This is a genomic window from Sorangium sp. So ce834, assembly GCF_051521425.1.
In the GTDB taxonomy this organism is placed as follows: Bacteria; Myxococcota_A; Polyangia; order Polyangiales; family Polyangiaceae; genus Sorangium; species Sorangium cellulosum_D.
Genome location: NZ_CP150351.1, coordinates 13,755,748 through 13,871,090, shown reverse-complemented (window position 1 = coordinate 13,871,090; position 115,343 = coordinate 13,755,748). Strand labels below are relative to the sequence as shown.

82 protein-coding genes (2 of these 82 only partly in view) are annotated in these 115,343 nt (G+C 73.4%); 33 read left to right on the top strand and 49 right to left on the bottom strand.

Annotated features, from left to right (window positions below; translation table 11 throughout):
* On the top strand, positions 1 to 1,436 hold the 3' portion of the coding sequence (locus WMF20_RS50790) for a hypothetical protein (RefSeq protein WP_437609501.1). Its footprint begins 139 nt before the window's first position; the window shows 1,436 of its 1,575 coding nt (coding positions 140-1,575); the start codon falls outside the window, past its left edge; its stop codon occupies positions 1,434 to 1,436.
* Between the two features lie 218 nt (positions 1,437 to 1,654).
* Here the strand turns inward: WMF20_RS50790 and WMF20_RS50785 are convergent, their stop codons facing one another.
* On the bottom strand, positions 1,655 to 3,292 hold the full coding sequence (locus WMF20_RS50785; protein ID WP_437609498.1) for a hypothetical protein: 1,638 nt from the start codon (positions 3,290 to 3,292) through the stop codon (positions 1,655 to 1,657).
* On the opposite strand from WMF20_RS50785, the gene WMF20_RS50780 reads away from it, so the two are divergent.
* From WMF20_RS50780 to WMF20_RS50750, 7 genes are all read left to right on the top strand, one after another.
* Positions 3,258 to 8,357 (top strand): tetratricopeptide repeat protein, encoded by a 5,100-nt coding sequence (locus WMF20_RS50780; protein WP_437609496.1) that lies wholly within the window; start codon positions 3,258 to 3,260, stop codon positions 8,355 to 8,357. The two genes, WMF20_RS50785 and WMF20_RS50780, sit on opposite strands and share 35 nt — an antisense overlap.
* A 161-nt stretch (positions 8,358 to 8,518) precedes the next feature.
* Complete coding sequence (locus WMF20_RS50775; RefSeq protein WP_437609494.1) at positions 8,519 to 10,003, top strand: serine/threonine-protein kinase; 1,485 nt, start codon at positions 8,519 to 8,521, stop codon at positions 10,001 to 10,003.
* Positions 10,004 to 10,144: 141 nt separating this feature from the next.
* On the top strand, positions 10,145 to 12,538 hold the full coding sequence (locus WMF20_RS50770) for a hypothetical protein (protein WP_437609492.1): 2,394 nt from the start codon (positions 10,145 to 10,147) through the stop codon (positions 12,536 to 12,538).
* 55 nt (positions 12,539 to 12,593) lie between these two features.
* Entirely contained in the window at positions 12,594 to 14,678 is a 2,085-nt protein-coding gene (locus tag WMF20_RS50765; RefSeq protein WP_437609490.1) for a serine/threonine-protein kinase, read from the top strand.
* Positions 14,679 to 14,775: 97 nt separating this feature from the next.
* Positions 14,776 to 15,879, top strand: coding sequence for a serine/threonine-protein kinase (locus tag WMF20_RS50760; RefSeq protein ID WP_437609488.1), 1,104 nt, complete (start codon positions 14,776 to 14,778; stop codon positions 15,877 to 15,879).
* A gap of 12 nt (positions 15,880 to 15,891) precedes the next feature.
* Positions 15,892 to 16,575 carry a hypothetical protein gene (locus WMF20_RS50755; RefSeq protein ID WP_437609486.1) on the top strand — a complete coding sequence of 228 codons (684 nt, stop codon included), beginning with the start codon at positions 15,892 to 15,894 and terminating at the stop codon, positions 16,573 to 16,575.
* 8 nt (positions 16,576 to 16,583) lie between these two features.
* Positions 16,584 to 17,582, top strand: coding sequence for an MBL fold metallo-hydrolase (locus tag WMF20_RS50750; RefSeq protein ID WP_437609484.1), 999 nt, complete (start codon positions 16,584 to 16,586; stop codon positions 17,580 to 17,582).
* A gap of 67 nt (positions 17,583 to 17,649) precedes the next feature.
* On the opposite strand, the gene mobA is transcribed toward WMF20_RS50750, so the two are convergent.
* Positions 17,650 to 18,363 (bottom strand): molybdenum cofactor guanylyltransferase, encoded by a 714-nt coding sequence (gene mobA, locus WMF20_RS50745; protein WP_437609481.1) that lies wholly within the window; start codon positions 18,361 to 18,363, stop codon positions 17,650 to 17,652.
* A 244-nt stretch (positions 18,364 to 18,607) separates the two neighbouring features.
* On the opposite strand from mobA, the gene WMF20_RS50740 reads away from it, so the two are divergent.
* Complete coding sequence (locus tag WMF20_RS50740) at positions 18,608 to 19,909, top strand: CapA family protein (RefSeq protein ID WP_437609479.1); 1,302 nt, start codon at positions 18,608 to 18,610, stop codon at positions 19,907 to 19,909.
* A 30-nt stretch (positions 19,910 to 19,939) separates the two neighbouring features.
* On the opposite strand, the gene WMF20_RS50735 is transcribed toward WMF20_RS50740, so the two are convergent.
* From WMF20_RS50735 to WMF20_RS50655, 17 genes are all read right to left on the bottom strand, one after another.
* Positions 19,940 to 20,905: an NAD(P)-dependent alcohol dehydrogenase gene (locus WMF20_RS50735; RefSeq protein WP_437609477.1), complete on the bottom strand. Its 966-nt coding sequence runs from the start codon at positions 20,903 to 20,905 to the stop codon at positions 19,940 to 19,942.
* 395 nt (positions 20,906 to 21,300) lie between these two features.
* On the bottom strand, positions 21,301 to 22,143 hold the full coding sequence (locus tag WMF20_RS50730) for a hypothetical protein (RefSeq protein WP_437609475.1): 843 nt from the start codon (positions 22,141 to 22,143) through the stop codon (positions 21,301 to 21,303).
* Positions 22,144 to 22,207: 64 nt separating this feature from the next.
* A complete protein-coding gene (locus tag WMF20_RS50725) occupies positions 22,208 to 23,893 on the bottom strand; it encodes a vWA domain-containing protein (RefSeq protein ID WP_437609473.1) in 1,686 nt (561 codons plus the stop codon).
* 393 nt (positions 23,894 to 24,286) lie between these two features.
* Positions 24,287 to 25,984 carry a serine/threonine-protein kinase gene (locus tag WMF20_RS50720; protein WP_437609471.1) on the bottom strand — a complete coding sequence of 566 codons (1,698 nt, stop codon included), beginning with the start codon at positions 25,982 to 25,984 and terminating at the stop codon, positions 24,287 to 24,289.
* A gap of 148 nt (positions 25,985 to 26,132) precedes the next feature.
* On the bottom strand, positions 26,133 to 30,191 hold the full coding sequence (locus WMF20_RS50715; RefSeq protein ID WP_437609469.1) for a kelch repeat-containing protein: 4,059 nt from the start codon (positions 30,189 to 30,191) through the stop codon (positions 26,133 to 26,135).
* Positions 30,191 to 32,476 carry a kelch repeat-containing protein gene (locus WMF20_RS50710; RefSeq protein ID WP_437609466.1) on the bottom strand — a complete coding sequence of 762 codons (2,286 nt, stop codon included), beginning with the start codon at positions 32,474 to 32,476 and terminating at the stop codon, positions 30,191 to 30,193. Before WMF20_RS50710 ends, WMF20_RS50715 begins: the two co-directional genes overlap by 1 nt.
* A complete protein-coding gene (locus WMF20_RS50705; RefSeq protein WP_437609464.1) occupies positions 32,476 to 34,731 on the bottom strand; it encodes a kelch repeat-containing protein in 2,256 nt (751 codons plus the stop codon). The genes WMF20_RS50710 and WMF20_RS50705 overlap by 1 nt, the downstream gene beginning before the upstream one ends.
* A complete protein-coding gene (locus tag WMF20_RS50700; protein WP_437609462.1) occupies positions 34,728 to 37,025 on the bottom strand; it encodes a Kelch repeat-containing protein in 2,298 nt (765 codons plus the stop codon). Before WMF20_RS50700 ends, WMF20_RS50705 begins: the two co-directional genes overlap by 4 nt.
* A 202-nt stretch (positions 37,026 to 37,227) precedes the next feature.
* The gene (gene gspC, locus WMF20_RS50695) at positions 37,228 to 38,193 is read right to left on the bottom strand and encodes a type II secretion system protein GspC (protein ID WP_437609460.1); all 966 of its coding nucleotides are present in this window, start codon (positions 38,191 to 38,193) and stop codon (positions 37,228 to 37,230) included.
* A 215-nt stretch (positions 38,194 to 38,408) separates the two neighbouring features.
* Positions 38,409 to 39,995 (bottom strand): BNR repeat-containing protein, encoded by a 1,587-nt coding sequence (locus tag WMF20_RS50690; protein ID WP_437609458.1) that lies wholly within the window; start codon positions 39,993 to 39,995, stop codon positions 38,409 to 38,411.
* A 60-nt stretch (positions 39,996 to 40,055) separates the two neighbouring features.
* Positions 40,056 to 41,285 carry a molybdopterin molybdotransferase MoeA gene (locus WMF20_RS50685; protein WP_437609456.1) on the bottom strand — a complete coding sequence of 410 codons (1,230 nt, stop codon included), beginning with the start codon at positions 41,283 to 41,285 and terminating at the stop codon, positions 40,056 to 40,058.
* A gap of 40 nt (positions 41,286 to 41,325) precedes the next feature.
* On the bottom strand, positions 41,326 to 41,910 hold the full coding sequence (locus WMF20_RS50680) for a Uma2 family endonuclease (protein WP_437609454.1): 585 nt from the start codon (positions 41,908 to 41,910) through the stop codon (positions 41,326 to 41,328).
* An 83-nt stretch (positions 41,911 to 41,993) separates the two neighbouring features.
* The gene (locus WMF20_RS50675; protein WP_437609452.1) at positions 41,994 to 43,892 is read right to left on the bottom strand and encodes a DUF2330 domain-containing protein; all 1,899 of its coding nucleotides are present in this window, start codon (positions 43,890 to 43,892) and stop codon (positions 41,994 to 41,996) included.
* Between the two features lie 247 nt (positions 43,893 to 44,139).
* Positions 44,140 to 45,225, bottom strand: a complete 1,086-nt coding sequence (locus WMF20_RS50670; RefSeq protein WP_437609450.1) for an ABC transporter ATP-binding protein — start codon at positions 45,223 to 45,225, stop codon at positions 44,140 to 44,142.
* A gap of 73 nt (positions 45,226 to 45,298) precedes the next feature.
* Positions 45,299 to 46,177, bottom strand: a complete 879-nt coding sequence (locus WMF20_RS50665) for an ABC transporter permease (RefSeq protein WP_437609447.1) — start codon at positions 46,175 to 46,177, stop codon at positions 45,299 to 45,301.
* A gap of 13 nt (positions 46,178 to 46,190) precedes the next feature.
* Positions 46,191 to 47,282 carry a polyamine ABC transporter substrate-binding protein gene (locus WMF20_RS50660; RefSeq protein ID WP_129580992.1) on the bottom strand — a complete coding sequence of 364 codons (1,092 nt, stop codon included), beginning with the start codon at positions 47,280 to 47,282 and terminating at the stop codon, positions 46,191 to 46,193.
* 59 nt (positions 47,283 to 47,341) lie between these two features.
* A complete protein-coding gene (locus tag WMF20_RS50655; protein ID WP_207217696.1) occupies positions 47,342 to 48,187 on the bottom strand; it encodes an ABC transporter permease in 846 nt (281 codons plus the stop codon).
* Between the two features lie 449 nt (positions 48,188 to 48,636).
* On the opposite strand from WMF20_RS50655, the gene WMF20_RS50650 reads away from it, so the two are divergent.
* The 7 genes from WMF20_RS50650 (at position 48,637) to xylB (ending at position 55,110) form a co-directional block, all read left to right on the top strand.
* Complete coding sequence (locus tag WMF20_RS50650; RefSeq protein WP_129580991.1) at positions 48,637 to 49,086, top strand: DUF2203 domain-containing protein; 450 nt, start codon at positions 48,637 to 48,639, stop codon at positions 49,084 to 49,086.
* Positions 49,087 to 49,096: 10 nt separating this feature from the next.
* Positions 49,097 to 49,675, top strand: a complete 579-nt coding sequence (gene folE, locus WMF20_RS50645; RefSeq protein ID WP_437609444.1) for a GTP cyclohydrolase I — start codon at positions 49,097 to 49,099, stop codon at positions 49,673 to 49,675.
* Positions 49,672 to 50,358: an SDR family NAD(P)-dependent oxidoreductase gene (locus WMF20_RS50640; protein ID WP_129580989.1), complete on the top strand. Its 687-nt coding sequence runs from the start codon at positions 49,672 to 49,674 to the stop codon at positions 50,356 to 50,358. The genes folE and WMF20_RS50640 overlap by 4 nt, the downstream gene beginning before the upstream one ends.
* Before the next feature lie 105 nt (positions 50,359 to 50,463).
* Positions 50,464 to 51,129 carry an LON peptidase substrate-binding domain-containing protein gene (locus tag WMF20_RS50635; RefSeq protein WP_129580988.1) on the top strand — a complete coding sequence of 222 codons (666 nt, stop codon included), beginning with the start codon at positions 50,464 to 50,466 and terminating at the stop codon, positions 51,127 to 51,129.
* Positions 51,130 to 51,285: 156 nt separating this feature from the next.
* Complete coding sequence (locus WMF20_RS50630; protein ID WP_129580987.1) at positions 51,286 to 52,272, top strand: hypothetical protein; 987 nt, start codon at positions 51,286 to 51,288, stop codon at positions 52,270 to 52,272.
* Between the two features lie 152 nt (positions 52,273 to 52,424).
* A complete protein-coding gene (locus WMF20_RS50625; RefSeq protein ID WP_437609441.1) occupies positions 52,425 to 53,435 on the top strand; it encodes a zinc-dependent alcohol dehydrogenase family protein in 1,011 nt (336 codons plus the stop codon).
* A gap of 118 nt (positions 53,436 to 53,553) precedes the next feature.
* Positions 53,554 to 55,110 carry a xylulokinase gene (xylB, locus tag WMF20_RS50620; RefSeq protein WP_437609439.1) on the top strand — a complete coding sequence of 519 codons (1,557 nt, stop codon included), beginning with the start codon at positions 53,554 to 53,556 and terminating at the stop codon, positions 55,108 to 55,110.
* A gap of 143 nt (positions 55,111 to 55,253) precedes the next feature.
* Here xylB and WMF20_RS50615 read toward each other — a convergent pair whose 3' ends face one another.
* The 7 genes from WMF20_RS50615 to WMF20_RS50585 all read right to left on the bottom strand — a co-directional run bounded on the left by WMF20_RS50615 (position 55,254) and on the right by WMF20_RS50585 (position 64,115).
* Positions 55,254 to 56,063, bottom strand: coding sequence for a metallophosphoesterase family protein (locus WMF20_RS50615; protein ID WP_437609437.1), 810 nt, complete (start codon positions 56,061 to 56,063; stop codon positions 55,254 to 55,256).
* Between the two features lie 6 nt (positions 56,064 to 56,069).
* Positions 56,070 to 57,023, bottom strand: a complete 954-nt coding sequence (locus WMF20_RS50610) for a diacylglycerol/lipid kinase family protein (protein WP_437609435.1) — start codon at positions 57,021 to 57,023, stop codon at positions 56,070 to 56,072.
* A 255-nt stretch (positions 57,024 to 57,278) separates the two neighbouring features.
* Positions 57,279 to 59,051: a sensor histidine kinase gene (locus WMF20_RS50605; protein ID WP_437609433.1), complete on the bottom strand. Its 1,773-nt coding sequence runs from the start codon at positions 59,049 to 59,051 to the stop codon at positions 57,279 to 57,281.
* A 204-nt stretch (positions 59,052 to 59,255) separates the two neighbouring features.
* Positions 59,256 to 59,912 (bottom strand): hypothetical protein, encoded by a 657-nt coding sequence (locus WMF20_RS50600; protein ID WP_437609431.1) that lies wholly within the window; start codon positions 59,910 to 59,912, stop codon positions 59,256 to 59,258.
* Between the two features lie 31 nt (positions 59,913 to 59,943).
* Positions 59,944 to 60,573, bottom strand: a complete 630-nt coding sequence (locus WMF20_RS50595; RefSeq protein ID WP_437609429.1) for a hypothetical protein — start codon at positions 60,571 to 60,573, stop codon at positions 59,944 to 59,946.
* A 320-nt stretch (positions 60,574 to 60,893) separates the two neighbouring features.
* Positions 60,894 to 62,609: a c-type cytochrome gene (locus tag WMF20_RS50590; protein ID WP_437609427.1), complete on the bottom strand. Its 1,716-nt coding sequence runs from the start codon at positions 62,607 to 62,609 to the stop codon at positions 60,894 to 60,896.
* Between the two features lie 549 nt (positions 62,610 to 63,158).
* Positions 63,159 to 64,115 carry a GlxA family transcriptional regulator gene (locus WMF20_RS50585; RefSeq protein WP_437609425.1) on the bottom strand — a complete coding sequence of 319 codons (957 nt, stop codon included), beginning with the start codon at positions 64,113 to 64,115 and terminating at the stop codon, positions 63,159 to 63,161.
* Between the two features lie 358 nt (positions 64,116 to 64,473).
* Here WMF20_RS50585 and WMF20_RS50580 point away from each other — a divergent pair, with 358 nt between their 5' ends.
* Together WMF20_RS50580 and WMF20_RS50575 are read left to right on the top strand one after the other, a co-directional pair.
* Positions 64,474 to 64,842 (top strand): hypothetical protein, encoded by a 369-nt coding sequence (locus WMF20_RS50580; RefSeq protein WP_437609423.1) that lies wholly within the window; start codon positions 64,474 to 64,476, stop codon positions 64,840 to 64,842.
* On the top strand, positions 64,839 to 65,129 hold the full coding sequence (locus WMF20_RS50575) for a DUF3817 domain-containing protein (protein ID WP_437609421.1): 291 nt from the start codon (positions 64,839 to 64,841) through the stop codon (positions 65,127 to 65,129). The genes WMF20_RS50580 and WMF20_RS50575 overlap by 4 nt, the downstream gene beginning before the upstream one ends.
* 118 nt (positions 65,130 to 65,247) lie before the next feature.
* Here the strand turns inward: WMF20_RS50575 and WMF20_RS50570 are convergent, their stop codons facing one another.
* The 8 genes from WMF20_RS50570 to WMF20_RS50535 all read right to left on the bottom strand — a co-directional run bounded on the left by WMF20_RS50570 (position 65,248) and on the right by WMF20_RS50535 (position 73,704).
* The gene (locus tag WMF20_RS50570) at positions 65,248 to 65,511 is read right to left on the bottom strand and encodes a hypothetical protein (protein ID WP_437609419.1); all 264 of its coding nucleotides are present in this window, start codon (positions 65,509 to 65,511) and stop codon (positions 65,248 to 65,250) included.
* Positions 65,512 to 65,826: 315 nt separating this feature from the next.
* Positions 65,827 to 66,681 carry a carbohydrate ABC transporter permease gene (locus WMF20_RS50565; RefSeq protein ID WP_437609417.1) on the bottom strand — a complete coding sequence of 285 codons (855 nt, stop codon included), beginning with the start codon at positions 66,679 to 66,681 and terminating at the stop codon, positions 65,827 to 65,829.
* The gene (locus WMF20_RS50560; RefSeq protein ID WP_437609414.1) at positions 66,678 to 67,559 is read right to left on the bottom strand and encodes a carbohydrate ABC transporter permease; all 882 of its coding nucleotides are present in this window, start codon (positions 67,557 to 67,559) and stop codon (positions 66,678 to 66,680) included. Before WMF20_RS50560 ends, WMF20_RS50565 begins: the two co-directional genes overlap by 4 nt.
* Entirely contained in the window at positions 67,556 to 68,908 is a 1,353-nt protein-coding gene (locus WMF20_RS50555) for an ABC transporter substrate-binding protein (RefSeq protein WP_437609412.1), read from the bottom strand. Before WMF20_RS50555 ends, WMF20_RS50560 begins: the two co-directional genes overlap by 4 nt.
* Positions 68,905 to 70,041 carry an ABC transporter ATP-binding protein gene (locus WMF20_RS50550; RefSeq protein WP_437609410.1) on the bottom strand — a complete coding sequence of 379 codons (1,137 nt, stop codon included), beginning with the start codon at positions 70,039 to 70,041 and terminating at the stop codon, positions 68,905 to 68,907. The genes WMF20_RS50555 and WMF20_RS50550 overlap by 4 nt, the downstream gene beginning before the upstream one ends.
* Positions 70,042 to 70,050: 9 nt before the next feature.
* A complete protein-coding gene (locus WMF20_RS50545) occupies positions 70,051 to 70,857 on the bottom strand; it encodes an HAD family hydrolase (protein ID WP_437609408.1) in 807 nt (268 codons plus the stop codon).
* Between the two features lie 116 nt (positions 70,858 to 70,973).
* Positions 70,974 to 72,305: an aspartate kinase gene (locus WMF20_RS50540; RefSeq protein WP_437609406.1), complete on the bottom strand. Its 1,332-nt coding sequence runs from the start codon at positions 72,303 to 72,305 to the stop codon at positions 70,974 to 70,976.
* A 94-nt stretch (positions 72,306 to 72,399) separates the two neighbouring features.
* A complete protein-coding gene (locus WMF20_RS50535; RefSeq protein WP_437609404.1) occupies positions 72,400 to 73,704 on the bottom strand; it encodes a YkgJ family cysteine cluster protein in 1,305 nt (434 codons plus the stop codon).
* 509 nt (positions 73,705 to 74,213) lie between these two features.
* On the opposite strand from WMF20_RS50535, the gene WMF20_RS50530 reads away from it, so the two are divergent.
* On the top strand, positions 74,214 to 75,689 hold the full coding sequence (locus WMF20_RS50530) for a DUF4215 domain-containing protein (protein WP_437609402.1): 1,476 nt from the start codon (positions 74,214 to 74,216) through the stop codon (positions 75,687 to 75,689).
* Between the two features lie 138 nt (positions 75,690 to 75,827).
* On the opposite strand, the gene WMF20_RS50525 is transcribed toward WMF20_RS50530, so the two are convergent.
* From WMF20_RS50525 to WMF20_RS50490, 8 genes are all read right to left on the bottom strand, one after another.
* Positions 75,828 to 77,369: an MSCRAMM family protein gene (locus tag WMF20_RS50525; protein ID WP_437609400.1), complete on the bottom strand. Its 1,542-nt coding sequence runs from the start codon at positions 77,367 to 77,369 to the stop codon at positions 75,828 to 75,830.
* A gap of 277 nt (positions 77,370 to 77,646) precedes the next feature.
* Positions 77,647 to 78,156, bottom strand: coding sequence for a hypothetical protein (locus WMF20_RS50520; protein WP_129580960.1), 510 nt, complete (start codon positions 78,154 to 78,156; stop codon positions 77,647 to 77,649).
* Between the two features lie 730 nt (positions 78,157 to 78,886).
* Complete coding sequence (locus WMF20_RS50515) at positions 78,887 to 82,348, bottom strand: DVUA0089 family protein (protein WP_437609397.1); 3,462 nt, start codon at positions 82,346 to 82,348, stop codon at positions 78,887 to 78,889.
* A gap of 146 nt (positions 82,349 to 82,494) precedes the next feature.
* Entirely contained in the window at positions 82,495 to 83,136 is a 642-nt protein-coding gene (locus WMF20_RS50510; protein ID WP_129580958.1) for an NAD(P)-dependent oxidoreductase, read from the bottom strand.
* Between the two features lie 175 nt (positions 83,137 to 83,311).
* Positions 83,312 to 84,085, bottom strand: coding sequence for an endonuclease/exonuclease/phosphatase family protein (locus tag WMF20_RS50505; protein WP_129580957.1), 774 nt, complete (start codon positions 84,083 to 84,085; stop codon positions 83,312 to 83,314).
* 18 nt (positions 84,086 to 84,103) lie between these two features.
* Positions 84,104 to 85,336 (bottom strand): phospholipase D-like domain-containing protein, encoded by a 1,233-nt coding sequence (locus tag WMF20_RS50500; protein WP_437609394.1) that lies wholly within the window; start codon positions 85,334 to 85,336, stop codon positions 84,104 to 84,106.
* A gap of 93 nt (positions 85,337 to 85,429) precedes the next feature.
* Positions 85,430 to 85,993, bottom strand: coding sequence for a cytochrome c maturation protein CcmE (locus WMF20_RS50495; RefSeq protein WP_129580955.1), 564 nt, complete (start codon positions 85,991 to 85,993; stop codon positions 85,430 to 85,432).
* Between the two features lie 104 nt (positions 85,994 to 86,097).
* Entirely contained in the window at positions 86,098 to 86,895 is a 798-nt protein-coding gene (locus tag WMF20_RS50490) for a hypothetical protein (RefSeq protein WP_437609392.1), read from the bottom strand.
* 253 nt (positions 86,896 to 87,148) lie between these two features.
* Between WMF20_RS50490 and WMF20_RS50485 the strand changes: the two genes are divergently transcribed.
* From WMF20_RS50485 to WMF20_RS50475, 3 genes are all read left to right on the top strand, one after another.
* A complete protein-coding gene (locus WMF20_RS50485) occupies positions 87,149 to 90,643 on the top strand; it encodes a hypothetical protein (protein ID WP_437609390.1) in 3,495 nt (1,164 codons plus the stop codon).
* A 153-nt stretch (positions 90,644 to 90,796) separates the two neighbouring features.
* Positions 90,797 to 91,939, top strand: coding sequence for an acyl-CoA dehydrogenase family protein (locus WMF20_RS50480; RefSeq protein WP_437609388.1), 1,143 nt, complete (start codon positions 90,797 to 90,799; stop codon positions 91,937 to 91,939).
* A 230-nt stretch (positions 91,940 to 92,169) separates the two neighbouring features.
* Positions 92,170 to 93,360, top strand: coding sequence for a glycosyltransferase (locus WMF20_RS50475; protein ID WP_437609386.1), 1,191 nt, complete (start codon positions 92,170 to 92,172; stop codon positions 93,358 to 93,360).
* A gap of 24 nt (positions 93,361 to 93,384) precedes the next feature.
* Here the strand turns inward: WMF20_RS50475 and chrA are convergent, their stop codons facing one another.
* The 3 genes from chrA to WMF20_RS50460 form a co-directional block, all read right to left on the bottom strand.
* Entirely contained in the window at positions 93,385 to 94,572 is a 1,188-nt protein-coding gene (gene chrA, locus WMF20_RS50470) for a chromate efflux transporter (RefSeq protein ID WP_437609384.1), read from the bottom strand.
* Between the two features lie 124 nt (positions 94,573 to 94,696).
* The gene (locus WMF20_RS50465; RefSeq protein ID WP_437609382.1) at positions 94,697 to 96,868 is read right to left on the bottom strand and encodes a VWA domain-containing protein; all 2,172 of its coding nucleotides are present in this window, start codon (positions 96,866 to 96,868) and stop codon (positions 94,697 to 94,699) included.
* Positions 96,869 to 97,088: 220 nt separating this feature from the next.
* Positions 97,089 to 97,283 carry a DUF5522 domain-containing protein gene (locus tag WMF20_RS50460; protein ID WP_129580949.1) on the bottom strand — a complete coding sequence of 65 codons (195 nt, stop codon included), beginning with the start codon at positions 97,281 to 97,283 and terminating at the stop codon, positions 97,089 to 97,091.
* Positions 97,284 to 97,423: 140 nt separating this feature from the next.
* Here WMF20_RS50460 and WMF20_RS50455 point away from each other — a divergent pair, with 140 nt between their 5' ends.
* The gene (locus WMF20_RS50455; protein WP_437609379.1) at positions 97,424 to 99,382 is read left to right on the top strand and encodes a hypothetical protein; all 1,959 of its coding nucleotides are present in this window, start codon (positions 97,424 to 97,426) and stop codon (positions 99,380 to 99,382) included.
* Between the two features lie 33 nt (positions 99,383 to 99,415).
* On the opposite strand, the gene efp is transcribed toward WMF20_RS50455, so the two are convergent.
* On the bottom strand, positions 99,416 to 99,979 hold the full coding sequence (gene efp / locus WMF20_RS50450) for an elongation factor P (protein WP_129580947.1): 564 nt from the start codon (positions 99,977 to 99,979) through the stop codon (positions 99,416 to 99,418).
* A gap of 185 nt (positions 99,980 to 100,164) precedes the next feature.
* On the opposite strand from efp, the gene WMF20_RS50445 reads away from it, so the two are divergent.
* A complete protein-coding gene (locus WMF20_RS50445; RefSeq protein ID WP_437617249.1) occupies positions 100,165 to 101,025 on the top strand; it encodes a tetratricopeptide repeat protein in 861 nt (286 codons plus the stop codon).
* 65 nt (positions 101,026 to 101,090) lie between these two features.
* On the opposite strand, the gene WMF20_RS50440 is transcribed toward WMF20_RS50445, so the two are convergent.
* Positions 101,091 to 102,113, bottom strand: a complete 1,023-nt coding sequence (locus tag WMF20_RS50440) for a hypothetical protein (protein WP_437609376.1) — start codon at positions 102,111 to 102,113, stop codon at positions 101,091 to 101,093.
* 196 nt (positions 102,114 to 102,309) lie between these two features.
* Positions 102,310 to 104,292, bottom strand: coding sequence for a molecular chaperone HtpG (gene htpG / locus WMF20_RS50435; RefSeq protein ID WP_437609374.1), 1,983 nt, complete (start codon positions 104,290 to 104,292; stop codon positions 102,310 to 102,312).
* Between the two features lie 514 nt (positions 104,293 to 104,806).
* Between htpG and WMF20_RS50430 the strand changes: the two genes are divergently transcribed.
* The 7 genes from WMF20_RS50430 (at position 104,807) to WMF20_RS50400 (ending at position 112,607) form a co-directional block, all read left to right on the top strand.
* On the top strand, positions 104,807 to 105,835 hold the full coding sequence (locus WMF20_RS50430) for a hypothetical protein (protein WP_437609372.1): 1,029 nt from the start codon (positions 104,807 to 104,809) through the stop codon (positions 105,833 to 105,835).
* Positions 105,836 to 106,098: 263 nt separating this feature from the next.
* Positions 106,099 to 106,893: a hypothetical protein gene (locus WMF20_RS50425; RefSeq protein WP_437609370.1), complete on the top strand. Its 795-nt coding sequence runs from the start codon at positions 106,099 to 106,101 to the stop codon at positions 106,891 to 106,893.
* A gap of 597 nt (positions 106,894 to 107,490) precedes the next feature.
* Positions 107,491 to 108,945 carry a hypothetical protein gene (locus WMF20_RS50420; protein ID WP_437609368.1) on the top strand — a complete coding sequence of 485 codons (1,455 nt, stop codon included), beginning with the start codon at positions 107,491 to 107,493 and terminating at the stop codon, positions 108,943 to 108,945.
* Positions 108,942 to 110,972 carry a hypothetical protein gene (locus WMF20_RS50415; RefSeq protein WP_437609366.1) on the top strand — a complete coding sequence of 677 codons (2,031 nt, stop codon included), beginning with the start codon at positions 108,942 to 108,944 and terminating at the stop codon, positions 110,970 to 110,972. Before WMF20_RS50420 ends, WMF20_RS50415 begins: the two co-directional genes overlap by 4 nt.
* Positions 110,969 to 111,157: a hypothetical protein gene (locus tag WMF20_RS50410; protein ID WP_437609364.1), complete on the top strand. Its 189-nt coding sequence runs from the start codon at positions 110,969 to 110,971 to the stop codon at positions 111,155 to 111,157. Before WMF20_RS50415 ends, WMF20_RS50410 begins: the two co-directional genes overlap by 4 nt.
* On the top strand, positions 111,154 to 112,305 hold the full coding sequence (locus tag WMF20_RS50405) for a hypothetical protein (protein WP_437609362.1): 1,152 nt from the start codon (positions 111,154 to 111,156) through the stop codon (positions 112,303 to 112,305). Before WMF20_RS50410 ends, WMF20_RS50405 begins: the two co-directional genes overlap by 4 nt.
* Positions 112,306 to 112,478: 173 nt before the next feature.
* A complete protein-coding gene (locus WMF20_RS50400; protein WP_437609360.1) occupies positions 112,479 to 112,607 on the top strand; it encodes a hypothetical protein in 129 nt (42 codons plus the stop codon).
* A 24-nt stretch (positions 112,608 to 112,631) separates the two neighbouring features.
* On the opposite strand, the gene WMF20_RS50395 is transcribed toward WMF20_RS50400, so the two are convergent.
* Complete coding sequence (locus WMF20_RS50395; protein WP_437609358.1) at positions 112,632 to 113,633, bottom strand: AraC family transcriptional regulator ligand-binding domain-containing protein; 1,002 nt, start codon at positions 113,631 to 113,633, stop codon at positions 112,632 to 112,634.
* 101 nt (positions 113,634 to 113,734) lie between these two features.
* On the opposite strand from WMF20_RS50395, the gene WMF20_RS50390 reads away from it, so the two are divergent.
* Both WMF20_RS50390 and hisN read left to right on the top strand, forming a co-directional pair.
* On the top strand, positions 113,735 to 114,763 hold the full coding sequence (locus WMF20_RS50390) for an alpha/beta hydrolase (protein ID WP_437609355.1): 1,029 nt from the start codon (positions 113,735 to 113,737) through the stop codon (positions 114,761 to 114,763).
* Between the two features lie 95 nt (positions 114,764 to 114,858).
* Positions 114,859 to 115,343, top strand: partial view of a histidinol-phosphatase gene (hisN, locus tag WMF20_RS50385; RefSeq protein WP_437609353.1) — the 5' portion only. It continues 313 nt past the right edge of the window; only the first 485 of its 798 coding nucleotides appear in the window; it begins with the start codon at positions 114,859 to 114,861; its stop codon lies off the right edge, out of view.

The window sequence follows — 115,343 nt, the reverse complement described above, 5'->3', positions numbered from 1 at the left end:
GCGCGCTCGCCGTCGCGCTCGTCGTCGGAGGCCTCGTCGTGTGGCGCGCCTGCTCCACGCCGGAGGACGCCGCGAGCGACGCCGCCGCGCGGCCCGGCGCGAGCGCCGCGGCGCCCGCGGCGAGCGATCCGGCCGATCCCGCGGCGGCGGCGGCGCCGCCGCCGCGCTGCGCGGCCGCGGGCGCGGCGCCGTTCGTCGTCGGCGACGCGCCGCCGCCCGCGCGCGCGCCCGACGGCGCGGGGGGCGGCGAACCGGAGGGCGCCGACGACCTCGCGCCGTTCGCCGTCGAGGTCGGCCGCGGGACGACGTTCTCCGGCGGGTTCGCGGTGGGCGCGCAGCGGGAGGCGGAGGGCGGGACCGTCGCGATGGTGGCCACGCTCTCGGCCGACGGCGCGCAGGGGAAGCTCGTCCGGCTCGCGCGATCGCGCGGCGACATGGATCCGCCGGTCGTCGCCGGCGCGGGCGGCGCGATCCTCGCCGCGATGCTCGAGCCGAACGCCGGCGGGCGCGCCATCAAGGTCGCCAGGATCGAAGGGGAGCACGTCACCTGGGGGGCCGAGCTCGCCGAGGGGCGGGACGAGTCGCTCGCGCTCGACATCGCGGCGTCCGGCGAGCGCGCGGTCATCGTCTGGGACGACGTGACCCGCGACGGCAAGCGGTCGCGGATCATGCTCGCCTCCGCCGACGTGGGCACGCTGCGCTCGGTCACCTCGGCCCGCCCCGTCTCGCAGCCGAGCACCGACGCCGAGATGCCGCGCGTGATCGGCCGGCCGGGCGGCTACTGGCTCGCGTACGTCGCGCGCGCCGAGGAGCCGGCCCGAAAGGCCGCGGAGAAGCCGACCGACGGCAACGAGGACACCGCGGCGGCCGGCGAGACGATCACCCACCAGTGGCTCGAGGTGGTCCCGCTCGACGAGAGCGGCGCGCTCACGTCCACGCCGCGCGCGGTCACGCCCAAGGACGGGCACGTCCTCGCGTACGACCTGACGCTCGCCGGCGACGACGGGCTCCTCCTGGCCTTCCGCGACGACGACACGCCGAGCGGCTCGATCGGCGGGCGCATCAGCGCCGTGCTGGCGCGGCTCGGCGGCGCCAGCGAGCCGCGCGTGCTCGTCGGCGGCGATCGCGAGCAGGACGCCCCGCCGGAGGCGGCGCTGGGCGTGGGCGCCGGGGTCCCGGCGCTCCTCCCCGGCGTCCGGGGGAAGGGCGACGGCGCCGCCGCGTGGCTCGCGATCGCGAACGCCTCCGGGCCGACGCAGCTCGCGGCGCTCACGGCGCGGGGCGAGCTCGCCGGCGGGCTGCACGCGGAGCCGGCGCTCGGGCGCGGCGAGCCCATCGCGGCCTCCCCGGAGGCGCTGCTCGTGGCGCACCCGGCCGGAAAGGCGATGAAGCTCGGCCTGCTGCGCTGCGCCTTGACAGCCCCATCCAACAAGTAAACCCGCGCCGGATCTGGGAGCACGCTCGCCCCGGTAGAGAGGACCGCGCGCGGCTCGAGCAGGCACCTGGACTGTGGATTGAGGGCGCGCGGATGTGTAGCATCCGCGACGGTGGCCCACGGGGACGATCCGCAAGAGGGAGCGTCGCGCCGGCCTGGCTTGCCTAGCTTGCCCGGAATGCCGGACCAAGCTGGCTGGGAAGCCAACGCCGACAACGCTCAAATGACGCGCGCGAGCGCGCAACCTTTGTCCGGCGCGAAGACGCTGCTCGTCGGCACAGGCGCGCCGAAGCTCGGCGCGCTGCCGAACGCGAACGCGCCGCCGGGCGGCGAGCCGTCGCCGGGCGCGAACGCGCCGGCGACGGCGACTCCGCTGCCGAACGCGAGCGCGACGGCGACTCCGCTGCCGAACGCGAGCGCGACGGCGACGGCGACTCCGCTGCCGAGCGCGAGCGCGACGGCGACCCCGCTGCCGAACGCGAGCGCGTCGGCGCCGGCGACGGCGACTCCGCTGCCGAGCGCGAGCGCGACGGCGACTCCGCTGCCGAACGCGCACGCGCCGGCGACGGCGACCCCGCTGCCGAACGCGCACGCGCCGGCGACGACGACCCCGCTGCCGAACGCGCACGCGTCGGCGACGGCGACCCCGCTGCCGAGCGCGCACGCGTCGGCGACGGCGACTCCGCTGCCGAACACGAACGCGCCGGCGACGGCGACCCCGCTGCCGAACGCGCCGGCGACCGCGAGCCCGCTGCCGAACGCGAGCGCGCCGCTGCCGCCGCCGAACGCGCCCGCAGGCGCGAGCGCGCTGCCGCCGCCGAACCCGCTGCCGCCGCCGAGCGTGCCGCCGCCGGGACCGAACCGGACGCCGGTCCCGAGCGCGCCCCCGCCAGGTCCGAGCCGGCCGCCGCCGCTGATCCGCCGCAAGGACGGCAGCGTCGCGACGGGCCCGCTGCCGCCGCCGCTGGCGCCGCCGTCGAGGCCCCCGCCCCCGCTGCCGAGCGGCGCGCCCAAGGCGCCGGCGTCGGCGCCCGGCACCCAGACCGGCGCTCCGCCGCCCGTGCCGCGCGGCGACGTGCCGCCGCCGGCCCGCGTGCCGCGCGTCCCGGGCCAGCGGCCGCCGAGCCCGAACCGCGCCCCCGGCAGGCCGGCGCCGGGCTCCCAGCCGGGCGCGCCGACCCAGGCGTCGCCGGCGACCGTCAACTTCGACGCGACCGCGACGCCGATGCCCATCTCGGTCGACGCGACCGCGACGCCGATGCCCATCTCGGTCGAGCCGAGCTCGTCGCCGACGCCCATCTCGGTCGAGTCGATCGAGCCGATCGCGGTGCTCGAGCCCGCGCCCGACTCGGCCGCCGCGCCAGCGCCCCCGGCTGCGCCCGCGCCGGCCGCCCCGACTGCGGCCGCCCCGCCCGCGCCGACCGCGCCGACCACGCCCTCGGCTGCGGCCGCGCCGCTCGCGCCGCCCGCGCCCTCGGCTGCAGCCGCCCCGCCCGCGCCGCCCGCGCCCTCGGCGGCGTCCGCGCCGCCCGCGCCGCCCGCGCCCTCGGCGGCGTCCGCGCCGCCCGCACCGCCCTCGGCTGCGTCCGCGCCGACCGCCACGCCCACGCCCCCCGTCCCGCCCGTCCAGCCGTCGCCGTCGCCGGCGACGGCGCGCTCGGCGGCGAGCCCGCCGGCCCCCGCGACGCCGCGCTCGGCCGCGAGCGCGCCCGCGCCTGCCCCGCAGGCCGCGCCCATCGCCGCGCCGGACCCGGTCGCGGAGCTCCAGCAGCGCGCCGAGCGGATCAAGGCCAGCGATCCGGTCGGCGCGGCGCGCGCCCTCGTGGAGCTCGGCATCCACGAGGAGCGGGTGCTCAAGGACACCGCCGCCGCGCGCCGCTCCTACGAGCAGGCGCGGCAGCTGTCCCGCACGCTCGAGCCCGCGGTCTCGCGCGTCCATCGCCTGCTCGACGCGCGCACCGAGCTCGCCTTCGCGCTCGAGGTCGTCGAGGACAAGCTCCGCGTCGCGGACACCGACGCCCTCCGCGCCGACCTCCTCGCCGAGCGGGCGCGCCTCCTCCAGGCGCTCGGTCGAACGTCGGAGAGCTGCGACGCCTTCACCGAGGCGCTGCGGCTCGTCCCGCTCCACGCCGCGTCGCTGCGCGGGCTGGAGATCGCCCTCCGCCGCGAGAGCGCGCGCGGCTCCGAGCAGGCCGGAAAGGACCTCGCGGCGCACCTCGATCGCCTCGCCGACGCCTACGCCCCCGGGCGCGGGCGGCCCGACGGCGACGCCCAGCTCACCGCCTGGGTCCACGTCGAGCGCGCCGCCGTCCTCGATCGGAAGCTCCACAAACCGGAGCTCGCCCTCGCGGCCCTCGAGGGCGCGATCGCGTTCGACCCAGGGCCCGGCCCGGTGCGGGAGGCGCTCCGCCGCCACCTCGTGCACCACGACGGCATCGTCGGCCTCGTCAGCGCGCTCTCCCTGGAGGCCGAGCACGAGCGCGACGACGAGCGCGCGTCGCGGCTGCTCTACACGGCGGCGCGGCTGCTCATCGACAAGATCCGCTCCCCCGCCGACGCGGTGCCCCTCCTGACGCGCGCCTCCTTGCGGGCCCCGTCCGGCTCGCCGACGGCGCGGCGCGTGGTCAGCGAGCTGATCCGCCTGCTCGAGGCGAGCGGCGCGCTCGAGCTCGCCGCCAGCGTGCGCCAGAAGGAGCTCGCGCTGCTCACCGACAACGAGGCGATCGTCCACGAGCACGTCCGCCTCGCGGAGCTCTACGACACCCTCGGCAACGCGGAGCAGGCCGCCCTCCACGCGACGCGCGCGCTCGAGCTCGATCCCGAGGACGGCTCGACGCGGGAGCGGCTCGACCGCGCCCTCCAGCGCCTCGGCCACCACGCCGAGCGCGTCGAGGTGTGGACCGCCGTCGCCAACGCGGACCGGCCCACGCACGTCCGCGTCGCGGCGCTCCTGCGCGCCGCGGACATCTCCGAGCACCACCTGAAGCGGCGCGACGAGGCGCTCGCCATCCTGCGCGCCGCCTGGGCGATCGACCCGGGCAACGGCTCGGTCTTCGACGCGCTCTCGGCGCTGCTCGCGCCGGATCCCCTCGCCGTCGAGGAGGACCCGCGCGGCGTGCAGGCGCGGCTCGACCTCTACACGCAGGCCGCCAGCGCGACGGACGACCCCGCGCGCAAGATCGGGCTGCTCGAGAAGCTCGTCTCCATCTGGGAGGACGAGCTCGCCCAGCCCGCCCGCGCCATCGAGGAGATCGAGAAGATCCTCGAGATCGACCCGGAGCGGCGCGCCGCGATCCTCGCGCTGCAGCGCAACGCCATGCGCGCGGGCGACGCGCAGCGGCTCGCGCGCGCGCTCTGCGCCGAGGCCGATCTCACGGGCAGCCCGGCCCAGCAGCGCCGGCTCCTCCTGCGCGCCGCCGAGGTCACCGAGCTCAAGCTCGGCGATCGCGATCGGGCCTCGTCGCTCGTCGACCGCGCGCTCGCGATCGATCCGGCCGATCCGGACGCGCTCCGCGCGCGCTTCCGCCTCGACGAGCGCGCCGGCCGGTACGAGGAGGCGCGGCGCGCGCTGGCCAAGCTCATCCAGCGCGACCCCGCGGGAGACGCGGCGTTCAGCCTCTGGATCGAGGTCGCGTCGCTCGACGAGCGGCGCCTCAAGCGGCCGCACAGCGCCGTCGAGTCGTACCGGGAGGCGGCGCGGAAGCGGCCGTCTCACCCGCTGCCCCGGATCGAGATCGCGCGGCTCCTCCGCGAGACCGGCAACTACGAGAAGCTCGTCGAGGTGCTGAGCGCGCTCGCGGACGAGACGCAGCGGCCCGACGACCACGCCCGGCTGCTCTTCCAGGCGGCCGAGGTGCAGGAGCTCGCGCTCGGCCGCGATCAGGACGCGCTGCGCCTGCTCGCCCGCGCCGACGCCGCGCTCGCCAGGAGCCAGCCCGATCCGGCGATCCTCGACGCCATGGAGCGCATCTACGTGCGCGCCGGGGGCGCCGGCTTCGGCGTGGGCCTCGGCGCGCCCGCCGCGCACCGGCCGGCGACCGGCGCGCGCGCGCCCAGCCTGCCGGGGATGTCCCACTCCATGGTCGCGAGCGAGCTCGCGGGGCTCTACGCGCGCTGGCTCGAGCGCAAGCCGCCGGCGCTCGTCGATCACGCGCTCCGGATCTCCCTCGCGCTGGTCCTCGCGGAGAACAGCCCGCGCCAGGCCATCGAGATCCTGGAGGGGCTCGTCGCCGTCGTGCCGAACCACGTCCCCGCGCTCCGCATGCTGGAGCAGCTCTACCGGCTGCTCGAGGCGCCGACGTCGCTCGCGACGGTCCTCCGCGCCGAGGCCGACGTGTTCACCTCGTCCGTCGCGCGCGGCGGCGCCCTCTGGGAGCTCGCGTCGCTCGAGGAGCAGCTCGGGCCGGGCGCGGCGCTCGAGGCGCTCGCGCGCATCGTCAAGGAGGCGCCGCGCGACGCGGCCGCGCACCTGTCGATCCTCCGCATCGCCGGCAAGAACGGCCCCTCCGATCCGGCCGGGGCGCGGGTCGAGGCCCTCTTCGCCAGCGCCATCCACGACAGCCGGGAGCTCACCGCCGACCCGATCGCGCGCGCGCTCTACTTCATCGAGGAGGCGCTGCTCGCGGAGGCGCAGGCCGACGCGGACCCCGCCGCCGCGCGCGCCGCGCTCGCCGGCTTCCAGAGCGCCCTCGCGCTCTGGCCGGAGAGCCTCCTCGCGGCCCGCGGGCTCGACCGGCTCGCGCAGCGCCTCGGCGATCGCGCGAGCGTGATCGCCGCGCAGCTCGCGCTCGCCGACCTCGTCCTCGGCGAGCCCGCGCGGGCGATGCACCTCGTGCGCGCGGCGGAGCTCACCGCCGAGGACGCGTCCCCCGAGGGCGCGGCGCGCGCGCTCGAGCTGTACGAGGGCGCGCTCCGCGCGGACCCGGGCTGCGTCGCCGCGGCGCGCGCGCTGGCCCAGCGGCTCGCGGGCGACCCGCAGCGGCTCACCGACCGCCTCGGCGAGGCGCTCGGCAAGGCCGCGAGCCGCGAGGCGATCTCGCTGCTCGGCATCGAGATCGCCCGGTCGGTGCTGCAGCACCACGGGCGCCCGGGCGCGATCGACCCGGGCGTGGGCATCGCGGCCGTCCGGCGCGTCATCGCGACGATCCCGAACGACGCGGCGGCGCTGCTCCTCCTCGCCCGGCTGCTCACCGCGCAGCGCGTCTGGCTGGAGGCCCGCGACGCCCTGAAGCGCGCCGTGGCCGCGGCGGCCGACGCCGAGACGAAGATCGCGGCGCAGTTCCTGATCGCCGATCTGTACGAGGGGCCGCTCGCGAACCCGGCGCTCGCCCAGGACGCGCTCCAGGCGGTCCTGTCGATCGACGCGCAGCACCGGCCCGCGCTGGAGCGGCTGCACAAGCTCGGCGTCACGCGCGGCGATCACGCGCTCGCGCTGCGCGCGCTCGGGCGCATCGTCGAGCTCTCGACCGACCCGGTCGCGCGCGTCGAGGCCGCCCTGCGCCTCGCCGACGCCTACCGCGACGCCGGCGACAACGCGGGCATGGTCCGCACGCTCTGCGAGGCGATCGTGAGCTCGCCGAGCAGCGACACGCGCGGGTGGACGGCGCTCGCCCGCCTCTACCGCGTCGACACGAGCGAGGGGGCGGCGGCGTACGCCAAGGCGCTCGCGCAGCTGATCGAGCTCGCCGGGGCCCGCCGCGTCCCGCCCGATCCGCGCTGGCTGACGACGCTCGGCCTGCTCGAGTCGACCCTGCTCATCCGGCCGCGCGACGGGCTCGCGCACCTCCAGCAGGCGGTCGCCCTCCCGGGCGCCCCGCCGGAGTCGCGCACCGCCCTCGGCCGCGGCCTCGAGGCCGCGGGGCGCAACTCGGAGGCGGTCCAGGTGCTGCGGGAGGTCCTCACGTCCGACGCGGAGGTCTTGACCCGGCTCCCGGATCTCGGCCCCGCGCTCGCCGCGCTCGAGGCCGCGCTCGCCAAGGACGGGCGCGCCGAGGAGCGGGTCACCGTGGAGGAGGTGCGCGCGTGCCTCGGCGAGGTGGCGCCCGAGCGCATGGCCCGGCTCAGGGGCCGGCGCGTCCCCTCGGAGGCGCCGTACGCCGGGGCGTTCGCCGGCCCCGAGATCGGCCGGCTGCTCCTCCCGGAGGCCCGGAGCCCGTGGATCGACGTGGCGCTCGCGATCGCGCCGATCACCGCCAAGGCGATCCGCTTCGAGCTGAGCAACCTCGGCATCAGCTCGCGCGAGCGGGTCAGCCCGCGCGACAACCACCCGACGCGGCAGCTCGCCGAGCGGGTCGGCCGCGCGCTCGGCATCGAGGCGTTCGAGCTCTACCTCGTCCCGTCGTGGCAGGGCGCCGCCCGCGTCTTCCCGGGCGATCCCCCCGCCGTCGTCGCGCCGACGTCGTTCACGGAGCTGCCGGAGCTGGAGCAGACCTTCGCGCTCGCGCGCCTGTTCGCGCGGGTCGCGGTCGGCTTCACGTTCCTCGACGAGATCCCGGCCGAGGCCACCGACGGCCTGCTGCTCGCGTCGATCCGCACGATCGACCCCGGCTTCGGCTCGGGCGCCGTCTCGCCCGCGCGCGAGCACGCCGCCCAGCAGATGCTCCCGGGCGTGCAGCGGGCGATCGGCCGCCGGCAGCGCAAGATGCTCGAGGAGGTCGCGTCGACCGTCAACGTGTCCTACGACGCGCGCGCGTTCGTCATCGGCCTGCGCCGGAGCGAGTACCGCATCGGTTACCTGCTCTGCGGCGACGCGCTCGCCGCGGTCGACTACCTCCGCCGGTACGATCGCGACATCGCCCGCTCGACCGAGGAGCCGCGCCTGCTCCTGCAGCACCCGGTCGCGAACGAGCTCCTGCGCTACGCGCTCTCGGCCGAGGCCTACGCCGAGCGCCGCCGCGCAGGCTCGGTGTGGCCGGCCGTCTAGGCCGCACCACCTCATCTCCGACGACAGCAGCGCACACGGGCGCTGCGCCCCTCGAACAAGCCCGCTGCGTCTCTCGCGTATTTGTCCGACGTGAGCGGCGTTATCGCGTCCGAGGCGCGCGGCGCCGGCCGCCCGGGCGGCGCGTGGTATCCTGTCTCCGCGTGACCAACAACCTGGTCCCGGGCGCCCTGGTGGCGAGTCGCTATCGGGTCGATCGCCAGCTGGCCGAGGGAGGCATGGGGGTCATCTGGGCCGCCACCCACCTCGCGAGCGGCGAGCGTGTCGCGTTGAAGCTGCTGCGTCCCGGCGCGACGGAGGACGCCTCGACCCGCCGGCGCCTGCTCCGGGAAGCGCGCGTGGCCGCCGCGGTCGATCACCCGAGCGTGCCGTCCATCCACGACGTGCTGGAGCTCGACAACGGGACCCCGTTCCTCGTGATGGACCTGCTCGAGGGGGAGTCGCTCCGCGACAGGCTCGTGCGCGAGTCGCGGATCCCCCTCCCCGAGCTGTCGCGCATCCTGCTGCCGGTCGTCTCCGCGGTCGGCACCGCGCACGCCCTGGGCATCGTCCACCGCGATCTCAAGCCCGACAACATCTTCCTGCTCGCGCCCGACGCGGCCGCGCCGCCGGGCGCGCCCGGGGCCGACCCCGGCGCCGCCGAGGAGAGCTGCAGCGTCGCGCCGGCGCCCTGCGTCCCGGACGACGACGCGGGCGCCCGGGTCAGGGTGCTCGACTTCGGCATCGCCAAGCTCACGGCGGCGCACGGCGAGACCGGCTGGACCTCGGGGCGCACCGGGACCGGCGAGATGCTCGGGACCCCGTATTACATGTCGCCCGAGCAGATCCTCGGCGAGCACGACGTCGATCACCGCGCCGACATCTGGTCGCTCGGCGTCATCCTTTATGAGTGCCTCACCTCGGTCCGGCCCACCGAGGCCGCGAACATGGGCAAGGTGCTGAAGCGCATCCTGACCGGCGCGATCCGGCCGATCGGGGAGATCGCGCCCGCGCTGCCCGCCGACGTCGCGGCGATGATCGATCGCATGCTGCGCCCGGACCGCGCCCAGCGCCCCGCGGATCTCCGCGAGGTCGGCGCGCTGCTCGCGCGCTACGCGGGCGTCGCGCTCCGCCCCTTCGGCCCCCCCGCGGCGCCGAGGGAGCCGGAGAGCAGCGACGCCGTCGCCCTGAGCGCCCGCGTCAGCGACCCGGGCGCCCGCATCAGCGACGCGTTCTCGACCGGCGCCGCCGATCTGGACGGGGAGGCTTCCACCGCGACGCTGCGCGCGGGCAGCCTCCTGCCGGCGCCGCCGTCGAGCGCTCCGATGTCCGCGCGCCGCGCCGCCGCGGTCGCCCTGGAGGCGGCGCGAGGCGACGCGGCGACGAGCGAGGCCGCCGCGCTCCTCGACGCGCGCGCGGCCGCCTCGCCGGTGAGGACGCGCGCCATGAAGACCGCGGGGCTCAAGCTCCTCGCCGCCGGCGTGCTCATCGCCGCCGGAGCAGGCCTGTCGCTGCTGCGCTGTTCGACCTCCCGGGCCGAGGAGGCGCGGCGCCTCCTCGCGCCGGCCGCGAGCGCGCCGAGCGACACGGACGCTCCGCCGCGCGCCGAGGTGCGCAGGCCAACTACGGATCAGCCGGAGATGCATTGAAGGGATCACCCGAACACCGCGCGTACGGGCCGCCCTGACTGCTGTCGTGACGCGTTGAGACGGCGTTCGGGGAGGGTCGGATTCCTGTTGCGCCGCGCTCCTGAACGGGGTGACGCTCTCTCACCTTCTTAGGAGAGAGGCATGCCTACCGAAGTCATCGTCCGGATCCGTTCCCTCCGCGGGATCGTCGACCTGCCTGGCACGGTGGACGCCGTCGGACCGGCCGCGTCGTCGGCGTTCGAAGAGCGCAAATCCACGCCGGGCATTCACCTGTTGGCGGCGGCGACGAGCGACAGCGACTATGCCATCTCGCTCCAGGCGCCGGTGCCCTCCGAGAGCCTCACGGCGCTCCGGGAGCGCGAGGGCAAGCCGGTGCTCGTGATCTTTCCGGGGCGCACGCCGGTGCGCCGGCGGCTTCAGGCCGTGTCCGTCTCGACGATCGAAGTGGTCCCGGATCAAGGCGTGGCGTCGCAGGCCGCCCCGCTCGACCTGACCGCCGGGCGCGAGGGCGCCGCGCCGCTCTGGCTCCTGCCCGTCGGGGTGTTCAGCACGAGCCCGGCCCTCGGCCCCGACGGGCCCGCCGCCCGGGATGCCCTCGTCACCGCTGCCCGGTGGATCTCGTCGCGGCGGACGAGCACCTTCACCCAGCTCTTCCCGCCGAGCGCGTTCCATCCGGAGGAGCCGGTGCGCAAGGAGCGGCTCTCGGCGGGCCGGGGCATGGCGCTGCTCGATCAGGCGCGGGCGGCGATCGAGGTGGCGGCCGTGGGCGGCGAGGAGGCGAAGCGCGATCCGGTCGGGGCCGCGACCCTGCGCTCGGCGGCGGTGACCGTCCTGTCGCACCTCATCGCGACGTCGCTGGACGACCGCGGCTTCGCGCCGGTCGCCGAGCGCGCCGCCGAGGAGATCTTCGCGCTGATCGAGAGGGAGGCGGGCGACGAGACGGCCCGGCCGGCGCTGCGCGCCCACGCGATTCACCTGCTCCAGCTGCGCGCGCCGGCGCTCACGGCGGCCCAGCAGGAGCGCGCGCGGGGGCTCGTCCGCGGGCTGCTCCGCGAGGCGCCGCCTTACGACGAGCTCACGGGCCCGTGGAGCTTCGCCATCTGCAGCGCCTCGGAGTTCCACGAGGGCGAGTGCCGCATCCTCGTGTCGACGTACGGTTTCAAGCCAATCCCGCTCCCGCCCGAGGCGCCCCCGTCGCCGAGCGGCTGGAGCCCTTACCGCGCCTTCGAGGCCCCGTTCAAGACGCCCGCCGGCGAGCCCATCCGCGTCTTTGCCCGCACGGCCCTGCCGCGCGACGAGAACCTCGAGATGGGGATGACGTTCTTCATCGGGCTGCTCATCAACCGGCACGCCCAGCTCGGCGCCTTCGATCTCCGCGCGGCCGCGGTGAAGGTGCGGCAGGAGGGCTACAAGCTGATGATGAACTCGCAATGCGCGGGGCTCACCACGCGCTTTGCCATCTCCCAGATGTTCCCTGACGCGGACATCTATTCATCGTGGGACTCGACGTATTTCCGGGTCGGGTCGGACGGGGCGGTCAGCTCCTCCGAGGGGATCGATTGCTTCGTCGCCGCGCTGCGCGGGATGAGCGAGCGCGCGTCGCACGCCGAGCTCGACGCGCGCATCCGTAAGGCGCAGTGGCACCACCCGCAGGCGCAGGTCCCCGGGTTCACGCAGTTCGTCGGGCCCTCGCACCCGCTCGTCGTCGCCCGCTACTCCGACGTGAACCGGGACGGGCGCGCGGATTATTACGATGGCTTCCTCGACTTCCAGCTCACGGAGATCGCCGAGGACATGGAGGCGTCGATGACGCCGCGCGACCCGGGGGTGAGCGCGTCGCAGATCAGCGGCGACGCCGCGGCGGGCCTCAACTGGGCGGCGGGCAGCCTCAATCGCGTGGCGCAGTACTCGGACATCTGGGCCGGGCTCGCGGGCCACAGCGAGCTCTATTATGTCTTCCAGTCCGGCGGCTTTTACAGCCACCGCGAGCCGCCGCACGACGTGCCCACCGGCAAGGCCGCGCAGCAGGATCTCGGGCGGCTCCCGGCGGTCACCCGCTATCAGGAGACGAAGGACGCGCTCGGCGGCCTCTCGGTCGAGGTCATGTTCCACAGCCACCTGAGCCACGCGGCCCAGGAGCTGAAGCGCCTGCTCTGCGCGGCCGACGCGATGCGCCGCGCCTTCGATCTCGGCTACCTCTCGGGCGGAGAGGCGCTGTCGACGCCGCGTGGCCAGCGCTGCGCCATGCTCCTCACGATGGCCGGCCTCCTGGAGTTCCCCGCCGATCAGAACTTCATCGACGGCCTGTGGTCGATGGCGCTCAAGGCGCTGCGGCTCCCGGAGGTCTCCCGCAGCACGGTGCGCGCCTGCATCACCGACGAGGATCACGAGGCGTCGAACTACTACGGTTCGCGGCGCGGGCTGGGCCAGCTCCTGGCGGCGCTCGAGAAGAGCGATCCGGTGACGTTCGAGCAGCTCGGCGCGGACGATCCGCTCGTCGGCCGCCTCGCCGAGATCGACCTCGGCGGGGCCTGACGCCGGCGCGCCCGATGCTTGAGGCGCTCAGTCCATCGTCGTACACTCGACGGCAATGAGGTTGTTGCAGGCCGTCGCGCGGATCGGGCTGAAGCCAGGGGACGATCCGGGGCTGCGCCAGCGCAAGGTGATTCTCACGGTCACGGCCGCGCTCAAGGCGGCCGCGTGCCCCGTCTGGGCGATCGCCTATGCGGCGAGCGGGGATGTCCGCTCGGGGGCGATCCCGCTCGGCTACGTGGTTTGCACGGTCCTCAGCCTGGTCCACTTCGCCCGGACCAAGGCGTTTTCGGGCTTTCGCTTCCGCCAGGCGCTGCTCATCTTCGCGCTGCCGTTCCTCATGCACGCGAGCCGGGGCGGGTTCGTCGCCTCGAGCGGCGTCGTCCTGTGGGCGCTCCTCGCGCCGCTGACGTTCTTGCTGTTTCACGGGTCGCGCGCGTCCATCCCCTGGTTCACCGCCTACGCGCTCCTCGTGGTGCTCGCCGGCGCGGTGGATCCCCTGCTCGCGGCGCACGCGGCGCCCTCGCCCCCGGCCCTCATCGCCTGCTTCTTCGCGATGAACATCCTCACGGTGTCGGCCATCGCCTACGCCGCGGTGCAGTACTTCGCGCGCCAGCTCGAGGAGGAGCAGGAGAAGCTCGCGGAGCTCGTCGCCTCGTCGGCGCAGGCGCTCGACGACGTGGCGACGTGGTCGTCCGCGGCGGCGGCGCAGGTCGCGGCGGCCATCGGGGCGCTCGAGGTCGCGGTGTGGAAGGCCGAGGAGCAGCGGATGGTCAGCCTGACCGAGACCGCCACCGAGGCCCCGTCGGCCGAGGAGCTCCGGAGCGCCGCGCTCGCCAGGCGATCGCTCCCGAGGTCATCGGACGTCGTGGTCCCCGTCGTCGGCCTGTCGGGCGACGTCCACGGCGCCCTGGTCGTCGTCGGGAGCAGGGTCGCGTGGAGCGACACGACGAGGCGCCTGGTCGACTCGTTCGCTCACCACCTCGGCAGCGCGCTCGAGCTGTCGCGCCTGCGCAAGGAGCTCGCCGGCGCGGCGGAGCGACGGAGGGCGACCCTCGAGGACATGGTGGGCCGCGGGATCGACGTCCTGCACATGTGCCCGAGCTGCCACCGCTGCTATGACCAGAACGCGCAGCAGTGCAGCGACGACGGCGCCCCGCTGAGCATGCCACGGCCGTTCCCTTACCGCGTCGCGGGGCGATATCGCCTGACCCGGGCCGTCGCCGAAGGCGGCATGGGCCGGGTGTTCCAGGCCCACGACGAGCGGCTCGGGCGCATGGTCGCCATCAAGGCCATCCGGACAGAGCACTTCCACAACGACGACGTGCGCGCGCGCTTCGAGCGGGAGGCGCGCCTCGTCGCGCGCATCCAGCACCCGTCGGTCGTCGAGGTGTACGACTCGGGCGAGCTCGAGGACGGCTCGCGCTACATCGTGATGGAGTGGCTGGACGGCTGCAATCTGGCGCACGCCATGCAGCACAACGGGCCCGGGACGCCGCCTCAGGTCGCGCTCCTGCTGCGCGAGGGGGCGTCGGCGCTCGCGGCCGCGCACGCGGCGGGGCTCGTGCATCGCGATGTGAAGCCGGAGAACATCCACCTCGTCCCGTCGACGTCTCCGGGCGGCTTCCGCGTGAAGATCCTCGATTTCGGCATCGCCAAGGAGATGTCCGCCGACGCCTTCGCGACGTCGACGGGCATGTTCCTGGGGACGCCGCTCTACATGGCGCCCGAGCAGGCGAGCGGCAAGCCGGTGGACGCGCGCTGCGATATCTACTCCTTCGCGGCGGTCGCCTATCAGGCGCTCACCGGGCGGCGCGTCGCCGGCGGAGAGGAGCCCTCCACGGTCCTGTCGAGCCTCTCGCGCGCCGTCCCGCCGCCGGTCTCGTCGCTCCTCCCGGAGACGCCGCCGGAGGTCGACGACGCCTTCGCCAGGGCGCTCGCGCTCTCGCCCGCCGAGCGCCCGGACAGCGTCGAGGCGTGGGTGAGCTCGTTCGTCGATCGGCTCGACGGGCTGCCCCGGCGGTGCCGGGGCTGGCGCATCTCGGACGTCACGCACGATCTGGACGACTTCGGCTGCGTCGACACGGTCCGGATCAACGAGCCCGCGGCGAGGCTCCCGTCGCCGGCGCCGCGCGCGTCGTGAGCGCCCGGTAGCGCGGGGCGCCGTACGTTGCCCCGCGCGCGGGAGGTGGGGCCTTGCAAAGAGGCCCGCGGTGGGGCTATGCCCGGAACGGGACCTCATGCTGTGCCCTCGCTGCCACCGGCGGTACGCGGACGATCACCGCTTCTGCCCGCACGACGGGGAGAGGCTGGTCCAGAGCCTCGACATCCGGCGGATCCGGGCGCAGCCCACCGAGCACGTTGGCGCCGTCGTCGCCGATCGGTACCGGGTGCGGGGGCTGATCGGCAGCGGCGGCATGGCGCAGGTGTTCCTGGCCGAGGACGCGCAGGGCGGCGCGCCGGTCGCGCTGAAGCTCCTGGAGCCGAGGTTCCGCCGCGAGCCCAAGGTGAAGGCGCGGTTCCTCCTCGAGGCCAAGGCCGCGGCCACGGTGGTGCACCCGAACATCGTCGAGGTCCTCGACATCGGCCTTCACGAGGGGTCTCCGTACCTCGTGATGGAGTTCCTCTTCGGAGAGTCGCTGAGCTCGCTGCTCCTGCGCGAGAAGCGGCTGTCGCCGGAGGCCGGCGTCCCCATCCTCCTGCAGGCCGCCGCGGGCCTCGGCGCGGCGCACCGCGCGGGGATCGTCCACCGCGACGTGAAGCCCGCCAACGTGTTCCTCGTGGGCGAGAAGGGCGACGCCTGGGCGGCCAAGGTCGTCGACTTCGGGTTTGCCAAGCTGTACGAGCACTCGGGGCTCACCCAGGCCGGGGTGACCGTCGGCACCCTGGAGTACATGGCGCCGGAACAGACCATCAGCGACCCGCCCGACGCGCGCACGGACGTCTACGGCTTTGGCATGCTCATGTACCGGATGTTCTCCGGCCGGCTCCCCTTCAGCGTCGCGCGGGGCTCCTCCCAGGCGCTCTCGCCGGCCATGGAGGAGGCCATGGTGCTGGCCAATCAGCTCATGACGCCGCCCCCGCCGCCCAACCTGGGCGCGAGCCCGGCGGCGAGGTCGCTCGAGGCGGTGATCCTGAGATGCCTGCGCAAGCGGCCGGAGAACCGGTATGCCTCGATGGAGGCGGTCGTCGAGGATCTCGGCCGGCTCGGCCGGCCGGGCGCGCTTTTGGCGGACGCGCCGCTCGCCTCGCCCGACGTGTACGCCGCGCGGACGCCGTATGGAGAGCACGCGGCGCGGTTCCTGTACAAGCAGCTCGGCAGGGTGTACGGCGCAGCGCCGTAGCGTAGCCGCGACATGCCCCGAGCGCGCCGCTCCGCACGACGCAGCGCCCCTGCGCTGGCCGCCTGCGCCGCCCTCCTCGGCTGGCCGCTCGCCGCGGGCGCGGCGCCGGAGGGCCCGCGCCAGGCCGCGGCGGGCGCGGCGCCGGAAGGCCCGCGCCAGGCCGCGGCGGGCGCGGCGCCGGAAGGCCCGCGCCAGGCCGCGGCGGCCGGCGCCACGGAGCCCGATATCCGCCTCACCCTGCCCTGGCTCCTCGTCCAGCTCGTGCCGAGCCCCGAGCTGTGGATCGGCTCCGGCGAGGCGCATTTCGGGATCCGCTGGCAGGTGACCCCGCTCCTTTACTCGTTCGGGATGAACCGCAAGCTCTCGCCGTGGCGCGCGTTCGTCGTGGAGCCGCTCACGCGCCACTCTGGCTCGCTCGAGCTCTTCGGCTCTCCCGAGTACATCGCCCGCCCGGGCGCGCTCGGAGAGCGCTGGATCCTCCGGGGCGGCGTCCGCGCCTATTTCCCGCTGCTCCACCGGGGAGATTACCTTTCCTGCTCGCTCGGCGGCTCGGCGATCTACGCGCGCGAGCGGCTGGGCGCCGCGTACGAGGCGGGGGTCTATACCCTCTTCGGCGCCCTGGGCGCCCAGGTGACAACCACGCCGACAGCCGCCTTGCGATCGACAACGATCACGCTCAGCATTCGTTATTTCTGACGCCGCGCATGGCTCATCGCCCCTCCTCGACGCCTGCTCGCCTGCTCGCCGCGGCGCTCCTCGCGCTCGCGGGCCTCTCGTGCGTGCCCGCGCGCATCCTTGCGGGCAACATGGGGGTCCTGTTCGACAGCCCGCGGCCCGTGCCGAACAAGGTGCACGCGCCTTACCGCCCGGAGGCGCGGCTCGCCGTTCTCTGGGTCGGACACGCGACCGTGCTCGTCCAGATCGACGACAAGCTCATCCTGACCGACCCTGTCTTCACAGACACCGTGGGGCTGATCGTGAACCGGCTCGTCGAGCCGGGGCTCGATCCGGAGGACCTGCCGCCCGTCGACGCCGTCCTCATCTCGCACATGCACTTCGACCACCTCTCGCTGGGATCGCTGTCCCTGATCGAGCCGAAGGTCCGGACGCTGCTCGTGCCCCGGGGCGGGCTCGTCTATGTGCCCAATTACCGCTTCGATTCGGTCGAGGTCCCCACCTGGACGACATGGCGGCAGGGCGATCTGAAGATCACCGCGGTCCCCGTGCTGCACTCCGGCTATCGCTACGGGCTCGACCGGGACTGGATGACCGAGAGCTTCACGGGCTATGTCGTCGAGTACCACGGGATCACGGTCTATTTCGGCGGCGATACCGCCTATGATCGCGACCTCTTCGTCGAGACGCGCGCTCGATTCCCCTCCATCGATCTGGCCCTCCTGCCGATCGGGCCGATGGGGCCGCACGATTACATGGCGCCGAAGCACGTCGATCCAGCGGAGGCGGTCCAGGCCTTTCTCGACCTCGGGGCGCGGCGGATGATGGCGATCCATTTCGACACCTTCATCAACAGCACCGACGCCTTCGGCGACGCGCCCCGCGAGCTCCGGCGCGTCATGGCGGCGCGCGGGCTCGGGCCGGATCGGGTGATCCTGCCCAGGCACGGCGAGCAGCGGATCCTGATCGCGAGGGGCGCTCCCGGCGGCGCGGCGGGGGCGAGCGCCCCGGCGCCGCAGCGGAGATAGCCGGCTCAGCAGCGGAGATAGCCGGCTCAGCAGCGCCCGCCGCGCCCGGTCCATCCCAGGCCGCGGCTCACGGGCCGCCGGCGCCCCGCCCCGCAGCCTCCGCGCTGGAGAGCTCGCGCAGGGCCGCCGCATACTCCTCGGGGGTGTTCACGTTGCGCAGCGAGCGCAGCTCCGGATCGGCGGCGCGGAGCGCGGGATCCTCGAGCAGCAGCGCCGGCCCGGCGACCAGCGTGCGCGCCCGCGCGAACAGGGAGGACAGCCGCAGCTGGTCCTCCGCGAGCAGGGCCGCCGCCTCGGCGCGCACCGCGCAGGCGTACACCGCGGCGAGCGGGTGATGGCGCCCGTCCACCTGCGGCACCGCGATGGCATGGCCGCCCGCCTGGAGCTCCGCGAGGCGCCGCACGAAGGCGGGGTGCAGGAAGGGGGCGTCGGTCGAGGTGACCGCCGCCCGCTCGGCGAGCGGCGCGACCGCGTCGAGCCCGGCCGCGATGCCCTGCATCGGCCCGCGGCCCTCCACGGGATCGCGCACGAGCAGCACCCCGTCCGGCAGCGGCGGCAGCGCCTGCCCCGGCGCCGCGACCACCGCGATGGGCCAGGCCGCCTCGCCGAGGCGCCGCACGACCCGCTGGAGGAGCGCCTCGCCGCCGAACGGCAGCCACGCCTTGGGGCGCCCCATCCGGCGGCTCTGCCCGCCGCACAGCACCACGCCCGCGAGCCCGGCCACGCGGCCCGCCGCGCCGCGCTCGGCGCCCTGCGCCATGAGGAGCTGCTCCCGCTGCATGGTCACCTCGGCCACAGCATGGGCGCGCCCGCGGGCGCCGGCCACCGGGATCGCCGCGGCGCGCGGGACGGCGGCGGCGACGGCGGCGGGCGGCGACGGCGGCGACGGCGACGGCGGCGGCGACCCGATGCATGCGCCTGCGTTTCGCCGAGCTGGGCGGCCCCTGCCCGGGGAGGTCCGCGCGCCCGGATTGTTGGGCGCCAGCGCGCGCCCGTGGATAATGCGCGCCGAGAAGCCGCTCGAGATGCGCTCCGCCCCTTTCTTCCTCGCGATGTGCGCCGCGGCCGCGCAGATCGGCTGCGAGCGGCCCGCGAACGTGGGCGCCGGTCTCGCCCCGCCGCCCGCCGTGGCGGCGGCCGCGCCCCGCGACGCGGCGGCGCCTCGCGATACGGCCGCCTCCGCCGCGTTGGCCGCCTCCGCCGCGCCGGCCGCCGCCGCGCCGGCCGCCGCCGCCGCCGCGCCGGCCGCCGCCGCCGCCGCGCCGGCCGCCGCCGCGCCGGCCGACGCGATCACGCTCATCGCGGGCGGCGACGTCTGCCTCGGAAAGGCGCTCGGCCAGGAGCTGCTCCGCAATCCGGCGCACGATCCGTTCGCCCCGGTCGCGGCGCTGTTCGCCTCCGCCGACGTGCGCTTCGTCAACCTCGAGAACCAGCTCAGCGACCAGGGCGGGGAGACCCAGCACCGGCTCCAGCCGCTCGTGTTCACGGGCCCGCCGGCCGGCGCGGACGCGCTCGCGCGCGCCGGCATCAGCGTGGTGTCGCTCGCGAACAACCACATGTGGGATTACGGCAAGAAGGCGTTCCTCGAGACGCTCGATCACCTGGAGCGCGCGGGCGTCCCCTACGTGGGCGCCGGCCGGACGCGGCAGAAGGCGTACGCGCCGGTCGTCGTCGAGCGCCGCGGCTTCCGCGTCGCGGTGCTCGCCGTGACCGGCATCTGGAACCAGGGCTCGCTCTGGGAGCACCCGGCGCGGGAGTTCGTCGCCGCCGCGGAGCGGGACGGGCTCGCCGCCGCGGTGCGCGCCGCGCGCAAGCAGCCCGGCGTGGACGCCGTCGTGGTGAGCTACCACGGCGGCACCGAGTACCTGGACACCCCGCTGCCCCCGGCGCGCGCGCTCGCCGCCGCCGCCATCGACGCCGGCGCCGACGCCTTCCTCGGCCATCACCCGCACGTGCTCCAGGGCATCGAGCTCCGCCGCGGCCGGCCCATCTTCTACAGCCTCGGCAACTTCATCATGAAGCTGAAGAGGACCGGCCCCGCGGTCGAGCTCGGCATGCTCGCGCGCCTGCGCCTGCGGCGCGGCGCGCCGCCCCTCGCCGAGATCTGCCCCGTGCGCAGCGAGGGCCTCGGGACCGTCCCGCTCGCGGCCGACCCGCGGCGCGCCGAGACCGAGGCGGCGTTCGCCGAGCGGATGCGCCGCGTCTCGGCGTTCGTCAAGGGTGAGCCGGCGATCGGCCCCTTCGACGAAGGCGGCTGCGCGCGGCTCGAGCCCGCCGCGGAGGCCGCCCCCGCCTCGCCGCCGAAGGTCGCCGGGCCGATCCGCTGAGCGGCGCCATGCCCGCGCGCACGGGCCCCCTCACGCCGCGAGCTTCAGCACCACGCTGCCCGTCTTTTGCCCCGACGCGGCGTAGGCGTAGGCCTCCTGGACCGCATCCAGGGAGACGGTACGGTCGATGACGGGCCGGAAATGCCCCTCCGTAACGAGCCGTCCCATCACCTCGAGAAACACCTTTCGGTCGATGGGTATCGGGAACACGACCCGCTGTCGGCCGAGCGCGGGCGTGAGGAGCGCCAGGAATGGATTCTGCCAGCCAGGTCCGGGCTCCGAGGAAACGTACACGCCCCGGGGCGTCAACAGGCGCTTGCAGGCGCCGAACGTGCTCTTTCCGACCGCGTCGAACACGTAGTCATAGACCTGGTCGTCCCGGGTGAAGTCTTCGTGTTCATAGTCGATGACCCTGGCCGCCCCGAGCGACCTCAACAGCTCCAGGTTCTTTGTGTTCCCCACCGCGGTCACGGTGGCGCCCATGGTAACGCACAGCTGCAGAAGCGCGGATCCGATCGCCCCGGTGGCCCCGTTGATCAGCACGCGGCGGTCCTTCTCGAGGGCCGCTCGCTGGGTGATGCTGTAAGCATACCAGGCGCCCTCGATGGAGGCTGCGGCCTCTTCGTAGCTCAGGCCGGTGGGCATGCGCGCGACCGCGTCGTCGCCGGAGATGACGAGGTACTCTGCATGAGACCCAGCCCCGAGATCGTTGATTCCCCAGACATCGTCGCCGACCGCAAAGCGGCGTACGCGCGAGCCGATCGCCTCCACCCGCCCCGCGAAGTCGGTGCCGAGCGCCTTGCTCTTGGGCCTGCGAAGGCCGGTCATGAACCGCATGATGAACGGGCTGGCCGAGAGCAAGGCACAGTCGGTGCGACTCACCGTCGCTGCGTGGACGCGAATCAATATCTCGTCATCGGCCGGCGTGGGCACTGCCACGTCTTCGATACGAATGACGGACGGCGTGCCATACCGTTCCCGTCGGGCGGCTCTCATGGTTCAGCCATACCGGGAATGGCTGAACATGTCCATGTCGTCTGGACCATTCGGCCTGGCCATCTCCGCCGGAAGATGGGTGCCGCCCGTCTTTTGCTGGAGGCACGTCCACCGGGAGACGGGTGCCACCCATCTTTTGCTGGAGCCACGTCCACCGGGAGACGGGTGCCACCCGTCTTTTGCTGGAGCCACGTCCACCGGGAGACGGGTGCCACCCATCTTTTGCTGGAGCCACGTCCACCAGGAGACGGGCGCCACCCATCTTTTGCTGGAGCCACGTCCACCGGGAGACGGGTGCCACCCATCTTTTGCTGGAGGCACATCCCCCCGGAGACGGGCGCCACCCATCTCCCGTGTGGACGCGCCAGCTCACCCGGATGAGCCCCCGGCGCGCCTCACGCCCGCTCGCGCCGCGCGCCCCCCACCTCGTCGACCGCCTCGAGCGCGCTCTCGATCTCGCGGACCATCTCGTCCGCCGCCTGCTGCTCCCGGTCGGCGCGCGCCTCCAGCGCCGACGCGTCGAGGCGCATCTCCACCCGCCGCAGCGCCTCCGCGACCCGCTTGCCCTCGGCCGAGGCGGCGTCCACGCGCCGCCGCTTCAGCGCGCCCAGCGCGGCGTCCACGGCGGGCAGGAGCGGCGCGGCCACGACCGGATCGGCCGCCTTCAGCTTGGCCCGCGTGCGGCTCGCGAGCCCGATCAGCTGCCCGAGCGGCGAGCGGGCGCGCCGGCGCTGCACCGCCCACCCGATCGCGGCGAGCGCACCGACGCCGACAAGCACGGCCGCGCCCTGCAGATAAGGCACGGCCGCGGGCGCGACGGGCGGGATCACGGCGTCCGGCACCTCGACGGTGATGCCCCCATGCAGGCAGCTGGTCAGCTCCTGCGCCGTCTGGAGCCGCGCGCGCGCGAGCGGCAGGAGCCGGAGCGGCAGGCACGGCGCCTCCACGCCCGCGAGCGCGCACGCGGGCGCCGGCTCGCCCGTCGCGATGGCGTGGACCTCGTGGGTCGCCGGATCGCGGCTCGTCACGTGGAAACCGCCCTGCGCGAAGTCGACAAGCCCGCCGCTGTCGACCGAGGCGCCGCCGGGCGCCCCCGCGGGCCAGGTCGTCGTCGCCGCGTCGACGACCGACGCGTCGGTCGAGCACACGAGCTTGCCGCGAAGGACGATCTCGCCGCCCGGCGGCACGTCGACGTGCTGCGCCGCGCGATCGCGCCGGAGAGGGAAGGTCTGGGTCATGTCCGCGCCTCGGAGGTGCCGGCGGCTCGCCGCGCTCGGGGCATCGTGGTCATCGTCATGCGCCTCAGCGGAGGTGCGACCGCGAGGCGGTCTCGAGGAGCATCGCGAGCACGAGCGGGTCGCCCAGGCCGTCCGCGGCGCCGGCGTGGCTGCGGAGGCGCGCGAGGCGGTCCGCGTCCTTCAGGAACAGCGGCTCGCCGAGCGCGCCGGCCGCGGCGCGCAGGATGCCCTCCCGCTCGGTGAGCAGCGCGACGGCGCGGGCGCGCTCGCCGAGCGCGATCCGCCTGGCGGCCTCGGCCAGCGTCTCGCCGGCGGCGAAGCCCTGGATCGTCCTGCCGACCGACGGATCGAGGCTCGCGGCGCTGTCGGCGTCGCCGGTGGCGTACGCGACCTTGAGCGGCGCCTCGTCGACGACGTTCTTCTTGGTCACCCGGTCCTTGTACTTGAGCTCGATGGACGCGACGGTCCGCGCCTCCGCGCCGGCGGGCAGGCCGAGCTTGAGGAGCAGCGCGTGGCCGTCGTCGCGCGAGAACGCCGGGATGAAGAACCGCATCCCGCCCTCGGCGTCGTCCTCGCGGTCCCTCGCGATGCGATCGCGCCGCGCCGCCTGCGCGTCCGCCGCCACCTCGATCGCCCGCACGCGCGCCGCCTCGGCGTCGCTCAGCCGGCGCGACCCGTAGACCTGGAGCAGCTTCACGTCCGGCTTCAGCCGCACCCGGAGCTCGACCGCCGTCGCCACCGGATCGAGCCGCTTGTCGAGCTCCGTCGCGAGCGCCGGGGCGATCTGATCCGGATCGCGCAGGTAGTAGTACCCGCCGGCCCCGTCGCTCGCGATGCCGCTCATCAGCGCGCCGTCGTAGTCGGCGCCGAGCCCGAACGTGCTCGTCTGGACGCCGGCCTGGAAGGCGTCGAGCGCGAGCCTCGAGAGCCGCTCCGAGCTCGTGATCCCGGCGTTCGCGCGCCCGTCGGAGAGCAGCAGCACGACCTTCACGGCGCCGTCGGGGATGCCCGGCTGGGCGGCCTGCGCGTAGCCGAGCTCCAGGCCGCGGCCGATGTTGGTGCCGCCGCCCTCGGTGATGCCCGCGATCGCGGCCTTGATCGCCGCCCGCCGGGCCCCGACGGGGCCGTCGGGGATCCTCACCGCGGCGTCGCTCGAGAAGGTGACCAGCGAGAAGTCGTCGTTCGCGTCGAGCTTGTCGACGAGCGCCTGCGCCGCGTCGCGCGCCCGCGCCATCGGCTCGCCGCTCATCGAGCCGCTCACGTCGAGCACGAGGTGCACCGACAGGTGCGGCCGCGCCGCGGGCGCCTGCGCCGTGGAGCGGAGCGCGACGCGCACGTGCACCGGGCCGCCGCCCGGCGGGACCTTCGCCCGCTCGAGGTCGGTGCGCAGGGCGAGGGTCACGCCCTTCGGGACGTCGATCGCGGGCGCGTACCGGGCGCCGACGTCGCTCACGAGCTCGCGCTCGCCGGCCGGGACGATGCCGCGCGCGACGGCCGACTCGAACGCCGCGAGGTGGCCGCCGCCGGGGCGGTACGTGGTGGCGAAGCGGCCGTTCGGGTCGAGGGCCGCCTCGGGGGCCGCGCCCCGGGCCGCGCCCTCGCTCGCCGCCGCGGCGGGGGGCGCGGCGGCGGGCGCCGGCAGGCCGCCGGCGCCGGCGAACCCCTTCCCGGCCTTCGCGCCGTCCCCGGGCGCGGCGGTCGCCAGCGGCGCCTCGCGCCTGGCCCCGGCCGCCGGCGCCCCGAGCACCACGTCCGTCGCCTCCCCCGGCGCCGATGCCGGAGACCCCCTCGAGGGCGGTGCGGACTCGGATACCTCCCTGTTGCTGCACGCGAGCCCTCCCGCCGAGAGCCAAAGCAGCAGCGCGCCGCCGAGGAGCGCGCGTCTTGCCCACACCATCCCGAGTTCGCCCATGCTCTTCTCCCTCCCCGCGGACCGAGCGGGTGCTCGGTAAGACGGGCCAGCGCCGCATCCGTTGTGTCACGCCGCTCCCGGCGACGCCGCCGACGAGCTCCGGGGTAGACAGCGCCGATCGACCGAGGTTCGCCCGATCGCGCAGGCGCCCGCCGCGGCGACGCATGCCGCCGTCGCGCCAGGGACGCCGCAAGACCGGAGGCGCGCCGCTCGGCCGGACGAGGGCGATGGCTACTCGATGAAGCGCGGGGGCATGAGCGGGTCGTGCGCGATCGGGACGGCGGGCGCGGCGCTCGGCGCGCCCGCCGGCGCGGCGCCCGCAGCCCTGGAGGGCGCGGCGCTCGGCGCGCCGGAGGGCGCGGCGGCAGGGGACGAGCCCGCCGCCGCAGACCGGGGCCTCCTCTCCGGAGCGCGCTTCCGGGGCAGCGGCAGCTGCAGCTTCGAGGGGAGCGAGCCCGCCTCGGTGATGACGACATCGCGCTCGATCTCGGAGCTGCCCTTGAAGACGCGCACCTTGCAGCTGCTCCCGAGCGCGCCCGTGAGCTCGATCGTGCCGTCCTTCAGGGGCGCGGGCACCCCGTCGACCTCGACCGAGGCGTCCGCGGGGACGATCGCCAGCTCGACCCGGTGCTGGACGGGCGTCTGCAGGGCCGCCGGGGGCGCCGCGCGCTGGACGGCGGAGAGCGCCCTCGAGAGCTCGCGCGAGACGAGGTGCATGCCGGTCATCGCGGCGCCCGCCGGGGCGCCCGCGCGGTGCGTCACGCCCCAGCCGAGGCCCGCCACGAGCAGCGCGGCGATGGCCACGTGCGCCTTGCTCCGGGGGCGCTGCGGCGCCGGCGCCTCCTGGCTCACCCGCGGAGTCTCGTCCGCCTCGAGCGCGGGCACCGTCGCGCAGTCGGTCGACTGGTCCCGCCAGCGCTTCGCGGCGCTCCCCGCCGCCGCGCCCGCGACGCTGCCCCGGCGGTGCGCGCGCGGGCTCGCCCGGACCTCGAGCCTCGGCGCCACGGTCTGGCGCTCCGACGGCGAGAGCGGGACCAGCATGCCCTCGTCGAGCGAGAGCGGGTCGTCCCCGAGGAGCGGCCGGATCGCGTCGAGCATCACCGAGGCGCACGGGTACCGGGCGACGGGCTGGTACTGGAGCGCGCCGTCGACGACCGCGGCGATCTCGGGCGCGACCCACGGCGCGAAGTCCTGGACCGGCGCCGGCAGGTCGGCGACCAGGGTGGCGATGAGATCGCCGAAGGCCTCGACGTCCTCGGTCGGCGTGCGCCCCGCGAGCGCGTGGTAAAGGACGATCCCGAGCGCCCAGATGTCGGTCCGATGATCGATGTCCTTGATGCCCCGCGCCTGCTCCGGGGACATGTAGCGGGGCGTCCCGAGCATGCTCCCGGACCGGGTGAGCCCCGTCGTGTCCCGGCGCGGCTCGTGGGCCGGCTTGATCTTGGCGATGCCGAAATCGAGCAGCTTCACGACGAGCCCGGCGCCCTCCTCGCGCTGGGCGAGGAACAGGTTGGCGGGCTTGATGTCGCGGTGGACGACGCCGGCGTCGTGCGCCTTCTGCAGGCCGACGCAGGCCTGCGCCACGATCCGGAGCGCGACCCGCGGGGGCAGCGGGCCGAGGCGCGAGAGGAGCTGCGCGAGATCTTCGCCGCGGAGCCGCTCCATCACCAGGAACGGCGAGCCCGTCTCGCGGTCCACGCCCGTGTCGAGCACGCGGACGATGTGCTCGGTCTGGATGGCGCTCGAGGCCCTCGCCTCGCGCTCGAACCGCTCCAGCGCGGATCGGCTGTGGACGATCTCGCCGTTCATGACCTTCACGGCCACGCGGCGCCCCTGCTCCGCGTCGTCGGCCTCGTAGACAGCCCCCATCCCTCCTCGGCCGAGGAGGCGGACCAGGGTGTACCGTCCGCTCAAGGTCTTGCCGTCCACAAGAAAGCTTTATTCTAGAAGATGTAGGCGGGGCCTCAATCGCGATGCTACCTCGGCCCGCCAGCCCAGGGCATCCGTGCTACCACGCCGGATTGTTGCGCTCCCACAGGACGGGTTGGACCAGGCAGGCCGGCCCCCCCACGCCACGTCAGAACGTGTAGCGCATCCCGATCTTGGGCGCGATCACGACCATCACCGTGCCGGCGAGCGACTCTTGCTCGAACCTGGCAAAGTACCCGCGACCGGGGTCGATCCGGCCGTAGGCGCCCTCCGGGGGGTTCGTCCACACGGGCTCGTTCAGCCGGACCAGGACCGCCGCCGCGAGGCCGGCCGTCACCTCGAGGTGATCCCCGAGGCGCAGGCCCCCGCGCACCTCCGGCGTCATCACGAAGAACCTGGCGGGGTCCTGCGCCACCGTGGGATCGAGGTGGAATTCCATGCCGCTGCTGGAGGTGAACGTGCCGGTGCGCTCGTCGCGCACGGTGCCAAGCAGGGCGCCGGCGCCGAGCCGGACCGAGAAGCGGTGGCGGTCGCCGAGCGACAGGCCGGCCCAGCCGCCCGCCAGGAAGCCGCGGAGCGCGAGGGCGTCGTCGGCCTCGCCGGAGCTGTCCGGCAGGGGGTCCTGGATCTCCAGCGACATGCGCCGGGCGGCCACCGTCTGGTGCACCTGGAGGTAGCCGGTCGTCACGCCGAAGCCGAAGCCGGACCAGAGCTCGTAGCCGGCGTGGACCGCGCCGAGGCCGCCTGCGCCGACGCCCAGCGAGCACGACCCGTTGCACTGGACCGCGGCGGCGCCGCCGAACGACGGCAGGAACGCCGGGCCCACGTCGAGCTCGACGAGGAACCGCCCCGGAGAGCGCCCGAGCTCCACGCGCTCCAGCGGCACGGGGACGACCTTGCGCGCGCCGCGGGCGAGGACCGCCTCGCGCCGCGCGGTGACGAAGCCGCCCGCGGCGACCTCGATCCGGTGCCGGCCGGGGCTCAGGCGCCCCTCCCAGATGCCGCTGCCGAGCGCCACGCCGTCGACGGTGACGCTCGCGCACACCGGCGTGGGCTCGATCCGGAGCGTCGCGCTCAGCTCCTCGGCGCGGAGGGCGAGGGGCGTCGTCTGCTTGAGCCGGATGATCACCGAGGCGGGGATGGTCCCGAGGTCGCCCGAGCCGCGCAGCACCACCGTGTGCTGGCCGGGCGAGAGCGGCCCCTCCCACGGCGTCTTGCCGACGGTGTAGCCGTCGACGAGCACGTCGAGCGCCTTGCCGTTCCGCTCGGTGACGCGCAGGCGCCCCGACTCGACGAGCTTCTGGAGGCGCGACAGGATGCGGACCACCTGCCCTCCGGCGACGTCGACGCGGGTCTCGAACGGCTCGAAGCCGTCCTTGTAGACGCGGATCACGTGGCTGCCCGCGCCGACGCGCAGCGGGGCGGGCAGCGGGTAGTCGCCGCGGTGCTGGCCGTCGACCATGATCGAGGCGCCGATCTCGGCGTCGGCGACGTCGACGGTGCCGACCAGCCCGCGCAGCCGCACGACGGCCTGCTGCGCGGCGTTCCTGGTCTCCGGCGGCAGCCGCTGCGCGAAGTCGGCGAGCAGGGTCTCGAAGAGCGCGAGCGCCTCGTCGTAGCGGCGGAGCTGCTGGAGGCACAGCGCCGCGCTCGAGGTGGCGCTCCAGGTCGGATAGTCCTGCCGCGACGCGAGGAACTCGGCGAGCGCGGGCTCCCAGGCGCCCTGGCGGTACAGATCGAGGCCGCGCTCGAAGTGGGCGCGCGCCTCGGCGACGGGGTTCGCGGCGGGCGGAGGCTCGGCGGCGTCCGAAGGCAGCGCGATGGCGGGCGGCGACGCCGGAGCCGCGGCGGGCGGCGGCGCCGGGGCCGGGGCCGCGGCAGCGGGCGGCGACGCCGCAGGCGGCGCGGGGGAGGCCGGCGCCGCGGCCGGCTGGGCGAGCGCGGCGGCCTCCGCGCCGAAGGCGGCGGCGAGCGCGACGAGGGTGCCGAGCGCGCGGGCGGCGCGGCGTCGCCGGCGGCGCGCGACGCCGAGCGCGAGGAGCAGCGCACCGGCGGAGCACGCCGCGACGGGGGCGGCCCGGCCCGGCCCGGCGCTGCAGCCGGACGCGGCGTCCGGCGCGGGCGGCGCCGGGACGCAGTGGCCGCGCAGGTTGCAGACGTGGCCCGGCGCGCAGTCGTCGATCGAGGCGCAGCTCTGTCTGCAGGCGCCGCTCTGCGGATCGCATCGATAGGCGACGCAGGGTACGCTCACCTGCGTTGGACACGCGGAGGACGCCGTCGTGCACCGCACCGCCTCGAAGATGCTGAGGTCGCCGTCGCACCTGGAAGGCGCGCAGATCGAGCCGGCCTTCGCCGCGCTGCCTGCCTCGCCGCAGCGCCCCTCGGTCCCCAGGGCGCCGCAGGTGCCGCAGGGACAGGGCACGTCACAGCAGGTGCCGTCGACGCAGATGTCGGGGGACAAGCAAGCGGTCGTCGCGGTGCACGCCTCCCCTCGGGCCAGGCCGAACCGCTCGGTCTCGGCGAGCGTGATGTCGGAGTAACTCCCCCCTGCCACCAGCACCTCGCCGCTCGACAACAGCGTGGCGGTGTGCCCAGCGCGCGGGGAGCTCATGGAGGTCGTGACGGCCCAGGTATCGACCGCCGGGTCGTACCGCTCCGCGCTGCTCAGGTAGAAATAGCTGTCGGTCAATCCGCCCGCGAAGAGGACCGTGCCGTCGGGTAGCAGCGACGCGGTGTAGGCCGTCCGCCCGCGGTTCATCGGGCTCGTGAGCGTCCAGCTCCCGGCCCCCGGCTCGTATCGCTCCGCTCTCGCGACACAGGTGCCGTCAGGATGCCGGCCGCCCGCCACCAGGACCTCTCCATTCGGCAGCAACGTCATCGTGGTAGCACCGCGCGCGTGGTTCATCGGAGCCGTGAACTCCCATCGATCGACCTCGGGGTCGTACAGCTCCGCGGTGGCGAGCGCGCCGGGAATGTAATGTCCGCCCGCCACGAGGACCTTGCCGTTCGAGAGCAGCGTCGCCTTGTGCCCGGCGCGCGGGTCGCCCATCGGAGCCGTGGACTCCCACTGGTTGGACTCGGGGTCGTACAGCTCCACGCTCTCGGTAAAGAAGCTGTTCTGGCCCCCGCCCGCCACGAGGACCTTACCGCTCCGGAGCAGCGTCGCCGTGTGCGCGATGCGGGCGAGGAGCATCGTCGCCGCGTCGGTCCATGCGCCAGTCTCCGGATGATACAGCTCCGCGGTGTCGAGGACGATGTCCGCCTCCTGGAAATTCGCCACCGCACCGCCCACGACGAGGACCTCGCCGCTCGGGAGCAGCGTCGCCGTGTGCCCGCCGCGCGCGTGCTTCATGCTCCCTGTGAAGCTCCAGGAGTCGGCCGCCGGGTCGTACAGCTCCGCGCTGTCGAACGTGGCGATCCTCTCGTGGATGGAGTCGTCGTCCCACCCGCCCGCCACGAGGACGAGGCCGCTCGGCAACAGCGTCGCGGTATGACCTTTCCGCGCGACGTTCATCGCGCCATGGGTCAGCACCCACGCCGGGTCGACGAGCACCGCCTCGCCGCCCGCGTCCGCCGACAGCTCGATGCGCGAGCCCCGCGCCCTGAGCGCCGTGGCCACAGGCCGCCCCGACGACGCATAGGCCCGCGGCGCCGAGACGCGCAGCACCGCCGTCCCCCTCCCCGCCTCGACGAGCTCCACCGCCTCGCCGCGCTCGCGGAGCGTCGCGCCCTCCACCTCCCACGCCGCCACCGCCTCGCCGCCGCGCGCGACGCCCTCGTCGAGCAGCAGCCACTCCTCCACGCCGCGCTCGGTCGCCGACCAGAACGACGTCCCCCCGCTCCGCCGGTAGGCCACGGCCTGCTCCACCGGTATGCCCTCCCCCGCGGCCCCGAGCTCTCGCACCCGCACCTCGACCCCTGCCGGCGTACGGAACCGGATCGGCTCGCTGCCCTCCCGGGGCAGCACCACGTACGGCCGCGCCGGTCTCCCGTTCACCTCCGCCGAGCCCAGATGAAACCCCTCCTCGTCGCCGGCGAACGCCTCGCGCGCCTCGAGCACGGCCGCGGACTGGTCCGGGAACCGGCGGCGCAGGCCGGCGGCGGACGGTGACTCCGGCTCGGCGCTGCAGCCGGCGAGGCATGCGGCGGCCCAGAGCAGCAGGGTGGAGCGCGGCAGAGCGCACCTGAGGAAGCCGAACGGTGACATCAGGAGCCCCCCCGCCGCCGTGTGAATTGGCCTCGAAAGACCGAAGCTCTCCGCTGCGCGACGGCGAGGAGCGCAAGGAGCGCGGCGCCCAGGCCCGCCCTGGAGGCGCTCGCCGCCGCGGTGGCTGGCCCGGCGTCACAACCCGGGCTCGCGGCGGGCGGAGGGAGCACGCAATGGCCAAAAAAGTCGCAGACATGGCCCGGCGCGCAGTCCTGCGGCGAGCTGCACTCGACCTTGCAGGCACCGCTGGCCTGATCGCAATGGTAGGGCCCGCAGTCCAGGACCTCCTGGCCCTCGCTGCTCGAGCCCGCGCAGCTGGCTCCATCGGCGGGGCAGAGGACCTGCGCCGCGCTGTGCGTCTCGTCGCGGCACTGCGCCGGGGCGCACACGCCGCCCTTCGGCACGGCGAAGCAGGCGCCGAGCCCGTCGCACGATCCATCACAGCCCTCGCGCGCACATTCACCGCGAGCATCGGAGCCCTTCGGCTGGAGGACACAGCGGCCGAGCGACGAGGGCATGGCGCACGTGTGACAGGGCTCGGAGCACCGCGATTCGCAGCAGACGCCGTCGACGCACGCGCCGAGCCCGCACTCGGCGTCCGACGCACACTTGAGTCCGAAGATCGAATACCGCTCTGGGTATTCGGAGTCGCCGACCAGCAGCACATCGCCGCTCAGCAGCCGTGTCGCGGAGTGGTCGTCGTGCAAACCGTTCGTGGGTGCCGTCTCGGCCCAGGTGCCGGCCTCCGGGTCGTACAGCTCCACGCTCCTGAAGGACCCGCTGTTCGAGAAGAAGGGCTCACCCGCGACCAGGACCATGCCGTTATGCAATGTCGTCGCGCTGGGCGAGTTGCGCAGTCCGATCATCGGGCCCGTGGGGGACCAGGTGCCGGTCTCCGGGTTGTACCGCGCTGCTCCCAGAGTGCCCACGGCCAGGACCTCGCCGCTCGGCAGCGGCGCCATGACGATGGGGGCCCAGGAGAAACGACTGCCTCCGGGCAGCGACCCCGTGGGCGTCCAGGTGTTGGTCCCCGGGTCGTACAGCTCCGCGCTCCTGAGCTCATGGGTGAACCCCATCCCTCCCGCCACGAGAACCCTGCCGCTCGACCCCAAGCGCACCGCGGCGTGGCGTTCGCGAGCGTCGTTCATCGAAGCCGCGGAGGTCCACGTGTCGGTCATCGGGTCGTACAGCTCCACGCTGGCGAGCGTGCTGGTTCCTACCGATCCACCCGCCACGAGGACCTTGCCGCTCGAGAGCAGCGTCGCGGTGTGCTCGTTCCGTGACGTGACCATGGATGCTTTGGTCGTCCAGGCGCCGGCCTCCGGGTCGTAGAGCTCCACGGTGCCGACGGGCACGGCCGCGGAGAGGCCGCTCTGCCCCCCGAGCACGAGGACCTCGCCGCTCTCCAGCAGCGTCGCGGTGTGGCGGTAGCGCGCTGCGAGCATCTGGCCGACGAGGCTCCAGGTGCCGTCTGTCGGGTCGTACAGCTCCGCGCTGGCGAGAGCCTCGGGCAAGCTGCTACCGCCCGCCACCAGGACCTTGCCGCTCTGCAACAGCGTCGCGGTGTGATGTCGCCTGAACTTGACGTTTTTTCGCCCCGCCGGCTCCCACGCGGGATCCACGAGCGCCGCCTCGCCGCCCGCGTCCGCCGACAGCTCGATGCGCGCCCCCCGCACCCGGAGCGCCACGGTCACGGGCCGCCCCGTCACCGCGTAGGCGCGCGGCGCCGTCACGCGCAGCACCGGCGCGCCGCGCGCCTCGTCCACCAGCTCCACCGCCGCGCCGCGCTCGCGCAGCAGCGCCCCCTCCACCTCCCACGCCGCCACCACCTCGCCCGCACGCGCGACGCCCTCGTCGAGCAGCAGCCACTCCTCCACGCCGCGCTCGGTCGCGGACCAGTACGACGTCCCCCCGCTCCGCCGGTAGGCCACGGCCTGCTCCACCGCTGTGCCCTCCCCCGCGGCGCCGAGCTCTCGCACCCGCACCTCGACCCCCGCCGGCGTGCGGAACCGGATCGGCTCGCTGCCCTCCCGGGGCAGCACCACGTGCGGCCGCGCCGGTCTCCCGCTCACCTCCGCCGAGCCCAGATGAAACCCCTCCCCGTCGCCGACGAACGCCTCGCGCGCCGACAGCACGGCCGCGGACTGGTCCGGGAACTGGCGGCGCAAGGCGGCGGCGGACGCAGGCGGATCCACCTCGGCGCTGCAGCCGGAGAGGCATGCGGCGGCCCAGAGCAGCGGGGTGAAGCGCGGAAGGGCGCGCTCGAACGAGCCGGACGGGGACATCAGGAGCAGCTCCGCTTTCGTGTGGGTTTCCCTCGGGGAACGAGGAGGGCGGCGGCGAGCCCTGCCAGCGGGAGGGCGGCCGCGCGCCGCCGCCAGCGCGCAGCGCCGAGCACGGCGAGCAGGAGCCCGAGGCCGCGCGCCGCGCCGCAGGGCGGCGAGCCCGGCGCGGCGCGGCAGCCCGAACCGGCGCTCGGCGCCGGCGGCGGTCGGACGCAATGGCCCCGGAGGTTGCAAACGAAGCCGGTCGCGCAGTCGTCGATCGAGCTGCAGCCCGTCCTGCAAGCGCCGCGCGCCGGATCGCAGCCGTAAGCGATGCAGTCGACGACCTCCTGCTCCGGACAGGCGGCGGACGCGGGAGAGCACAGCGCCGGCGCGAGGCTGCGGGTCGCGTCGGCGCATCCGGCCGGCGCGCAGATCATGCCGGCCTTCGCCCGGTTGCCTGGAGAGAGGCACTGGCCCTCCGGGCTGCATTCTCCGCAGGGGCAGGGCGCGTCGCAGCAGATCCCGTCCACGCAGAAGCCGCCGTCGGGGCAGTGCGCATCCGCCGTGCACGCGTCGCCCAGGATGGGGACGAACCGTTCGGCGCTCGCGAGGGCGGGCAAGGGCCCGTCCATGCCCCCCACCACCAGGAGCGGACCGCCCGGGAGCAGCGTCGCGGTGTGCTGATAGCGCGCGTACTTCATCCCGGTCGAGAAGGTCCAGGTGTCGGTCTCCGGGTCGTACAGCTCGGCGCTGTAGAGCCGTTTGGCGCCGATGCCGCCGCCCGTCACCAGGACCTTGCCGCTCGACAGCAGCGCCGCGGCAGGACCGCGGCGCGCCGAACGCATGGTGGACGTGACGGTCCAGGCGCCGGTCTCCGGGTCGTACCGCTCCGCGACGTCGAGCACGCCATCGCGGTTGGCGCCGCCGGCGACCAGCACCTCGCCGCTCGGCAGCAGCGTCGTGGCGAGACCGAGGCGCGCGAACTGCATTGCGCCCGTCAAGGTGAACGTGCCCTCCTCCGGATCGTACAGCTCCACCTGCGCGATGGGGCGGCCGCCGAGGCCCCCTCCCGCGATCAGGACGTGGCCGCTCGGCAGCAGCGTCGCGGTGTGCTCATCGCGCGGGATCTGCATCGAGCCCGCGAGCGTCCACGTGTCCTTCTCCGGATCGTACAGCTCTGCGCGCTCGACAGGCTCGCCCTCGCGGGCGCCTCCCGCCACCAGGACCTTGCCATTCCGCAGCAACGTCGCCGTATGACCGGCGCGCGTCACCTTCACCGGAGCCGTGTACGTCCACGTCTCGGTCGCGACATCGTACAGCTCCGCGGCCCTGTCCACGGGTATCGGGGGGGCTTCGAACCCTTCGCTGCCGCCCACCACCAGGACCTTGCCGCTCGGCAGCAGCGTCGCGGTATGGAAGGCTCGCGGGCGTTCCATCGGAGTCGTGCTGCGCCAGACGTCAGGGTCCTCGTACAGCTCCGCGCTGGCAAGGTAGGACCCCGGGCTCCGACCGCCGACCACCAGGACCTTGCCGCTCGGCAGCAGCGTCGCGGTGTGCCGAACGCGCTTGGCGCTCATCGAGCCGGCCGGCTCCCACACCGGGTCGGCGAGCACCGCCTCGCCGCCGGCGTCGACCAAGAGCTCGATGCGCGATCCCCGCACGCGGAGCGCCACGGGCACGGGCCGCCCCGAGGCCGCGTACGCGCGCGGCGCGCTGACCCGCAGGAGGGGCGCCCCGCCCAGCTCTCCCACGAGCTCGACCAGCGCCCCGCGCGGCCGCGGCGTCGCTCCCTCCACCTGCCACGCCGCCACCGGCTCGTCGCCGTGCGCGACGCCCTCCTCGAGCAGGAGCCACTCCTCCGCGCCGCGCTCGGTCGCGGTCCAGAAGGACGCCCCGCCCGCGCGCCGGTAGGCCACGGCCCGCTCGAGCGCCACGGCCTCCCCCGCGGCGCCTTGCTCCCGCACCCTCACCTCGATGCCCGCGGGCGTGCGAAACCGGATGGGCTCGCTGCCGGTGCGGGGGAGCACGACGTGGAGCCGGGGGGCGCTCCCGCGCTGCCCCTCCGCCGCGTCCAGGCGATACCCCTCCGCGTCGCGCACGAACGCCGCGGGCCCTGCGAGCACCGCGGCGGCATGCTCCGGGAACAAGCGGCTCAGGGCGGCGGACGCGAGGGGCTCCGGCTCGGCGCTGCAGCCGCAGAGGAGCGAGAGGACCGAGAGCAAGCGAGGGGCGCCCCGATGGATCCCCTGGAGAGCGCAGCGCGTGCGGGTCATGCGCCCTCCGCCGCCGCCGCCCGTCCCGCCCGCGAGCCCCGCGATCTCCGCTGCGCTGCCGCGAGCAGCGCGAGGAGCAGCGCGACCAGGCCGCCTCCGGACGCGACCGCCGCGCCGTTCGCTGCGCCGCAGCCGCGGCTCACGGCGGGCGCAGGGCGCACGCATCGGTTGCCGAAGCTGCACGCGAAGCCCGGCGCGCAGTCCAGCGGCGAGCTGCAGCGCTCCTTGCACTTGCCGTCCCGGAAGTCGCAGCTGTACGGCGCGCAGTCCTCCACCGCCCTCGCCTGGCGGGTCGAGTCCGGGCAGGCGGCGCCGTCCGCGGGGCAGAGGATGGGCATGCGGCTGTGCGTACCGTCGGTGCATTCCGCCGGAGCGCACTCGGCCTCCCTCGGCACGGCGGCGCAGGCGCCGAAGCCATCGCACGCACCGTCACAGCCCTGGTGCGCACACTCGTCGCGGAGATCCGACCCCTTCGGCTGCGGCACGCAGCTGCCGAGAGCCGAGGCCAGGGCGCACGTATGGCACGGCTCGGTGCAGGGCGAGTCGCAGCAAACGCCGTCCACGCAGACGGCGAGCGCGCAATCGGCGTCCGACGCGCACGCGGCGCCGACGCTCGTGTACCGCTCGGAGTACTCCGAGGAGCCGCCCGCGATGAGCACCTGCCCGTTCGGCAACGACGCCCCGGTGTGGGCCTGGTGCCCCTCGGTCATGGGCGGGCCCGGGGACCAGAGGTTGGTCGCCGGGTCGTACACATCCGTGCTCTTGCCGGAGCTGCCGTCGATTCCGCCCGCGATCAGCACCTTGCCGCTCGGCAAAAGCGTCGCGCTGTGGAGGACACGCGGGATGCTCATCGGGCCCGTGAACGTCCAGGTGTCGGTCACCGGATCGTACACCTCCGCGTCTTCCCCGGCGTCGGCGCCCAAGCCGCCCGCCACCAGGACCTTGCCGTCCGAGAGCAGCGTCGCGGTGTGCGCGACGCGCGCCGAGTTCATGCGCGCCGCGAGCTTCCAGGTGCCGGAGGCCGGATCGTACAGCTCCGCGCTGTCGAGCGGGATCTCGATGTCATCGGCCGAGCCGGGCCAGCCGTATCCGCCCATCACCAGGACCTCGCCGCTCTTCAGCGCCGTCCCCGCGTGGGAGTAACGCGGGATGGTCATCGGCGCCGTGAGGGTCCAGGTGTCGAGCACCGGATCGTACAGCTCCGCGGTCTCCTCGAACACGCCCGGATGTCCGCTCGCCACCAGGACCTCGCCGTTCGGCAGCCGCGTCGCGGTGGCGTAGGCGTGCGGCGTGACCATGGGCGCCGCGGGGGACCAGCTGTTGGCCGCGGGATCGTACAGCTCCGCGCTCTGCGCGGACATCGAGTTGGCGTATCCGTTTCCACCCGCCACCAGGACCTTGCCGTTCGAGAGCAGCTCAGCGACGTGGAAGACGCGCTCTCTGCTCATCGGCGCGGCGAGGGACCAGCTGCCGCTCTCCGGATCGTACAGCTCCGCGCTGCTGGTAAGCATCGTGTCGACGCGGACCCGTCCCCCCACCAGGAGGACCTGACCTCCGGGCAGCTGCGTCGTGGTGTGGTACGTGCGATCGGCGCTCATGCTGCCGGCCGGCTCCCACGCCGGATCGACGAGCACCGCCTCGCCGCCCGCGTCGCCCGCGTCGATCGACAGCTCGACGCGCGCCCCCCGCGCCCGCAGCGCCACGGCCACGGCGCGCCCCGAGGCCGCGTACGCGCGCGGCGCCGTCACGCGCAGCACCGGCGCGCCGCGCGCCTCGTCCACCAGCTCCACCGCCGCGCCGCGCTCGCGCAGCAGCGCCCCCTCCACCTCCCACGCCGCCACCACCTCGCCGTCGCGCGCGACCCCCTCCTCGAGGAGCAGCCACGCCTCCACGCCCCCGTCGGTCGCCGTCCAGAACGACGTCCCGCCCGCGCGCCGGTAGCTCACCGCGCGCTCCGCGATCGCGCCCTGGCCCTCGGCGCCGAGCTCCCTCACCCGGATCTCGCCGCCGTTCGCGAGCCGGAACCGGATCGCGTCGCTCCCGTCCCTCGGCAGCTCCACCTCCGGCCGCGCAGCCCGCATCCAGGCCCCGCCGGGCTCGGTCGCCGCCAGCCGGAACCCGCCTGGCGTCGGGGTGAACGCCTCGCGCGCCGACAGCACGGCGTCCGCGTGCTCCGGAAAGCGCAGGCGCAGCGCCGCAGCGGAGGAGTCCTCCGGCTCCGCGCCGCAGCCGCCGAGGAGCAGCGCGACCGCGAGCAGGGGTGACGGAGTCGGGAGCGATCGCCTGGATGTCAAGGATGGTGCTGGCACGTCGCGTCTCGCCGCGCCGAGTAGAGCAGCCTTGCCCTGGCCCGCCTAGCCTCCCGCCGCGGCGCCGTCGTCGAGCGACCGCCATGCCGCGGCGAGCCTCGAGGCCGGCCGTCGCCGCTCGCGCCCTCCGCTCCAGAATGGAGCGCCGCGGCCCGCCCGGGCCGCGGGGGGCGGGGGGCGGCTCGCGTCAGCGGATGTTGACCCTGAGCCTCACCGGGCGGCCGTCGCGCTCGACGACGACGGACAGGCTCTTGTCGGAGCGCATGCGCGCGTAGGCCATCATCGCCTTCTGTGGGTCGGTGAGGTCGATGCTGTTGATCGACTTCACGAGATCGCCGCTCTGCAGCCCGAACGACTCGAGCACCGAGCCCGGCTTGATCATCATCTTCAGCCCGACCACCTGGTTGTCCCGCATCTCCGGGATCGCCGCCGAGGTGGTCGTCACGATCTCGGGCTGCTCGAAGATCTTCTCGGCGGCCGATCGATCGATGTCGATCTCGGTGTCGCTCACGCGCTTCATGCGCGAGGCGATCTCGGGCGGGACGTCGCTCCTGCCGGACGCGCGAGAGGGGGGCGCGCGGGGCGGATCCGGCGCCCTGGGCTGCGGCTCGGCCGCCTTCTTGCCGTCATTGTCGCTCTTCTTGCCGAGCTGCATCTGGCAACGCGTGCCGCCCGACGTCATCCACACCCGATCCCAGGCGATGTGCTCGACCTTCCGGCCGCCGATCTCCCCCCCGCGCCGCCCGAGCGCCGTGCGTCCGCCCTCTGCCTCGACGGCGGCGAACGACCACTCCGGGTCCTCGGACACCGCGATGAGCACGACGCGGCCCGTATCGCACGGCGGCGCCAGGTAGGGATCGCGCTGGGAGAGATCCGCCTGGCCGGCGGTCGCCGCGCTCGGCCGAGGCACGAGCGGCCCTGTCGTGGAGTCGAACGGATTGCGCTCCAGGATGGGCGCCGCGCTCGTCGCGCGGTCCTCGGCGGGCGGCGCCGGGGCGGGCGCGCTCTCCGGGAAAGCGGGAGGGGCGCCGTCCCGCGCGATCTGATGGGCGATGAGCTGAGCGACCCCGGAGGCCTGATAATACGCGGAGACCGCGACCATTCCTCCAACGATGAATGCGAATCCGCGCTTGACGAACGCGTCGGGGTTCATTGGTAACGCTCCTCGTGGCGGGAGCGCGCCGGGGCTCGCGGCGCGCGCGTCCCTTGCCGCCGCGGAGGCCGCGGCAGTGCACGCCCTCGCCACCGGCAAGACCGCGCGTCAGGGCGAGCACCGAGCGTGCCCGCGCACGGGTCATCGCCGCGGTCCGGGCGGCATTCGGCCCGGACAGGCGCGCGCTCAGCGGGGAGGAGCGCCGTTCGCGCGGCTCACTTCAGGGAGTACTCGAGGCCCCAGATGTTCACGGATCCCCGCTCGGGATAGTACACGGTGAGCTCGTCCGAGGCCTCGAGCCGGGCGGCGTCGATCAGGGGATCGGAGAAGAACCGGCCCGCGTCGGAGGCGTCGAGGAGCGTCCAGGTCGCATAGCCGTCGCTCGGCGAGGCGCCGGCGATCCGCAGATCGGGGAGGATCGCGTAGACGTTCTCGGTGGAGGAGATCGCGAGCTTTCCCCGGAAGTTCTCGATCGCGCGCAGGCCGAGGCCGTGGCGCGTCCAGGTTCCCTCCGGATCCCGGACGTAATGAAAGAACTCGCTGCGCGCCCGCGCGTTCGTGAAGTTCGCGTCGTCGGCCGCGGCGTCGGGCAGGTGCGAGAGCAGCACGTGGACCCGGCCGCTCTCGTCGACGGTCATGTGCTCCTGGTTGATGAGCCCTCGGTTCTGGCCGATGGCCCACACGGAGAGACCCTTCGTGCTCCGCGTGACGAAGGAGGCGCCGGTGGTCGCGACCTTTTCCCCTGCATTGTTGTGCCAGGTGCGCCCGTGGTCGTCGCTGTAGACGTAGAGGAGATCGTGGTTCGTGGTCGCGTTCGGCGTGTCCCGCCAGCACCAGGCCGCGTGGAGGCGCGAGCCGCCGCGCGTGTACGCGAGCCCGTGCAGGTAGGCGTTGATGCTGGCGTCCGTGCCCTCGATGTACTCGCCGAGCGCGCTCCAGGCGTGCGCCGTCGTGTCGTATTCCCACAGGTGCTCGTCGCCGCTGCCGCTCTCGCCGATCCGGGCGCTCAAGAGGAGCTTGTCGCCGCCGGGCTCGGTGACGAACCGCGGGTAGGTGACGAGGGTCACGGTGGTCGAGCCGACGAGCGCGCTCGAGACGGCGCCGAAGCTCGCGGCGGCCCAGGCGGTGCCCTCCGGGTCGGTCAGGAGGCCGGTGACCGAGCGGCGATAGTGCAGCGTGCTGCCGTGGTGATCGAAGGCGAGGTGGAGCGTGCCGTCGCCGGGCGCGATCCCGAGAGAGATGGTGTTGTGGGCGTCGTCGGCGCTGAGCCGGTAGTCCTTGAAGTCGAACTTCTGCCATTCCCCGGCGGCCCCTCCGGGGCGGGCCGGCAGCTGCCGTCGCGCGAGGACGACATTGCGGTTGGTGTTCCAGAAGGCCGTGTACTGGTAACCGCCGAAGGATACGATCGCGTCTTGCTGGAACGATTCGCCGTTGAGGTAACCGCCATACGACACCACGGTGAGGCCCGACTCGGCGAGCTTGCCCTCGGCGCGCTTGAGGATCCCCGGCGCGACGGCCTCCGCGCCGCCGCCGCCGGAGGTCGCGCCGCTCGCGGTCGCGCCGCTCGCGGTCGCGCCGCTCGCGGTCGTGCCGCTCGCGGTCGCGCCGCCGCCCACGCCGGTGGATCCGGGGGTCGCAGCTCCCGCGCTGCCGCCGCCGCCGAGGCCCGCGCCGCCCCCGCCGGCGCCCCCGCCCGAGGCGGAGCCTCCGGGCGTCGAATCGCGCTCGCCGTCGCCGCAGCTCGCCAGGCAGCCTGCGGCGACGAGGACGAGCCGCAGGAGGGGGGAAAAGCGAAGGTTCATGGGTCTTTGCCCGAGGCTACTGCCGTTCTGCGGCGGCACCAAGCGCGGTCCCGCCTCGCCTCACGCGTCGTAGAGCAGCACCTCGACCTCGGCGCCCTCTGCCACCGCCGCGTCCTCGGCGCGCACGAGGACCACGCCGTCCGCGCGCGTGGTCGACGACAGGATCGACGCGCCGCTCGTCGCGATCGGAAACACCCGGTCTCCCTCGACGCGCACCCGCACGTAATCGACGCGCCCCGGCAGCGAGGCGATCTCGCGCGCCACCACGCACCGCCGCCGCCGGTGCGGCCACGCGCGCGGCAGGCCGCCCAGGGCGCGGAGCGAGGGGCCCGCGAAGAACTCGTAGGCGCACAGGCACGACACCGGGTTTCCCGGCAGCAGGAACACCGGCCGCTCACCCGCCAGAAACCCGAACCCCGCGGGCTTCGCCGGGCGCATCGCGACGCCGTGGACCGCCACCTCGCCCAGCTCCGCGAGCACGAGCGGCGCATGGTCCTCCGAGCCGACCGACGACCCGCCCGAGACCAGCACCACGTCCTCGCCAGCCGCCGCGAGGGCGCTCCGGACCGCCTCGCGCTGGTCGGGGACATACGCGACCTCCACGTCCTCGACGCCGTCGCGGCGCGCGAGCGCCGACAGCACCAGGCTGTTCGCGTCGACGATGCACGCCCCGCTCGGCGCGCTCCCCGGCGGCAGGAGCTCGTCGCCCGTGATCAGGATCCGCACCGACGGCCTCCGCACCGCGCGCACCTCGGCGACCCCGGTCGACGCGAGCACGCCGACGTCCTGCGGCCGCAGCCGGCGCCCGGCCGGCACGACCTCCGCGCCCTCCATCACGTCCTCGCCGATCGACGCGACGTGCTTGCCCGCCGGCACGGGCGCGCGCACCCGCACCACCGCCGCCCCGTCCGGGCCCGCCGCCTCCTCCGCGTGCTCCGCCATGAGCACCGCGTCCGCCCCGTCGGGCACCGGAGCGCCGGTCGTGATCCGCACGGCCTCCCCCGGGCGGATCGCCCCCGCGTGAGGGCGCCCGGGGAACGACGCGCCCACGAGCGCGAGCTCGACCGGCGCGCCGGCGGCCGCGCCGCAGGTCGCCCCGCCGGCGAGCGCGTACCCGTCCATCGCCGCGCGCGCGAAATGCGGCACGCTCGCCCGGGCGAGCACGCGCTCGGCCGTGACCCGCCCCGCCGCCCGGGCGATCGGCACCGGCTCGTCGCCGAGCCGCCGGATCCGCTGCCCGAGCACCTCGAGCGCCCGCTCGACCGTCGTCTGCTCGCGGAAACCTCGCATCCGGACGTCGCGCATCGGGGCTCCGTGGACCGTCGGCCCCTCAGCCCGCCGCGGAGGTCTCGAGCGCCCCGCGATAGACCTCGTCGACGTCGAGCACGCCGTCGATCGACGCGAGCCTCGCGCGCTCGCCGGGCCCGGCCTCGTAGAGCGTCCACGTGTTGTCCTCGTTGCGCCGGAACACCTCGATCCGCGGGTGCGCCTGCGAGACGAGGACGTACTCCTTCAGCGAGGGGATGCGGCGGTAGTGCGCGAACTTCTCCCCCCGATCGTACGCCTCGGTGGAGTCCGACAGCACCTCGACCAGCACCAGCGGGTTGACGACCGCGTGCTCGTCCTCGGGATCATGCGCCAGCTTGCCGCAGACGACGCTCACGTCCGGGTACGTCGCGAGGCCCGTCGCGAGGACGCGCACGCGGAGGTCGGACGAGAACACGTCACAGGGGCGCCGCGCCAGCTGCGCGCCGAGCGCCACGGTCACCCGCGCCGCGAGCCGCGCGTGCTCCGGCGTGCCGCCGGCCATGTCGAAGATCTCGCCGCCGAGGTACTCGTGCTTGGTCGGGCTCGCCCGCTCCTGCTCGAGGTACTCGGCGTAGGTGAAGGAGAGCTTGCGGGCGGGTGCGTTCACGTCATGGCCTCCCGCGGGAGTATGGCACGGGAAGCCCCTCTCCGGTGCCGCCCGCGCCCGCCGCGGCGCCGCCCGCCCGATCCCTACCGCCGGCCGCTCCTCCGCGGCCGGCTCGCGCGCCGGAGCGGCGCGATCAGCGCGAACACCCCGAGCGCCATGACCGACAGCTTCGGCCCGCGCTTCTTCCGGGCGCCCGGCTGCCGCTCGCCCGCGATCGAGCAGTCCTCCGACTCGGCGGAGTCGTCGGAGCCCCCGCTGCAGCCGTCGTCCTCCGCGTAATACTCGTCCTCGGACTCGTCGCTCGTGTCCCCGCTGCAGCCGTCGTCCTCCGCGTAATACTCGTCCTCGGACCCCGTCTCGCTCGTGTCCCCGCTGCAGCCGTCGTCCTCCGCGTAATACTCGTCCTCGGATCCCGTCTCGCTCGTGTCCCCGCTGCAGCCGTCGTCCTCGTACTCCCCCGCGTAAACCTCGTCCTCGTCCTGCGGCTCGGGGTCGTCCACCACGACCGTATCGGCGGTGCCGGCGCAGCCGCAGCCCATGTCCGCGACCGGCTCGTCGTAGTAGTAGTCATCGGGGTCATCCACGCCCGACGGCCCGCCGGTCGTGCTCGACGCGCCGGCGCTCGGCCCGCCGCCGAGGCCCCCGGGCCCGCCCACGCCCGACGAGCCGCCGGGATCGCCGCCCGCGCCGCCGCCGCCGGTCTCGGTGGAGCACGCGTCCTGGCGCACGGCGCCGGCCCTCACGACCGGCGAGACGGACGCGCCGGCGCCGAACGCCAGCGGCCAGTCCGCGCCGGACTGCCCGGCCGCGAGCCGCAGCGAGACGCGGGTGAGCCACACCGACGACGGCGCGAGCCCGGAGAGCCCGACCGCGAGATCGTCGGCGATCGGGCCGCACCGCAGGAGATCGGGATCCGTCTCGTCCCTGCGGGGCGACTCCGCGCAGTCGAGCGCGCCGTCGACCACGCCGAGCGCGGCGCGCGGGCAGCTCGCGGCGACCGCGAGGCTCGACTCCAGCGCGGCCGCGGCCACGGCGGCGCACGCCCCCGGGCCGTCGCCGGCGTCGCCGTACGCGCCCGCGCGCGCGAAATAGGCCGCGACCACGCTGTCCACGCTGTCGCTGCCGAGGGCGATGCGGCGGCTCAGCGCCTCGTGCCCCGCGGCCTCGACGAGCGCCCCGTCGGGCCCCGTCTGGCCGAGGGCCTCGGCGCGCAGCGCCTCGTAATCGCTGCGTTGCGCGCCCGCGTCCCAGCTCAGCGAGGCCGGCGGCAGCGTCACCCGCGTCGCGCCCGTCAGCGCGCCCCGGCCGTCGCCGAGGAGCCACGCGGTCACGCGCACGTCGCCCGCGCCCGCCCTGGCCAGCGACAGCGGCAGGCGCGGCTCCCCGCCGCCCACGACGACGCGCAGCGTCCGCGTCACCGCCGGCCCGCCGGGCGCCTCGAACCGCGCCGCCGCGAAGCGCATCCCCTGCAGCGCGCCGAGCTGCGCGGCCGTCCCGGAGGAGAGCGCGAGCCCCGCCGACTCGGCCCAGCGCGCGACCGCGCCCGCGTCCTCGAGCACCGCCACCTCGATCGGCTCGAGCGTCGGCTCGTGCGCGAGCTGCCCGACGGTTTCGAACGGGCCCGGCGGGCCCGCTTCCCCCGGGCAGTACGGGGCGACGCCCTCGGGCGGGAGCACGCGCGGCGCGGTCGCCGCCTCGAGCGCCTCGAACCACGCGTCCGAGCTCGCGTCGAGCGCCGCGAGCGGCGGCACCGGCACGACGACCGCCACCGGCCCGCGCGCGCCGTCGAACCGCAGGCTCGTCCAGAGCGTCGTGCGCTCCGGCCCCGCCGCGACGGCGACGCGCTGCTCGACGGACGCCTGTCCGGCGCCGGGCAGCCACGCCCCCGCGGCGAGGGCGTCGCCGGAGAAAGAGAAGAGGACCGCAGGAACGACAAGCGCAAGCGACCGTCGGGGCATGCGAGGCCGATTGGCAAGCAGCATGCCTCCATCCTACGCGGCCTTCGAGCCCGACTTCCACGCTGCCGCGCCCGGATGAGAACCGCAGTTCACGACGCTCCGTCACCACACCGGCGCCGGCGCCGCGCCGGAATGACTGGCGCTGCACGGCGCGCGGCGGCGGTCGGCGCGGGCCGGGGAGGCGGGGTGGCAGGACGAAAAAGATTAATGGTTTCCTGCGTTCACCGGAGCTCGTCCGGGCGGAGGCGACCGCCGGCCGGCCAGCGGCGGCTCACCCCTCGTGGACGATGACGATGTCGTCGGGGTGAAGGTGGCAGAACACCCTGTCGCCGGCGTGCAGCGCGGCCTGGACGGAGCTCTCGTTGGCCACCACGGCCGTGAGCTCGAGGCCGGAGTCGGTCCGGAGGCGCAGCTGGTCGGTGGCGCCCTTGAACAGCTCGTCCTCGACGTGCGCCTCGAAGCAGTTCTCCAGATCGCCGTGCCGTTCCTTGCGGAGCGCGATCTTCTCGGGCCGGATCGAGATGAGCGCGCTATCGGCCCCGCCCGCGAGGTGCTCGGCGTCGACGAGGAGCTCGATCCCGCCGGCGAGCCGGACCCGCGCGCGCTCGCCGCTCCGCGAGAGGACGGCCGCCCGGAGGATGTTGGCCTGGCCGATGAAGTTCGCGACGAAGGTGGTCTTCGGCCGGTGGTAGATCTGCGACGCGTCGCCGAGCTGCTCGATGCGGCCCTTGTTGATCACGGCGATGCGGTCGCTCATGGTGAGCGCCTCTTCCTGGTCGTGGGTCACGAACACGAAGGTGATCCCGAGCTTCTTCTGGAGCGCCTTGAGCTCGACCTGCATGGCGTGCCGGAGCTTCGCGTCGAGCGCGGACAGCGGCTCGTCGAGGAGCAGGACCTTCGGGCGGCAGACGATGGCCCGCGCGAGCGCGACCCGCTGCCGCTGCCCGCCGGAGAGCTGCGACGGCTTGCGCTGCTCCATGCCTTCGAGCGACACCATCGCGACGGCGGCGCGGACCCGCTCGGCCATCTCCGGCTTCGGGACCTTCTTCATCCGCAGGCCGAAGCTGATGTTCTCCTGCACGGTCATGTGAGGGAACAGCGCGTAGCTCTGGAACACCTGGTTCACGTCCCGCCGGTAGGGCGGCTCGTGCGTGACGTCCTTCCCCTCGAGCAGGACGGCGCCGCTCGTCGGCGTCTCGAACCCCGAGATCATCCGGAGGAGCGTCGTCTTGCCGCACCCCGAGGGGCCGAGGAGGGTGATGAACTCGCCCGCCTGGATCTGGAGATCGACCTCGCTCACGGCTTGAAAGCTGCCGAATCGCTTGGTGACCGCGCGGAGCTCGACCATTACGTCCATCGATTTACCTTGAGGGCCCGATACGCAGAGGGGGAGAGCGGGAGGAGCGGCGGCGGAGGGGCGCGGCGCCGCGTCACCGGTCCGGCTCCTTGCGCATCCCGAGCAGGAAGAACAGCGAGAACAGGAGGAGCAGCGTCATCCCGAGCGCGGCGCCGAACGGCCAGTCGCGCGCCTGACCGAACTGGTTCTGGATGACGTTGCCGATCATCGGCACGCGCGACCCGCCCATGAGATCGGTGATCGCGAACATCCCGAGCGCCGGGATGAACACGAGCAGGACGCCCGCGAGGATCCCCGGGCGCGTCAGCGGGACGATGACGTGCGAGAAGGCGGACACCGGCCCCGCGCCGAGATCGAACGCCGCCTCGATGAGCGCGTTGTCGAGCTTCTCGACGCTCCCGTAGATTGGCAGGATCATGAACGGAAGGTACGAATAGACGAGGCCGATGACCACCGCCGTCGGCGTGTACATGATGTCGAGCGGCGCCGAGATGATCCGCAGGTAGAGCAGGAGCCCGTTGAGGAGCCCCTCCGACTTGAGGATCGACATCCAGGCATACGTCCGGATGAGGAAGCTGGTCCAGAACGGCACCATCACCAGCATGAGCAGCTTGTTCCGGATGCCCTCCCGGGCCCGGCCGATGAAGTACGCCACCGGATAGCCCGCGACGAGGCAGATCGCCGTGGTGATGGCGGCGTACTTGATCGAATTGACCAGGATCTTGAGGTAGGTCGCGTCGAGGACCCGCGCGTAGCTCGACAGCGAGAGCTCGAAGACCACCTGCCCGAGCTCGTCCCGCTCGCAGAAGCTGTAAACGAGCATGATCGCGGTGGGCGCCACGACGAAGGCCAGGAGCCAGAGCAGGAGCGGGGCGAGCAGCAGCCACCCGCGGACGCCCGGCCTGCGCTGGGGGCCCTGGAGCTCGACGACCTGCCCGGTGGCCGTGTTCATGACGCCCCGCCGCTCACTGCGACGCCTTGAGGTCCGTCACCAGCTTGTCGATGTCCGCCGCCGCCTTCCCGATGTCGTGGAAGGTCTCCATCCCCGCGAGGGGCGGGTAGCTCGCCGGGTTCGCGAGCTGCTCCGGCGTGAGCAGCGCGCGCGCCTCCGTGTTCGGGTTGGTGTAGGGGAACTTGTCCGAGATGATCTTGCTGACCTCCGGGCGGAGGATGTAATTCATGAACATCTCCGCGCCGATCTTGTTCTGCGCGTTGTCGGGGATCGCCAGGCTGTCGATCGCCTTGTGCGTCCCCTCGACCGGCAGGACGAACTGGAACTTGTTCTTGTCCTCCTGGTAGAGCAAGGCAGCCTCACCGCTCCAGACGACGCCGATGTCGACGTCGCCGTTGAGCAGCGCCGTCTTCGGGCTGTCGGAGTCGAACACCTTCACGAGCTTGATCCACTCCGCCAGGGTCGGCTTGATCTTCGCGAGGTTCTCCGGCGTCACGTCGTTCGGGTTCATCCCCATCGTCACCATCACCCAGGTGGCCATCTCGCGGTTGTCGTTCAGGGCCACGATGCGCCCCTTGTGCTTCGGCTGGAACACGTCCTTGTAGCCCTTGATGGGCTCCTTCACCTTCTGGGTGTTGACCACGATGCCGACGGTCGTGCCCATCCACGGGACCGTGTACTTGAGCTCCGGGTCGTGCGGCTGGTTCCTGAACGCGGGCGCGATGTTCTTCAGGTTCGGGAGGCGGGCGTGATCGAGCGGCTGGAGCTTCTTCTGCTTGATGAGCGCCTCGATCGCGTACTCCGAGGGCTGGATGAGGTCGTACCGGGTGCCACCGGCGAGGAGCTTCGACAGCATCTCCTCGTTCGAGGCGTAGGTCTCGTAGTTGACCTTGATCCCGGTCTCCTTCGTGAAGCCGTCCAGGATCTCCTGCGGGACGTACTCGGACCACCCGAAGAGGTTGAGCTCGCCGCCGGCCTTCGGCTCGGGCGCGGGGCCGCTGCCCGAGGCGGCCGCCTGGGGCGCCGGGCTCTCCTTCTTCCCACAGCCGAGCAGGGCCACGAGGGGCACGAACAACAGGATCAGGAGCGCTGAGATGCGTTTCATTGGCTTTTCCTTGTCTTGCCTGCGCCGGCGCAGGCGCTCGCGCCGCGCGTCGGTCCCCTTCAGCTCTCGTCGGGGGGCCGCCTCGCGGTGCCCTTCAGCGACTCGGCGACCACGACGAGCATCGCGGTCGCGACGATGAACACGGTCGAGATCGTGTTCAGCATCGGGTTCAGACCGACCTTCGCCATGCCGAACACCTTGATCGGCAAGGTCTCGGACTTGGGCCCGCGCGTGAAATACGTGACGATGAGCTCGTCCATCGACAGCGTGAACGACATCAGCGCACCGGAGACGATCGCGGGCAGAAGGTAAGGCACCATGATCAGGAAGAACGCCTTGAGCGGCGTCGCCCCGAGGTCCAGCGCGGCCTCCTCGAGCGACGGATCGAGCCCCGCGAGCCGCGCCTGGACCGCGATGAGCACGAAGGGGAAACAGAAGGTGATGTGCGAGATGATGACCGTCGTGAAGCCGAGCTCGAGCTCCACCGTCTTGAAGAAGATGAGCAGGCTGATCCCCATGATGATCTCCGGGATGATCATGGGAATGAAGATCAGCGTGCTGATCGACCGGAGCGCGGGGAACCTGTACCGGTAGAGCAGGAAGGCGCCCGCCGTGCCGAGGACGACCGAGAACGCCGAGGTGATCGCGGCGACGATCACGCTGTTGCTCAGCGACTCGATGAGCGGCGACCGGCGCTCGTCGCTCATGTGGGCGACGAGCTCGCCAAAGAGCTGCCGATACCACTTGAACGTGAACCCCTCCCACACCACGCTCATCCGCGAGTCGTTGAACGAGTAGGCGACGAGGAGCAGGATCGGGAGATAGAGGTAAACGAGGACGAGCCCGCTCCAGCCGCAGAGGAGCAGATTCGACAGCTTGATGCCCGACATCGTTCGGAGTCGCATGCGGCGGCCTCGCAATCTTACACGATCGCGGCGCGAGCTTATCGCTTGCGGAACGCCGGTTGCAACCCGTTGCCGTGTGGTGAGGCCGACACGGCGCAGGGGACGCGACCACGCCGGCTGACGCTCTTCGCGGCGCGAGGGCGCTCGCGCGCAGCCGCGGGCCCGCCGGCGCCCGGGTCGGCGCGGGCCGCGCGCATGCGCGCGGCTAGGCTAGGTCAGGCTTGGGTCAGGCCAGGCTGGCGTGGACTAAGGCCAGACAGGGTGGGCCAGGCTCCCGCCAGCAGCCGAGCCCGCGTGGGCCGAGCCGCGCTGGCGCGCGGCTCATCGTTCGAAGGCGCCCCGCGCCCGGCCGCGGCGGATCCTCCCGGAGAAGCCCTTGACACCGCACTCTCCTCCGCTTACCGGCCCTGCATGACCGGGTCGTCGCGCCGCCCCTCAGGTGAGGTCCCGTGAGCACTCCCCGCATCTGGACCATCGAAGAGGCGAACGCGCTCGTCCCGCGGCTATCGTCGCTGATCGGCCGGCAGCTCGCCCTGGCGAGCGATATCGAGCGCTGCTGGCAGGAGCTCGTGAAGACCGTCGAGGGCCCGGCATCGACGCCCGATCAGCTCCTCGAGCTGGCGCGCGGCGGCAGCGAGCTGGCGCGCGCCCGCGAGCGCGAGCTCTCGGAGAAGATCGCCGCGTACGAGTCGGGGTGGCAGGAGGTCGAGGAGCTCGGCGTGGTCGTGAAGGACCAGCGGATCGGGCTCTGCGACTTCTACGGGCGCCTCGACGGCGCCCTCGTCTGGCTGTGCTGGCGCTACGGCGAGCCGGCCGTCGACCACTACCATGGGCTCGAGGCCGGCTACGCCGGGCGAAAGCCGATCACCGCGGCCAAGCGCCGGCAGCTGCTCAACTGACGGGGCCCCGGTGATCGATCGACAGAGAGCGGCACGGGCGATCGAGGAGTTCCTCCGCGCCCTCGGGCGCGACGTCGAGGGGGAGCTCGCCGGCACGGGCGAGCGCGTCGCCGACGCGTGGGCGGACGACCTGATCGAGGGCGAGGCCATCGACGCGGCCGCGGTGCTCCGCGAGGGCGCGATGGAGACCGGCCCCTTCGAGCGCGGCCTCGTCGTCGCCCGCGATCTCTCGGTGACCACGATGTGCCCGCACCACCTCTTGCCGGGGCACGGCGCCGGGGTCGTCGCCTACCTGCCGGGCGCGCGGGTCGCCGGCATCGGCACGATCGCGCACGTGCTCGACGCGCTGGCGCGGCGGCTGACCCTGCAGGAGCGCATCGGTGGGCAGCTCGTCGAGCTGCTCGTCGGCGAGCTCGGCGCCCGCGGCGCCCTGTGCAAGCTCACGCTGACCCACACGTGCCTCATCGCCCGCGGCGAGCGCAAGGCCGGCGCGGTCATCGAGACCGTGGCGGTCGCCGGGGTGTTCGCCGAGCCGGGCCCGGAGCGCGATCTCGCCTTCGCCGCCGCGCTCTCCGGGGGCAGGCGGTGAGCGGCGTCGCGGTCGTCACGGGGCCGAGCCGCGGCATCGGCCGCGCGGCGGCGCTCGCGCTCGCGCGCCGCGGCCTGTCCGTCGCGCTGCTCGGCCGGCCGAGCCCGCGCCTCGACGAGGTGACCGACGAGGTGCGCCGGCTCGACGTCTCGGCGCTGCCGGTCCCCTGCGACGTCGCCTCCGAGGAGCAGGTCGCGCGCGCCGCCGCCGAGGTCGTGGCGTGGCTCGGCGCGCCCCGCGTCGTCGTGAACAACGCGGGCATCGTGCGCCGCGGGACGCGGGTCCACGAGACCTCGCCCGCCGCCTGGGACGAGGTGATCGCCGTCAACCTGCGCGGCCCCTACCTCGTCTCCCGCGCCTTCCTCCCGGCCATGCTGGCGCGCGGCCGCGGCCGGCTCGTCCACGTCGGCAGCATCTCCTCGACCATCGCGTCCCCGGGCAACGCCGCGTACGCCGCCTCCAAGTGGGGCCTCGTCGGCTTCTCGAAGAGCCTGGCCGAGGAGCTGCGCGGGACGGGGCTCCAGTCCATCGCCGTGCTCCCCGGCTCGGTCGACACCGACATGCTCGCCGGCAGCGGCTTCCCCCCGCAGATGAGCGCCGACGAGGTGGCGCAGCTCATCGTGTACGCCGCGCTCGACGCCCCCGACGCCGTGACCGGCTCGGCGCTCGAGATGTTCGGCTGACGAGGCCGGCCGGGCGGCCGGCGCGCAGCGCGATGAGGCCTTCTGCCGAGCTCGATGTACGTGGCGTCGCCACACCCGACCCCCCCGCGTGCTAACCTGATGCCCGTGGAAACGACGCCTCCGCGACCGGGCGATCTCAACGCGGCCTTGCCCGAGCTCCCGCTGTTCCCGTTGCCGCAGACGGTGCTGTTCCCCGGCGCCCTCCTGCCGCTCCACATCTTCGAGCCGCGCTATCGGGCGCTCGTGCGCGACGCGCTCGAGACGCACCGCATCCTCTCGGTCGTCCTCATCACGGACCCCCACCCGATCGACGCGCACGGCCACCCGGCCATCGCAGGGGTGGCGGGCGCGGGCGAGATCATCGATCACGCCGAGCTGCCGGGGGGCCGCTACAACATCGTGCTGCGGGGCCGCGCCCGCGTCCGCCTGGCGGAGCGCCCGTTCGTGCCGCCGTACCGCACGGCCGCGGCGACCGTCCTGGAGGACGAGCCCGGCCAGGTCTCGGCCCAGGATCACGCCGCGCTCATCTCCACCGCGGCCTCGTTCGCCTCGCTCGTCCGCGAGCGCGACGGCAATTTCGAGTTCCGGCTGCCGCGCGACGCGGCCACCTCGCTCGTCGCGGACCTCTGCGCCCATCACCTGATCCTCGACGCGCGGGAGCGGCAGGCCGTGCTGGAGACCCTCGACGTCGGCGCGCGGGTGCGCCGCGTGACCGAGGCGCTCGCGCTCCAGCAGCTCGCGCTCGCCTCGGCGACGCGCGACGTCAACTAGCCTCGCGCCCGCCTCGGCGCGACGCCCGCGCCGCCGCGCGCCGCCGGCGCGGATGGGCTCGATTGCGCGCAGCCCGCGCGGCGCACCTGAACACGGGTCCAGAAGCGGCGCCGGAGCGGGTGCGGTCGTCCCAAGATCGAGTAGGCTGCGCCGCCTATGGCGACCTCTCGTTCAACGGAACCTTCGGCCCCGATCATCGTCAAGCACCCGGGGTGTCCCCAGTGGGGACTCGGATACCTCGTCGAGGAGCGCGACGAAAAGCGCTTCTACGATTTCGAGGATGGCCTCAATCACTCCATCGCCAAGGCTTTCTGGTCCAAGCTCGAGCCGGTGCAGCTCGGCGACGACGAGGCGAGCGCGCTCGAGGCCAGGATCCGCGGTCTCCGGGACCGGCCGTCGGCCGCCGCCAAGAAGCAGCGCGCGCGCGTGGTCGCGCCGCCGCTCACGAGCTTCGACGAGCAGGTCGCGAGCTTCGAGTCGCAGTTCGAGGGCGGGTTCGGGGGCCCGCACTTCATCGCCGAGGAGCGCGGCGCCGCCGGGGCCGTCGCGGCCGAGGGCGGGAAGAAGAAGAGCAAGGCCTTCAAGCAGAGCGCCATCGAGACCGCCCGCGCGCTCCTCGGCAAGGCCGAGCTCGAGGCGCTGCTCGCGGCCGGCAACCTCGCCGATTTCATGGAGCGGATCGCCAAGGTCCACAAGGCCGCGACCGGCCTCCTGCACCCGCTCGGCGATCTCATCCCGTTCAACAAGATGCCGGCCGAGCACCACCGCGCCTATGCCGAGGCGGTCGTCGACCTGCTCTACGGCGCGGGCGACTACGCCGCGCGCTTCGACCGGCTCGCCGGCGTGCTCGCCGCGGCCAAGGTCGCCACCTGGCCGCTCGCGACGATCCTGAGCGCGCTCGTCTACCCGGAGGAGCACGTCTTCGTGAAGCCCTCGTTCTTCGAGAAGCAGGCGTCCGTGCTCGGCTTCGATCTCGCCTACGATCGCGTGCCGAGCGCCGAGGGCTATGGCCGGATGCAGGCGCTCGCGCGCGAGCTCGAGCGGCGCCTGCGCGAGCGCGGCCTCGCCCCGCGCGATCTGATGGACGTCTACGCCTTCCTCTGGCGCACGATCTCCCCGCCCAAGCTCTCCGCCAAGTCCTGACGTCCCGCGTCAGCCCGCCCCGCGCGCCGCCGCGCGGGGCGGGGCGCGACGGCCCTCGACGCCCGGCCGCGGCCCGCCTATGCGACCTCCACGAGGAGGGCTTCGCAGGAAGCGGCCGCGCTGCCCCTGCGATGCCCCGAGGAGGGTCTCGTATGAAGGCAGCCGTTCTCGAAGCCGTGAAGAAGATCGCCGTACGCGACGACGTCGCGCCGCCGCAGATCGGCCCGCGCGACGTCCTCGTCCGCGCGAAGGCGTGCGGCATCTGCGGGACCGACGTGCACATCTGGGAGGGCGATTTCTTCCCGACCTTCCCGCTGATCCCGGGGCACGAGCTCGCCGGCGAGGTGGCCGCCGTGGGCGACGAGGTCGAGGGCCTCCGGCCGGGCGACCGGGTCATGGTCGACCCGACGGTGACCTGCGAAGAGTGCCATTTCTGCATGATCAACCGGCAGAACCACTGCTTGAAGTGGAACGCGGTGGGCGTGACCCGCGACGGCGGCTTCGCCGAGCTCGTCCGGGTCCCGGCGAAGAACTGTTATCGCTTCGAGCGCGTCTCGTTCGGCGAGGCGGCGTTCTGCGAGCCGCTCGCGTGCGTCGTCTTCGGCCAGGATCGGGCGCGCATCGAGATCGGCTCGGAGGTCCTGGTCCTCGGCGCCGGCCCGATCGGCCAGCTCCACCTCCAGGCGAGCCGCGCGAACGGCGCGGCCGCGGTCACCGTGGTCGACCTCGTCGAGTCGAAGCTCGATCTGGCGCGCCAGCACGGCGCGACCGAGGTGGTCGTCGCCGACAACGCGCTCCCGGCGAAGCTCAAGAAGATCGCGCCCTACGGCTTCGACGTCGTGATCGACGCGACCGGCATCGCGCGGGTCCTCGGCGACGCGCTGAAGTACGTGAAGAACGGCGGCCGGTACCTCGTGTTCGGCGTGTGTGGTCCCGAGGACAAGGTCGAGGTCTCGCCCTTCGAGATTTACCGGCGCGATCTCGAGATCATCGGCAGCTTCGCGATCAGGAGGACGTACGACCGGGCATTCAAGCTGATGGAGCGCGGGGCCGTCGACGTGAAGCGGCTCCTGTCCGAGGCGATGCCCGTCGAGGAGCTCCCGCGCGGGCTGGAGATGATGAAGAAGGGCACCGCGCCCATGAAGCTCCAGGTCGTGTTCTAGCCGCTCGGCTTCTCTTCAACGTTCCAGCCGCTCACCTTCTCTTCAACGTTCCAGCCGCTCACCTTCTCTTCAACGTTCCAGCCGCTCACCTTCTCTTCCAAGGAAAAGGACGCTCTTCATGGCCATCGTGATCGGAATCGACGTCGGGACCAGCGGCCTCAAGGCCATCGCAGTCGAAACGGAGCGCGGCGCGGCGGTCGCGTCGGCGCACCGCGAATATCCGCTCTCCACGCCGCACGCCGGGTGGGCCGAGCAGGAGCCCGAGGACTTCGCCGCCGCGGCGCTGAGCGCCCTCGGCGAGCTCGCCCGCGCCCTCGGCCCGCGCCGGGACGAGGTGCGCGCGATCGGGCTGACCGGGCAGATGCACTCGGCGGTGTTGCTGGACGAGGCGCAGGCCGTCATCCGGCCGGCGATCCTGTGGTGCGACACGCGCACCACGGCCGAGTGCCAGGCGATCCACGCGAACCCGAAGGTCGGCGACGCGGGCCTCGCGCGCCTGGTCGGCAACCGCGCGCTCGAGGGGTTCACGCTGCCGAAGCTGCTCTGGCTGCGGCAGCACGAGCCCGAGGCGTTCGCGCGCGTGCGCGCGGTGCTGATGCCGAAGGACTTCGTGGGCCTCAAGCTCACGGGCGAGCTCGGGACCGACGACAGCGACGCGAGCGGCACGCTGGCGTTCTCGCCGGGGGATCGCGCCTTCAGCGCCGAGCTCCTCGACGCGGTCGGGGTGCCGCGCGCGGTGTTCCCGAAGTCGGCGCCGTCGAACGCGCCGCTCGGCAAGCTCACGCCCGAGGTCGCGGCGGCGACGGGGCTGCCGGCGGGCACGCTGGTCGTGCGGGGCGCGGCGGACAACGCGGCGGGCGCGGTGGGGCTCGGCATCGTGCGCCCTGGCCGGGCGATGGCGTCGGTCGGCACGAGCGGCGTGATCCTGGCGCACACCGACACCTGGGTCGTGGAGCCCGAGATGCGGCTCCACAGCTTCTGCCATGCGGTCCCGGGCCGTTTTTACCTGATGGGGGTGATGCTCGCCGCCGGCGGCGCGCTCCGCTGGTACCGCGACGTCCTCGGCGACGGGGAGCGCATGGCGGCGGAGATCCGCAAGGTCGATCCGTACGAGATCATCTCGGACACGGCGTCGACGGCGCGCCCCGGCGCGGGCGGCGTGGTCTTCCTGCCGTACCTGATGGGCGAGCGGACGCCGCACAACGACGCGGCGGCGCGCGGCGCGTTCGTGGGGCTGAGCGCCCGGACGACGAAGGCGGATCTCTCGCGCGCGGTGCTGGAGGGCATCACGTTCGGGCTCGCGGACTCGCTGGACCTGATGCGCGGCGTGGGGCAGGCGAACGGCGCGGCGGCGGTCTCGATCGACGAGATCCGGCTGACGGGCGGCGGGGCGCGCAGCGGGTTCTGGCGTCAGCTGATGGCCGACGTGTTCGAGGCGCCGGTGGCGATCACGACGTCGACCGAGGGCCCGGCCTACGGCGCGGCGCTCCTGGGCGCGGCGGGCGCTGGGCTGTTCTCGTCGGTCGAGGAGGCGGCGGACGCGTTCGTCCATGTCGTCTCCCGCGTCGCGCCGGACCAGGCGCGCTCGGCGCGGTACCGGGAGATCCACGCGGTGTACCGCGGGCTCTACAGCGACCTCCGGGGGCGGTTCCGGGAGCTCGGGAAGCTGGCGTGAGGGAGACGTGAGATAGAGGCGATTTAAGCCACAGAGGTACAGAGGGCGCAGAGGGAGAGATTTGAAACCTCTCCTCCTCTGTGCCCTCTGCGCTTTGTGGTCCGTCTCTTCCCGTGCGGTTGAGGTCGCCGTGAAATCTGCGTCTACGCCGCCCTCACCCACCCCCGCGCCGTCTCCTCGAAGTGCTCCGCGCCCGCGATCCTGAAAATACTGCTCTCCGGCTCCCAGAAGTTCCGCTCGATATCGATCTTGTGTCCGCTGACCCGGATCACATTGAACGCGTTCTGCTCCCCGCGCCCGCGCGTCGACGTCGCCGTGCCGGCCTGGATGATCAGCGACGAGTGCCCGCCGGCCTCGAACCGCTCCGCGGAGTGCCCCGTGTGGCTGAGGTGCAGGTGACCCGACAGGATGATATCGACCCCGCAGCTCGCGATCGCCGCCATCGCCTGCCTCGCGCGCCCCACGATCGCGTGCGGCGAGTTCTCGGGCAGATCGAACGGATGATGCGTGACAACGATCTTCGTGATCTCGGGTCCGAGCTCGCACATCCTCGCCTTGATCCCCTCGATCTGCCGCGCGTTGATGCGCCCGTCCTTGATGGTCAGCGACCGCGCGGTGTTGATGCCGAGGACGGCGAGCTCCGCGTCGAGGTGGAACGGCGAGAGGTCGTCCGTGATGTGGCTCCGGTACCTGTCCAGCGGGCGAAAGAACCGGTCGAACAGGTTGTAGAGCGGGACATCGTGGTTGCCGGGCACCACGATCCGCGGCGCGGGCAGCGCGTCGAGGAAGCCGCGCGCCTCCGCGAACTCGGCGCTCCGCGCCCTCTGGGTCAGGTCGCCCGAGATCACGACCACGCTCGGCTCGATCCGCCAGATCCTGTCGATCAGCGGGCGGAGGATGGCCTTGTCGACGCGACCGAAGTGCAGATCCGACAGGTGCACGAGCGTGCGCATGATGAATCATCCCCCCAGCGCGGCGACGTGTGCCGTTGAGCCCTCCCGCCGTCGTGAGCCCGCGCTGATGCTGGACGACAGGGGCACGATGACGCGGAGCGCCTCGGGCCGCGTGCGATAGCAGAGCGGCGGCTCCATCTTCAGGACCTCGCCGTCCGCGGCCACGTGGAGGCGGCGGCGCCCCGGCGCCTCCACCCGCAGCTCCGTCGTGCGCAAAATGCTGAAATCGCTCGCCTTCTGGATGCGCCCGGCGAGGGCGCTGGCGATGAGCCTGACGCTCGAGAGCCGGCTCTCGGCGTGCGCGACGCACACCCCGAGCTCGCCCGAGCCCGGCGGATGCTGCCGGGCGAGGTCGACGTCGCCGAGCTTGAAATCGTTGTTCGCGACGAACACGAACGGCGTGTCCAGCTGGAGCTCCTGCCCGTCCAGGAAGAGCCGGAGTCGGACGCGCTCGTGCCGCCGGATGCCCGAGACGGTCGCCAGCGAGAGGGCGACCCACTTGTTGAGCCCGCTCCGCTTCCGGAGCGCCTCGCGGTCGCGCACGATGCCGGGATAGATGCCCAGGGTCGAGTTGTTCACGAACACACGGCCGTTGACCTCGCCCACATCGACCCGGGCGCGCCGCCCCTCGGCCAGCGTGCGCACGGCCCCCTCGAGGGTCAGCGGAACGCCGAGGTACTTGGCGAAATGGTTCACCGTCCCCAGCGGCAGCACCCCAAGCGTCTTGTCCGTGCCGGTGATCGCCGCGGCGACCGTGCTCACCGTGCCATCGCCGCCGGCCGCCACGACCAGATCGTAGGGCTCCCGCGCCGCGTAGCGGGCGAGCTCCCCCGTGTGCCGGGTCTTCTCGGCGCACAGCAGATCTGCGTCGAAGCCGGTCGCCTTCAGGAGCTCCCCGAGCCGCGCGCGCTGCTCCGCCGCGCGGTTCGATCGGGAAGAGCAATTCAACAGGACAGCCACGGATCGATGCATCACCGTCGAGTTTCCAGCAAGAGGCCAGGGCTCGCGCTCACCGATCCTCGATGAAACGGATCGCGCAGAGCGCCCCTCGCGGTGAAGCAATCCGCGCGCCCGACCTCCGCGCCCCTCACCCTCGCGTCGCGCCGGCGCCTCCGGCCGGCTGCGCCGCCAGCGGCGTGCTCCTCGGCGCAGTGCGTGGCGGATCGCCACGCTCGCTTCGCGGCCCGCACGGCGGCGCGCCGCGGCCGGCCCTGCTCAGCGCACGCCGCTCCCGACGTCCGGCTCGCTCCGCGGCCAGGTGAAGAAGAACGTGGCGCCGGCGCCCTTCTCCGACTCGACCCACGCCCGGCCGCCCTTGCTGAGCACGATCTTCTGGACGATCGAGAGCCCGATGCCCGTCCCCTCGACGTTGTCGCGCGGGTTCAGGGTCTGGAAGATCTCCCAGACCTTCTGGTGGTACTGCGGGGCGATCCCGGGCCCGTTGTCCTTCACCGAGAACTCCCAGAGCTCGCCCAGATCCCGCCCCCGCACCTCGACGCGCGGGTCGGGGCGATCGGCGTACTTCAACGCATTGCCGATCAGGTTGAGAAAGACCTGCTCGAGCGGGACCCGCTCCGCGAGGAGCGTCGGCATGCCCGCCGCGATCTCGATCGACGCGCCCTCGGGCACCGTGAGCAGCGCGAGCACGTCGTCGAGGAGCTTCCGGACGTCCACGCTCTCGGGCTTGTCGCGCACGCGTCCAGCGCGCGAGTAGCGCAGGATCCCCTCGATGAGCGCCTCGAGCCGGACCACGCGCGAGCGGAGCAGATCCATGTGCTGGCGCGTCTCCGGCGACGCCTTGTCCACGAGATCGTCCTCGATCCACTGCGACAGGTTCGCGATGGCGCGGAGCGGCGCCTTCAGATCGTGGCTCGCCACATAGGCGAAGCGATCGAGCTCCTTGTTGCTCCGCTCGAGGGCCTGGATGAGCTGCTGCGCCCGCCGGAACAGGTGCGCGTTGTCCATCGCGATGGCGGCCTGAGCCGCGAGGCCGACCACCAGCCTCTCCGCCCGCTCGGTGAAGACGCCCCGCGCCGAGTGCCCAAAGAACAGCCCGCCGATGACGCTCCCGGAGCGAGAGACCACCGGCACGGCCAGGTAGCTGACCACCGGCAGATGGCCAGTCGGCATGCCGTGGTAAGGAGCGTTGTTCCCGTAGCGCCCGTCCTGCGTGACGTCGTCGAGGCGCACCACGCCCTCTCCGTTGAAGGTCGGCGCGAACACGTCCGTGTTGCGCGGCATCGGGAACCCGGAGAAGTGCTCTCGCGGCACGCCCGAGATCGTGTAGAGCATGTAGCTCTTCCCCTCGGCGTTCGTGACGTTGTAGAAGAACGCGCCGAACTGCGCGCCGGAGAGCCGCGTGGCCGCGTCGGTCACCGCCTGCACGAGCTTCTCCAGATCGAGCTCGGCCGCGAGCTGCTTGCCCGTGAGGTTGAGCAGCTCGAGCGTCTCCCCCTCTTCCTGGAGCCGGTCCTCGGTCCGCTTGCGCTCGGTGATGTCGAGCACGACGGCCCCCACGCCGATGACGCCCCCGTCCCTCGCCCGCACAGGCGCGTAATTGACCAGCCAAGAGCGCGGCAGGTCCGAGGACCGCGTCCGCCCCGTCACCTCCGCGGTGAACGCCACCCCGGTCTCCAGGACGCGCCGGAGCTGGGCGACGATCGCGTCGCCCATCTCCGGGAGCAGCTCGGGGATGGTCCTGCCGAGGTGCGCCTCGAGGGGGATGCCGTTGATGTCCGCCAGCGCCTGGTTGAGCCGCACCACGCGGAGATCGCGGTCGATCACGCCGAGCCCGGCGGTCGTCGCCTGGAAGAAGGCGTCGATCAGCGCGCAGTCCGCGGACGGCTCGTGCAGCGTGTGGCGCTCCTGTTCGCGCGGCGCCGCCCCCGCTGCGCCGCGCGGCGCGGGCTCTGCCGTCGCGCCCTCGCCCGGGGGCGAGACCGGTTCGGCGCGCTCCCCGCTCCCCCTCTTCGAATGCGTGTTCTCCATGGACCTCGTGGGTGCTGGGCTGTCCTCGCCCGAGCGTAGCGCTCGTTGAGGGCTCGTTCAGCGCTCGTTCAGCGCTCGTTCGGCGCTTCTGTGCAAAGACGACACCCGCGCCGTGCCGCCGCGCCGCCGTCGTGCGCCGCGGCGGCGCACGGCGCGCGCCGGCTCGCCGTGCGCCGGGCTCTGTCGGCGCGCGGCCGTCGGGCGTCAACCGGCGAGCGCGGCGAGGCGGCGGAGTCGGTGCGCCGCGAGCTCGGCGCCATGGACGAGGCCCTGGAGGAGGTGGGCGACCGCGCTGTCCTTCGCCGCGCGGGTGGCGCGCGCCGGGCGCGCCGCGAACCACGCGAGCTCGCCGGCGGCCGCCTCGACGAGGGGTTTGCGCGCCGCGAGCCAGCGCGCGCACCAGGCCGCGAGGTGCGTGTCGCCCTCTGCCGCGGCGACGTACTGGATCAGCTCGACGAGGTCGATGCCGTGGCGCATCCCGAGCAGCGTGCCGCGGTAGGACTTCTCGGCGTTCAGCAGGTAATCGGCGAGGTCGTCGCGCAGCGCCGAGAAGACGTGGCCCACCGCGCTCCCGCCCGCGCTGACGGGCAGCCCGCGCTCGCCGAAGAGCGACGGGAGCTCCGACAACACGGCCTCGGCGTGGGCCGAGACCGCCCGCATGGCGTGCGCCGGCGGCACATCGCCGAGGCGCTCCGCCTCTACCAGCGGGTGCGCCTTCGCCGAGCGCTCCGTCTGGAACAGCTCCCGCACGAGATTCGCGAGGAAGGCGCGTCCCTTCGGGCTCTCCTCCTGCGGTCCGGACTCGTCCCTCGCCACGCGCCCCTCGCCGTCCGGCGCCCCGTTGCTCTGAAGTTCTTGCATGGCCGTCCCCTCTCCCCTCCTCGCGCCGAGGTCAGGATCCGCTCGCGGCGCGCCGCGCTCCTGTCCCGGTGCGCCGCGAGCTCGTCTTGCGCGAGGCGCTGGCTCCGCTGCGGCGCGCCGTGCCCTGCGTGGCGCGGGGGCGGCTGCTCGCCGTCTTGCGCGAGGCGCTGCTCTTGCGCGCGCTCGACCCAGCGCCCTTGCGCGCGCTCGGCCCCGCGCCCTTGCGCGCGCTCGACCCAGCGCCCTTGCGCGCGCTCGACCCAGCGCCCTTGCGCGCGCTCGACCCAGCGCCCTTGCGCGCGCTCGACCCAGCGCTCTTCGGCGCCGCCTTCTTCGCCGCCGCGCCCTGGCCGGCGCGGGCCGCGGCGTTCCGCTTGCGGGTCGCGGCCGCCTTCTTCGCCGCCGCGCTCCGCGCCGAGGCCGGCCTCGCCTTCGAGGCGGCGCCGCCCTTGCGGCCCCCCTTCTTCGCCGGCTCCTTGTTCACCGGTTTGCCCACCCCCGAGCCCGACTTCTTCCCTCCGCCGGTCATCTTGTTGACGGTCGCCCAGGCCCGCCGCTCGGCCTCGCCCTCCGAAAGGCCGCGCTTCTCGTACCCTTCCTCGATGTGCTCGGCCTGCCGCTTCTGCTTGTCCGTGTAGCTCGACTTATCGCCTCTCGGCATGGTGTCCTCCTTGGCGAGCTCGCGCCGCCGCGCGGGTCCGCTTCTCCGCTGGAAGCCCGGCTCGCCCTGTCGTGAGAAGAAGACAAGACCGTGCCTGTGGCTCGGATCCATCGAACCGCGGTGTCTGCGTCGATCAAGGAGCAACCGCTGTGCCGTCCGCGAGCGCCGCGATGTCGCCTGACGCGCGTCCGGATTTCCCGTCTATTGCGGATCCAGCGCCGCGCCGGCCGGACGATGGCAGGGCGCGATCGTGGCAATCGGCCCCGGGTGATGAGGAACGCCTCAATCGCGTCGCGCGGGGAGCGCGGCGGGGCGAGGGCTCAGAGCGACTCGAGGTAGGCGACGAGATCGTCGAGCTGCGCGGAGGTCAGGCCGGAGACGTCGCCGTGATCGCGGCCGCCGCACGCGGGATCGAAGCGATCGCGGAGCGTCGCCGCGCAGCCGTCGTGCATGAACGGCGCGCGCCCGGCGATGCCGATGAGCGAGGGCACCTGCAAGAGCTCACCGGTCCCGACATCCTCGTTCCGGTTGTTGGTGAGCATCGGGCCGCCGTGGCAATCGGCGCAGGCCACCTTCTTGTCGTGGAAGAGCGCGGCGCCGCGCGCGACGGCGGCCTCGTCCTCGGGCGGCGACGCCGGAAAGGCGGGCAGGCTGTCGATGTAGCGGGCCATCAGGTCGAGCCGCCGGGCGCCGGGCTTCGGGCCGCCCATGCGGGAGACGAACACCTCTCCCATCAGGCCGGCGAGATCCTGCATGTCACCGCTCCAGTGGAGGGGCGCCGTCTTTAGGATGCCGCCGCCCACGGTCTGGGTCCGGCGCAGGCCCACGGGGTCGAAGTTCCACGTGTGTCCGTCCTCGTGCCCCTCGGGGTGGCATGACGCGCACGCGACGGCGCTGAAGCCGTTCGGCGGGCGATGGAACATGTCGTGGCCTGTGTCTCTGACGCTCTCGCCCGGGAGCGCGATGGTGCGCCCGCCGAGCACGGCCAGGGCGGCCGGCTCGCGCAGCTGCACGACGATGTCCCCTCGGGCGTTGAACGCCACGGCGACCGGCTGCCCGTCCACCCGCTGCGAGGTGACCTCGGGGTTGCAGTTGGCGGACACGGAGTCGCGCGTCAGGTTGCCGGCGGCCGCGGTCACGACCACGTCGTTGCCGGCCCCGACCACGGCCACGCGGCTGCCGTCGGGCGATAGCGCGATGTCGACCGGCAGCGAGACGCCCGGGATGGCGGCCGCGGGCGGCGGGGAGGCCGCCGTGTCGGGAGTATCCGCCGGGGCGATCCGGCTGATCGCGCCGTGCACGATGTTCCCATCGCAATCGCCTGCCTGGTAATAGCCGCCCGGGCTGAGGGTGACCTGCGACGCCATGGCGCGCTGGTGCACCATCAGCGCGCCGCCCTCGGCGCGCGGCACCATGCGCCAGGCCACGGAAGGCGCGTAATCGGAGGTGCTGAACCCGTTGGAGCGGAAGGCGGGGAGCGCGCGGCGCGAGAGCACCTCGCCCTCGGGGCCCACGACCAGGGTCTCGGCGGACTTGAAGCGGCTGACGAGGAGCCGGTCGCCCTCGACCACGACGTCGCGCAGGTCGGGGGCGGGGCGGATCTTGCGGACGGCGGGGCCGCCGGCGGCGGGGAGCGTCACGAGCTCGCCGCCGGCGCAGGCGACGTGGATGGCGTCGCGCGACGCGTCGAAGGCGACCCCGCGGGGCGCGCGGCAGACCTCCCGACGCTCGACGACGGATCGCGACGCGATGTCGAGGGTCGCCACGGCGCCGGCGCGCCGGAGCGCCACGTGGACCCGGCCGCTCGCGTCCTCGACGAGGCGCCCGGGCTCGTCCCCGCGCGCGAGCGCGACCGCCGCCGGCTCGCCGCCGTCGAGGTCCACGATCCAGACGCGATCGCGGTCGGGGTCCGCCGCGACCGCCGTGCGTCCGTCGGCGGCGAGGAGCAGCGTTCCGCCGCTGATGGCCGGCGGCGGGACCTCCGTCACCATGATCTGTGGATCAGAGCCGTCGATGCCGAAGCCGGGCGTCGGCATGGGGTCCTCCGGCCCGCAGGCCGCGAGGAGGGACGAGAAAACACCCGAGGAGAAGAGCCCTACCAGGACAAGAGAACGAGAAAGTCGCTGACGCATGAGGTCCTCCGTTCACCGCGCGCGCGAGCTCAGCAAGAAGGATTCCAGGGAGATGTCGAGATTTGGACGGCGGTGATCGCCGGGCGCGGCGCACGCCGCGCGGCGCCGAGGCCGGAGTGGGAGCCGGAGCGGGAAGAGGTGTTCTCGGGCGGGGTGCGAAGGGGGGCGCGCGCTGGGCCGCGGGATGCCGGCTTCCCAGCAACGCTGTGCGCAGGTTCGTCCTTCGCCCCGGGCGGAGAAGCGTGCCCCGCGGCAGCCTTCGCCGCGGACTCTCGGCGCGGGCGGCGCCGCGAGAAGCGGTGCCCGCGGGTGGATCTTGAGCACAAAACGATCGTTATGTACGACGGCCGCTGGACCGGAGTGAGCCGCGGCCAGCCGGATGCCTGCCTACGAGGCGTCGTGCGGCGAGGCGGGTGCGGAGCCCACGCTTCCTGGGCGGCTGTTCTCCTGAGATCAGCTGGCGCGCCGGGGCCGGCTCTGGAACGCGCGGCGGTAGGCTTGCGGGCTGGTCCCGGCCACCCGATGGAAGTGCTGCCGGAACGCCGCGACCGAGCCGAACCCGGCGCTGGACGCGACCCGCTCGATGGAGAGGGGCGTCGTCTCCAGCAGCGCCTGCGCCCGGCGGACGCGCGCCTTGAGCAGCCACTGGAGCGGGGTTGTGCCCGTCTGCTCCTTGAAGTGGCGGCTGAGGGAGCGGACGCTCATCGCTGCTCGCCGCGCGATGTCGCCGAGGGAGAGGTCGTCGTGCAGGTTCTCTTCCAGCCACTCCAGCACTCGGCTCAGCGAGACATGCTCCGTGGGAGGGGGCGCTCGCTCGATGAACTGCGCTTGGCCGCCGTCGCGCTCCAGCGGCATGACGGACAGACGCGCCACCGTGGCGGCGACGGCTGCCCCGTAGTCGCGCCGCACGATATGCAGGCATAGATCGAGCGCGGCGGCCGCTCCGGCCGACGTCAGCACCTTTCCTTCGTCGACATAGAGGACGCTGGGGTCCACGGATACCCGCGGAAAGCGCCTTGCGAGCTCCTCGGCGGCGAGCCAGTGCGTGGTCGCCCGCTTGCCGTCGAGCAGCCCCGTCGCGGCGAGCAAGAACGCGCCGCTGCAGATCGAGGCCACGCGCGCTCCCTCCTCGGCGGCTCGTCGGACGGCGCGGATCAGAGGCTCCGGGACCTGCCGAGCGACGTCCGCGATGCCCGGAAGGATGACCGTGTCGGCCTTGCGCAGGGCCGACAGCCCCTGCCGGACCCGCATCCGAAATCGCCCGGCGTCGATGTCGCGCTTCACGCCGCAGACCTGCACCTGATACCCCGGGCGCCCGCTCGCGAGGCGTACGCGTTCGAACACCTCGATCGGCGTCGAGAGATCGAAGGCGACCACCCCGTCCAGCGCGACGATCACCACCCGATGCATGGCGCCATCATGGCGCGCCCCTCTTTCTCCGACAACCGCAGCGGCCGGAACGACAGCGATCCCTGCCGGCTCGCCGCTGCATCGTCTCCGCCTGGGTCCATCGCCCACCGACGCGGTGGCCCCACGACCTCGCAATGCGGCGGCGATCCCGCGTTCACAGGACGCGACGCTGGCCAGATCCTGTCGATCATTGTCGTTTTTGCCGCTCGCGCAGGGGGCGCCCGTCCTCCAGACTGGCGTCCGCGTGGAGTCCCGGACGTCAGTCCCGGACGCCGCCATGTGCCACGGAGACGCTGGCTCCCGAGCTGCTTACCATGCTTGAACACTGGATCAGGGACCTCCGGCGGGAGGCACACCGATGATCGCGTATCGATGCATTCTCGTGCTCAAGTTCCTGAGCGTCATGGGATACGCCGGCGGCGCCGTTGGCGCTTTCCTGTGCGAAGATCCAGCCGCGAGGAGGCGCGCCGTGCACCGCGTCGCGTCGCCCAGCCTGCTGGCGACGTGGCTGTCTGGATACGCGCTCCTGGTCCTGAACGGCTGGCCGCTGTTCGAGCTCTGGATCGCGGGCGCGCTGCTCCTGTCGCTCGTCGCCAATGCCGTGCTGGTCTACTGCGTCAGTCGAGAACGAAGGGACCTCTCCGCGTTTCTATGGTCCGCGCTGCCCGTGATCTGCGTCGTGGCGTTGATGGTGGTCAAGCCGACATGGGCGCAGGTGCGGCCATGAACGAGCGCCGGACCCTCCGGATCGCGAGCATCGTCGAGGGAGCATCTCTCCTGATATTGCTGCTCGTGGCGATGCCCCTCAAATACGCGCTCGACTACCCCGTCGCGGTGCGCATCGCCGGGAGCGTGCACGGCGTGCTCTTCCTGGCGATGCTCTCCGCGGCCTTCCGGGCGGCGCTCGAGCGCGCCCTGTCCAGCCGGGCCGTGCTCAGCGTGGTTGCTCTGTCCGTCGTCCCGTTCGGGTTCGTGATCGCGGACCGGATCCTGCGGGGCCGAGAACAGGCGTAGAGAACGGGGGCGGGGACGACGATGGCCGATGGCGCTGGCTTCCCCCTGGCCCGAGCTCGGGCACGGCGCCGACGACGAGCTCGAGGGCGAGCTCGCCGCCGTCCGCAGCAGGCCGCCGTCAGCGGTAGGTTCCGCCGAACCCCATCTCGTGCTCGATCTTGACCAGCTTGTTGTACAGGCCGATCACGAGCAGCGAAGGCACCCACTGGCCGATGAAGTTCGCAGCCTGCCTCTTGCCGGCCAGCATGCAGCCGGCCGAGATCAGCATCGAGCCGATCGCCAGCCCGAGATAGGCACCGGACGGAACTCTGCCGGTCCGCTCCTCGATCTTCTGCGTGACCTTGCCCTCTTCCTTCCGCATCATCGGTTCGGTCGTCGTCATCGTGGATCTCCTCCCGCGGCGCCGGGCCGGCGCTGCGCTTGCCGCCGCGAGCCGTGCGACGACCGGGCCAGAAACCAGGGCGCCCGGACGAGAACAAACCGCGCAGCGCCCTCCCCTCCATCCGGCGCCGCGGCTCGCCGCGATTCGCGGCGATCGCCAGCCCGGCGCGGCGCAGGCCGGCCGCACCAGCGTGGGTGGCAAGCGCGATCACGCCCCGCGCCCACTGCCACGCCGATGCACACGCCGGCCGGCCAAACCGCGCTTCCAGCAGCCCGGCTGCCTCGAGTGTTAGTCCCGCCCAGGCGCCCGATCCGCTCAGACCCGCGCCGTCACCGCGCGCAGGAGCTGCCGCTGCGCCGCCGCGAACACGAGGAGCACGGGCAGGCTCAGGATCACGTTGCCGGCCATCACGAGGTGCCAGCGGACCCCCGTCCCCTGCTCCCGCAAAAGGGCGATCGCGAGCGGCAACGTGCGCACCTGGTCGTCCGTCGTCATGACGAGCGGCCAGAAGTAATCGTTGTAGTGAAAGACGAAGCTGAACAGGAACAGCGCCGAGAGCGTCGGCCGGAGCAGCGGGCCGAGGATCAGGTAGATGATCCTGAGCTCGCCCGCCCCATCCATCCTGGCCGCCTCGATGATCTCGTCAGGCACCGACAGCAGCGCCTGCCGCACAAGGAACGTCCCGAGCGCGCTGACCCCGAAGGGGAGGATCAGCGCCGCGAACGTGTTCACGAGGCCGGCCGCGCCGAGCATCGTGAACACCGGCACGAACGTCACCTGCGCCGGGATGAGCAGGCACGAGAGCACGAGGACGAACGCGGCGCCCCGCCCGACGAACCTGAGCTTCGCGAGGGCATAGCCGGCCGGGAGCGCCAGGGCGATCTGCAAGAGCGCGATGGCCGTCGCCATGAATACGGTGTTGGCGAAATACCGCATCACCGGCACCGCCTGGAGCACCTCGCGGTACGCGCCGAGCTGGATCGCCTGCGGCAACGGGTACGCCGGAGCGCGGGTGATCTCGGGCAGCGTCTTCAGCGAGGTGATCGTCATCCACACGTACGGCCCGAGCCACACGACGGCCACCGCGAGGAGCACGAGGTCCGAGACGAGCCGGCGCGCGCGCGCGCTGAAGAGCCCCGCGCCCGCGCCGCCGCCGCGCCCCGCCGTCACGACGGCCGCCTCCCCTCGCGCGGGGCGCCCGCGCGGAGCGCCCAGAGCTGCAGGACCGTCAAGAGGAGCAAGACCCCGAAGAAGATCACGATCATCGCGCTCGCCCGGCCGACCCGCAGGTTCACGAAGACGTGCTCGTAGATGGCGTAGACGAAGAGCGTCGTCGACTTGACCGGCCCGCCCTGCGTCATCACGCGGATCACGTCGAACGCCTGGAAGGAGAGGATGAGGCTCGTCGTCGCCACGAACGCGGCGCTCGGGCGGAGCAGCGGCCACGTCACGTGGCGAAACCGCCGCCACGGGCCGGCGCCGTCGAGCGCCGCCGCCTCGTGCAGCGCGCGCGGGATGTCCTGCAGGCCCGCCAGGAAGATGACCATCGCATACCCCGTGATCTTCCAGACGCTCACCGCGGCCAGCGCGAGCAGCGCCGACCGGGGATCGCCGAGCCAGCTCATCGCCGGCAGGCCGAGCCCGCGGAGCGCCGCCGAGACGATGCCCTCGGCGTCGAGGATCCACATCCAGAGGAGCGCCACCGCGACCCACGACACGACATAGGCGCTGAACACCGCGCCGCGCACGAAGGCGTAGACCGGCCCCGGCCGATCGAGCGCCACCGCCAGCGCGAGCCCGAGGGAGCCGGAGAGCGCCACCACGACGGCGCTGTAGCCGAGCGTGCGGAGGAGCGTGCCGGCGAGCTCGCCGCTCCCGGCGAGGACCTCGTAGTTCCGGAGCCCGACGTACCGCGGCGGCGTGAGCAGATCCCACGCGTAGAAGCTGTTCTTCGCCGCGAGCAGGAGCGGGACCAGGAAGAACACGGCCAGGAAGGCCGCCGTCGGCAGGAGGAGCAGGTACGGCGAGAGGGGGTGCTTGGGCTTCATCGCTCGCGCGCCGCGCGGACGGCCTCGGAGAGGGTCTCGGCGGCGTCGCGCGGGGCGAGCACCGCCTCTTCGAGCCGGGGCTGCACCGCCTCGCGCTGGACGCGGAACAGGTCCGGCGACCAGGGCCAGGGCGCGGCGTGCGCGAGCTGGTCCACGGCGACGCGATCGTTCGGGTGCGCGGCGTAGTAGCCGTCCCGCGTGAGCGCCTCGAGGCCGCGCCGCGAGACGGGCATGTAGCCGGTGCGCGTCGCCCACGCGTTCGCCTGCGCCGGCTCCATCATCCAGCGCAGGAACGCGAACGCCGCCTCCTGCGCCACCGGCGCCGCGCCCCGCGGCATCACGAACATCGTCCCGCCGGTGGGCACCGAGGCGCGCACGTCGCGCGGCAGCGGGGCCGCGCCGACCTCGAACTTGCCCGCGCCCGCCTGGCCCGCGTTGTCCTCCAGGTACCGGAGGAACGCGGTCGAGGTCCAGATCATCGCGACCCGGCCCGAGAGGAAGTCGGTGTTCGTCACCTGCCACGCGTTGTAGTCGCGCCCCGGCGGCGGCTTCATCGTGCGGTCCTCGTGCACCAGCGCCTGCCAGAACCGGAGCGCGCGCACGCCCGCCTCGCCGCCGAACGCCGGCGCGCCGTCCGGGCCGAGGAGCTCGCCGCCCGCCTGCCCCACGAGCGCCGCCCAGAACCACCAGTCGATCGGGCACTCGAACCCCCAGCGCCGCGTGCGCTTGTCGACACCGTCGCGCACGACGAGCCGCGCCGCGGTCTGGCGGAGCTCGTCCCAGGTCGACGGCGGCGACAGCCCGAGGTCGCGGAACACGTCGCGGTTGTAGTAGGCGATCGGCGTCGAGCGGTTGAACGGCAGGCACACGAGCGGGCGCTCGCCCCCGCCGACGAACGTGCCCGCCTGGCCGAGCGCCTCGACCACGTCGAGGCCGCCGTCCCCGGCGCCGGGCGCGCCCAGGAACCGGTCGAGCGGCTCGAGCACGCCCGCCTCGGCCAGGTAGGGCACCACCTCGCCGACCACGTGCGTCAGCGCGGGCGCCGCGCGCGCCGCGAGCGCGGTCCGCAGCTTGGCGAGCGCCTCGAAGTAGTCGCCCTGGTACACCGCGTCGATGCGGTAGCGCCCCTGCTCGCGGTGGAACTGGTCGACGAGCGACAGGAGCACCTCGCGGTTCTTGCCGCCGTAGGCGAACCACAGCGACGCCTCGATGCGCCCGTCGGGCGCGCGCCGCGCGCAGCCGGTCGCGCCGGCCGCGGCCGCGGCGATCGACGCGGCGAGCGCCCGAAGCGCGTCGCGCCGCGAGCAGGCCGCGCTCGCCCAGGGCCCCGCGCGGCCCCCTCCGCTCATGACGCGCCCCGCGGCGGGGCGATCCGCGCGCCGGAGCCCGCGTCGAACCAGAGCACGGCGCGCGGATCGAGCCGCGCGCGCACCGCCTCCCCCGGCGCGGGCGTCGCGAAGCCGTGCGCCCGCGCGCGCAGCCGCGCGCCGCCGGCCTCGAGGTACAGGAACGTCTCGGCGCCGAGCGGCTCGGCGACCACGACGCGCGCCTCGACCTCCACCTCGCCCCGCGCCCCGTCGCCCGCGGCCCCGGCGTCGCCCCACGCCCCCGCGCCGCCCTGCGCCCCCGGCGCGACGCGCAGGTGCTCGGGCCGCACGCCCGCGATGACCCGCTCCGGGAGCGCCGCCCCCGGCGGGGCGGGCAGCGAGAGCGCCGCGCTCGCGTACCGATCGCCGGCGCGCTCGAGCGGGACCAGGTTGATCGCCGGCGTGCCCAGGAAGCCGGCCACGAAGGTGTTCGCCGGCGCCTCGTAGATGGCGCGCGGCGGGCCGACCTGCTGGAGCTCGCCGGCGCGCAGCACGGCGATGCGGTCGCCCATGGTCATGGCCTCGATCTGGTCGTGCGTCACGTAGACCGACGTCGTGCCGAGGCGGCGCACCAGCGCCGCGAGCTCGACCCGGAGCTCGGCGCGCAGCGCGGCGTCGAGGTTCGAGAGCGGCTCGTCGAAGAGGAACGCCGCGGGCGCGCGCACGATCGCGCGGCCCATGGCCACGCGCTGGCGCTCGCCGCCCGAGAGCTCGCCGGGGCGGCGAGCGAGCAGGTGGCCGATGCCGAGCAGCGCCGCCGCCTCCTCCACGCGGCGCGCCCGCTCCGCCTTCGCGACCCCGCGCATCCGGAGCGGAAAGCCCATGATGTCGCGCGCGGTCATGTGCGGATACAGGGCGTAGCCCTGGAAGACCATGGCGACGTCGCGGTCCTCGGGCGCGACGCGGCCGACGTCGCGCCCGCCGATCGAGACCGTGCCGCCGTCGGCGCTGTCGAGGCCCGCGATCAGCCGGAGCGCCGTGGATTTGCCGCAGCCGGAGGGGCCGACGAGGACGAGCAGCTCGCCGTCCGCGACCTCGAGGTCCAGGCCGGCGAGGGCGGGGCGCTCGGCGCCCGGGAAGCGTCGGGTAAGGCCGCGGAGCGAGAGGGTGGCCATGGCGGCAGCTCAGGTGTCGAGCAGGACGAGCCCCGGGATCGACCCCGCGACCGCGAGCAGCTTCGGGCTCGGGGCGACCGCGACGGGCACCCGGGCCGTCCTCAGCAGGGCGGCGTCGTACGCGCTGTCGCCGAACGCCGCAAGCACCGCGAGCTCGGGGAACAGGCGCTCGAGCGCGCGGGTCTTGCCGTCGCCGTAGGTCGCGGGCGCGGCGAGCTCCGCGGCGAGCCGGCCCTCGCGGACGACCGGGGTCATGGCGGCGATCTGCTCGGGCGCGACGCCGAGCCGCCGGACCGCGCGCTCGATCACGGCGCGCGGGGAGGCGGAGACGACGTACACAGGGGCGCCCCGCGACCGCGCCCAGTCGAGGATCGGCAGGAGCGCCGGCCGGATACGCCCGGCGTGGCCCTTCTCCTCGAGCACGCGGTCGATCAGGGCGGCGAGCTCGTCCTCGCGCCACCCGGCGAAGGCCCAGGCCATCATCGCGAAGGCCCGGTCCTCCGGGTAGCGCTCGGCGGCGAACGCCGCGTAGAGCGCGCTCGCGATCTCGTGCGCGCCGCCGTCCGCCGCGACGCCGAACGCCTCGGCCTCGCGCCGCAGCGCCGCCTCGGCCTCGGGCCGCGCGCAGCGCCCGGCGAGGAACGCCTCGAACAGGTCGATGCCGACGTCGCCCTCCCAGAGGGTGCCGTCCGCGTCGAACGCGAGGGCGGCGCCCGGGCCGAGGGCGGCGCGCGCGGCCTCGATCCGCCGCAGGATGTCGCTCGTGCTCTCGCGAGGGATGGGCGCCGCGCTGCCGCCCTTGTGTGCCGCTGTCATGGTCTCCCGGGGCCGGACGCCGGGTCCGGCCGAGGGCTACGCCTACTGCGGCGCGCGCGTCGCGTCACGCCTGTCAACGTCCTGTCACGCGGCCGGCGGCCGGCCGCGGTGAGCCGTCACCGCGCCTTCTCGAAGAGGGAGCGGTGCAGCACCCCGACCGCGGCCGCGACGCTCGCGTCCTCGATGACCATCGACAGGTTGATGCTGCCCATCGCGTAGCTCAGCATCTCCACGTTGACGCCGGCCTCGGCCATCGCCTCGAGCACCTGCGCGGCGACGCCCTTCTGCTTGGGCAGGCCCTTGCCGACGACGACGAGCGTCGTCCGGTCGGGCAGCACCTCGCAGGCGCCGAACCCCTCGAGCTCGGGCAGCGCGCGGCTGAGCTTCCCGAGGTCGTCGGTGGTCATCGAGACCGACACCTCGGACGTGGTGATCACGTCGATCACGACCTCGTGCCGGGCCAGCGCGGCGAGGACCTGCGCGAGGAAGCCGACCTCGCCGAACATCCGGGTCGAGCTGATCTTGAGCACGACCTGCCGCTCGCGGTACGCGATGCTGGTCACGGCCGGGGACCCGGCGTCGGTGTTGAAGTCGATGACCGTGCCGGGGTGATCCGGCCGGTTCGTGTTGAGCACCCGCACCGGGATGCCCTTCTCCATGGCGGGCAGGAGCGTGGAGGGGTGCAGGACGCGGGAGCCGAAGAACGCGAGCTCGGCGGCCTCGTCGAAGCGCATCGTGGGGATGTTCCGGGCCGTCTTCACGACGCTCGGGTCGGCGGTCATCACGCCGTCGGTGTCGCTCCAGATCTGCGCCTCCTCGGCGCCGAGGCCCGCGGCGAGCAGCGTGGCCGTGAGGTCGCTCCCGTTGCGGCCGACGGTCGTGATCTCGCCGGCCTCGTTGCGGCCGACGAAGCCGGTGACGATCGGGACGACGCCCTCGGGGACGCGCTCGGCGAACATGGCCTTCACGCGGGCGTCGAAGCCGGGAAGCGGGCGCGCGCGGCCGAAGCTCGAGTCGGTGATGAAGCCGAGGTCCCAGACGTCGTAAGCGCGGGCCGGGACGCCGCTCCGCGCGAAGAAGTCCGCGATGCAGCGCACGGCCATGCGCTCGCCGAAGCTCGCGATGTAGTCGAGGCTCCTCGGGCTGAGCTCCTTGACGAGGCTGATGCCGCGCAGGAGATCCGCGATCTCCTCGTAGAAGGGGGCGAGGAGCTCGGGCGCGCAGCCGAGCGCCTCGGCGACGGCGCGCTGCCTGCTCACCGGGACGGAGGGGTCGTACTTCCCGGTGGCGGCGAGCTTGGCGGCGTTGATCAGCGCGTCGGTCATGCCCTTGTGGGCGGAGCTCACGACGACGGGGCGGCGGTCCAGACGCGCCCGGACGATGTGAAGGACCTTCTCGATCTGCGCGCGGCTCTCGACCGAGCTGCCGCCGAACTTCATGACGATCATGCGCGTGCCTCCATGGGCCTGCCGGCCCGGTGGGCGCAAAAGGATAGTCAGGACCGGCGGTTAGGCGAGCCCCGCCGACGTCTGACGCGCCGGGCTACGCCTCGGTCGCCAGCAGGGCCCGGAAGCTCTCGCGCTTCGTGAGGAGGAGCCAGCGGAGGTTCTTCATGAGCTTGCCCTGCTCCGACAGGGCCGCGTGGCTCAGGAGGACGAGCTCAGCCACGCTGATGCCCTCGCGCACGTCCTCCGCGGAGACCTTGACGCGGCCGTCCGCCGCGGCGCGGCAGCGGGCGAAGCGAGAGATGATGACGGTGGCGAGCGACAGGTCGAGGACCGCGGCCAGGAGGTGCCGGGGCGCCGAGAAGATGTGCCGGCGCTGGAGCACGAGGCGCAGGTAGTCCTTGACGAGGGTCCCCTCGTCGCCGGCGAGGAAGCGGTCGACCGTCCTCACCCGCTGGAGCTTGAACGGCCTGGGGATGAACAGCATATCGACGGTGCCGCGGCCGAGCATCCAGGCGGCCTTGTTGCCGAAGCTGCGCAGCGCGTGGAGCTCCGTCCACGAGGCCTTTCCGACGCGGTGGGCCTCCCGGACCCGCGACGGATAACAGAGGTTGCCGAGGAGATAGGCGAACAGCACCCGGGCGTAGAACGAGGGCTTCTTGCGGGGCTCGAGCGGCGCGGGCGCCTCGGCGCCGGCGAGCGCGAGGGCGGCGTCGATCGAGACGTCCGCGGCGCGCTCGGCGCCCGGGGGGAGGGCGCGCTCGAAGGCGGTCGTCCAGTCGTAGAGCCGCGCCAGGATCGCCGCCGGCGAGGCGTCGGTCGCGAGCTCGGCGTCCCAGCGCGCCACCGCGCGCAGGTACTGCGGCTGGGCGAGGATGACGCCGCCCAGCGTGGCGAGCGCCTTCGACATCCGCTCGGTGTCGCCCCGCTGCTGGAGCTTGTCCTTGAGCTGTCGGTCCACGGGCTCGCCGTAGTTGTCGCGGATCGACGGGCAGAGATGGGACAGCTGCGCGACGACGACGTCCTTCTCGTCGCGGACGAACCCGAACGGGAACGCCTGGCACGACCTGGGGATGTACTCGTGGCCAAACCGCTTCTGCATGCCGCAGAGCAGGTCGTCGTCGAGGAAGACGCACTGGAGCCGGCGGTCCTTCTCCCGCATGGGCAGGACGCCGCGCGCGATGACGAGCGCCCCCTCCTCCCCGGCTCGCTCCCGCACCCACGGCTCCTCGAGGTACCGCTTGGCCTCGTCGCTGCCGAAGCGGATGTTCCAGGGCAGCCGGCAGCAGCGAGCAGGGCAGTCGCGGCACGCGAACTTCTGATCCGGGGGAGAGGAGAGCTTCTCCGCCGGAAGCTTCGGGAGCTTCTTCGCCGGAGAGGCGTGCTTCGTCTTCGTCGCCATGGGGCGGCCGACGATACAACGCGACGGCGATCCGCGCCCGATCCGGCCGCGCCCTCCATCGACGTCCGCCCCCGCCCCGTCCCGACCTGCCGGGCGAAGTGAGCCGATCCGCTCAGGCGTGGCAGAACGCGACAGCCGGGAGGGCTACAGACAAAAATACAGCGCCGCCGGGGCCTCAGGGGGGCGAAGGCCGCGCCGGCGGCGCTGGCCTCCCATGAAGCACCGACCATGCCATCCGGAGGATCCCTAGAACCGGCCGAGAATTGCGGCAGTGCGTCGGGGACATCCCCGCCAGGTTTCGATTCTGAAACGCCGTGCTCTCAGCGTTGCACGATTGTAAGGACCATTGTCTTACCAACGTATTTCACCGCGGACGTAGCAATTACAGCTATTGCTGTATTTTTCTCCTGATGTGGCACGTACTGGCGTATTCCGTGCTACGAGCGCTGTACCCCCTACTAAGGAGAAACAAGATGCGACTTGCTCTTCCCCTGTCAGCGGTTGCAGCGATGTGCCTGTCGCTTGCCGCCTGCGGCGACGACGACCCGAGGCCGCAAGGGGCCACCTCCGGCACGGGTGGCGAAGGCGGCGACGGCGGCGACGGCGGCGACGGCGGCCAGGGCGGCGACGGCGGCCAGGGCGAGGGCGGCCAGGGCGGCGACGGCGGCGGCGGCGGCGCCCCGGAGGCGAAGGCGGACGGCGAGGCCTGCACGGCCAACGACGAGTGTCTCGGCGGGCTCTGCTTGACCGAGGAGTCGTTCGGCTGGGCGGGCGGCTACTGCTCTTCGCTCTGCGACGAAGATCTGCTGCCTTGCGAGGAGGGATCCGAGTGTCTGCCCCAGGGCACCTACTCGCTCTGCCTCAAGTCCTGCGCAGCTGCGGCCGATTGCGGGGGAGCGGGGCAGACCTGCGTCGACATGGACGGGGCTGGCTGGCAGATGTGCGTCGGCGGCTGCGACGCCGACGAGCAGTGCCAGGGCTCCTGCGACGACGACTCCGGGTTCTGCGTCGCCAAGGGCGAGACCTGCGACAACGGCAAGGACGACGACGGTGACGCCCTGCAGGACTGCGAGGAGCTCGACTGCTCCGTGCAGGGAGCGTGCGCCGATCGCATCGCCGCGGCGTGCACGGGGGCGACCGACGTGTCCGAGGGAGGGACGTTCACCGGCACGACCGAGGACGGCACCGACGTGTTCGGCGCGATCTGCTCGGACCTCTTCGGAACGTACGCCGCCGGCTCGGGCCTCAAGGAGAAGGTCTTCCAGTTCGTCGCGCCGGCGAAGGGCGTGGTCGGGTTCGCCGCGTTCTCGGACGATCCGGAGGGCGTATTCGACTGGTACGTCCGGAGCAGCTGCGACGACGCGACCACGCTGCTCGGCTGCGTCCAGGCGTTCGTGCCGGGCGACCCCCTCGTGGAGCTGCCCGTCGACGCCGGCGAAACGTACTTCATCTACATCGAGGCCCTGAGCGAGGCGGACGCGACGTACGAGCTCGAGGTGACCTTCGTGGAGCAGATCTGCGGCGATGGAGAGATCGTCGGCACGGAGGAGTGCGACGACGGCAACACCGTGGACGACGACGCGTGCAAGAACACGTGCGTGGTGAACGCGGAGGTCCTGTGCGCGAACGCCGTGGCGCTCACGGAGCTGGAGGCGGTGGGGGACACGTCCGAGGGCACGCAGGGCTTCACGGGGTCGTGCGGGGGCGCCGGCGGGGAGATCGTGTATCGGTACACCCCTTCGGCGAGCGGCGATGTGACGATCACCGCCACGCCGGAGGGCGACGCCGATATCGTCCTCTACGCGCGGACCGACTGCGCGGATCGGGAGAGCGAGCTCGCGTGCGCGGATGATCCGGTCGAGATCGGGTTCCCCGAGTCGATCACGGTGGCGGTGACCGCCGACACGCCGATCGACATCTTCGTCGACACCTACGGCCCGCGCTACGTCGGGCCGTTCACGCTGACGATCGCGCCGGCGGAGTGACCTGGAGCCGAGCGGCGGCGCCGCCGCCTCGATGTCGCGGCGCTGCCCGCGGGCGGCGCGCGTCGCCGGAAGAGACGCGAACCGGCCGTCCGGGAGGCTCGGCCTCCGGACAGCCGGGGAGCGCAGCAGGTGCCGCGGTCACTGCGGCGGGAGCGCGGCCTCCTGGTCCTTCATGCTCGGCGGGTCGACGACCTGGAGATCCATCGTCGCGACCTGGCCCGGCTTCACCGGCACGCCGCCACCGATGCTGGTCGACTCCACGTTGACGAGATAGGGCCCGGGCGGGAGCCCGGACGCGCGGTACGAGCCGTCCTCCGCGGTGACAGGGTGGTACATGACGAGCGCGCCGTCGTCCCCGATCGAGGTCACCAGCATGAGGCGAACCCCGGCGAGCGGCTTGCCGCCGACGGTGACGCGGCCGCGGATCTCCCCTTCGCCCTGGGGCGCAAAGGCGATGTCCCGCTCCACGGTCTTCCCCTCTTCGATCTCGACGCCAGCGATCATCACCTGCTCACCGCGCCGCAGCATCACGCGGATCCCGCCGGGCGGGACCTGCTCGAAGTGGAAGCGGCCCTCCGCGTCGCTCACCGTGTTGACGAAGCCGATCGGCCGGTGCATCAGCGTGACCCGGGCGCCGGCGATGGGCTTGCCGTCGGCGTCGCGCGCCACGCCGGAGAGGCTGCCGCCGGGCGACATCACGAGCTTCACCGGCGGGATGCCGTCGCAGCTCGAGACCTCGATCTCCTTCGAGCTCACGGCGTTGCTCCCGTCGTAGCCGCGGACGACGATCGTGCCCTTCGGGACGTTCGGCAGGCTGAACGAGCCGTCGTCCTCGGTCTGCGCCTGGGCTGCGGCCTCCATGGCGACGTTGCTCATCTCGCCGGCGACGAGCAGCGACTCGGCGTCGACGTACACGCCCGGCAGAGGGGCGCCGGAGGGGTCCACCGCGCGCCCGGTCAGGGTACATCCCTTCGAGAGGGTCAGCTCCATCTTCTCGACGTCCCCGGCGCGCAGCAGGGTGAGCGGGGAGAACGCCGGCGCGAAGTCCGCCGCCGTGGCCCTGACCATGAACTCCCAGGAGGGCAGCTGCTCGATGCGGAACGAGCCGTCCGGGCTCTCGAACGTGCGAGAGAACAGGGGCGGGGTCGCAGGGGTCTCCGCCGTGACGGCCGACAGGACGTCGATGGCGAAGCGCCGCACGGGCTCGCCGCGCTCGTCGAGCACGCGCCCCTCGATGACGCCGCTCTTCGGGAGGACGAGGCTCACCACCTCGCCGGGGTGCGCGGTGGTCGCCGTGGTCCCGTACCCCTCGACGCTCGCGCTCAGCTGATAGGTGCCGTCCGGGAGCGCGAGCTCGAACCGCCCGCCGTCGTCGCTCTTCACCGAGCCCGCCGTCGAGAGCACGTTACCGGCCACCTCGAAGGTCGACGCGACGACGGTCACGCCCGCGATGACGCTCCCGTCGGTGCTGTAGACATGGCCGCTGATCGTGGGCCGCGCCTGCGGCCGCTCTGCGGGCGCGGCGCCGCCGAGGAGCGCCCTGTTGCGATAGCGGGCGCGCTTCTCCACCCCGGCGGCCGGCGCCTTCCCGCCGGCGGTCTGCTCGCCGCTCGGACGCAGGGCGAGGAAGACGGCGACGCCGGCGAGGGCGGCGAGGAGAAGTCCGACGGCGATCCACAAGGGGCGACGCGAGGGGGTCCGTTGCGACGTACTCGGTTGCATCATTGTTCCTCCAGACAAGTTGACCTGGCTAGCGCTCTGCGCCGGACGCTCGGTGGAGGCGGAGAAAGAGAGAGGGGCCGCCGGCGGATGCCGGCGCCCCCTCTCGCTCCGCACGACGCGACCGTCGAGCGCCTCCCCGACCTGCCCGGGGCCGTTACTGAGGGCTTTCTGCAGGGAGGCTCACGCCGATCGGTCGAACGCCGGGCGCCGTCTCAGAGCCCGATGGAGACCGGTCTCAGGGGTGGCCAGGGCTAATGCTCGGAGTGAACGTGACGGGATAGGGCAACGACATCGGGGTATGATACTGGCACACGAGCTTTATCACGCCGTTCCAGTCGTCCTCCATCCCGACGCACGTGGCCAGGCGCGCCTTCTGATACCGTGAATCGATGCCGTAGCTCACCACCGGACCGGGCACGAGGCTGATGGCCCCGCCCGCGTACGAATAGGAGTTCGCCACGCAGTCCGGCATCCCCATCGTCGTCGTCTGGTGAATGAAGAGGTTGGCGAACGTGGCGGCCCCGGGCACCGCCGTGACCCCCCATCTGCCCGCGTAGATGCACCCGTCGTTGAACAGGTCGCCGACCTGCTCGGACAAAGCGAAGCCAGCCACACCGGCGGGAATCTTCCTGATACCGTTACTGATGGTCACACTGTAGCCGCAGTCCTCGCGGACGGCCATGGCGCTGCCAGAGACCGACATGACCGCCGCGAAAGCGAGCGCCCAACGAGCAATCTTCTTCATGAGAAATACCTCCGAGGAATCGAATCTGTGGTGAAGTTTGATGCAGATACCTATCCAGATCGTCACCCAAGGGATTCATGCCCCGGGGCCTGCGCCAGGGGAGTTATGGCCCGGCGGGCGCGACGCGCGTTGTCGTCGGCCCGTCATGGCCACGCTCCCGGAGGAACCCGCCCCGAGGTCATGACGCGAACAACAGGAGACTATTCTCCCCGCGCCCTCGCGCAAGAACTTTTGACTGGCATTCTTCCGCTCGAAAACGCGACGGAGATAGAACCAGGGAGAATACCGGCACTCCTCGACTATGCTCTCATACCCTCTGCCTCGAACGCACCCCATGGGCTCCCACATCCAGCCGAAGTATCACGCACCTGCGCCGCGAGAGGCGCTGTGCGACGGCGCTGCGAAGAGCGGTCCAGGCCGCGTATGGCGGCGGGAGCGCCCGCGCGGGCGCGCGAGGAAGGAACACGCGGAATGCGCGCGAACGCTCGCGCTCGACTCCCGAGGATGCTTGTGGGTCCTGACCCCTCATGCGACGCCGATGAGCACCGCGGAGCCACACGGCGGCGCGGCGCGACGGAGCGCGGCAGTCTCGCGATGATGGGATATCGAGACATCGAGTCGCCGCGGCGGGCCGGGTTCGTCCCGGCCTCCCGGCGGCGCCCGGAGCGGGCGCGCCGCGTCTCGGCTGGACGTGGGCGCGGCGATCCCGGACGCGCGGGGGGGCCGCGCGTCAGCGGATCGTGACGGCCAGCCGGTAATCGAAGAGGGCCGCGGAGCGCGACGCGCCCGACGCGGCGCGGACGCGGAGGAAGTACGTTCCCGCCGGGAGCGCGTGCGCGCCGGGGTGGCGCGGGGCGTCGCCGGTGCCGTCGAGGAGCGAGCAGCGCCCCCGGCCGCCGTCGTCGTCGTCCGCGATGAGCGCGCCCTCGGCGTCGAGCAGCGAGAGGCGGCTGTCGATCTCGAGCGACTCGCACGCCTCCGCGCCGCCCTCGACGATCTCCGCGCGGATCGAGCGGCCCTCCGGGAGATCGACGGCGTAAACGTCGAAGTCGTCGGTCGTCCGCGCGCCGGCGATGAAGACGTCGGTGCCGATGGGCCCATTCGCCTCGGCGGTGGTGCCGTTCGGCTCGTCCTCGGCCCCGGCGGGCTCGAGGATCTTCACCTGGAGCAGGTAGAGCGGGATCGCCGCGCCGCCGTCCCGCGCCGCCGCCTCGATATCGTATTCACCGGCGGGCAGCGCCACGACGAGCGCCGAGCAGCCGCCGATGCCGCCCGCGTACTCGGCGTCGGAGAGCCCCTCGTCGGTCGCGACGAGCGCCCCCTCCGCGCCCAGCACGCGGAGGGTCGTGCGGATATCCCCCTCGCAGCCCGCGGCGGTGCCGTCGAAGACCTCGAGGCGCACGACCGAGGCGACAGGCAAGCTCATGTGAAAGACATCCCTGTCGCCCGCGGCGAGGCTCGCCGCGACGAGCGCGTCGCCCTCGATCACGAGATCGCTCGCGACGGCCTCTCCGGGGGTGTCGTTCGGCTCGATCTCCGCGGTCACCGCCTCGAGCTGACAGGCGGCGCTGCACCCGTCGCCGCCCGCGGCATTGCCGTCGTCGCACCCCTCCGGCGCGTCGCGGAGGCCGTCGCCGCAGACCGCGATCCGCTCGCAGCGCGGGCCGCAGAGCGCGCCGCCGTCGCACTCCTCCGCGCCCTCCCTCACGCCGTTGCCGCACGAGGCGTCGAGCGAGACGCGCAGCGTGTAGCGCGCCCCCGGCAGCTCGGGGAAGCCGCGGACGCGGACATAGTACGTCCCCGGCGCGAGGCGGCGCGCCGCGGCGCCGCCCGGGCTCGTCGAGTCGATGAGCGAGCAGGCGCCCACGCCGCCGTCGTCGTCGGACGCGAGCACGGTCGCGCCGTCCGCCGCGAGGAGCGCGAGGGCGGTGTCGATACCGTCGGCGCAGCGGTCGGGGCCGCTCGAGTCGAAGGTCTCGAGCCGGAGGTCGGCGATGGTGGTGAGCCGCAAGGCGAAGAGATCGACGTCGCCCTCCGGCTCGATCGCGCCGGACACGAGCGCTCCCGGCGCCACGGCGCCGTTCTCGTCGGCCTCGGCAGGGGTCGAGTTGGGCTCGACCTCGGCCGTCGCCCCCTCGAGCCGGCACGCGGCGTCACAGCCGTCCCCGCCGTCGGTATTGCCGTCGTCGCAGACCTCGGGATCGTCGATGAGGCCGTCGCCGCACACCGGGATGCGCTGGCACGCAGGCCCGCACGCGGGGCCGCCGTCACACTCCTCCAGGCCCTCGACGCGGCCGTCGCCGCAGACGGCCGTCGTCCGCGCGCGCAGCGTGTAGCCGGGGATATAGCCGCTGCCGTAGTCCTCGACGCGCACGAGATACGTGCCCGGCGCGGGGATGGCGGCCTGGATACGGGAGCACGCGTCCTCACCGCCGTCGTCGTCCTCCGCCATCACGGCGCCTTCCGGCGAGAGGAGCTGCATCACCGTGTCGACATCGCGGCACGAGCGCGGGCCGCTCGTGTCGAACGTCTCCAGATCGAGGTCGGCCACGCGGGGGACCTCGACGGCGAAATAGTCGATCTCGCCCGGCGGATTGATCGACGCGGTGAACAGCGCGCCCGCCGCGGTCGCCTGCCCCGCGGTCGCCTGATCCGGCGCGTCGTTCGGCTCGATCTCCGGGAGCGTCCCCTCGAGCTCGCACGCGGCGCTGCAGCCGTCTCCGCTCTCGGTGTCGCCGTCGTCGCACGTCTCGGCGCCGTCGACCACGCCGTCGCCGCACACCTGGATGCGCGCGCACTCCGGGGAGCACCCCTCGCCGCCGTCGCACGCCTCGGCCCCCTCGACCACGCCGTCGCCGCAGAGCGCGGTGAACACGACAAGCAGGTTGTAGCCGGGGATCGTGGCGTCGCTGGAAAACTCCTCGACGGCGACGTAATACGTGCCCGGCTGGAGCTGGGTCGCCCACGGGGCGACGCTCGCGTCGATGAGCGAGCAGGCCTCGGGGCCGCTGTCGTCGTCGCTCGCCAGCACCGTCGCGCCGTCCACGTCGAGCAGCCGAAGGAAGGTGTCGACCCCCTGAACGCACGCGCTCAGGCTCCCTGGGCTGAACGTGGCGAGCAGGACCTCCGCGACGCTCGGCACCTCGAAGGCGAAGACGTCGACGTCGCCGAGCGGCGCGATCGCCCCCGAGACGAGCGCGTTCGGCCGGAGCGCGGCGCGCTGGTCGGCCTCCGCCGCGGTGTCGTTCGGCTCGACCTCGGGGAGCGGGGTGTCCAGCTCGCACGCGGCGCTGCAGCCGTCGCCGCCGACCGTGTTCCCGTCGTCGCAGAGCTCCGGGCCCTCGAGCGCGCCGTCGCCGCACACCGAGGTGTCCAGCGTGAGCGAGAGCGTGTAGTCGAAGGTCGCGGGCTCCGCAGCAGGGGAGATCTGCACGCTGACGAGGTATTCGCCGGGACTCAGCTTCTCCAGCACGAGGTGCGAGCAGTAGTTGCCTTCGTCGATATCGTCGTGGTCGGCGATCGTCTCGAGCGTCCCATCGACGATCGTCACGTAGGTATCGACGCCGAGCGAGCTGCACGTCGTGCCCAGCGGGCCGTCGAGCGTCGCTGCCTCGAGGCGCCCGAGCGCGCCGTCGGGGACGGTCACCGAGAACACGTCCACATCGCCTTCGGGATCGATGAACGCGCGGATCCGGCCGTCCGGCGCGATGGCAAAGGCGTCATTGGCCGACGCGAAGCCGTCGTTCGGCTCGACCTCGCACCCGGGCTCCACCTGACAGGCACGCGAGCAGCAATCGCCGTCCTCGTTGCCGCCGTCATCGCACGTCTCCGCGCCGCCCAGCGCGCCGTCGCCGCACCCGGCGGTGCACGCGCTCGGCGACCCGGCGCAGGCGAACCCGGGCTCGATCGCGCAGCCCGGATCGCACCCGTCGCCGGCCGTCCGATTCCCATCGTCGCACGCCTCGGCGGGCGCCCCGACAGCCCCGTCGCCGCACACCCCGCCTGGCGCGCCGCCGGCGCCGCCGCTGCCGGCCTCGCCGCCGGCGCCGGCCTCGCCGCCGGCGCCGCCGCTGCCGACCGCGGGCTCATCGATCTTGCTGCGGTCGACGGCGACGAGCAGCTCGCACCCGATCAGGGCCGGAGCCCCCAGACCGAGGAGCAACGGGAGCGCGGTCCTGCGATGAAAAATCATGGGGGCTCGGCCTCAGCTCGGCGCGATCGCCGACATCATGGCGATCGCGGCCAGCACGTTAGGAGCGCCGCAGGCTCGCCGCGGCGCCGTGGCCGGCAGCAGACCCAAGCCCCACCGTTGCGTCAAGGGACAGCGCGCGCCGAGCGTCAGTACGTCACGGTGACCGTCGTGCGCAGGTATTCGTCGCTGTCGATCTGGGAGAGCATGAAATGCGCGACGTCCTCGCGAGAGATGGTGGGACCAGCAAAGAAGTAACCGCCCATCGACAGGTGATCGGCGCTGGCGCGGTAATCCTTGGTGAGCCGTCCGTCCGTGAGCTTGGGCGGGCGCACGACGGTCCAGGCCACATCGCTCTGGCGGACGGACTCTTCCATGCGCTGCATGTCGGAATACCGGTTGCGGAGCAGCGGCTTCAAAAGGACGCGGAACCACAGCGCGCTCTGCTGATCCTCGCCGATGCCCGCCGAGGTGACGGCGATCAGGCGGCGGACGCGGTGCTCCTTCATCGCGCGGAGGACGTTGGCGATGCCCTCGGAGTAGACGCGCGTCGGGCCCACGCCGCGCGACCCGACGGCGGAGAGGACCGCGTCGTGGCCGGACACGGCGCGCGACACCTGCTCGGCATCCATGATGTCGCCCCGGAGCGCGCGCAGCCGCTCGTGGTGCGGGACAGGGATGCTGGCCGGCGTGCGCGCGAATGCGGAGACCTCGTGGCCAGCCTCCAGGCCCTGACGGACCAGCGCGGCGCCCGTGCCCCCAGTCGCCCCCAAGATCAGCAGTCTGCTCATGTACCGCCAGCCTACCCGGTCTGCCGCGGCGGGTTCAATACGCGCGACTCACCTTACGCATGCCCCCCGAATCTCGTTCTGCGTTGTGGAGCGATGCGCGCGCGCCGCCCTGGGCGGGACGCCGGCCTCATCCGTCGAGCGCCGCCGGGGATCCGGGGGAGCGGTGCTCCGCCGGTCAGGCGCCGAGCCGCAGCCCCACGACCACGCCGTGGTGATCCGAGCCGGAGAACGGCGCCCGCTCGCAGCGCGTGATCGTCCACCCCTCCCCCGGTTGAACGAAGACATAGTCGATGCGGCGCAGCGGGAGGCCCGCCGGCCAGGTGCCGCCGGCCTCGCCGGGGTGCGTCTGCGACCAGGCGTCGAGCCAAGAGCCCTCTCCGGCGCTCGCCTGGAGGTAACAGACCGCCTCCTCGCTCGGGAGCGCGTTGAAGTCGCCCATCAGCACGGCGCCGAGGCTCTTCGACTTCTCGCGCTCGCGCGCGGCGAAGCTCACGAGCTCGCGCACGGTGCGCGCCCGCGCGCGCTTCGACAGCGAGAGGTGCGTGACGAGCACGTCGATCACCGCGCCCGCGCGCCGGATCGCGGCGCGCAGGACGACGCGCTGGCTGTCGCGCTCGAACGGGTCGTCGCGATCGAGCGTGAGCGCCTCCACGGAGTGGTCGAGCACCTCGATGTCGTCGCGGCAGAGCAGCGCGACCCCCTCGCACTCGCCGCCCGCGGCGACCCGCCCCGGCGCGAACCAGGCCCGGTATCCGCCGACGAGCCGCGAGAGCTCGCCGGCCTGGCCGAGGTCGCCGCTCGCGCCCTGCGCGTGCACCTCCTGGAGCCCGATGATGCAAGGGCGCAGATCGCCGATGAGCCGGGCCAGCATCGCCCGGCGCCGCTCCCAGAGGGCGACTCCCCCCCAGATGTTCTGGGTCAAGATGACGAGGTCGCGATCCTGGCTCAAATGCCTCCTCCTCGGGCGTCAGTCCGGGGACGTCTTAACCAGCTTGTCGAGGAGGCTCAAGGCCCCGTGAGCGAGCCAGTCCCCGGCCTTGGCCGGGAGCGACCGCTCCGCGAGCGTGCCCCGGGTCACCGGCCGCGAGCCCGCCCTGTCCCTCGAGAACAGGTCCGCCACCTGCGCGACGAACTCCGGATCGAACACGAAGAGGTTCACCTCGTTGACGGCGCTCAGGCTGCTCGGGTTCGCGTTGAACGTGCCTATCGTGCACCAGTCGTCGTCGATGAGCGCGAACTTCGAGTGCATGACGTCCCGCTGGTACTCGAAGAGCTTGAAGCCCCGATCGAGCCACGCGGCGTGCTCGGCGCGCGCGGCGCGCTGGATGATGGGCAGATCCGTCTCGCCGGGGAGGATGATCTGGACGTCGACGCCGCGCGTGGCCGCGTCGACGAGATCCTTGAGCATCCCGGCGGGCGGGAAGAAATAGGCGTTCTCGATCCAGACGCGCTCCCTCGCCCGCCGGATCGCCTCGCGGTAGCGGCCGTAGACCCGCGCGTTGTCGTCCGGCGTGTCCGCGACGAGCTCGAGATCCGGGTACTTGCGCCCGGTCGCGTAGTCGCGCAGCCCCTCGGCGCCGCCGTCGGCCTCGCGCCAGCGCTGCTCGAAGAGGAAGGCGAAGTCTTCGACGCAGGGGCCCTCGAGGCGCATACAGACGTCGTGCCACCCCTTGCCGCCGCGCCGCTCGGGGAGCCACTCGTCCCCCCACGCGGCGCCGCCGGTGTAGGCAACCTCGTCGATCACGATGACGCGCGAGTGATCCCGCGGCAGGAGCCCACCGCGGCCGAGGCTGGACGCCATCGGGCGGTAGGCGCGGACCTCGATGCTGCGGCGCCGGAGCTCGTCGAAGAACGGGGCGTCGGTCTCGTGCGAGCCGAGCGGATCGTAGAGGAGCCGCGCGCGCACGCCGCGCGCCGCGGCCCGCCCCATGACGTCCGCGAACGCGCTCCCGAGCAGGTCGTCGCGGTAGATGTACGTCTCGATGTCGACGCGCCGCTCTGCGCGCTCGACGTCGCGGAAGATCGAGCCCAGCACCGCCTCCATGCCCGGCAGGAGGGTGAGCGCGTGGTGCGCCGTCAGGATGGGGCCGACGGGCTTCGGCGCGCCTGCGCCGGCCGGGCCTCTGGGCGGCTCGCCCGGCACGGGCGAGCTGCGTCCGTCGCCGACGGGGCTCAGCAACCGGCGGTCACGGGAGATCATCGGCGGAGTGTGGAGGATGCGCGGGAGAAGGCGAGCGCTACCGGGCCCGCCGGCGCTGCGCCGCGCGCGGGCGCAGCGGGCGGGCGCGCTCGCTCACTTGAGGGAGAGCGGGCCCTCGCCGGCCGCGGCGCCGCCCTTCATCTCGTGCGTGTTGGGATCGTACTTCGAGGTGCACTTGGCCATCACGAGGCTCGCCTCGAAGTTGCCGTCCTGCTGGAGCGTGCCCTCGACGGTCACCTGGACGCCGCCGCCCTTCACGTCGCGGAAGGTGTCGGGGATGACGCACTGGGCGTAGCGCACGGGCAGCGCCGCCTGCGTGCCGTGGATCTCGAAGCGGTACTCGCAGGGGGTGTCGCGCTTGGCCAGCGTGCCGGGCACGAGCTCGCCCTCGACGCGGACCTTGCGGCCGGCGAGCTTGTCCTTGGAGGCGAGCAGCTGATCGACCGGCGTCGCGTAGACGGCCGCTTCCTTGAAGCCGACGAGGAACAGGGCGACGAGCGCGCCGACCATGACGAGCAGCGTCGCGAGCAGGCCGACGCTGCGCGACGGGCGCCTTGTCGGCGGGCTCGCCGCGGCCGGCTTCACCACCGCGGGCGTGTCCTGCTGCTCTACGAGAGACAGCGCCTGGGCCAACTCTTCATCCAGCTTCTTGCTCATCGTGGAACCCTTCAGGCACAGGCTAGCCCGCGCTCCACGACCGGTCGAGCGCCACCTGCACGCCCCCGCGCCCGGGCGGCGGCACCCCGAGGGTTCGGACAGCCCTACCGGACTTGTCCCTCGCGAGCGTACTGCACGAACCGGCGCGCCTGCTCGCGGAGCGTCGAGACGCTCGCGGTGTCGTCGGTCGTGAAGAGCACGCGGATCCCGTCCGCCGCCTCGACGACCCTGCCGTGCGCGCCAGCGCGGGCCATGTCGAACAGGCGACAGCGCGCCTCGCCGTCCTCCGGCGACGGCTGCTCCTCCTGGTCGAGCGCGGCGAGGTGCGCGTCGAGCCGGCGAGAGAGCCGCTCGAGCGACGTCGCGGTGGCGCCGGGGACCGGCGTCAGCACGATCTGCACGCCGCCCGGGATGTCCTGCGCGCTGACGCTCGTCGACGCGGAGATCTCCTCGCAGAGCTCGCGCTCGCCGCGGTCGCCCGGCGCGCCCTGGCCCTGCCGCTCGCCCGGCGCGCCCTGGCCCTGCCGCTCGCCCGGCGCGCCCTGGCCCTGCCGCTCGCCCGGCGCGCCCTGGCCCTGCCGCTCGCCCGGCGCGCCCTGGCCCTGCCGCTCGCCCGGCGCGCCCTGGCCCTGCCGCTCGCCCGGCGCGCCCTGGCCCTGCCGCTCGCCCGGCGCGCCCTGGCCCATCCGGCCCTGCTCCGCGGGGCTCCGCCCGAGCTCGCTCGAGCCCGAGGGCAGCGGCGCGTGCCCGGGCGCGGCGCCCGGCGGCTGTCCCTCGGCTGCGTAGGGCATCTCGGACTCGAACGTCGGCGTCCTGCCGATCGGCTGGGCCGGCCGCCGCTCGCCGCCGCACCCGGAGGAGACGAGCGCGAGGAGCGCGGCGGCGCCCAGAGTTACGTGCATGCGATGAATCGACGCGTTCATGGAGGCCTCCTGGCTTTTCTCCACCCGGCCGGGCTGCAGCCGCCGTGCCCGCGGGCGCGCGCCCCGCGGCGATCGCGCCCTGTACAGAGCGGCACCGCGGTGCACGCTCCGGCCTGCGTGCCCCCCACGGCGCGCGGCGCGCGCGCCTGGCGACGATCGCCGGCCCATCTGCGCTAGGCTCGGCCGCCGCCCCCTCCCGGCCGCGCCGCGAGGGAGGCCGAGCGCGCGAAGCATGCGACGTCCCCGATCGCCCCTCTCCCTCCTCGCTGCCCTGCTCGTGCCGTTCGCCTGCGGCGCGGGCGCGTGCTCCGGCCGCCCGATGACGGCGGCGCCCGCGCCCGCCGGCACGGCGGCGCGCGCCCCCGCCCGCGGGCCCGCCGCCTCCGCGGCGCCGCCGCCGGCCGACGCCGCGGAGGCGGCCGACGCCGCGGCGCAACCAGGGCGCACCCCGCTCGGCGCGCCGCCGCTCGAGCCGCTCGCGTTCACCGTCGAGCCGTCGCTCGACGGCCGCTCGGTGGTGTTCGTCTCCAAGACGTCGTCGGACCGGTTCGGCTGGGTCAGGCGCCTCGACGCCGCGACCGGCGAGCTCGGGCCGCCGCTCCCGCTCGTCGACGAGGACCTCGCCGGCGCCCTCTCCTCGCCCAGCGGGAGCACGACGCTGCTCACCTCGCAGGACGGCGAGCTCTGCGCGACGACGTTCCTCCCCGGCGAGATCTCATCCGCGTCCCGCGCGTGCGCGAGGGCCCGCGCGCACGCGGCGGCGGCCGTGGGCGAGCGCGTCGCGCTGATCGAGCTCGAGATCGCCGATCCCGCGAAGCGCGACGTGGCCGCGAAGGCGCAGCGCGCGGCGCGCGAGCGCTCGGCCGCGGCGAAGCCCGCCCGCAAGGCGCCCGCCCGCAAGGCGCCCGCGGCGAGGCGGCCCGAGAAGGCGTCCGGCGCGCGCGGCGCGCCGGCCGAGAAGAAGAAGCGCGGCGCGGATCGCGGGCGCGAAGGCCGGCCCAGGAAGGCCCCGCGCGCGGCGCCCCAGCCGAAGCGGCCGGATCCGCTGCCCGAGGTCGAGGTGCGGATCCGCTGGTTCTCGCCGGCCGAGGGGATCGCGACGACGTCGTCCCCCACCGGGCTGCGGTTCCGGCCGCCGCTCGACGGCATGGGGCTCATCGACGCCGGCGCGAGGCCCGGCGCGATCGACCTCCTCTACTACGCGGCGAGCGCGAAGAAGACGAGCACGTCATGGCTCGGGAGCGCGCAGATCGCCTTCGCGTCGCTCGGCGAGGACGGCAAGCTCGACGCGAGCCGGCGCGCCGTCGTGGCCGAGGGGGACCTCGACTACGGCGCGCTGCGCGGCCACGTGGATCCGCGCCTCGCGACGGCGAGCGCGGGCGCGGTGGCCGTCGACGTCACCGGCCGCAACGGGGCCTGCCAGGCGACGCGCGTCGCGCCCTCGCTCCAGCGGCTCCCGGCCGGCGCCGCTCCCAGGGCGGTCTGCGCCGTGGATCCGGCGCGCCTCGCGGACCCGACGCCGCTCGCGCCGGCCGAGATCGGCGCGCTCGAGCGCATCGCCGCGAGCGGCGCCCGGCGCGCCGCGGGGCAGCCGGCGTACGATCCGGGGCTCGCCGTGTGGGCGGGCGATCGCGCCTACTTCCAGACGATCGCCGGCGAGCTCTTCTCGGCCTCGCGCGCCGACGGGCAGCCGCGCCGCGAGCCGGACCCGTTCCCGGCGCGGCGCGCGCGCCTCGCGTGGGGCGCGTTCGCGGCGGACGGCGAGGGGCTCGCCCTCGCCGCGGGGCAGCTCCACCGGCTCGACGCGCGCGGCCAGATCTCCGCGTCGGCCGCGCCGGCAGGCCTCGGCGCCGCGCCGCCCGGGGGCGCGCCGGGCACGCCGATCGACGAGCCGGAGCGCCCCGCCGACCGGCGGCGCGCGGCGCGCATCGGCGCGTCCTGGTGGCTCGCGAGGACCGACGTGGTGCGGCTCGCGCCCGAGCCCCTCGTGGTGCCCGCGCTGCGGGGGCGCGCCCACGAGGGCGGCGCGACGCTCGTCGGCGGCCGCGAGCGGGGGCTCTTCCTCGAGGTGCTCGGCGATCGGCTCCAGATCACCGGGATCGACGCCTCGGGCGCGCTCACCGCGCCGGGAACGCAGGCCGCGCTCGCGCGCATCGAACCGCGCGCGCCCCGCGCCGCAGCGGCGCCCGCCGTGGCGATCGCGTCGCCGGTGCGCGCGGGGTTCGACGCGTGCGAGCGGCGGGGCGGCGGGGCCCTCGTCGCCGGCGTGAGCGCCGGCGATCCGCGCAAGGTCGTGGCGCTCTCGATCGACGCGCTCGGCCGGCCCGGCCCCGCGCGCGAGGCGTCGCTGCCGCTCGCCGAGGGCGACTCCACGGTGCGGCTCGTCGCCCTGCCCGAGGGAGGCGCGCTGCTCAGCGACGCGGCCCGGAGCCACGTGGTCTGGCTGGACGACGACGGCGCGGAGCTCGCGTCGCAGCCGTGGCCGACGGACGACACCGGCGCGCTCTGCGTCGACGGGCAGCCGGCGCGGCGCGCCGTCCCGGCGCCCTCGCCGGGCGCCTTCGTGACCGTCCCGGAGCTCGCGGCCCCCGGCGCCTGCGTGGCGGGCGACGTCGTCTGGGCGGCCGACGGCAGCCTGCGGTGGTTCGGGAGCGCGGTGCGCGGGCTCGACGCGCAGGCCGAGGCGGGCGTCGCGCGCCCCGCGCTGCCGGCGGCCGCGGGCGCGGCGGCGCGCCCCGCCGCGGGGCCGCCGACGGAGGCGCCCGCCCCCGCGCTGCCGGCCGCGCCCGCGTGCCCCTCGGACATGGTCGCGATCGCGGGCGGCCGCTTCTGCATCGATCGCTTCGAGGCGATGCTCGTCGACGGCGCCACCGGACAGGCGCTCTCGCCCGACTACCCGTCGACCCCGAACCTCCTCGAGATCACGCTCGCCGAGTGGTCGACCGGCCGGCGGCGGATCGGCGACGTCCACGCCCGCGCCTTCCCGCTGCCGCTGCTCCCTGGCTGGCAGCGCGGCCGGCCGACCGCCGCCTTGGCCCGCTCCCGGTCCGGGGTGCGGCCGAGCGGCTACGTGACCGGGCTCGTCGCCGAGAGCGCCTGCGCGGCCGCGGGCAAGCGGCTCTGCTCGGTCGACGAGTTCGTCACGGCGTGCCGCGGCGAGGACGACACCCTGTACCCGTACGGCGACACGTTCGAGGAGGGGGCGTGCAATGTCTTCCGGCCGGCGCACCCCGCCGCCCTGCTCCACGGCAACGCGTCGATTGGCCACCTGGATCCCCGGCTCAACCGCGTGCGCAGCGCCCGAGAGCCCCTGCTCCGCGAGACGGGCGGGAGCCCCCGGTGCCGGAGCCGCTGGGGCAGCGACGCGGTCTACGACCTCGTGGGCAACCTCGATGAGTGGGTGAACGAGCCGGGCGGCGCGTTCGCCGGCGGCTTCTACGCGCGCTCGACCCGGGCGGGCTGCGAGGCGCTCATCACGGCCCACCCGAGGAGCTACCTCGATTACTCGACCGGCGTCCGCTGCTGCCAGGACGGCCCCGCGGCGACGGCGACAGAGTCGGAGTCGCTCGAGGCGGCGCCCCCCGGCTCACCGGTGGGGCCGAGCGGGCATCTGCCGGAGCATTCCGGTCACGGCGAAAGCGGCGGAGATCACGAGGAGCACGTTGAGCCAGCCGTCCTCGGGCAGAACGCCGAGCACGCCGAGCAGCCACATCAGCAGCGACACTAGCACCACGCTCCAGAGCACCACGTCGGTCCAGCGTTTCATACGGCCCCTTTCGAGAGGGTTCGCCCGAGGACGAAGCGAATCGCGTGCCACGCCGTCGCGGTCGCGCGCTCCCGCGTGCTACGTTCGGCGGTGATGAGCGCGTCATCCTCCGCCATGGAAAGCGACCTGGAAAACCCGACGGAAGAGCACCGGATGCTGCGGCAGATGGTGCGGGATTTCGCCCGTGAGGTCGTCGAGCCGCAGGCCGACGAGCACGACCGGAGCGCCTCCCTCAACGTCCTCCTGATGCAGCGGCTGGGCGAGCTCGGCCTGCTCGGCGTGACCGTGCCCTCCGAGTACGGAGGCGCGGGCATGGACGCGCTCGCCGCCGTCATCGTCCACCACGAGCTCGCGAAGAGCGATCCCGGGTTCACGCTCGCGTATCTCGCCCACGCGATGCTGTTCGTGAACAACTTCTTCCACGCCGGGAGCGACGAGCAGCGCGCGCGGTACCTGCCGAAGGTGCTCTCCGGCGAGTGGATCGGCGCGATGGGCATGACCGAGCCCACGAGCGGGACAGACGTGCTCGGCATGAAGACGTTCGCCCGGCGCGACGGAGACCGGTACATCCTGAAGGGGCGCAAGGCGCTCATCACGAACGCCCCCGAAGCCAAGATCTTCCTGGTCTACGCGACCATCGAGGGCAGGATCACGACCTTCGTGGTGGAGCGCGGCTTCCCCGGGTTCTCGACGGACGAGAAGACGCCGAAGATGGGAATGCGCGCCAGCACGATGAGCGAGCTCATCTTCGACGACTGCGTCGTGCCCGCCCGGAACGTCCTCGGCCAGGAGGGCGGCGGGATCCGCAACATGATGAGGAACCTGGAGCTGGAGCGCCTCACCCTCGCTGCCATGAGCCTCGGAATCGCGGATCGCTGTCTGGACATCATGATCCAGTACGCCGGAGAGCGGAGGAGCTTCGGAAAGCCGATCGCCGAGCACGGGCAGATCCAGCGCTACATCGCGGAGAGCTACGCCAAGACCGAGGCGGCGCGCGCCCTCATCTACTCGGTGGCGCGCAACGTCAGCCCCGACCGGAGAAACCGCCTCGGGACGGACGCGGCGAAGCTCTTCGCGGCGCCGGTGGGCAAGGAGGTGGCCGACAACGCCATGCAGGTGCTCGGCGGCTGGGGGTACTGCACCGAGTACAAGGTGGAGCGGTTCTTCCGGGACGCCAAGCTGCTCGAGATCGGCGGCGGCACGCTCGAGTCCCATCAAAAGAACATCACGCGAGAGCTGATCGGCCGCATCACCTGACCCCGCACGCCGCGCGGGCCCGCTCGCCCGGCGCCGGCGCGCGTTCGTCGGAGACGGATCCCCGGGCGAAGGGCGATGTCGCCGGCGGCGGTCGGGGCGTATCGTGGCGACTCGCTGCCAGGCGGCGCGGGGGGCGATGAGCTCCTGTCACGCCCTGGTTGCGAAAAGGCAGCGCTGGTTTTGCGGTCCGGCCATCGGGACGCCACGCGCCTCGTCCAGCATCGTCATCCATGGATTGGGGAGCTCTGGCGACGGTCGCGCCGACGGCGCTGTCATCTACCATCTATGCGACGCTCCAGGCCTCGTTCCTCTTGAGGATCGCCCGGCACCGCCTCGAAGCGGCGCACGACGCGCCGCGGCCGCTCGCGGCGCCCCCGGTCGTCAGCATCCTCAAGCCTGTCGCGGGCGTCGATGACGAGCTCGCCAGCAACCTCGACTCCTTCGCCCGCCTCGATTACCCCTGTTACGAGCTCGTCTTCGGCGTCGCCTCGCGCGAGGACCCGGCGGTGCCGGTGATCCAGGCCTTCATCGAGGCGCACCCCGAGGTGAAGGCGCGGCTCTGCGTGACGGACCCGAGCGAGGCGTTGAACCCGAAGGTGGCGCAGCTCCTCGAGCTCACGCGCAGGGCGGAGGGCAGCGTCCTCGTCATCTCGGACGCGAACGTGCGTGTTCGCCCGGACTACCTCCGCACGCTCCTGTCGCGCTTGATGCGGCCCGGCGTGGGGCTCGTCTCGAGCCTGGTCGCGGGCACGGGGGAGCGCACGCTCGGCGCGGTGGTCGAGAACGCGCAGCTCGGGGCGTTCATCGCGCCCGGGATCGTCGCCGCCGCGGAGCTCGCGGGGCGGTCGATCAGCGTGGGCAAGTCGATGGCGATGCGGCGGGCCGATCTCGAGCGGGTCGGCGGGCTCGAGAGCGTGGGCAACGTGCTGGCGGAGGACGACGTGCTCGGGCAGCGCTTCAGCGCGCGCGGGTTCGTGGTCGATCTGTGCCTGGATCCGATCGAGAACCGCAACACGAGCTGCTCGCTCATGCGCACGCTGGATCGGCACACCCGCTGGGCGAAGATGCGGCGCGCGCTCGTCCCGCGCTGCTTCGCGGTGGAGCCGTTCAACTCGCCGCTGCTCATCGCCTGGCTGACGTTGCTGCTCAGCCCGACGCGCCTCGCCCTGGAGGTGTGGCTGATCGCCTGGGCGCTGCAGAGCCTCGGGACGTTCCTGGCCCTGAGGGCGCTGCGGCCGGCGCGCTCCAATCTGCTGCTCGTGGCCGCGGAGCCGCTCCGCACGCTGTGCTGGTTCTTCTGCTGGCTGAACGCCTACTCGAGCCGGCGGGTCGCCTGGCGGGGAAACGCGTTCTACATCGGGGCCGGGTCGGAGCTGGTGGCGGCGGACGAGCCGTCCTCGGTGCGGTCGCCGGCCCGGTGACGCGCGGAAGATACGCCAACCGCTCTAGAGGTGAACGGAGAGGACACCGATGGCGGCGCCGGCCAGGATGAGCCAGAGCGAGCTCACGCGGTAACGGACGAGCAGGAGCGTTGCCACGAGGGCCAGAGCGCCGGTGAGCCAGTCGACCAGCGCCGCCCGGGCGAGGCGGTAGGAGACGACCGCCATCAGCGCGAGCGACGCCGCGTTCACGCCGTCCAGGAAGGCCGACGCCACCGCGGAGCGGCGGACGCGGGGGATCAGCGGGCCGCTCAGCGCGACGAAGAAGAACGCCGGGAGGAAGATGCCCAGCGTGGCGACAAGGGCGCCCGGGCCACGGCCAAGGAAATACCCGATGAACGTCGCCGTCGTGAAGACGGGGCCGGGCGTCACCTGGCCGACCGCCACCGCGTCGAGCAGCTGCGCCTCGGTCATCCAGCCGTATCGCTCGACGAGATCCGCGCGAAGAAACGCGAGGAGCACGTAGCCGCTCCCGAAGAGGACCGAGCCCACCTTGAAAAAGAACAGGAACAGCGGCAGGAGCCCGAACGGCACGCCCGCGGCCGCGGCCGTCGCGGCGCCGCCGGCGAGCGGGAGGACGAGGCCCGCCACGCCGGGCGACGAGCCCTGAGGGCGCCCGGCCGCGAGCCGGAACGCCACCGCGAGCGCGCCGGCGCCGGCCAGGATCGCGAGCTCGTGGACGCCGAGCAGGCTCGCGCCCGCGCAGAGCGCCGCGAGGCCCGCCGAGAGCTTCGAGCGCAGACCGGCGCGGCCGAGACCCCAGAGCGCCTGGACCACCACCGCGATGATCACCGGCTTCACCCCGTAGAGCAGCGCCGACATCTCCGGCACGGCGCCGAACCGGACATACCCCCACGCAAAGCCGAGCGTGATGAGCGCCGCCGGAACGATGAAGCACGCCCCGGCCACGAGCAGCCCCGCCCAGCCGGCACGGCGGTGCCCGATGTGGATCGCGAGCTCGGTCGAGCTGGGTCCCGGGATCAGGTTCGTCGCACCGTAGAGATCGAGGAAGTCCTCGCGCGTCATCCAGCCGCGCCGGCGGACCACCTCGTCCTCCATCATCGCGACGTGGGCCGCAGGGCCGCCGAACGCCGTGACGCCCAGCCGGAAGAACAGCCGCGCGAGCTCCCAGAGCGCCGCGCCCCGGGCCTCGCCGGGCGCCCGGGCCCCCCCGCTGACCGAGCCTTCGCCCATGACCGTGCTGCCTTGTGTACCAGAAGCGGGCCCCGGAAGGGCCGCCGATGGCCTGGATGGGGCCGCCGCCAGGGCAGCCCCCTCCGCGGCGCCGGGCGCCCGCCGGCGGGCGCCGGCGCGGCCTTCATTCGATGGGGAGGTCCGGGATCTCCGGCGGGACGAGGAAGAAGATCTTGCGGGTGCTCAGCGTCGTCACGCCGTCGCCCGTGACGACGATGTTCGCCGTGAAGACCTGCGGCTCCGTCGTCGGGGGCACCGAGACGTTGATCTTCGGGAGCACGTCGAAGCAGACCGTCGGCCCCGGGAACACGTTGGCAAACGTGTCCGCGACGCCGTCGAGGTTCTTGTCCACGACCCTGAGCCCGGAGGTGCAGGGCTCCGGCGCCAGATTGTTCGCGATGATCCTGTCGATGAACGCGCTCACGGCGTCGACCGTGTCGGTCTCGTCGTCCTGCGCCGCCGCCGAGATGTCGAGCGTGACGTAGGTCGTGAGCACCTTGATCGCCTGCACGACGGCCAGGTTCAGGCCGGTGCCGCTGCTGGAGGTCTGGAACACGAGCGGGCACTTGCCGTTCGCCGCCGTCACGCCCCTGCCGTTCTCGCCGGTGCAGCACTGGCCGACATCGCACCGCGGCGGGCGCATGCCCTCGGGCCCCCACGCCGTCGGCGGAACCACCGAGCCCGTCGCCAGCGCGCCGGCCGTCAAATCGGCCTTCGCCTCGCTCCCGTCGGAGGTCGCCACCATGCCGATGAGGCGGCCGCCCAAGGCGGTCACCGCGCTCAGCGCCTGCTGGTAATTCGGGGACGCGATCCTCGAGTAGCCGTACCCCGGGATCGTCCCGTTGTGGCTCGGCACGTCGGTGATCATCACCACGATGGGCAGCGAGCCGGTGCGGAAGCCCACGCCGCCGATCGTGCCGACCGACTCGCCCGCCGGGATGTGGCCCGGCGGCGCGGTCGCCGGGTTGAACGCCGGCACGCTCGAGCGTCCCTCGTCCGTGCCCCGCCCGCTGGCGATCTGGAAGAGCGCCTCCCAGCCGCTCTCCGGCTCGTCGTTGCCGCCCGAGGCCGAGAGCTCGTCCACCGCGTCCTGCACCGATTCCCGCCCCTCCGGCGTGAGCACGCTCATCACCCGGTGCTCCAGGTAGAACGGCTGGTCGGCGGAGCTGCCGTACGGGTCGGTCGGGAAGTCCTTGTAGTGGGTCACGCCGATACCGATGCTCGGGATCTCCTCGGCGAGCACATCGATCATGTCCTGGAGCGCGCCCTGCAGGTTCCTGATGGAGCCGCTCATGGAGCCCGTGGTGTCCATCGCGAACACCACGTCGGCCTGCGAGATGTTGGTCGAGAAGTCGAGCGTGTCCTGCGCCGGGCTCGGATCGTCCCGGTACGGCACGATGAACACGAAGTCCCCGTTGGCCCGCGGGTTATCCAGGTCGTCGTTGGGGTTCGTGCCGGCGGCCACCTCGATGAGGTCGCTCACGCCGTCCTCGTCCGTGTCCTCGCTCGCGGTGCTGGACTCGAGCGGGTCGAGCACGCCGTCGCAGTTGACGTCCTCGAGCTTGTCGAGCAGGCCGTCGTTGTCGCTGTCCAGGTCGAGGAAATCGGCCGCGCCGTCGTTGTCGCTGTCGATGGGCGGCTTCGTGATCTCGCCCTCGCCCCGCTCGACCGCGTCGGGCCGGCAGTCGCCGTCCGAGTCGAGATCGCGGAACGCCGGGATCTTGTCGCCGTCGGCGTCGATCTCTCGCTCGAACCGATCGAGGATGCCGTCGTTGTCCGAGTCGGTGTCGCGGAAGTCAGGCCACCTGTCGCCGTCGGTGTTCACCGGATCGAGCGGGTCCGGCCCCAGCTCGTTCTTGTCGAAGAGGCCGTCGCCGTCGTCGTCGAGGTCCGCGTAATCGGGCGTACCGTCGTCGTCGCGGTCGCCGTCGCCCTCCTCTTTGTCGGGGATCCCGTTGTTGTCGGAGTCCGTGTCGCGGAAATCCGGCACGCCGTCGCCGTCGCTGTCGGGCAGCGCGGTTTGCCCCGCGGGGATGGCGCCCTCGAGCTTGTCGGGCAGCCCGTCGTTGTCGGAGTCGGTGTCCTCGAAATCGGGCACGCCGTCGTTGTCGGTGTCGACCTTCTCGTCGCGCCCCTCATCCGCGTCGCTGATGCCGTCCTCATCCGTGTCCTCGATCGTCGGCCCCGCATCGGTCGTCGGCGGCGGCTGCGGGGCCTTGTCGTTCGACGCAGCGGTGCAGCCGACCGGCACGGAGAGCAAAAGGCAGTAGAGCAGAGGACGAAAACTACGACGCATAGCAACTCCTGCGCGAGTGTGGGTGCGAAATCCTAGACGCTCCGCACAACCTGGACAACCGGCATTCCATCGCGCCGTCGCGTCATCGCGCGCGCGCGCTTCCGATGTCATCGACAGCCGAGGGGACTGCGGCGCAGCAGCGGCCGCCCGCCGCCTCATGCGCCGACAACGGAACGCCGCGGCCTGCTTCGCTGTCGTCCGCCGCGGGCGCTCGATCGCTTCAGGGAAGTTTCAGGCGAGGCACCGTGACGGTCACCGACTCCGCCGGCGCGCTCTCACGGTAAGGGCAATGACGACATTTCGAGTTGCAGCAGTATCCCCGCTTCAGGTGATACGCCGCTGTGAACACCACCCGGCCGCCTTCGAGGTAATAGTCTTCGCCTTCGATGGCCTTAGGAGGTTTCGGCCCGCGCATCTGCCCTCGATCAAGCTACTCCGAAACGCGTACCGGCGCCATCCGACCCCGGGGCGCGGCCGGGCCGCGACGCCCGCCCGCCGCTCGTGCTACGCCTGCGCCGCCCGCCGCGCGCCGGTGCTCGGGCGGGTCCGCTCGCGATGCTCGATCGATCCTGCCCGAAGCTCCTCCGCGCCCTGCTCCCGCTCCTCGCCGCGACCGGCTGCGACGGCTGCCCGAGCTCCAAGCCCTACACGCCCTACACGCTCGGCTCGGCGGCGCCCTCCGGCTCCCCGCCCCCGCTGAGCGCCGTCGCCCCCGGCCCGCCGGACGCGGGCCCCGATGCCGACGCCGGCGCTCCGGACGCCGCCGCGCCCCGGTTCGCGGCCGTGCCGAGCGTCCCGGCGCCCGAAGGCGGCAAGCGGTGGCCCCTCGACGGCGGCGCCGTGGCCGCCGCGCCGACCGGGCGCACCTTCGAGACCGGCCTCCTGCTCGACCTCGACGGCGACGGCGCGCGCGATCTCGTCGCCTGGGCGCGGGCGCCCGACGGCCTGCGCGGCGAGCTCCTGCTCGCGCCCGCCGCGCGCCCGCAGGCGCCGCGCACGCTCGCCGCCCTCCCCGGCGATCTCGCCGCGCAGGGGTGCACCCCGCGCGTCGGCCTCAGCCAGATCGGCCCCGCGACGCTCGCCCTCGATTTCGCGCCCCAGTGCCCCGATCAGCGGCGCGCCGCCGGCGCGGGCGCCACGCGCTGGATCGCCGTGATCCGCCTCCCCGGCCCCGCCGCGGGCGCGGGCGCGGCGCCGGAGCTCGCCCTGGAGCTCCGCCTCCGCACGCCGCCGCCCGACGAGGCGCTCTCCGCCTCCCTCGAGGTCGCCGACCGCGACGCCGACGGCCGCGACGACCTCGTCGTCTCCGTCGGCCTCTCCGGCGCGCTGCGCCCGTTCCCGGCGCCGGCGGGCGCCGCCGCCGACCTCGGCGCCCCGCTGGTCTTCCTCGATCGCCCCGCGGGCCTGTCGCGCGACGCCGCGCAGCCCGCCGAGGCGCTGCGCGCGCTCGCCGCCTCCCTGCTCCGCGACGCGCGCGGCAAGTCCACCGCGCCGGCCGTGGCCGCCTCCGCCCAGCGGCTGCGCCGGCTCCACGCCGCCCTCTGCGCCGACGCCGCGGCCGGCGGCGGCGCGGTCGCCGGCCGCGACGCCACGCGCGCCGGCGAGGCCCTCGTCTGGACGGGCGCGGGTCCGGTGCGGTGCGGGGAGCCGGGGCTCGCGGCGGCGATCGACCACGCCGAGGCGGTCGCGGCGTCGACCCGCGGCGCGCCGATCGCGGCCGTCGCGGCGCTCGACCGCGGCGGCGCCGAGCCGCGCACCAAGGACGAGGGCAAGCTCCTCGCGAAGCTCGCGCCGCCGGCGACCGCGAGCGCCGTGTACCGCACCGCCGCGGCCCCGCAGCCGACCCGGCCCGGCGCCCTCGGCCCGCTCGCGTTCGAGCCGAGCGGCGCCCTGCTCGTCCGCACCGCGCAGGGCGTCGTCCGCGTCGACCCCGCGGCGTCGCCGACGTCGACCGAGGCCGCGACGGACATCCCCCCCTGGCCCGCCGCCGTCCACGCCGGGCCCGCGGAGCTCGTCGCGGTCGAGCGGCGCTGCGACGCGCCCACGCTGCTCGCGCTCTTCCGCAGCTCGCCCGACGCCGTCGGCGAGATGGAGGTCCCGCTCCCGCTGCTCCGCGGCCAGGGGCCCCGCGCCCGGCCGGGCGCGGCCCCGCCCGAGCGCTGCGCCGGGACCGAGCGGCTGCCGTTCTCCCCGCTCGCCGCCTCCGAGGGCGGCTTCGACATCGCCCTCGGCGCCGCGCTGGTCTCGATCGACCTGCGCGCCGCCGCGCCGACCGCCTCCGCGCTGTCGTTCCCGCTCGCCACGCCCGCCCCGCGGGGCGCGGCGCGGTCGCCGGACGGCGCGACGCTCGCGGTCCCCGCCGCGGGCGGGCTCCTCGTGGCGACGGCGGGCGGCGCCGCGCGCCTCTGGTCGGGCGGCGACCTCGCGCAGGCGACCGCGTGCGCACCGGCCAACGGGGGGGCGCGCGTCGCGTGCGTCGTCGGCGCGGCCGCGGTGATCTTCGAGGCGAAGTGACCCCGCGGCCGAGGCCCCGGGGTCAGCCGGGGCTCAACCCTTGTTGACGCGCTCCAGGTACTTGCCGTCGGTCGTGTCGATCTTGATCCACTCGCCCTCCTTCACGAAGAGCGGGACGTTGACGGTCGCGCCGGTCGACACCGTGGCGGGCTTCGTGGCGCCGCTCGCCGTGTCGCCCTTCACGCCCGGCTCGCTGCTCACGATCTGGAGCACCACGTGCGGGGGCATGCTGACGCCGATCGGCTGGCCGTTGAACAGGGTCACGTCGATCGACATCCCGTCGCTGAGCCACTGGGAATCGTCGCCAATCTTGTCGCCGGGGACCGTGAGCTGCTCGCCGGTCGCCGGGTCCATGAACACGTAGTCCGTGCCCTCGGGATAAATGTACTGGAGGCTGCGCTCCTCCACGTCCGCGGGCTCCAGCTTCTCGCCCGATTTGTAGGTGCGCTCGAGCACCGCGCCGGTCGCCATGTTCCGGATCTTGACGCGGGTGAAGGCCTGCCCCTTTCCCGGCTTGACGAACTGGAAGTCGATGACCGAGTAGGGCTGGCCGTCGACCATCATCTTGAGGCCTTTTCGGATGTCGCTTGTGTCCATAGGCAGAGCTTCCTGGTAGCGTAAGGGCGGCCTGTCGGCGAGGCCGGGGATCCGCGTCTGCGTCCCCCTTGCGCGGCCCGCGAGTCCGCGTTAGCGGCCTCCCGGGCGCGGTTCGGGGGCCCGCGTCGCGGCCCCCTTAGCACGAGCGCGGCCTCCTGCACAGGGCGCGGTTTCAGGACTTGAAAATGCACGACTTCGACGACGAGCTCCGGGAGATCAAGCGTGAAATCGTGGAATCCCGCGGGCTCATCATCAAGACGAACAACCTCACGAACGCCCTCGCCGCGGACCTGAAGAGCATCTCCAAGCGCCAGATGGCGTACGAGCGGCGCGCCTTCTGGAACAGCGCGAGCGCGAACCTCCTCTTCGTGATCGTGGTCATCGGCGTGGTCAAGCTCGCCTGGGACGCGCGCGTGGACGCCGTCCAGGCCGAGACGAAGGGCGCCCGGGACCGCATCGCGAAGCACGAGGCGGATCTCAAGGAGATGCAGCAGCGGAACGACGCGCGGGCCAAGGCCGAGAGCGACGCCGCGGCGTTTTACGAGCTCATCCGTGCCGAGCGGCGGCAGGAGGTGATCGAGGGGTTCGAGGCGCTGCGCAAGGCGCCGCTCACCCGCGCCGAGCTCGCCTTCTTCTCGGACTCGGTCGACAAGGCGCGCTCGGAGCTGTCGATCAAATCGTACCAGACGGGCCTCGATCACATGCGGACGGGCCGCTGGCACGAGGCCGCGGTCGCCTTCGAGGACGCGATCCGCCAGAAGGAGACGGCGTCGCACACCCCGTCGGCCCGCCTCAACCTGGCGCGCGCCTACCGCAGGCTGAACCGCCAGCGCGACGCGATCCCGCTGCTCATGACGCTCTCCGAGGCGTCGCCCGACCGCGAGGTCATGGATGACGCGACCTTCCTCCTCGCCGAGTGCCTGCTCGACATCCAGGCCTGGAACGACGCGAAGACGACGCTGCGGTCGTTCATCCGCCGCTTCCCGGACAGCGCCTACATCAACGACGCGCGCCTCGCGCTGGCCGACGTCTCGCTCCGGCACTGACCCCCGCCGCGCGCGCGGCGAGGCGACGCGCCGGCTCCCGCGCGGCGAAGCGCCGGCGGCTCGCCTCAGGTCGGGGGGCGCACGTCGATCTTCCGCGGCTCGTCCTTGCCCTCGAACCAGCTGGATCGGAGCGTGCGGCGGAAGCCGGACGCGAACAGGCAGTCGCGGAACGCGTTCTGCTGGAAGGTCACCGCGCTGTGCGCGAGCGGGGCCTCGATGAAGATCGCGCGGCCGTCCAGGAGCTGCTTGCGCGTGAGCTCGCCCGGGCGGCGCTCGTGGAGGCAGGCGACGCCCTTCGCCTGGAGCGAGCGCTCGAGCTCGAGGTTGAGCCGCCGCGGGTCGCCCGCGACGAAGTGGCTGATGAGCTTGTGCCGGTCCCGCCCCGACCTGTCCTTCCGCTCGAGCACCCAGTCGCGGAACGCGTCGACCTCCCCGTACAGGGCGTCGAACAGGTACACCTCGCTCACCTCGCAGCCGCCGTGGCGGAGGCACGCGGCCGCGACGCGGTAGCCGCCCGAGTGCGCCGACAGGCAGAGCCTCCCGAGCTTCGCCTTCCGCGGGACGGAGCCGTCGCCGAGCGCCCGCCGCGCCGCGGGGCCCGCGAGCACCGCCGCGAGCTCGCCGCACAGCCGCCGGAGGCCGCCCTGCTGCCCCAGCTGGCCCGGGGGCGACTCGGCGGCGTTCACCGCGCCCTGCGGCACGACGAGCACCGCGTTCTGCTTGCTCTCGTGGAGCTGCTCGCGGAGCTTGTGCGCCGCGATGGCCCGCTCCGCGGTCGTGACGTGACCGTGGAAGTGGATCACCAGGTCGAGCTCGCCGCTCTCCGGCGCGCGGTAATGGTCCGGCACGAAGACCAGCACCGTCGCGTCCCGGTACGGGGCGCCGGCGCAGGGGAACGGCGCGTGCGACAGCTCGAGCTTCAGCGTCACGCCGAGGTCCGAGGCCTCGACGCGCTTCACCTTCGAGGCGCCCCCGGCGAGCGCCGGCGCCGGCCGGAAGAGCCCCGGCGCGGCGACGGCGCCGCCCGCCGCGCCGAGCGCATGGAGAAAGGTCCGACGGCTGAGCGGTGGTGCTGCGAAGCGGGACATCCTGGCGACCTCGTCCGATGCCGCCTCCGCGCGTACCCCAGCCGCCCGATCCGGGCCAAGAAACCGCCGCGCCGAGCGGCGGTTGCCCGCACAGGAGACGGGCCCAGATCGGTGTTTTCGGCGCGCAGGCGTACTCACGTACGCCGAGCACCGAAAACGTCGAGGTGGGCCCGTATCCGAAGCGGGCGACCGCCGATCAGGCCTGGTTGCTCACCGCCGCAGTGCTGACCTGCGCGAGCAGGTCCTGGATGCGCCGGACGAGCTTCGCCGGCTCCTGCACCACGCCCTCGACGAGGAGGGCCTGGTCGAGGAGGAGCTCGGACCACTGCTTCACCCGCTCCGAGCCGGGCTCGCGCCCCGCCAGGATGTTGAGGTTCTTCACCACCGGGTGGCTCGGGTTGAGCTCCAGGATCCGCTTGGACTCCTCGGTGCTCTGGTCGATGAGCTTCATGATCCGCTCGAGGTTCGCCCCTGGATCGCCCTCGGCCGCGACGAGGCAGCTCGCGCTGTCGGTCAGGCGGCGCGAGACGCGCACGTCCTTCACCTGGTCGCCGAGCGCCGCCTTGACCGCCGCCACGGCGGCGTCCACCGACTCCTCCGGCTGGTCCTTCTTCTCCGGCTCCTCGCCGAGGTCGACGTCGCCGTGCGTCACGCTCTTGAGGCGGCGCTTGTCGAACTCGTTCAGCGCCTTCACCAGCCATTCGTCGACCGGATCCACGAGGAACAGCACGTCGTAGCCGCGCTTGCGGAACGCCTCGAGGTGCGGGCTCTGCTCGACCGCGCGGCGGCCGAGGCCGGTCACGTAGTAGATCTCCTTCTGCCCCTCCGGCATCTTCTCCACGTAGTCGCGGAGCGAGATGAGCTTGTCCGCCTCCGTGTTCATCGACTCGAACCGGCAGAGCTCGGCGATCGCGTCCTTGTTCTTCCAGTCGTTGGTGACCCCTTCCTTCACGACCCGGCCGAACTCCTTCCAGAAGGTCGCGTACCGCTCGGGATCCGACTCGGAGAGGTCCTTCAGCGCTTTGAGCACCTGCTTGACGATCTGCTGCTCGATCTGCGAGAGCGTGCGGTTCTCCTGGAGCATCTCGCGCGAGACGTTCAGCGACAGGTCCTCGGAGTCGACGACGCCGCGCAGGAAGCGCAGGTACATCGGCGTGAGCTTGTCGCACTCCTCGACGATGAGGACCCGCTTCGCGTAGAGGCGCACCGCCCTGCGGTCCTTGTGGAACATGTCCGGCGGCGCCTTCTCGGGCACGTAGAGCAGGGCGTGGAACTGCACCGGCGCGTCGATGGACAGGTGCACCGTGAGCAGCGGCTTCTCCCCCTCGTAGCCGCCGGTCACGTGCCGGAAGAACTCCGCGTGCTGCTCCTCGGTGATCTGCGACTTCGGCAGCGTCCAGAGGGCGGCCGAGCGGTTCGCGACCTCGTCGTTCACCTTGATCGGGAAATGGACGAAATCCGAGTACTTGCGGATGATCTCCTTGATCCGCCACGCCTTCGTGTACTCGCGCGCGTCGTCCTTGAGGTGGAGGACGATCTTCGTGCCGGGGTGCTCGCGGTCGCCGGGCGCCACGGTGAAGGAGCCGGCGCCGGACGAGCGCCACAGGACGGGCTCGGCGCCGGGCAGCATCGAGCGGGTCTGCACGTCGACGCGCGAGGCGACCATGAACGCGGCGTAGAAGCCGACGCCGAACTGGCCGATGAGCTGGAGCTTGCCGCCGTCCTTCTTCTGCTGCTGCGCGGCCTCGGCGTTGGCCTTCAGGAACTCCAGCGACCCCGACCGGGCGATGGTGCCGAGGTTCTGCACCACCTCGTCGCGGGTCATGCCGATGCCGTTGTCCTCGATGGTGAGGGTCCGGGCCGCGTCGTCGAGCGTGATGAGGATCGCGGGCTCGCCGACCTGCTCGGCGACCCCTTCGCGCGTGAGGGCCAGGAAGCGGGCCTTGTCGAGCGCGTCCGACGCGTTCGAGATGAGCTCGCGCAGGAAGACCTCCTGGTTCGCGTAGAGCGAGTTGATGACGAGCGCGAGGACCTGCTGCACCTCGGCCTGGAAGGGGAGCTCGACCGCGCCGGCGGCCTTGGCCTCCTCGGACGCGGTCGACGCGGGCGGCTGGGGGCCCGGCGCCGCGCCCGGAGGCTCGGCACCGCTGGTTTCGGGGTTCTGGCTTTCCGTGTTCATCTCGGCGACCAAATGGATCCGATTTTCGAAAGGGCAATCCCCCACCGCGCTGCAGAGCGACGCGCGGGCCGCGGCCGCGTCGCGGCGCGGTCGCCGCGCTCGATGCGCCGCCCTCCCGCGGCGCCGCTCCCCCGCGGCGACGCGCGATGCCAGGGTGGCTCACCCGCGGCGGAGCGCGCTCCCAGGGTGGGGGCTCACCCGTGGCGACGCGCGCTCCCAGGGTGGGGGCTCACGCGTTCACGGGTCGAGACATGACCCGAGGTCGGACGCCGCGCGCCGGGTCCTCACGTTCAGGTCGCTGGCTGCGATCCCCGCATCCTCGCTCGGTTTTTCCGGAGGGTAAGGGTTTCTTCAGGAGGGTGGCGGCGCTAGATTCACCGAGGTTGCACCCTCGCCGTCGGGGAGATCTGTTGTGGTGGCACTTCTCCGTGCAGTAGTCCGCGTTGTCCCGGTAATCGGGGTGCTGGCGCTCGCGGGGTGCGGCGATCGGGGCAAGGCGACGGGCAACGAGGACATGAAGCGTCCGCCCGCTCTGCTCCAGTTCGAGGGCTACGTCTACGTCCCGACCGAGACGAGCGATTTCAAGATCCTCGAGCGCGTGCGGGCGCAGACGCGCTCGGTGTTCACCGGGCTGCGGCGGTCCCGGGTGATGGTGAGCCGGCGCGAGGTCCAGGGCGCGACCACGGACAACCTCCTCAAGGAGGCCGTGACCGTCGTCGACGCCGCGGGGCAGCGCAACGTCGCGCTCCGCGTGCGCTACCGCTTCGTCGCCCGGCCGGAGGTCGCGAACGGCATCGACGATCGCAAGGAGCTCGCGCTCGCGCTCCTGCACCGGGAGGACGACGCCGTCGCGGAGCGCGTGCTCCGGGAGTGCACGGCGAACCCGGATGTGAGGAAGGGGGGCGCCAGCGCCGTCGGGCTCGACTTCGATCCGTCCCTCCCGGGCTGCAAGGCGGCGATCGACGCGGAGCAGGCGGCGATCGACGCCGCGCGCGCGAAGGTGCCCGAGCTCGCCGGGGCGCCCGCGTCGGTCAAGGACACCGTGGTCCCGGCCGAGGAGGTGCGGCGCGTGTACATCCCGACCCGGGTGACGGTCGAGCTCCGCGCCCGCAGGCCCGGCGAGGTCGCGCCGCGCTACGCCCCGGTGGACCGCCCGGAGGATCCGGAGCAGGACGCGCGGATCGCGACCGCGACGCCTCGCGGCGGCGGCGAGGGCCCGGAGGCGCTCGAGCCGGCGGCGGTGATCGTCGATCCGGATCTCTCGACGCAGCGGACCCCCGAGGAGCAGGCGCTGGCGGCCGAGGGCGCCCTGCTGCCGAGGCTGCCCGCGACGGGCGGCACGAACGTCGAGATCGGCGGGAGGCGGCTGCCCGAGGTCGTGGCCCCCGCGACGGCGCAGGCGCAGCAGCGCAAGGTGGAGCCCGCGAACGAGCGCTTCGAGATCCCGTTCGAGACGCTGGCCGATCCGAAGTTCCTGGTCGTGTGGCTGAGCCTCTTGATGGCGTATCCGATCCTCCGGGGCGATCCGCGGAAGCGGCGCTGACCGGGGTGATCCGCGGAAGCGGCGCTGACGCGGCGCCGCCGGGCGTGGAAGCGGCGCTGACGCGGCGCCGCCGGGCGTGGAAGCGGCGCTGACGCGGCGCCGCCGGGCGTGGAAGCGGCGCTGACGCGGCGCCGCGGGGCGTGGAGGAGGCGCTGCCGGCCCGCGGCGAACGTGCCGGCGTCTTGCGATGCGCTCGCACATCGATGAGCCTGCCGGGCCATGTTGCGGCCGTTCCGGCCGCGTTTTCCGAGAAGGAGGGGTGCATGGCGTCCAAATTGGTGACCGACAGGGACAAATCCAGCCGCGCCGTGGCCGCGTCGGCCGAGACGCACGCCGACGAGATCGCGAAGGGGATTGCGGCCGAGCTCGCGCCCTGCCTGAGGTCCGGCGAGAAGATGCCCGACGTGGCGCTGCTCGTGCGCCTCGTCGCGCGCCGGCTCGCCGCGGACACGGCCGCGCTGGTGGCGGCCGACGACGCGCACGAGCGCGAGCTCGCCGACGACGCCGCGCCCCGCGAGGCGCGCGACGAGGCGGCCGCCCGGCTGCGCTCGGTGCTCGTCGACGGGCGCGCCGCCGTCGACGCGGCGTTCGGGCCGGCGGGCCTGCGCAAGCTGCTGCTGGACGGGGCCGTTCCCGAGGACCCCTCCGTGCTCGTCACGGTCGGCGAGCGGGTCGTGAGCGCCCTGCGGGACACGGAGATCAAGCTCCCGAAACCGAGGCGCGCGTCGATGAAGCTCGATCGCGCCGCGCTCGCCGACGAGATCGCGGCCGAGCTGCCGGCGCTGAAGAAGGCGCTCGCGAAGGTCGCGACCGAGGAGCGCGAGAAGGAGGCGACGCTGCGCGCGAAGCAGAGTGCCATGCGCAAGAGCGACAAGAGCTTCGGCCAGGGCGCAGCGTTGCTCGCCGCGAGCTTCACGTTCGCCGGCCTCGAGGATCTTGCCGCCAAGGTGCGCCCGTCAGGCCGCAGGCCCGGCCGGACCGCGGCCGAGGAGGACGGCGCGCTGCCCGCCGAGGAGCCCGCCTCGCCCGAATCGCCGCTGCCGCTCGAAGGCGGCTGACCGCCGGCCGCGCCCGAGAGCGGCCCTCACGCCCCCCGAATCGCGCTGCCACGGCCGGGAAACGCGATGATCCCGCGGCGAACCGCGCTCCGAGCCGTTCCCCTCGGCCGTCGCCGCGGGCGAAGCCCTTCCGAAGGGCTCGGCAGCTCCGGCGCCGCCGGACCTCGCCTTTCCGGCGGCTCCGGCGCCGTCTCGCCCTGGGCTCGTCGCCCGCGGAGCGGCTCCGGCGTCGTGTTGCCCTGCGCTCGTCGCCCGCGGAGCGGCTCCGGCGTCGTGTTGCCCTGCGCTCGTCGCCCGCGGAGCGGCTGCTGCGTCGAGCGCCACACCCGGTACGCCCCCTGCGCTCCAGGACGGCGGCCTGGGCGTCATCGAGGACTCCCGTCGGACCCAACAGGACTGCTCCAGCGAGGCGACGGCCTTCCCGTCCAGCGATGGCCCGCGCGTCGGAGGAAGGACGGAATGGCGCTCGGGGCGGGCGTCTCGGCCGAGCAATGTCCTACCGCCTTGGTGTGGGCGCTTGCTTCTGCCGGCACGAGCTGCCGGCACGAGCGGGCGAGCGTGCGCGGCGAGAAAGATCGCGGGGTGGAGGCAATGAGCATGAGAAGGAACACGAGGCGGAAGGCGATCCTCGTGGCGGCCATAGCTGCCCTGGCGCTCGGCGCGACGGCGTGCGGGTGCTCGTGGGGGCGCGAGGAGCACGCGCCCGGCGGGTTCTGCGCGCAATCGAACACCAGCGTCGTCGAGCGCTGCGTGGACGCGAGCGAGGGCCCGGGCAGCGCGTGGAGCCAGGCCGAAGAGGACGGCGAGCCGCCGATCCAGATGTGGGCGCTCGAGCCGAGCGGCGCGATGCTCGACGATCTCGCCGCGAACGAGGCGGCGCTCCGGGCCTGGTTCGATCTCATCGATCGGGCGGTGGCCTACGTGCGCGACGAGGAGAAGAACGCCGAGTCGCTCCGGGCGACCCTGCACGGCAGGCTCCTCGGGCTGCTCTCGCAGTCCAGGCAGCGCCAGGAGGCGATCTTGGAGGAGGAGCCGGTCCGCGCGGCCGACAATTTCCAGCAGGCGATGACCGGCAAGGCGAGCGCCGAGAAGGAGCCGCTCGCCGCCGCGCTGGCGGCCGACAAGCAGGCGATGGCGGTGGTGCAGGCGGTCTTCGAGCAGGCCCGGAGCGACGCCGCGCCGCTGCGATCCCGGTACGCGGGCGTCGCGGCGCGCTTCGCCGCGTACCGCGAGACCGAGGCGGCGGAGACGGCGGCGTATGCGGCGCTCTCGGAGCGGGCGTCGCGGTCGGGCATCGACGAGCTCGACGGCGCGGAGCAGGCAGTGCTCGCGGCGGCGCGCGAGGCGAGCCGGGCGCCGAACGAGCTCGCCGCGGAGATCATGACGCTGTCGGCGGAGCTCCAGGCGCTCGCGGTCTCGTTCGAGGAGGCGATCGCCCCGCACGAGGAGGTCCTCGCGACGCACGGCGCGGTCGTGCCAGACATGACCTCGGGGGCGCTGCGCTCGCTGAGCGCGATGCTGGGCTATGCGCAGCGGCGGGTCGCCCGGAGCGACGCGACGGCGACGGCGCTGCTCGGCGGCATCGCGCTGCGCCGGCAGGCGCTCCGCGTGCTGGAGGGGGACGAAGGGGCGCGCGAGGCGATCGCGCGGTCGCGGCTCGAGAGGGCGTCGGAGGTGTTCGGCGAGGGAGCGCGCGCGCGGGTGGAGGCGCTGTCGGCGGCGCCGCCGGTGAGCGAGAAGCTGGGGCTGCCGCTGCTCGCCGAACGGTGCGGGGTGCTCGTGGCGCTCGTGCAGATGCGGCCGCTCTGCGAGGCGGCAGGGTCGTCGTGGCGCGAGACCGGGTGCGCGGCGCTGCGAGGGCGGCTCGACGCCGCGGAGGCGGAGCTCAGGACCGGCCTGCCGAAAAAGATCGCGGCGGGGCTCGCGGCGTTGCGGGAGAAGGGGATGGCCGCGGCGGCGCTCGACAGGGCGCAGGCGAGGCTCGACGCGGGCGACGTGAAGGGCGCCGCGATCGCGTATGACGCGGCGGTGCGCGGCGCGGAGGGGACATGAGAGGCTCGAAGGACGTTGCGCTGCGCGGCCGGAGCGCCGCGGTGTTCCAGAAGCTCATCGCGCTGATGACGGCGCTGGCGGTGCTGGCGCCGTCGCCGGCGTGGGCGCGCACGCCGTACACCGTGCTCTGGAGGAGCCACGGTGATGCCGATTCGTGCGGTTCTACCGAGCTCGAGACCGAGGGCGATGCCATGTTCGAGGTGAACCGGACGCCGCTGCCCACCTACGGGGTGCCGGGCGCGCTGCAGATCCACGGCGACGGCTCGCGGAGCAACACGCTCGATGCGGAGTTCGACTCGGTGCTGCTCCTCATGGGCAGAAACGAGTTCCACTTCGGGGTCCACACCGTGAACGGCGGCAACTGGTGTACCCACGCGCAGGAGGTGGTGCACCTCGTCTCGGAGCCGCTCGGGCTGAACAAGCCGCTCTTCGACATCCGCCGCGATGGGACCGGTTTCGAGGGCAGCACCGAGGTCGACCTGAGCCTTTCGGAGATCAACCCGGACCTCGCGCGCGACATCGCGGAGCTGGAGGTCAGGATCGCCCGGCTGATGACGGAGCTCCTCCGCAACGCCGCGAGGGTCGCGGACCTCCGGGCGCGGATGGACCTCCTGCGGCAGCTCGACACGGAGCTGCACGACCTGGTGAGCCGGCCGCTGGACGAGATCTCGCGGACCGACCTCGACGCGATCCTCGACCGGTACAAGGACGTTGTCGACGCGGAGACGCGGGTGGCGATGGAGCAGCTCGTCGACGACCTGAAGAAGAGCGTCAGCGACCTGGAGAGCGAGCTCGCGCGGCTGCTCGACGAGTTCGGCGCGCAGGCCGATGAGGTGGCGGACCTCGCGACGCAGGACGCGCGTGCCGAGGGGTGGGACCCGGACGACCCGTGGAACTACGCGCTCGGGGAGAGCGAGGTGCCGTGGGTCGAGGTGCCGGACATCGCGGAGGTGGACGGAGCGTTCGAGGAGGGGAGGGATCCCTATGCGGCGTACGCGGATGCGGTGATCGCGGCGCTGGAAGCGGACGTGAGCGGCGGGGTGGTGGTCGCGCGGGCGGACTTCGTTGCGAACGTGCGGGCGTGGCGAGAGAACAGCGCGGCGCTGGAGATCGCGCTGCGCGACCGGATGGGGGTGTCGCTGGCGGAGACGAACGCGTTCCTGAAGGCGCAGAACCGGATCACGGCGTACGTGCGGCGGTACATGGATGCGTCGGACTGGTTCGTGGATACGCCGGTGCCGGCGGACCTGCGGGCGCAGGTGGACACGGTGCTCAAGCCGAGGTTCGACGCGCTCGCGGACCAGATGAAGGACAGCCTGAACCAGTGGACGGGGGACGGGCTCGATCTGGAGCAGACGCAGCTCTACCAGACGATCAGCGCGTTCGCGGGGGCGATGTCGACGGTGGGCGAAGGCGCCGAGGCGTACGCGGGGGTGATGCAGACGCTCGTGCACGCGACGACGCGCATCGGGGTGGGGTTCGTGCCGGTGGTCGGGCCGGCGCTGGACCTGTGCGAGGCGGTCACCGGGAAGGCGTGGTGCTTGCCGTCGGGGCAGGCGCTGAGCGACGAGGAGCGGATCTTCTCGGGGGTGGGCTTCGGGCTCGGGGCGGTCGGGCACGTCTGGCACGGAGTCGCCGTTGCCGGCGGGCTGCGGCCGGGGGCGATCCGGGTCGCCAGGAAGATCGAGGAGATCGAAGACCCCGTCATGGCCGCGCTGCGCGGGAACCGGCGCACATGGTACAAAACGCTGCGCGGAGCGGTCACGAGCAAGCCGCTCGATGCGATGGAAAAGAAGGCGGCCAAGTTCATGCTGGACGACGGGCGGGCGTTAATCGGCGTCGGCGACGACGGCGTGCGCGATGTCCTGCGCATCCCGAAGGATGGTTCCAACGGCATTGCGAAGGCGCCCGACTTCCTCACAGTGACCAAAGGAAATAAGCTGGCGCTGAGCGAGGTGAAGTCAATCGCAAGCGAAACTGGAAAATTGACGCTGACAAGGCACTCGAGCAATTGGAAAATGCAATGAAGAAGCTCGATGAGGAGTGGAGGCTTGCCGGTGATGTCGAGAGGGTCGAGCTTATCATGCCGAAGGGCGCGCCGCTCAATAATAACGATCTAACGGTCGTGAGCGGCTATCTGGTCAAGGTGAGCACGGGTGAGCGGGTCCGCATCAGAGGGTACAAGAACCTCGTCATGGTGATCGAACTGTGAGCGACGGAAGTCCCTATTTTTATGCATGGTGTAACGAGGCGGACAGGGTCGATGCGTTCGCGGCGGCGATGTCTGTCCTCGTTGCTCATGGTGCAACGTGCAATGTCGATATTCAGTCGATCGATCATCCAGATGTAACGTGGCGCCGATCGGTTCCCATCGACGAGGCCATCGCGGCGGTGCGTACTGCCTTCGCCCCTGGTACGTACGTCTTCGCGTCGCTTCCAGTGACGTTGAGCTCCGGAACCAGCGTTCGCTTCGCCATTGTATGCAACGGTGATAATTACGAACGTCGCGGCCCCTCCGGGCCTCTGTGTGCGTCGCCGTTCGACCGGAGGGATCTGCTCTCGTCGAGCCTCGAAATCGCCACCGGTACGATGCGCGGTGTGGAGATCGAGGCGGCGATCGCGTCAATTCAAGTCCAGCAGGACATCGAGGATCTACTGATCCGCCTCTGCGCGCCGGAGGCGCATGGACACGTGAAGACAGGCGCGTGCGTAGACGTTGGGCATTGGGGCGCCCCCGTCGAGACATGCGCGACCTACCACGCGGACGCCGCGTCGGTTGCGCGCGACCTCGCCCTCTCATGGGTTCACCTGCACGAGGGTGACAAGACAGCGCTGACCGCGGGGATGCCACTCGAGTTGCTGCGCGCGCGCATCGACGCCGCTCCGCATGGGGCATGCGTCGGCATTGCAGGCGACGTCGATCTTTTGCGCCAGCATACGCGGATGGACTGGGCCGCGGCGGCGTCGAGAGACACGCGACCTACGCGCGTCGATGCCGTTCGTCGCGGAGCACGCGCCCCCATCGAGGGTGACGCCGAGCTCACGCGCGAAACCGTCCTCAAGGCGCTGGATACACCTCCGAGCCTGCTCCTCGACGCGCTCGAAGCCTCTGCAGTGCCCGACAACGATTGGCGCAGCGTCGAGTCGGCCGCCCGCGAGACCATCGCAGCGACGAAAGAGGGCGCGGCCACCTACCAGGCGGACGTCGCCTCGCGCAAGCACGTCCAGTTCATCAAGCGCCACGCCCCCTTTCACGTGCAACGCCCGCCGAGCGGCGGCGTGGTGCTGGCGACCCACCCGTACCGCACGCTCTGGCCGCTCTGGGCGGATGCGCTCTTCTTGCTGGGCATCACGTCATGACGCAGGGCGCCCGCCTAACGCTCCCTTGCAGGTTCCGCACCTGGAAATGCTGAGCAACGCGCCCCTCCCTGAGCGCGCGGAGCGCGCGATTTGGGAGGGGCGGACCGCGCGCAGGCGCGAAGCGCCGAGCACGGGCCGGGGGTGGGCATCCGCTCTCGCAGAACGGTCGGGAGGTGGAGCCCGCGAACGAACGCTTCGAGATCCCGTTCGAGACGCTGGCCGATCCGAAGTTCCTGGTCGTGTGGCTGAGCCTCTTGATGGCGTGTCCGATCCTCCGGGGCGATCCGCGGAAGCGGCGCTGACGCGGCGCCGGCGGGCGACGCCGCTCAGGCGCCGCGCGCGCCCGCGCTCCAGCGCTTGCGGGCGCGCGCGAGGCTGCCCGGCTCGGCGAAGCCGACGAGCAGCGCCGCCTCCTTGGCGCTCGCCCCGCGGTCGATCAGGTCGATGGCGCGCGCGCGGCGCTCGCGGTCGACGAGATCCTGAAAGCTCGTGCCCTCGCGCTGCAGCCGGCGCTGCAGCGTGCGGGCGCTCATGTGGAGCCGCCGCGCCACGCTCTCGAGCCGCGGGGCGGCGACGTCGAGCTCGGCGCGGAGCATCGAGGCGATGCGGTCGGCGAGCGACGCGGAGGCGGGGAGCGCGGCGACGGCCGTGCGGGCGATCCGCTCGAGCGCGCGCCCGAGGAGCTCCGGCGGCGCCGCGACCGGACGCCCGGCCACCTCCGCCGGCAGGGCGAGCGCGTTCTCGGCGCAGCCGTACGCCGGCGCGACGCCGAGCGCCGCGCGCAGCGCGTCGTCGGGGCCGAGCCGGCCGTGCCGGAGCCGCGCGGCGTGGCCCTCCGCGGGCCTGCCGGTGAGCAGCCGCACCGCGTCGACGATCTCCACGAGCGCGCACTCGGCCAGCACCGCGCCCGCCAGGGCGCTCCGCCCGGGGTGCTCGAAGCGGACGGCGAGCCCGCCGCGGAGCGCGCTCAGGGCGAAGCGCTCGCCGTCGCCCCACACGCGCTGGTAGGCGACGGCGCGGGCGAGCCCGTCGCGGAACGAGGGCCCCGCGAGCAGCAGGAGCGCGGCGACGCCGTAGGTCTCCTCGTCCCGCACGCGCGCCAGCGCGGCCCCGAGGCCCGCCGCGCCGACGCGCGAGGCCGCGGCCTCGATGGCCCGGTCGAGCGCGGCGTACGGGACGCGGCACGTGGGACGCCGGAGCTCGCCCTCGGTGGCGCCGAGCACGTCGAGGAGCGGCGCCGTGTCCATCGCGCGGTCCGCGCAGAACCGCACGAGGCGCAGCGCCATGGCGCCCGAGATGCCGGCGCCGCCGCTACCGCGCGGCTTCATGGGGCGACCGGGATGGCGCGCGAGGCCGCGCGATCTGGCGCGCCCGGCCGCCGCACCCGAAGGGGGCGTGGGCTACGGTCCTCGCCATGGTGCTGCGTCTCATGAAGATTTTCAGTCTCGCATTCGTGGAGACGGCCGTCGAGCGCGCCCGCCACGGCCCCGCTCGGCCGACCTGGGGCTTTGCCTTCGAGTGGGTGGTCCGGGCGCTCCGCCGCGACTTCATCGACATGCTCGACTGGCCCTATCCGAAGGTCCGGGCCGATCTGGACGCGCGCTTCTCTCCCGACAAGGCCGTCCGCCGCGTCGAGCGCACGGCCGATGTCCTGGGGGGCGTGCCCGCCGTGTGGTTCGAGCCGCCGGGCGCGATGGATCGAGGCGTCGTCCTCTACCTCCACGGGGGCTCGTATCTGTACGGATCCACGAAGACCCACGCGGATGTCATGGCGCGGCTCGCGCTCTCGAGCGGCGCGCGCGTCGTGGGGATCGATTACCGGCTGGCGCCGGAGCATCGGTATCCAGCGCAGCTCGAGGACGCGCTCGCCGCCTTCGGCGCGCTGGTCGAGCGGGGCCACGCGCCGGGCGAGATCGCGCTCGCCGGCGACTCCGCCGGCGGCAACCTCGCGCTCGTCGCCCAGCTGGCGCTGCGCGATCGCGGCGGGCAGGCGCGCTGCGCCGCGCTCGTCTCCCCCTGGCTCGATCTCACCGCGAGCAGCGCCTCGACGCGCGAGAACGACCCCACCGACTACGGCACCCGGGAGGGGCTCGCGCGCCAGGCGCGCGACTTCGCCGGCGCGATCCCGCTCGACGACCCCCGGCTGTCGCCCCTGCACGCGCGCCTCGACGGCCTGGGCCCGCTGTTCGTCCAGGTCGGCGACGCCGAGCGCCTCAGGGACGAGGGCCTCGAGCTGGCGCGGCGCGCCCGCGAGGCGGGCATCGACGTCACGCTCGACGTGCTGCGGGACATGCCGCACAACGGGCCGGTCCTGGCCGAGTATCACCCGGAAGGCGCCCGGGGCGCGGACGCCGTGGGGGCGTACCTGCGGGCGCGCCTGTCCGCGGGCGCCGTCGAGCCGCATCCGGGGGCGCCGCCCCGCCGCCCGGGCGAGGCGGCGACCGCGCAGCGGGCCTGAGCCGGGCTCCGCGCCCGTTGCGGTGCGCGCGCGCAGCGCGTACTGGATCGGGCCCGCGGGGCTCGCTCCGGGGGGACCTCGAGGAGGACGAGACGATGACGCCTTCCCAAGACCTTGTCGATCTGGCCGAGCGGCTGGCGGACGCGAGCGGCGCGGTGATCCGGCGGTATTTCCGCAAGGGCATCGAGGCCGACGACAAGGCCGACGCGAGCCCGGTCACGATCGCGGACCGCGAGGCCGAGGCGGCGATCCGGGAGCTGCTCGCGGCACACGCGCCGGGCCACGGGATCGTGGGGGAGGAGCTCGGCCGCGAGAACGACGGGGCTGAGCACGTGTGGGTGCTCGATCCCATCGACGGCACGAAGGCGTTCATCACGGGCAAGCCGCTCTTCGGCACGCTCATCGCCCTGCTGCACCGGGGGAGGCCGGTGCTCGGCGTCATCGACCAGCCCGTCCTCGGCGATCGCTGGGTCGGCGTCCTGGGCCGGCCGACGCTCTGGAACGGCAGCCCGGCGCGCGTCCGCGCCTGCGCGGGGCTCTCGCTGGCGCGCCTCTCCACCACGGGCCCGCAGTACTTCCC

What these genes read in the sequence shown, in the direction of transcription:
- mobA (WP_437609481.1), bottom strand. Translation starts at nt 18,363, where the DNA reads ATGCAGCGGGAGCAGCTCCTCATGGCGCAGGGCGCCGAGCGCGGCGCG.
- WMF20_RS50655 (WP_207217696.1), bottom strand. Translation starts at nt 48,187, where the DNA reads ATGCGACTCCGAACGATGTCGGGCATCAAGCTGTCGAATCTGCTCCTC.
- WMF20_RS50690 (WP_437609458.1), bottom strand. Translation starts at nt 39,995, where the DNA reads ATGAACCTTCGCTTTTCCCCCCTCCTGCGGCTCGTCCTCGTCGCCGCA.
- WMF20_RS50740 (WP_437609479.1), top strand. Translation starts at nt 18,608, where the DNA reads ATGCGCTCCGCCCCTTTCTTCCTCGCGATGTGCGCCGCGGCCGCGCAG.
- WMF20_RS50570 (WP_437609419.1), bottom strand. Translation starts at nt 65,511, where the DNA reads ATGACGACGACCGAACCGATGATGCGGAAGGAAGAGGGCAAGGTCACG.
- WMF20_RS50575 (WP_437609421.1), top strand. Translation starts at nt 64,839, where the DNA reads ATGAACGAGCGCCGGACCCTCCGGATCGCGAGCATCGTCGAGGGAGCA.
- WMF20_RS50555 (WP_437609412.1), bottom strand. Translation starts at nt 68,908, where the DNA reads ATGAGCGGAGGGGGCCGCGCGGGGCCCTGGGCGAGCGCGGCCTGCTCG.
- WMF20_RS50600 (WP_437609431.1), bottom strand. Translation starts at nt 59,912, where the DNA reads ATGCAAGAACTTCAGAGCAACGGGGCGCCGGACGGCGAGGGGCGCGTG.
- WMF20_RS50550 (WP_437609410.1), bottom strand. Translation starts at nt 70,041, where the DNA reads ATGGCCACCCTCTCGCTCCGCGGCCTTACCCGACGCTTCCCGGGCGCC.
- WMF20_RS50765 (WP_437609490.1), top strand. Translation starts at nt 12,594, where the DNA reads ATGAGGTTGTTGCAGGCCGTCGCGCGGATCGGGCTGAAGCCAGGGGAC.
- WMF20_RS50595 (WP_437609429.1), bottom strand. Translation starts at nt 60,573, where the DNA reads ATGCCGAGAGGCGATAAGTCGAGCTACACGGACAAGCAGAAGCGGCAG.
- WMF20_RS50490 (WP_437609392.1), bottom strand. Translation starts at nt 86,895, where the DNA reads ATGCACGTAACTCTGGGCGCCGCCGCGCTCCTCGCGCTCGTCTCCTCC.
- WMF20_RS50605 (WP_437609433.1), bottom strand. Translation starts at nt 59,051, where the DNA reads ATGGAGAACACGCATTCGAAGAGGGGGAGCGGGGAGCGCGCCGAACCG.
- WMF20_RS50560 (WP_437609414.1), bottom strand. Translation starts at nt 67,559, where the DNA reads ATGAAGCCCAAGCACCCCCTCTCGCCGTACCTGCTCCTCCTGCCGACG.
- WMF20_RS50660 (WP_129580992.1), bottom strand. Translation starts at nt 47,282, where the DNA reads ATGAAACGCATCTCAGCGCTCCTGATCCTGTTGTTCGTGCCCCTCGTG.
- WMF20_RS50540 (WP_437609406.1), bottom strand. Translation starts at nt 72,305, where the DNA reads ATGATCGTCATGAAGTTCGGCGGCAGCTCGGTCGAGAGCCGCGCGCAG.
- WMF20_RS50750 (WP_437609484.1), top strand. Translation starts at nt 16,584, where the DNA reads ATGGCTCATCGCCCCTCCTCGACGCCTGCTCGCCTGCTCGCCGCGGCG.
- WMF20_RS50465 (WP_437609382.1), bottom strand. Translation starts at nt 96,868, where the DNA reads ATGCGTCGTAGTTTTCGTCCTCTGCTCTACTGCCTTTTGCTCTCCGTG.
- WMF20_RS50520 (WP_129580960.1), bottom strand. Translation starts at nt 78,156, where the DNA reads ATGAAGAAGATTGCTCGTTGGGCGCTCGCTTTCGCGGCGGTCATGTCG.
- WMF20_RS50755 (WP_437609486.1), top strand. Translation starts at nt 15,892, where the DNA reads ATGCCCCGAGCGCGCCGCTCCGCACGACGCAGCGCCCCTGCGCTGGCC.
- WMF20_RS50475 (WP_437609386.1), top strand. Translation starts at nt 92,170, where the DNA reads ATGGATTGGGGAGCTCTGGCGACGGTCGCGCCGACGGCGCTGTCATCT.
- WMF20_RS50715 (WP_437609469.1), bottom strand. Translation starts at nt 30,191, where the DNA reads ATGTCACCGTTCGGCTTCCTCAGGTGCGCTCTGCCGCGCTCCACCCTG.
- WMF20_RS50705 (WP_437609464.1), bottom strand. Translation starts at nt 34,731, where the DNA reads ATGACCCGCACGCGCTGCGCTCTCCAGGGGATCCATCGGGGCGCCCCT.
- WMF20_RS50420 (WP_437609368.1), top strand. Translation starts at nt 107,491, where the DNA reads ATGAGAAGGAACACGAGGCGGAAGGCGATCCTCGTGGCGGCCATAGCT.
- WMF20_RS50445 (WP_437617249.1), top strand. Translation starts at nt 100,165, where the DNA reads ATGCACGACTTCGACGACGAGCTCCGGGAGATCAAGCGTGAAATCGTG.
- WMF20_RS50770 (WP_437609492.1), top strand. Translation starts at nt 10,145, where the DNA reads ATGCCTACCGAAGTCATCGTCCGGATCCGTTCCCTCCGCGGGATCGTC.
- WMF20_RS50515 (WP_437609397.1), bottom strand. Translation starts at nt 82,348, where the DNA reads ATGATTTTTCATCGCAGGACCGCGCTCCCGTTGCTCCTCGGTCTGGGG.
- WMF20_RS50625 (WP_437609441.1), top strand. Translation starts at nt 52,425, where the DNA reads ATGAAGGCAGCCGTTCTCGAAGCCGTGAAGAAGATCGCCGTACGCGAC.
- WMF20_RS50495 (WP_129580955.1), bottom strand. Translation starts at nt 85,993, where the DNA reads ATGAGCAAGAAGCTGGATGAAGAGTTGGCCCAGGCGCTGTCTCTCGTA.
- htpG (WP_437609374.1), bottom strand. Translation starts at nt 104,292, where the DNA reads ATGAACACGGAAAGCCAGAACCCCGAAACCAGCGGTGCCGAGCCTCCG.
- WMF20_RS50675 (WP_437609452.1), bottom strand. Translation starts at nt 43,892, where the DNA reads ATGCTGCTTGCCAATCGGCCTCGCATGCCCCGACGGTCGCTTGCGCTT.
- WMF20_RS50535 (WP_437609404.1), bottom strand. Translation starts at nt 73,704, where the DNA reads ATGGCGACGAAGACGAAGCACGCCTCTCCGGCGAAGAAGCTCCCGAAG.
- WMF20_RS50760 (WP_437609488.1), top strand. Translation starts at nt 14,776, where the DNA reads ATGCTGTGCCCTCGCTGCCACCGGCGGTACGCGGACGATCACCGCTTC.
- xylB (WP_437609439.1), top strand. Translation starts at nt 53,554, where the DNA reads ATGGCCATCGTGATCGGAATCGACGTCGGGACCAGCGGCCTCAAGGCC.
- WMF20_RS50685 (WP_437609456.1), bottom strand. Translation starts at nt 41,285, where the DNA reads ATGCGAGGTTTCCGCGAGCAGACGACGGTCGAGCGGGCGCTCGAGGTG.
- WMF20_RS50580 (WP_437609423.1), top strand. Translation starts at nt 64,474, where the DNA reads ATGATCGCGTATCGATGCATTCTCGTGCTCAAGTTCCTGAGCGTCATG.
- WMF20_RS50430 (WP_437609372.1), top strand. Translation starts at nt 104,807, where the DNA reads ATGAAGCGTCCGCCCGCTCTGCTCCAGTTCGAGGGCTACGTCTACGTC.
- WMF20_RS50730 (WP_437609475.1), bottom strand. Translation starts at nt 22,143, where the DNA reads ATGACCCAGACCTTCCCTCTCCGGCGCGATCGCGCGGCGCAGCACGTC.
- WMF20_RS50425 (WP_437609370.1), top strand. Translation starts at nt 106,099, where the DNA reads ATGGCGTCCAAATTGGTGACCGACAGGGACAAATCCAGCCGCGCCGTG.
- WMF20_RS50545 (WP_437609408.1), bottom strand. Translation starts at nt 70,857, where the DNA reads ATGACAGCGGCACACAAGGGCGGCAGCGCGGCGCCCATCCCTCGCGAG.
- WMF20_RS50630 (WP_129580987.1), top strand. Translation starts at nt 51,286, where the DNA reads ATGGCGACCTCTCGTTCAACGGAACCTTCGGCCCCGATCATCGTCAAG.
- WMF20_RS50530 (WP_437609402.1), top strand. Translation starts at nt 74,214, where the DNA reads ATGTGCCTGTCGCTTGCCGCCTGCGGCGACGACGACCCGAGGCCGCAA.
- WMF20_RS50390 (WP_437609355.1), top strand. Translation starts at nt 113,735, where the DNA reads ATGAAGATTTTCAGTCTCGCATTCGTGGAGACGGCCGTCGAGCGCGCC.
- WMF20_RS50460 (WP_129580949.1), bottom strand. Translation starts at nt 97,283, where the DNA reads ATGCGCGGGCCGAAACCTCCTAAGGCCATCGAAGGCGAAGACTATTAC.
- WMF20_RS50440 (WP_437609376.1), bottom strand. Translation starts at nt 102,113, where the DNA reads ATGTCCCGCTTCGCAGCACCACCGCTCAGCCGTCGGACCTTTCTCCAT.
- WMF20_RS50670 (WP_437609450.1), bottom strand. Translation starts at nt 45,225, where the DNA reads ATGGACGTAATGGTCGAGCTCCGCGCGGTCACCAAGCGATTCGGCAGC.
- WMF20_RS50735 (WP_437609477.1), bottom strand. Translation starts at nt 20,905, where the DNA reads ATGAGAGCCGCCCGACGGGAACGGTATGGCACGCCGTCCGTCATTCGT.
- WMF20_RS50710 (WP_437609466.1), bottom strand. Translation starts at nt 32,476, where the DNA reads ATGTCCCCGTCCGGCTCGTTCGAGCGCGCCCTTCCGCGCTTCACCCCG.
- chrA (WP_437609384.1), bottom strand. Translation starts at nt 94,572, where the DNA reads ATGGGCGAAGGCTCGGTCAGCGGGGGGGCCCGGGCGCCCGGCGAGGCC.
- efp (WP_129580947.1), bottom strand. Translation starts at nt 99,979, where the DNA reads ATGGACACAAGCGACATCCGAAAAGGCCTCAAGATGATGGTCGACGGC.
- WMF20_RS50665 (WP_437609447.1), bottom strand. Translation starts at nt 46,177, where the DNA reads ATGAACACGGCCACCGGGCAGGTCGTCGAGCTCCAGGGCCCCCAGCGC.
- WMF20_RS50500 (WP_437609394.1), bottom strand. Translation starts at nt 85,336, where the DNA reads ATGATCTCCCGTGACCGCCGGTTGCTGAGCCCCGTCGGCGACGGACGC.
- WMF20_RS50510 (WP_129580958.1), bottom strand. Translation starts at nt 83,136, where the DNA reads ATGAGCAGACTGCTGATCTTGGGGGCGACTGGGGGCACGGGCGCCGCG.
- WMF20_RS50455 (WP_437609379.1), top strand. Translation starts at nt 97,424, where the DNA reads ATGCTCGATCGATCCTGCCCGAAGCTCCTCCGCGCCCTGCTCCCGCTC.
- WMF20_RS50395 (WP_437609358.1), bottom strand. Translation starts at nt 113,633, where the DNA reads ATGAAGCCGCGCGGTAGCGGCGGCGCCGGCATCTCGGGCGCCATGGCG.
- WMF20_RS50585 (WP_437609425.1), bottom strand. Translation starts at nt 64,115, where the DNA reads ATGCATCGGGTGGTGATCGTCGCGCTGGACGGGGTGGTCGCCTTCGAT.
- WMF20_RS50415 (WP_437609366.1), top strand. Translation starts at nt 108,942, where the DNA reads ATGAGAGGCTCGAAGGACGTTGCGCTGCGCGGCCGGAGCGCCGCGGTG.
- gspC (WP_437609460.1), bottom strand. Translation starts at nt 38,193, where the DNA reads ATGAACCCCGACGCGTTCGTCAAGCGCGGATTCGCATTCATCGTTGGA.
- WMF20_RS50410 (WP_437609364.1), top strand. Translation starts at nt 110,969, where the DNA reads ATGAAGAAGCTCGATGAGGAGTGGAGGCTTGCCGGTGATGTCGAGAGG.
- WMF20_RS50480 (WP_437609388.1), top strand. Translation starts at nt 90,797, where the DNA reads ATGGAAAGCGACCTGGAAAACCCGACGGAAGAGCACCGGATGCTGCGG.
- WMF20_RS50615 (WP_437609437.1), bottom strand. Translation starts at nt 56,063, where the DNA reads ATGCGCACGCTCGTGCACCTGTCGGATCTGCACTTCGGTCGCGTCGAC.
- WMF20_RS50485 (WP_437609390.1), top strand. Translation starts at nt 87,149, where the DNA reads ATGCGACGTCCCCGATCGCCCCTCTCCCTCCTCGCTGCCCTGCTCGTG.
- WMF20_RS50590 (WP_437609427.1), bottom strand. Translation starts at nt 62,609, where the DNA reads ATGCCGACGCCCGGCTTCGGCATCGACGGCTCTGATCCACAGATCATG.